Here is a 96,970-nt window from a genome sequence, read left to right on the forward strand (position 1 = left end):
GTCGGAGGCGCCGACGGGGTTGTTGGGCGGGTGGTAGAGGCGCTTCTTCGATTCGGGCAGGAGGTAGAGCCCGGAGAGGAAGAAGGTCATTGCGGCGTTGTGGTCGCGGGCGAGCTTGCGGAAGCGGGGGAAGAGGCCGTTGCCGACCTCGCCCGCCCCGTCCCAGGAGAAGACCACGAACTGTGGTGGCTTCTGGCCCGGTTGCAGCTTCTCCGGTGCGGGCGGCTGGTTGGGCTGCTTTCCGGTGTATGCGGTCGAGCCGTCGCCGATCGGTTTCGTCCGGGAGGTCTTCCCGGGCTTGGCCGAAACCTTGCCGGAATCCGACGTATCGGGGGAGCAGCCCGCGACGGACAGCGCCGTCGCCGCACCCACCCCGAGTCCGAGCATTCCTCGCCGACTGATCTCACGCATAACGGCCCTCATCGCATTTCATCGCCCTGTAGTGCCCCAATGGGCGCCCAGAGAGATGGGCGCACGGACGCCGGGGTTCCGTCGCGGCCGGCGAAACTCACAAGGTGGATTGAGTGACGACGGAGGGTCGTTATCCGGTCACTGATGCGCTGTGGCGGCGGAGGGGCGGAGGGGGCACGAAGGACGGTGTCGGTGTCTCCGTCGGCGTCTTCATCGGCGTCTTCGTCGGCGGCGGAGCTAAGAGGAGCGGCGAGGCGAGGGGAGGAGAGGAGAAGCGGGGAGCGGAGAGGAGCGGCGTACGACATGCCGAGGAGGACATCCGTCCCCACCAGCCTCTCCCCCCACCGGCACCGATCAGCCGGTGTTCCGCCCCGCTGCCGTCTTCCCCACCGTCAGGGCCAGCCTGCGCACCCTGCGCCAATTCATCGGCGGCTTGCCGCGCGGGGTGCCGGGGCGGTTGCGGGGGAGCCGTACCCGCAGGGCGCCGGGCTCGATCCAGCAGCGTACGGGCGTGGGCACGGTCAGGGCCTCGCCGTCGACACCGGCCGGGACGACGGGCGCATCGGCATCGACGACCACCTCCTGGGCGGCGAGTGAGGTCAGCCCCGGCCCATGCCTCCCGCGCAGCATCGCGGCGGCCTGGACCGCGTTGTCGACCTGGACACCGAGCACCCCCAGGACACCGGAGTCGAGCCGCTCCCGCCGCCCCAGCCCCGCCGGATCTCCCATCCGGTAGGGGTTGTTGCTCACCAGGACGGCTTGCGGCGCATCGACGGTCACGGCGCCGGCGTGCACCGTCAGGCGCGGTCCGCTGTGGTGGGTCAGCAGGTCCGGCAGCATCTGAAGCGTGGTCCGGGCCTTGTCGTCGCGATAGGCCGGGCTCTGCACCACGGTCGCGTACGCGCCGAAGGAGGCGTTGTTCACGAACACGCGCCCCGGGCCTTCCGCCGTGGGCTGCCCCACGTCGACGAAGCCCAGGTCGATGCGCAACTCGACGCCGTCGGTGAGCGCCTGCAGACAGGCCGCGGGATCCTCCCGGTCGAGCCCGAGATCCATGGCGAAGTGGTTGCGGGTCCCGGCGCAGATGACGACGAACGGAACGTTGCGCGCCGCCGCCACGCCCGCGACCAGCGCCTGCGTACCGTCGCCACCGGCCACACCGAGCAGGTCGGCACCGTCGTCGACGGCCCGCCGCGCCAGCTCGGCCACGTCCTGCGGCTGCGCGGGATCCAGCTCGACGACCTCGGCGCCGAGGGCCCTGGCCCGTTCCACCAGGTGAAATGCGCCGACCTTGCCGCCGCCCGAGCGCGGGTTCATGATCAGGAAGGCATGTTCCGGAGGGGTGGCCGGGCGTTCCGGTACATGTGCCTGGCCGGTGCCCTGCGCCAGTGCCGTTCTGCCCGTGAAGACGGCCACCGTCCACAGGGCCAGCGACACGAGCACCACCCACAGCAGCCCGGCAATCGCGTAGAGCACCAGTACAGCTATCGGCGTGGCGGCCGCCAGCACAAACGCGAGCCCCCTGATCACACCGGTATGCGCCAGCACCCACCACAAGCCGGCCGCCGTCGCGGCCAGCCCCGCCAGCCCCACGCCCACCAGCGCGATGCTCCGCAGCCCGGCGAACACCAGCAGGACCAGCACCGCCGCCACTCCCGCCACCAGCGCCAGCCGTGCGGCCCAACGCCTGTCCACCCGCACCCGCCTCCCGCCGATTCCGCCGCCTTTCCCCTTCTCCATTGCACGAGCGCAGGCGACGAAGCGCATCATCTGGGCGCGGGGCCCACCGCCGGGCGCTACGTGGCGGGCGTCCGGCCGAGCGCGTCGACTCGACTCGACTCGACTCGACTCGACTCGACTCGATTCGAGCCGAGTCCAGTCCGGTCCATTGAGGTCCTACCGTGGACGTAGGGACGGCACCGGTCGCACAGGGGTGACCGGGACGGCACTCTGAAGGTGCGTCCTGGGGCATCACCACCCGGGAGCGGCCGTCGTCCGAGCCGACACGTTCCCTGACAGCCGGCCGCCGTCAGGCCGTTCTTCCTGGTCGGCTTGGCCGAGCGCCGGACCGTCCTGAGGGCCCGGGGTACCAGCCCGGGGCGACCGTCCGGCGGGCCGAGACCCGGTCGCCTTCCCCAGCGACAACGGGAAAGGAGGGGCATGGTGGCCGCACGAGCGCGGAGATCCGGCCGCGGCGGGCGCACGGGCTCCCGCTCCGTGCTGAGCGTGCACAGCGTCGTCGGCCAGATGTTTCTGTTGCAGTTGGCGGTCATCGTGCTGCTCTGCGTCGGCGCCGCCTTCGCCCTCGTCATCGACGCCCAGCACGCCGGCACACACGAGGCCAGCCGGCGGTCACTGAGTGTGGCCGAATCCGTCGCCCATGCGCCGGGGATCGAGGCGGCCATGCGGTCCCGGGATCCCACGGCGGTGCTCCAGCCCCGGGCCGAGGCGATCAGGGTGGGGTCCGGGGTCGATTTCGTCGTCGTCGTGAACCGGGACGGCATCCGCTACACGCACCCCAAGCCGAACCGGATCGGCAAACACTTCAGCGCCGATCTCACTGCGGTGATGGCCGGGCAGACGAAGACGGAGACGACCAAGGGCACGCTCGGCCCCCAGGTCCGGGCCTCGGTGCCCATCAGGGATCCGCAGGGCCGGGTGATCGGCGCGGTCGTCGCCGGGATCACCACCAAGAGCGTCAGCGGCACCCTCAACCGGCAGGTGCCGGTGGTCCTGGCCGCCGCGGCCGCCGCGATGGCCGTCACCACAGGCGGGGCGGCGGTGCTGAGCCGGCGACTGCTGCGGCAGACGCACGGCCTGGGCCCGGCCGAGATCACCCGGCTCTACGAGCACCATGACGCGGTGCTGCACTCCGTCCGGGAAGGGGTCCTGATCATCGACGAGGACCGCCGGCTGCTGCTCGCCAACGACGAGGCCCGCCGCCTGCTCGACCTCCCCGCCGATGCCGAGGGCCGGCACGTCGACGCCCTCGGCCTCGCCCCGCGCACCGCCGCCCTGCTGGCCTCGGGCCGCCCGGCCAGCGACGAGCTGCACTCGGCCGGGGACCGGCTCCTCGCCGTCAACCAGCGCCCCACCGGGGGGCAGGGCCGCCCCGAGGGCACCGTCGCCACTCTCCGCGACTCCACCGAACTGCATGCCCTGTCGGGGAAGACGGAGGCGGCCCGGACCCGGCTGAACGTCATGTACGAGGGCAGCGTCCGCATCGGCTCGACCCTGGACGTGACCCGGACCGCCCAGGAGCTGGCGGAGGCGGCGGTACCACGGTTCGCCGACTTCGTCACCGTCGACCTGGCCGAGCCGGTGCTGCGCGGCGAGGAGCCGCACGGCACACCGATGACGCTGCGCCGCACCGCCACCGTCGGCATCCGTGACGACCATCCGCTCTACCCCACCGGTGAACGGATCACCTTCCGGCCCTCGACACCCCAGGCCAGAGGGATGACGGCGGGAGGCGCACGGATCGAACCGGACCTGCGCACGGCTCACGGCTGGCAGGCCCAGGACCCCGAACGCGCCCGCCGGATGCTCGACTACGGCATCCACTCCCTCATTGCCGCCCCGTTGTACGCCCGCGGTCTCGTCGTCGGCGTGGCCAACTTCTGGCGCTCGGAACGGACCGCACCGTTCGAGGACGACGATCTGGCCCTGGCCGAGGAACTCTGCGCCCGCGCCGCGGTCTGTATCGACAACGCCCGCCGCTACGCCAGGGAACACCACATGGCGGTCGCCCTCCAGCGCAGCCTGCTGCCCCGGAGCCTGCCCGCCCAGAGCGCCCTGGACGTGGCCTACCGCTACCTTCCCGCACAGGCCGGGGTGGGCGGCGACTGGTTCGACGTCATCCCGCTCTCCGGTGCCCGGGTCGCCCTGGTCGTCGGCGATGTCGTCGGCCACGGGGTCCAGGCGTCGGTCACCATGGGCCGGCTACGGACCGCGGTCCGTACCCTGGCCGATATCGATCTGCCGCCGGACGAGCTGCTCACCCACTTCGATGACATCGTGCTGCGGCTGGCCGCCGAGGCCGCGACCGAGTCCGGCGTCGAAGCCGACGGGTCCCGTCTCGCCGCTCCCGGCGACGTCGGCGCCACCTGCCTGTACGCCGTCTACGACCCGGTCTCCCGGCACTGTTCACTGGCCCGCGCCGGCCATCCCACGCCGGCCGTGGTCACCCCGGACGGCCGTGCTCACGTTCTCGACGTACCGCCTGGGCCGCCGCTGGGACTGGGCGGGCTGCCCTTCGAGGCTGTCGAGGTCGATCTGCCCGAAGGCAGCCTGCTGGCCCTCTTCACCGACGGCCTCATCGAGACCCGCGGCCGCGATCCCGACGAGCAGCTCGAGCTGCTGTGCAGCACCCTCGCCCGGCCCGCCGCGTCCGTGGAGGCGGTCTGCGACAACGTCCTGGACGCACTGCCCCCGCCCCGGCCCGACGACGACATCGCGCTGTTGGTCGCCCGCACCCACGCCCTGGGGGACGACCGGGTCGCCAGTTGGGACGTGCCCTCCGATCCTGCCGTGGTCGCCCGGACCCGGCGCGACGCGACCGCGCAACTGACGGCCTGGGGGCTGCATGACGCCGTGTTCACCACCGAGCTGGTGGTGAGCGAACTGGTCACCAACGCCATCCGCTACGGGCAGCCACCCATCCAGCTGCGGCTGATCCACGACCGAAGCCTCATCTGCGAGGTCTCCGACTCCCGCGACACCGCCCCGCATTTGCGCCGGGCCCGCGTCTTCGACGAGGGCGGACGGGGCCTCCTCCTGGTCGCCCAGCTCACCCAGCGCTGGGGCACCCGGCACGCCAGGCGGGGCAAGACCATCTGGGCGGAGCAGGACCTGACCGTCGGCTGAACGGCGCCGGCTGCGCCGCGACGCAGGCCGCCTGCCGTTCCGGATCGCACCGTGCCGACGTCGTCGGCCAGCAGGCGGCCACGGCCTTCGGTGGCCGCTGTTGGAGGGCGAGGCGTCCGGATACGACCTCGCCAAGGGGTCCGATGCAACGGTCGCCGACTTCTGGATGGCGACGCCCCAGCAGCTCTACCGGGAGCTGGAGCGGATGGAGAGCGAGGGGATGGTCACCGCCCGCGTCGTCGAGCAGGAGCGCCGCCCCGACAAGCGGCTCTTCTCGTTGACGCAGGCCGGGCTGGAAGCCGTGCATGCGTATACGGCCGAAACCCCGGGCAGGCCGGCGGTGGTCCGAGATGAACTGATGGTCAAGGTGCAGTGTGCAGACGTCGGCGACATCGAGGCGGTACGGGCGGCCATTGCCGAACGCATGGAGTGGGCTACCGGCAAACTGGCCCACTACGAGCGGTTTCGACAGCGCCTGCTCGGCGGGCGGTCGGAGGAGGCGTACTTCGCCGAGGCCGAGCGTATCGGCCCGTACCTGACCCTGTTGCGCGGGATGGCGCTCGAACGAGAGAACCTCCAGTGGGGGGACATGGCGCTCCGCAGACTCGACCAGCGCCTGAACGCCCTCCGGGCCAACGACTGAGCGCACAAGACGGGATGGCGCGACGGGAGCGCTCACCTCATCTCATCGCGCTCAGGAACGGCCGGACGCACGGCAGGCGGAGCCGCTCCGGGCAGGCGTCCACCTCCTCCGGGTGGCCGCCCTCCGGTGACGCCCCTGGCGCCGGCCGTCTCGACCAGGCCCTGGTGGCCGACCCGGCGCGGGGCATGCTCGCGGACCTGACCGACCCCGAGGTGCTGCCCCACTGGCTCACCGAACAGGACCTGGACGCGCTCACCGGGAGCTGTGCCAACGGCTTCACCGGTGCCCTGAACTGGTACCGCAGCGTGGACCGCGACTGGGAGCTGACCGCCGCCTGGCACGGCGCGGTCGTCAGTCCGCCCGCGCTGTACATGTACGGCGACCGCGACCTGGTCCCGGCATTCCCGGGCGTGCCCGAACTCATTGCGAAACTCCCGGAGTTGATGCCCAACTTGCGTCGCGAGCCGATTGCGCTGCAGGGCTGCGGCCACTGGACCCAGCAGGAGCGGCGAGGTGGGTGTCAGTGCCGTGGTGGTTGGGAGGGCCGGCTGACGATGCCACCGCCGTCGCCACCGCCCAGCGCGGCGATGCCTGGACGCGGCGATCCGGCGGGGCCACCTCGCGGGCGAGGGCGACCGGGGCTCGCCCTATTCGCTCAGCCCCACGACGCCCCAGCCCCGTCGGGCTGCTCCGGCCAGGACGCGGCCCCACTCCTCCAACAGGGCGGTGAACGCCTCGAAGCCGGGCAACCAGCGCGCCGCAGGAACGGCGGCATGCTCGTCAAAGGCCCCGCGCAACCCGCCGAGCCGGGGCCGTACCCCCTCCCATGTCGCGGCCAGTTCCCGAACACTGTCCGGCGACCGCCCGATCAGGAGGCCGTAGGAGCATCCAAGGTCATCACAGAAGAAGCCCGCATCCGTGTGCTCCGCCTCGCCGTCCGGACCATCCCAGATCAGTCCCAGCAGCAAGGCGTCCAACCCGGTCCGCAGCGTCGGGTCGGCGTGGTCGCGGAGGGACTCCCATCGTTCCCCGGCCCAGAAGTGGGGCTTGAACGAGCCGCAGGTGCGCAGGAACTCGTAGACGGCGAAGAAGGCGCCGTCGGGTCCTCGCGGCCATTCCCAGTCTCCCTTGACCGCCGGTGCGCCGTGGTCCCACAGCCCCGTCTCGTCGGCGTACCAGGCATCCCTCAACCGCGACAGCCGCTCCGGAGGTGGCACTTCCCCCAGCCATGACCAGTCAACGATCAGCACAGTGATGTCCAGTCCCATGGGGCGAGGCTACTGATCACCCCGATACGACAGTGACCTTCGTGGGCAGCCGTGCTGGTCCTGGCACCAACCGTTCACGTGCGGTGCGGAGTTGCCTGAATGTGTCAACACGGCTCTCATGAGCAGCTCATAAAGCCGCCACCGGACGTGCCTGATGCGCTCCGGCGGAATCGTTCGCATCCGTCATGCCGTCAGGGTCCGCACGCTGTGTCATGACGGCTTGATGGCCACATGGTGGAGAGAGGTGACAACGCGCCGCGACCGCCTCCGCCCGCTCGGCCATCGCACCGTCCGGCCTTCAGCCGACGGCATACCGGACGCACGCAGCGCGGGCCCGTTTCGTAGCGGCAGCATCCATAGCCACTGGCTCCGGCCCCTGCCCGTGACTGTAGCCACCGCGAGCACCTCACCTAGGGCCGTCCGTCCCCTCGTCGGGTACCCAGCGCAGTACGTCGCCGGGTTGGCAGTCGAGAGTGCGGCAGATCGCGTCGAGGGTCGTGAAGCGCACCGCCTTTGCGCGGCCGTTCTTCAGTACGGCGATGTTGGCGGGCGTGATGCCGACGGCATCGGCGAACTCGCCGACCGACAGGCCGCGTTTGGCGAGCTGGACGTCGAGGTCGACGATGATGGCCACTAGACCACCTCGGCGATTTCGGTCTGCAGATCCGTCGCCTTGTGCAGGAGGCTGCGCATGATGACGATGAGCATCGCGAACGACGCCCCCACGCCAACGCTCGCGACCGCGGCGCCCAGTGCACCGATGAGCTCCATGCCGTCATTGGGTGAGGGAATGTCGGTCAGGGCCAGATGCACGGTGACGCCGATCGCCAGCAACGTCGCCACGATCGAGGACCCGATGATGAGGTCGACCCAGCGGAAGGCCCGCGACGTGAAGAGGGCGTCGCGCTGGACCATGGTGAGCAGCATCCACACTGCGGCGAGGGCGACTTGGATGCAGGCGATGCCGAGGATCGCCACCGTCACATAGGGCACAGCGAACGGGGCGTACGGCGGGAACTTGTCGACCTCATCGGCTGCCGTCGTCGGGATGACCACGGTCTGGCCGAACAGGCCGAACGAGATCGCTGTGGCGATGCCGGCCCGGAGTGCGGTGATGTAGAAGCTATGCATGTATCGATTGTCGATGGGTTTCTATCGAAAATCAATAGCTGGCCGTCGTGTCGATCCCGTTCCGCCGTGTCCCGGCCTGTGGTGTCCCGTTCCGTCGTGTCCTGCGCCGGCGCTGGTCGCGGCCGGCATGACGCCTTCGGCCAGGGTCACAGCCGCGGCGTCACCGGCCCAATGGCCGACGAAGATCTGTTGGCGTCAAGGGGTGGGGTCAAGCGACCTGGTCCGCCGCGGGCAAGCGGGCCCAGTGTGTCGCCCCGGCCTCGTGGCTGCGGGTGCCGTGTGCGGTGGCCAGGGTGTCGACGATGTCCAGGCCGCGCCCGTGTTCTTCCGGGGTGCAGGATGCCGTCCAGGCTCCCTTGCGTGTGCTCGGACCGCCGTCGGTGATTCCGACCCACACCCGTCGGCCGGTCCGTTCACGCAGCACATGCAGGGCCAGTGGCGGCTGCGCGTGCTCGACGGCGTTGGTCACCAGCTCGGACACGACCAGCAGGACCGATGTGGCTGCTTCCTCGGTGACCTGCCATCGGTGCAGCAAGGACCCGACGATCCGGCGGGCCTGACCGACCGACTCCGGACGGTGCGCGAGACGGCACGTCGTGTGGTTGCCGGAGAGGGCGGCGTCCGCAGAGCGGCCGGGAGCTTCCCGGGGCTGCCGCCGGCGGCGCTGCGTGTCGGTTTCCGGGGCGGGCGGGATCAGGGCGGGGTGGGTTTCCATGGTCGTCTGCCGGAGGTGAGGCGTCGGTGATCTCAGCGAGCTCGGTGAGGTCCGTGGTCTGTGGCCTCGGGGCTCGGTGCCGGGGGGCTCGGATGTCCGTGGGCTCGGTGGTCTTGGCGAATCCCTGTGAGGTCAGCGATCGAGTGCATCCACCGTGCGCCGTGACCGCCCGCCGAAACAGGCGGAGATATACGTGAACCGCCACCCGCATACGCACTACCTACCTGTGACCTGGACAGCGCCGGTCCGGTCGCCGACCGTACGAGAACCGCCGCCTGCCTCGTACGAGCCCCGTACACGCCTGGGGCGGGCGCCTGCGGCAAGCCCCAGAGGCATGCTTCACCGGCACCGCGTGGGTACCCACGGCGTACCCCGCAAGTACCCCCTGGCCGAGTACCCCTCCGGGTGTTTCTCCCCTCACAGGGGCAGGCGTTCTGCCCGCATGATCGCTGTCACGACATCCGCGAGGCGGCGCCCGTTCGCGAGGCAGCCCGTCACTTCCGGGGGGTGAGGCACCGCCGCCGGGGGCAGCAGGGCACAGCACGTTCGGCGCCTCCGCCCACCATCCGAGGAGTGCTCATCAACACCGCCGATGTGGACGACAGATCATGCGCGCACTACCGGGCCGCGCGGCTGCTGCACGACCAGGACGGTCCGCTGGAGGAGGTTGCCGGGCAGTTGCTCGACGCCGAACCCGCCGGCCGGATGTGGGTCGTCGGCGCGATGCGGGCCGCCGCACGCCTGGCCACGGCTCGCGATGACACCGAAGCGGCTGTGGCGTACCTGCGGCGGGCCGTGCGCGAACTGCCCAGCGCGGGCCGGGGCGCGCTCCTGGCCGAACTCGGCCGTGCGGAGGCACCGGCTCATCCGGCGGCGGCGGTACGGCACTTGTGTACCTCGCTGGACGAGCTCACCACCCCTTCGGAGCGGCAGGACGTGGTGCCCGTACTGGCCGATGCCCTGGCGCGCGGCCAGCGCGGCTGTCAGGCGGCCGAGCTTCTCGAACGTGAGGCCCGGGTGCTGGCAGCGAGCGATCCGCCGCACGACGATGCCGTGTTCGGCCTGCGGTTGCAGCGCGTGCTGATCGAGCTGAACGACCTGAACAAGCGGCCTTGGGTGAGCGAAAGGCTGGCCGAGCTGGCGGCCGACGGCGCAGGGGAAGAGGCCCGTAACGGGTTCCGCGACCGGGCACGGGAGCGCGAACGGGCGGTGCGGGCCGTGCGAGCGGCGCTGGCGGTCGGCAGTCCTGACGACGCGGCCACCGCGGCCTCGTACGCCCGCGATGCGCTGGACGCACCACCCCCGCAGGACGAGGGTGTCATAGCCGTGACCGGGCTGGCCGCCCTGGCCCTGGTCTGGTGGACCGGCCGGACGAGACCACGGATTACCTCAACTCCCTGTCGGAATGCGCCCGGTGGCACGACTCCGCCCCGGCACGGACGGTGCTCGCGATGGGACGGAGCGAGGCGGCCTACCGCGCCGGCCGTCTTCCGCAGGCCCTGGACGCGGCACACCGCTGGTACGACCTGGCCTCGGCCGCGCGCGGAAACCCCATGGTTCCCCTCGCCGTCGCCGGCGTCCTGCGCGTACTGGTGGAGACCGGACGGCACGCGGAAGCTTGGCCGCTGCTCCGCTCGGTCGACCCCGAGCGGTACGGCACCGGGTGGCAGTGGGCCCACCTTCTGGAAGCGCGGGCGCGGCTCCATCTGGCGCGCGGCGACCTGAACCCGGCGCTGGAGGACCTCCAGGAGTGCGGCCGCCGCCAGATCGCCTGGCAGCGCGACAACCCCGCCATCCTTCCGTGGCGCTCCCTCGCCGCCCTCACCCACCTCGCCCTGGACCGCCCCGAGCAGGCCGCCCGCCTGGCGCACCAGGAGTGGGAGCAGGCCCAGGGCTGGGGGACACCCCGCACGCTCGGCATCAGTCTGCGTACGGTTGGCATCACCACGCGCGGCCGGCACGCCCGGAAGCCGCTGGAGGAGTCCATCGACCTGCTCGAAGAGGCCGGAGCCACCCTCGAACAGGCCCGGTCGCTCATCGAATACGGCACCGTGCGCTGCGCGGCGGGCCACACCCGGCTGGCCCGTGAGGTGACCCTCCGGGCGCTGACCCTCGCCCGGCAGTGCGGGGCCGTCGAACTCGCCGATCTGGCGCGCGACCGCCTGCGTGCCTTCGGCGCGCGCCCCCGCAGAGCGCATGCGACCGGCATCTCGGCGCTGACCGACAGCGAACGCAGGGTCGCGGTACTGGCCGCCCGTGGACTGACCAACCGGGAGATCGCGGAGACCCTGTTCATCACGCGGCGGACCGTCGAGAACCATTTGACCAGCGGATTCCGCAAGCTGGGGATCTCGGGCAGGCGGGCGTTGGCGCCGCTCCTCGAGCGCGAGGGGCGACCATGACCGCCGCTCGTGACGCCCGTTTGTGACGACCGTTTGTGATGGCTGCGTGTGTGCCCGCTCGTCACCAAACAGGCATGTCCCATCGGTCTTCGTTCGTGACGGACACGGAAGCCGGCCGGCCGCGCCCGTCCGTGCTGTACGGACGGCCGCGGCCAGGGGTGGCGGGCCGTAGTCCCGGGCCGGGCCTCGCCCTACTTGGCCCGTTCCAGCCCCGCATACTGCAGCGCGCCGAAGACCATCACGGCGACGCCCAGGAACACGACGTAGGCGTAGCCGAACGGGGTGATCGGGAACCAGGCTTTTCCGACGGCGATGATCGCCAGGCAGCCGGCCGCCCACACGGCGTTGAGGACGACGGCGCTGACGCCGATCGCCCGGATGACGGCCGGGCGGGTGCCCGCGTACCAGAGCACGGCGGCGTACAGGGTCAGGAACACGCCCTGCGCCCAGTGCAGCCAGGCAGGCAGACCGAGCAGGGCATCCAGTGCCGAGGCGCCCAGCATGCTGAGCGCGGCGACGAGCCCGGAGACGGTGCCGTCCAGCTTCAGGGCGAAGCGCAACAGCTCATCGTTTCCGGCGGCACGGGGCGTACGGGGACGGGTGGTTGCTTCGTCAACCATGTGGGGGCTTCTCCTCAGAGCGCGCTGACGGCGGCGCGGGTGATCAGGTGGGCGATGTCCTGGGCGTGCGAGAGGGGGGAGGAGTGGCTGGACGGCACCGAGGTGGTCACCGCCCGCATCCGCTCGGCCATGAAGCGCTGCGCTTCCGGCGGCAGGGCGTTGTCCGCCTCCGCCACCTGGTACCAGGAGGGCAGCGAGCGCCAGGCGGGCTCGCCCGACGGGGATTCCAGGCAGGTCAGCGCGGAGGGCTTCTGGACCGCCGTGAGCACCTGGGCGCGCACCGCCGGCACGTCGGCCGCGAACACCTCCCGGTAGCACTCCGGATCCAGGCCGCACAGCCCGTCCTCCTGCGGCAGGACCGCCTTGCTCACCGTCGCGCCGAACCGCTGGAGGATCTGGAAGCCGCTCTCGCGCTCGTCGGGAGCGAAAGCCGCCACGTACACCAGCGCGGCGACGTTCGACGACCCCACGGCCGCGTTGGTGATCACCGTCCCGCCGTAGGACCAGCCCACCAGGACGACCGGACCCGATATCTGCTGCAGCACCCGCTGCGTGGCGGCCACGTCGTCCGCCAGAGAGGTCAGCGGCAACTGCACCGCCGTCACCCGGTGTCCGGCGTCGTGCAGAAACGGAATGACCTCGCTCCAACTGGACCCGTCGTGCCACAACCCGTGTACCAACACCACATTTGCCACGGTCATCGATTCCTCTGCTCGTCTTCGGCTCGTATCCGGAACGGCCGGGCCCGTCGTCCGCGTCTCGGCAGCCCGCTCGCGGGAGTCCGGGGGTGCTCGCCGCCGTGCGGGGGACAGCACGGCGGCGAGCGGCGGAGGGCCCCGCACGAGGAACCAGACTGCCGGGCCGGAAACGTCCGCGGATCACGGAATCTCCGTGAGAATTGGCCCTGTCCACAGGCCGGCGGCAGCAGATTGCCGGGTCCGCAGCGGGCGTCTACGGTGTGGGCATGGGCGGCACTGTCCGGGGAGCCGGCACTCTGCCGGCCGAGATGACCCGGTTCATCGGACGACGGAGTGAGCTCGCGCAGGCCAGGAAGCTGCTGTCGCGTGGGCGGCTGCTGACGCTGACCGGGCCGGGCGGGATCGGGAAGACGCGGTTGGCGCTGCGGATCGCCGCCGAGGTGCAGCGGTCGTTCCCCCGTGGCGTGTGGCTGGTGGAACTGGCCGCGCTGGAGGACGGGGACCGGCTGGCGCAGACCGTGGCGGCACGCCTGCGGGTGGGCAATGAAGCACTCGGCGATCCACTGACCCGGCTCGTGGAGCACACGGCCGGTGAGCGGATGCTGCTCGTGCTGGACAACTGCGAGCACGTACTCGATGCCAGTGCGGAACTGGTCGCCACCCTGCTGAGCGCGGCGCCGGATCTGCAGGTGCTGGCGACGAGCCGTCAGATGCTGGGGGTGTCCGGGGAACATGTGCTTCCGGTGCCCTCGATGCTGCTGTCCGAGGACAACGGCCGGTCCCCGGAAGTGAGCGACCCGGTGACGCTGTTCGCCGACAGGGCGGCCGCGATGCGCCCCGACTTCGTCCTCACCCCGGAGAACGCCAGGGTGATCCATGAGATCTGCCGCCGGCTGGACGGTGTACCGCTGGCGATCGAACTGGCCGCCGCCCGCCTGCGGGTCCTCTCGGCGCAGGAGATCCTGCACCGCCTCGACGACCGCTTCGCGTTGCTGACGGCGGGTTCGCGCACCGCGCTGCCCCGGCAGCGCACCCTCCGGGCGGCGATCGACTGGAGCCATGACCTGTGCACGGACCAGGAACGCCTGATGTGGTCCCGGCTGTCCGTGTTCGCCGGCGGCTTCGATCTCCAGGCGGCCGAGCACGTCTGCAGCGGGGACGGCATCGCGCAACGCGACGTACTCGATCTCGTCGTCGGCCTGGTGGACAAGTCCGTCCTGGCCGGCGAGGAGCGCGGGGCGCGGATGCGCTACTGGCTGCCGGACACCCTGCGCCAGTACGGACTTGAGCAACTGGCCGCGTCGGGTGCGGAGCAGGCGCTGCGCGAGCGGCACCGGGACTGGTACCGGTCGGTGGCCGAGCAGGCCGAGGCCGAATGGTTCGGCCCCGGCCAGCTGGCCTGGTTCACCCGGCTGCGGGCGGAACACCCCAATATGCAGGCCGCGTTGGAGTTCAGCCTGAGCGATCCCGGCCAGGCGCAGACGGCGATGGGCCTGGCCTCCTCCCTGTGGATCCACCGGCTCGGCTTCGGTTCCTTCAACGAGGGCCGTGGCTGGCTGGGCCGGGCCCTGGCACTCGCCGAAGAGCCGAGCCCCCTGCGGGCGAAGGCCCTGTTCGTCGACGGACTGCTGGCCGTACTCCAAGGAGACCTCAGCGCGGCCGACCGCCGCGTGGAACAGTGCCGCGCCGTCGAAGGCGCCCTGGGAGACGTGCCGGACCTGACGCGCGCACGGGTCAATCTCGCCGGCCTCGTGGCGCTGTTCCGGCGAGACTTCGCCCAGGCCGTCCCGCTGCTGGAGGACGCCCTCGCCAGACATCGGACGGCCGGCGACGCCGGAAACGCCGCGGTCACCTCCTTCATGCTCACCACCGCCTGCACGGATCCCGACGACCCGGCCGGTACCGTCCACGCCGAGCGCTGCCTGGCCCTGTGCGAGGCTCACGACGCCCCGTGGTCCCGCACCCATGCGCTGTGGGCCCTGGGCCTGGACCACTACCGCCGCGGCCGGCACCAGCGGGCCGCCACCCTGGTCCGGCACGCCCTGCGGGAAAAGCCGCTCTCCCACGACCAGTGGGGCGTGGCCCAGTGCCTGGAGGTACTGGGCTGGTGCGCCGCCGCGGCGGGCCTCGGCGAACGCGCCGCCACCTTGATGGGCGCGGCCGACGCCACCTGGCAGGTCGCCGGCTCCGCGCTCTCCGGACTCGGCCACCTCCAGGCCGGCCACCAGCAGTGCGAGGCAGCACTGCGCACCGCCCTGGGCGACACCGGCTACGCCGCGGCCTTCGAAGCGGGCCGCCGGCTCACCCTGGAACAGTCCGTCGCCTATGCCCTGGAAGAGTCCTCGGCACCCTCCCCACCACCGCCCGCGCAGGAGGTCTCGGCGCCGCTGACCCGCCGCGAACACCAGGTCGCGGGACTGGTCGCCCGGGGTATGACCAACAAGGAGATCGCCGCCGAGCTGACGATCTCCCGCCGCACCGCCGAGGGCCACGTCGAACACATCCTGACCAAACTCGGCTTCACCTCACGGGCCCAGATCGCCGCCTGGGCAGCCACGCACCACGCGGCCGGGCCGGGGAAGAGCGGCCGGACGGCACCTTGAGTGCGTGGTGGGTACGCGGTTCAGCGTCCTCGGGGCCCGCGGCTCGGTCGCCCTGGTCCGAAGGCCGTACTCGGCTGGCAGGCGCGCCACAAGAACACTCCGGACCTCGTGCTTCCCTCGTCGGCCCCACGGCGAAGGGCGAGCGGCGAGCTGCTCGGCGTCCGGCCGAGGTGCCGAAGAACGACGGCGAACTGGGCTTGTGTCGTGGCGCACCGGGTACCGCATGCGTATGCGGTTATGGAGAGAGACCTTGTCGGTGGAGCGTTGGGCCAAGGCTCTTCTGCCTGGCGTGATGAGGCGGGTGCTGGCGGGGGCAGAGCCTCAGCCGCCATGGCTGCCGAGGCGTGTGCTGACGGTGATGTCGGCCGACATCGACACCCACACCGGCATCGGGGCGGTGTGGCTCCTGTGGCGGCCCAAGTCCACACGTGCGCAGGAGCACACCACCTTCCTGGAGTGGCACGACGAGCGGTGGCATTACACAGGCGGCAGTAGTAGCAGTCCGGCTGAGGACGACCCTCCTGACGCCGACGTACTGGAGATCGCCGGATGCGGGGGCAGCGTCAGCCACGCCCGCCGCCTGGGCGCGCAGCACTTCATGTCCCCGGACCCCTATCTCAACTGCGCCGAAATCCACCTCGGCCCGGACGTCGGCCATCTGCTCGTAGGCAACCGCAGGATCGATGCCCCCAAGCGGCGCAAACTCATCGTCGCCTGGCTGTCGCCGCACAGTGCTGCCGTCGACCGTCCCGTCATCGTGGCTTTCGGACGCGACGGCACCGAACTCTCCCGCATCGGCCCTCACGACATCCTGGACACCCACACCTGGGCACGGCTGGAGAAGGAGTCGCAGGAGACGGACTGCTGACATGTGCTGCAACTGGGACGGTTCGCCGGGACGGGCGCAGGCGAGCAGGCCCGCCACGGTGTGGCGGGCCCTCAGCCGGGAACTCCCGTCGGCTCAGCTCAACTCACCGTTGTAGTCAGGCAGCTTGAAGCCCTTCTCGTAGTGCCCTCCCTCGAAGTCGGTGCTGCGGTTCCCGACATTGGCTATCAGCGTGTATCCCTCTGCTTCGTACTTCTTGCGGCAGCCGAGTTTGACCTCTGCCTTGCCGGGGCTGTCGCCTTCCGGCTTGAGGCAGAGCCCGTCGACGGTGTATCCGGCCGAAGTCAGCTGCTCGGTCGTGGAGTCGTGCGAGTCGGCGCTGCGGTACGAGGCGAACAGCACCGCCGCACCGTGTCCATGGGCGTACTCCGTGGCGTGCAGAATGGCCTCGATGGCCTTGCCCTTGTCGTAGTGCGTGGCCAGAGAGGTGTTGTCGATGTCCAGGACGACGGCGGGCTTAGCTTCTCAACCCCGCCGACGCTGCCCAGGCGCTGCTCCAGATAACTCTGGAGATCCGCTGCTACGGGGGCGACGTCATCGAGCCATTCGCTCTCGCTCGGCAACGAGTCCGCACGGGGCGCGGCCTGCGCCGCCGAGGGGAGAGCTGCCAGGGTGCACATCATCGTGCCGAATACGAGCGCGGTTTTCCTGCCGAGGTTCATGGTCGCCTGCTCCTTGTGTGCTCAACCGAGAGCCTTGGGGATCGAGTTCGCATGGCGGAGGGGAAGTGCCGGCCGGCCTCGGGACCTGCCGACTGCTCACTCCTGTCTACTGACTGCCTTCCATGGGGCGCCGTCGTTCTCCACACCGCCTAGGCAGATTTCTATCCGAACCGAGATCGACATGGTGTCCCAACTGCGTCAGCGGCAAGGATGCGCCCGGTTCCGGGGCAGGCCTTCGTAACGACAGCCGCCCGCCCACCCGTTCGCTGCTTGCGCGAAGCCGGGGCTGCGGGACCGCCTCAGCAGAGCGGAGGAGACGGCCTCAGCCACGTCGCCGGATCACTGCGCGGCCCGCCTCCACGTCGATCCCAGTCCGGGGCGGGGCTCCGTTCTGCGGGTTGCCCACCGGTTCAGCCGCGTTCCGCCCGTGCGTACACCTGCTTGGCGACGTCACCGAGGACCGGTCCGTACATGTGGGTGCTGTCCGTCTGCGCGTCGCCGTGGCTGTTGACGGAGACCAGGACGCCCTGACCGGTCTTGGCGTTGAAGTCGGTCAGCCAGGGGCCGCCGCTGGAGCCGCCGTTCATGTCGCACGGCACGGACTGCTCGTTGTCGCGGGCCGGCGCTGCCGTACCGGTGCAGTGCAGCAGTTCCTCGCCGCGCTGCGGGCGGGTGGCGGGGTAGCCGAAAGCCACGGTCCGCCCGCCGGCCCGGTGGCCGAAGGCGATGGCCTGGCCGCCCACCACATCGGTGAGCTCACGGCCCTTGGCGTCGGCGTCCACGACCAGTGCGGCCACGTCGTTCACCGCGTCCTCCGCCCAGGTGCGCGGGGTCAGGGTGGCGCGCACCGGGAAGGCGCCGTAAGGCTGCGCGCCCTTGTGGTAGCCGGGCACGAAGACCAGGTCGATGTAGGTGTTGACGGGCGAGGCGGGGCGGCGTACGCAGTGTCCGGCGGCCATCACCACGGAGCGGTTGGCGCTCCGTACGGCGGTGGCCGTGCACCAGGTGTCGGTTCCGTCGGCGTTGACGAAGAAGAGCCGCCCGACGGTCTTCATGGCCGCCCCGTGCCACGGCTGGGACTTCGGACCGGTCGGGCCGAGGTCCACGGACTTCCCCACGGCCTTGATGCGGGCGGGGGTCCAGTAGGAGAGAGCCTCCTTGCGTTCGCCGGCGGTGTAAGTGACGGTGGAGACCTTGTCGGCCGGGGGCTTGGGCGCGGCTGTGGCGGGCACCGGCGCGACGGTCGTGAGCAAGGTGCCCGTGGCCACGGCCAGGGTGATCCGGTGGCGGCGACGGGACATCGAACCGGCGGGCGCGGACGGAGCAGTCGGGACAGCCGGGGTGGGCGGAGCGGGTATCGAAGCGGGGGCCGATGGTGTGGGGCTGGCGGCCATGCGAGGCTCCTGGAGGCAGTGGTCGGTGGGGATGGACACTGTCGGTACACAGGACATGACGGCCTTTCACCTCGCCGGGTTTCATCGGACACGTGCTGGGTGTCCGTTCGGCAGCCGGCGCACGGTGGTCCGTCGCAGGGTTCGCAGAGCGAGTTGGCGAGTCCTCGCCGGTGGGGGCATTCCCCGGTACGTTCGCCAGCCACCTGCCGACCTCCCCGCGACGGCCGTGGCACTCACGCCCTGTCCCGGTGTGAAGCCCTTGCCCGCCGCCTCGACGTGCCATGGAGCGGGGCCGCGCCGCCCGTCTCCGCCCATGCGCCGGCCCCTGAGATCCCATCCCTGGAGTGGCATGCAGCTCGTGCCGTGTAAGGCAGGAGGGCCGGACGTATCCACGCACAGCCACAGCAGATGAAAGGGGCACATTGTCGATACAATCGAATGGCTGCACGAAAAGAGGTGCAATTCGTGAGCAGAGGGTTCATCGAGGTCGATTACGGAAGCGACGAGACCGTTCCCGAGGGCATGGGGCATGATCGCGAAGGGCAGGCCGAGGCCTTCGATGCGATCGGCGACCGTTATGACGAGGCGTTCCCGTACAAGGAGGGGCAGCTCGCGGCCGCCGAGTGGCTGATCGGGGCGCTGCCCGCCGGAGCCCGTGTGCTGGACCTGGGGTCAGGAACCGGTCTCCCGACCGCCCGGCAGCTGGTGGAGGCGGGGTTCGAGGTGGTCGGCGTCGATCTGTCCCGTGGGATGGTCGATCTCGCCCGGAAGCATGTGCCCGGCGCAACGTTCCACCGGCTGGACATCGCCGATCTCGGGCCCGACGGCCCGCACGACCTGGGTCGCTTCGGTGCGGTCGTGGCCTTCTTCTCCCTGCTGATGCTGCCGCGCGCGGAGATCCCCGACGCGCTGCGCACGGTCCACGACCTGCTGATCCCCCGTGGCTTGTTCACCCTCTCGATGGTCGAGGCCGACGTGGACGACTTCAAGATCCCGTTTCTCGGCAACGCCATCCGGGTCTCCGGCTACCTGCGGGACGACTTGCGCAAGGTCGTCGAGGAGGCGGACTTCAAGGTCATCGAGGAGTCCTCATACAGCTACGCTCCGGCGATCTCGGACGTGCCGCCTGAGGAACAGCTGTTTCTCCATTGCACGCGACGCGACTGAGGCCGCGCCGCGAGGTCCTTGGCACCCACCGGACGGGCGAGACGAGTGAGGGAGTCCCGCACCCCTGATCAAGGCCCCGGCAGCTTCTCCGCCGGGGCCGGGGGCAGCCCTGGTCCCCGGGACGTGACCGTGCGTGCGACACCCGTCGAAGCCAGTGCCACCGCCAACGCGCAGGCCAGTGCCAAAGCCGACGCCCACACCCACACCACCGCGCCGCCTCAGCCGACCAGGCGGCAGCCCCCGCAGCCCGACGAGGAACGGTCCCCGTCGACCGTGCAGCCGGGCCCAGCACCCTCACGGACACCGCAGTCCTGGCCGCTGCGTCCCGGGGCCCCGGGAAGCCTCCGTGCCGAGGGCCAGACGCCCGACGAATACCGGGAGGGCCTGACCGCCCAAGGCTCCGGCGCCACCGGTCCCGCACCGTCCGCCGAGCGCCCTGCGGAGGGGCCCGGGGACCGGACGGAACGTGCCCCCGAGGACCAGTCCGACCGGCTTCGGTTCCTCGAAGTCGCGACGCGCCGGATCGCCCGCGGCACCGACCTGGACGAATCGGTCCGAGAACTGCGCCAGGCCGCGATTCCCGCGTTCGCCGACGCGATTCTCGTGCATCTGCGCCATCCGCTGCCGACCGGCGCAAGGCAAGCCGCCGAGCCTCTTGTCCTGCGACTGCACAGCCTCCCCGAGGGGTCGGAGGACGGGGTCGCTACGACGCCGCCTCCAGGGGCCGCCGCGATCAGGCCTTATACGGTCACCGGACGGTTCGTCGAGTCCCTGCTGACCCGAGAGCCCATGTTCGGCGATGCCCCGGAGATCGCGCCCACAGTGGCCGAGCTGCTGGAGCCCGTGGCGAGCATCCCGACCACACCGGCACCGGGCCGACGGCTGATCATCGCCCCACTGCACGGCCGCCATCACCTCATCGGGACCGTTGCCTTCCTGCGCGGAGCCGACCGGTCCACCTTCACCACGGACGATCTGCTCGTCGCGTCCCAGCTCGCCACGCACACCGCCTTCGGCGTCGACGAGCCGGTGCCGGACAGCTCCGAAGCCTCCGTCGCCGATGCACTCCAGCTCACGATGCTGCCGTCGTCACTCCCCGAGACCACGGGCATCCGGCTGGCGAGCCGGTATCTGCCGGCAGCCGGGACCTCTCAGGTGGGCGGGGACTGGTACGACGCGATCCCGCTGCCCGGCAACCGCGTTGCGCTGGTCGTCGGCGATGTCATGGGCCACTCCATCACCTCCGCGGCGATCATGGGCCAGCTGCGCACCACCGTGCAGACCCTCGCCAGGCTCGACCTGCCGCCGGAAGAGGTCCTCTACCACCTCGACGAGCAGGCCCAGCGCCTCAGCAGTGACCACATGGCGACCTGTATCTATGCCATCTACGACCCGATATCGCAGCGGCTGCAGATGGCCGACGCGGGCCATCCGCCCCCGGTACTGCTCAATTCGGACGGTTCGGGAGAAGTACTTCAGGTCCCGCCCGGCGCGCCGATCGGAGTGGGCGGCGTTCCCTTCGAAACCGTGGAAATGCCCGCGCCCACCGGGGCGACGCTGCTCCTGTACACCGACGGCCTTGTCGAGTCGAGGAACATGGATGTCTGGACGGGAGTGGAGCTGCTGCGTACCCGCCTGGAAGCCGCTGCCGCCGGGCTCACCTCCCCACCACTCGAAGTGCTCTGCGACGCGGTGCTGACCATCCTGGACCCGGACGCCCGCGCTGATGACGTTGCGCTGATAGCCGCCCGGTTCGACGGCTTTCCGTCGCGCAATGTCGCGTACTGGTTCCTCAGCCCCCAGCCGCAAACGGCGGGCCGGGCAAGGCAGTTGACCCGCAGGGCGCTGCACCGCTGGGGCCTGGGCTCGATGCTCGACGCGACTGAGCTCATGGTCAGCGAGGTGGTGACGAACGCGGTGCGCTATGCCTCCCGGCCGATCGCCCTGCGGCTGCTCCGCACCGACCTCCTCCGGTGCGAGGTGGGCGACGATTCGCCGCAGCTGCCCCGGATGCGGTGCGCTCGGGCGGGTGACGAGGGCGGACGCGGCCTGTTCCTGGTCGACCAGCTCGCCCAGCGCTGGGGAGCGACGATGCTGAGCACCGGCAAGGTCGTCTGGTTCGAGCAGCAGATCCCCGAGGAATATCGCCATAGAGCGCCGGACGTTCTGTAGCTCCGCGCCCGGGGGACTCCGCCATGCAGCGTCCGGGGGAGGAGACAGAGCGGTGGGTCCGGGGAAGCCCCGCCTCCTGCCGCTCACCGGGATCGAGAGCGCGTCGCGAGGGGGCATGTCCGCGGGCCTGGGGTGCGTCACCGGGCCTCCTCACGCCGAGGAGTGGAACTGTCTCGTGGGGCGGGCAACGCATCTGCAGCGGGCCGGCCGAGGCCGTACTGGGCGGCCTGGGCGGCGAACATGCCCCGGTAGAGGCCGTCGTCGACAGCCATGAGCTGCTCGTGGGTGCCCTCTTCGACGACGCGCCCTTGATCGAGAACGTAGATGTGGTCGGCCTTCGCGGTGGCCGCCAGCCGGTGTGTGACCAGCACGACCGCGTGGCCCTGTTCGGCCAGCGACCACAGACCCTCGAACGCCGCGATCTCCGCGTGCGGATCGAGTGCCGAGGTGGGTTCGTCGACCAGGAAGAACGGTGCGTTCCGGTACCGGCTGCGAGCGGTTCCCAGCTTCTGCCACTGACCGCCCGAGAGCTGGACCCCGCGCTCGTACCCCTTGAAGACGATCGAGTCGTATCCGTGGGGCAAGCCGGCGATGAGTGCGTGCACGTCAGCGGCCTGTGCAGCCTCCTTGACCTGGTGCATGTCCCGGGGGCGGTCGCCGGCGCCGATGGCCACATTGGTGGCCGCGGTCATCTCCCAGTGCGGGAAGTCCTGTCCCAGCAGCCCGACCGAGGCGAAGACCTCCCTGCGGTCGGCCTCGCGGACCTCGACCCGTTCACCGGGCTCGCCCTCCCACCACACGCTCCCTTCAGTGGGCAGCAGCAGCCCTGCCACGATCTTGGTCAAGGTCGTCTTGCCCGAGCCGTTCGCGCCCACCAGGGCCGTCACCTTGCCCTTATGGACCGACAGGCTCACTCCCTTCAACGAAGAGGACTCGGCCCCGGGGTAGGTATACGACACGTCCTCCACGTGCACCGCGCGTGCGGGGGAGGGCAGGGGCTTGCCGGTACTGGGGATCGCGTGCTCGGTGGCCACTTCGGTGGCGTGCTTGGTGTCGGTGAGGAACAGCAACTCCTCGTACAGCCGGTTGACCTGCTGAACGAGGGACGTCAGCCGCTCAGTGGAGTTACGGATGGCGATCACCGCGGTGCCGCCAACGGCAAGCGGCAGCCCGCCGACAGCCAGCAGCCACCACAGCAAGCCGTAGCAGGCCAGTGATGCCAGACCGGCGAAGCCACCGGCGACCAGCCCCGTCTGCGCCTGCGCCCGCGCCAGCCGCCGCTGCTCCGCCTCCGTCAGCCGGGACATCTCCTCGTACCCCCGCAGCAGCATCGCTCCGGCCGCGTGCACCCGGATCTCTCCGGCGGCATGCGGCCGCGTCAGATAGGCCAGCAACGACGAGATCGCACGCCGGTGATCGACCCAGTTCAGCCGGGAGATGTACTCGCGACGAGCGGAGCGCACCGCCCCCCACCCCTTGGGAAAGGCGATCGCCAACAGCATCGGCAGCAAAATCCAGTGCAGCGACACCAGGACAACAGCTGCCGCCACCATGCCGATCAGGACGTTGCCCACACCCACCGAGAGCCGCAGCATGCTGCGTGCCGAGTCAGTGCCGAATCTCCCCGCCTCCAAGACCCGTTGGACCTCCGGCCGCTCGGTCGCCTCCACCTCGACCTGGGTGACGGCCGCGTAGTACCGGGCCGACACGGCGCGCTCCACCTGCGGCTCCAACCGGCCGGACATCGCCGTCGACCACGCCGTCAGCAGCGCCGATCCCACCGACACCACCGCCAACACCACCAGCGACGGCACGGCGTCACGCAGTTTGTCCGCGGTCGGCCCGTCCGCGAAGAGCTGTGTCAGCACACGATTGACCGCGACCAGCCCCCATGCTGCGGTCACCCCTTGCCCGACCTGCGCGGCCACGACGCCGACCAGCGCCCGCCGGTCCGCCTCCCATCCGGTGCGCAGCACCATCCCCACCATGCGCGGCAACGCAGCCGCCATCTGCCCGAATCTCAGCCGGGTCAAGGCACCCTCGTATTGGACGAAGGTCTGATCCCAGCGGAGTCGGCCCCCGTAGAGCTCGCGCTCCGCGTTCGAGATCCCCTCCGCCGCTGCCGCGCTTCGCTCGCCCTCGTCCGCATCGCGGCGTCGTCCGGTCGATGTCAACGTCGATCCCCCCTGTGACGTTCGATCCTGCGTCACCAGGCTCAACGACCGAGCGAGAATTTCGAACACATGTTTTTCGGACGGCCCCAAAACCCCGACGCCGAGCGGTTCGTGGAGGATGTGGGATACACCGGCCCTTGTCCTGCAACGCCGCTCGATGACCGCCGAGTGGCCGAAACGCCGATGCCCTGCCGATGACGGAATCGTGGCTGCCGGGTTCGTTGATCAACTTCAGGATCGAAGCGCGGAGCGCAGCGCAAGGTGGGTTGGCCTGTGTGACAGCCGGACGGGTCGCCCGGTCCGCAGCGCCCTGGCCCGGTGGCAGGAATGCGGCTGACCCGGGAATCCGGGCTCGGTAGGATGCGCAATATGCCGAAACACCTGTTATTTGTGGCCCTTGCGGGGCACGGGCATGTCAATCCCACACTGCCGTTGGTCCAGGAACTGGTGCGGCGAGGGCACCGAGTGGACTACGCCACCAGCGCCGAGCATTCCCAAGCGGTGATCAGCGCCGGCGCACGCTGGGTGGAACTGAACCCGATGGGGGCGATGGGGGCGCCGCCACGCGAGTTCGGCCCTGCGGATATCGCCGTCGTCCTGCGCCGTATGTTCGCAGCCATGCGCACTGCCTACCCTGTGCTGCGGGAGCACTGTCTCACCGAGTCGCCGGACGCGATCTGTTACGACGCCATGAACTGGTTGGCCCGGGTCCTGGCCGAGCAACTGAACATTCCCGCCGTGCGATGCATCCCGAACCTCGCCTCGAACGAGGAGTATTCGCTGTTCTCCTCCTTCATGGAGGGGCACGGTGATGAGAATCCTCTGACCGCCGCGCTCGCCGCCGACTGTGCGGAATTCTCATCCGAGTTCGGCGTCCCGCTCGATTCGGCGAACCTCCTAGAGGTCACCGAGAAGCTCAATCTCGTCTTCATACCCCGGGAGTTCCAGCCCGCGGGTGACACCTTCGATGAGCGCTTCCACTTCATCGGCCCCTCGGTGGGAAACCGGGAGCACGCCGAATCGTGGTCGCCTCCCGACCCCGACACCCCCGTGCTCTACATCTCACTCGGGACCGTCTTCAACGACCGTCCTGAGTTCTACCGCACCTGCATGGAGGCCTTTGGGGAAGGCCCGTACCAAGTCGCCATGACCGTGGGCGGCGTGGACCTTGCCGAGCTGGGGGAAATCCCACCCACCATCGACGTCCGGCCGTACTTCCCGCAGCCCGCCGTGCTCCGGAAGGCCGCCGCCTTCATCTCCCATGCCGGCATGAACTCCACGATGGAGTCCCTGTATTACGGGGTCGGGCTGATTACCGTTCCGCAGATGCCCGAGCAGGCTGCCAACGCCGGGCGAGTGCAGGAATTGGGGCTCGGGGTGCAGCTGGATGCGGCGACGGTGACCGCCGAGTCATTGCGCGCAGCGGTCGCCGGGGTCGTCTCCGATTCCGCGGTACGTGCCAACCTCGATCGAATGCGCAAGGTCATCGGGGAAAGCGGGGGAGCCGTGCGCGGTGCGGATGTGATTGAGGGCTACCTTCGCTGAATTCGGATGCTTGCTGAATTCTGCAGGCTGTCTGTCGCTTGAGTTCGCCGAATCTGCGGCGGGCAGGCCGTCGTTACGGCCTTCGTCCCTCCGTCGGTACTCAGGTGGAGCTTGCCGGTGTGCCGACGCATCCGAGAAGTGGCGCACTGGTTCGTCCAGGGCATGGTGGTCACCGCAGCCTGCCCTGGGCAGCCCGGTTTCCCATCGGCCCCGAAAACGGATCCCATACGGGTCCCATCGGTCGTAGGTTCATGCCATGACGACCGTCGACGACATGGACTACGAGGTCCGCACTGCCCGACCCGAGGACACCGAGGCCATCGAGGCACTCGACGGGTCCTTCACCACCCGCACCATCTTCCACGTGACCGCCACCGAGGACGGGTTCGCCCTCCAGGAGGTCCCGGTGGACCCGCCCCTCCACAAAGCCTTCCCAGCGGAGGACAGCGAGGACGGTGAGGGCCACACTGCCGAGGAGGATCCGAACTGCCGTACCTTCGTCGCCGTCGACCGTGACGGTTGTCCAGTGGGCTTCGCTGCTGTCTCTTACGCTCCGTGGAACCGGCGACTGGCCATTGAGGACATCGAGGTCGCTCCGGCCCATCGGGGCAAGGGGGTTGGCCGTGCCCTGCTGGGCCATGCCGTCGAGTTCGCCCGTGAGTGCGGTGCCGGACATCTGTGGCTGGAAGTCACGAACATCAACGCTCCGGCGATCCACGCCTACCGACGGATGGGATTCACCTTCTGCGGACTGGACACGGCGCTCTACGACGGCACACCGTCATCGGGTGAAAAGGCCCTCTACATGAGCATGCCCTGTCCCTGAGCCACCAGCAGGCAACGGGCACCGGGAGCCGATACGCCGCCCGGGCGCGACCGCAGTCGCCGATGGGGGACGGCCGGGCGCGTAGCGGATGACGGTCGGCCGGGGCTCATCGACCCCACCGGCCGCAAGCCTGGCCACAGCTAGCGCGATCACCCGGAGGCGACAGCGGTCTTCCTGCGTGCGCGGTAGGCGGCGGCCTTGATCTTGTTGCCACAGGACTCCATGCCGCACCACTGGCGCCGGCTGCCGCGCGAGCGGTCGATGTAGACGCGGGTGCACTCGGGGTTGCCGCACTCCTTGAGCAGCGGTACGTCGGGGCCGCTCAGCAGTTCCACCGCGTGCCGGGCGACCGTGGACAGCGCCTCTCGTTGTGTCGCCGCTGTCCAGCGGCCGGAGCGGGTCAGTTGCGGTGCCGCGGGAGCCTTGCGTGCCGCGTCGTTGACCACGGTCAGGGCCTCGTCGTCGAAGTCCGCGTCGCGGCACCGGGCCTTGATCAGCTGGTAGACGGCCTCCCGAACGGTGGTTGCCCGGTCCACGTCGGTCTGCCGGGCGGGCGAGACCGAGTCGACGATGCCGGACTCCACGTACCACGCGTCCAGGCGGTCCGCTGTCGCGAACATCTCGAATCGCGTCGTGCGGCGTGCCCGGAGCGTGGCCGCGAAGTCCAGGGCCGGATTGCCGCACACGAAGACATGATCCAAATTCACGTCACCATCTTGACGGGTGACTTTGGTGCTTGCAAGGGTCGATGGTGGTGACCGATGCCCCGACCGACGCCCTGGGCGAGGCGCGCGAGAGCCTCACGGAACTCGTTCGCCTCGCCCGGGGCCCGGCCCGTATTCCGCGCCCACCAGGTGTAGCACCTAGGCCATAGCCATGGCCCGTACGTCAGCGGCTCAGCCCTGCGGCGCTCCCGTCTCCGTCAGCTCGCCGTCGGCGACCCGCAGCCACCGGTCGACGCCGATCCGTTCCAGGAACCGTTCGTCGTGGCTGACCACCACGAACGCGCCGCGATAGCACGTCAGGGCGCTCTCCAGCTGGGCCGCGCCGACCAGGTCGAGATTGTTGGTCGGCTCGTCCAACAGCAGGAGCTGCGGGGCCGGTTCGGCACAGAGGACGCAGGCGAGGGTGGCGCGCAGGCGTTCGCCGCCGGAGAGTACGTGCACGGGCAGGTGTGCCCGGGGGCCGCGGAACAGAAAACGGGCGAGCAGGTTCATCCGCTCCGCCTCCGGGCGGTGCGGGGCGAAGACCGCGAAGTTCTCGGCCACGGTGCGGCCGGGGTCGAGCAGGTCCAGGCGCTGCGAAAGGGAGGCGATCCGCCCGTCGGCACGTGTGATGTTCCCGTCGTCCAAGGGGAGGTCACCGGCGATCAGCCGCAGGAGGGTGGTCTTTCCCGCGCCGTTGGGGCCGGTGAGTGCGATGCGTTCGGGACCGCGGATGGTGAGGTCGACGCCGTCCCCCGCGAACAGGTTTCGCTCGTCGTGACGGATCTGCATCCGCTCGCCCAGGATGACGGTGCGACCGGCGGGGACGTCGGTGTCGGGCAGCTCCAGGACGAGCCGCTGCTCGTCGCGCAGGGCGCGTCCCGCTTCGTCGAGCCGGGCCTGTGCCTCGTGGACGCGGGTGGCGTGCATCTGGCCCGCCCGGCCGGCGGATTCCTGGGCGCCGCGCTTCATGTTCCCGGCGAAGATGCGCGGCAGGCCGGCGTTCTTGAGGTTGCGGGCGGCGTTGCTCGCGCGGCGCTCGGCCCGTTCGCGGGCCTGCTGCATCTCGCGCTTCTCCCGCTTCAGCTCCTGTTCGGCGTTGCGCACGTTCTTCTCCGCGACGTCCCGCTCGGCCCGTACGGCCTGTTCGTACTGGGTGAAGTTGCCCCCGTACAGCCGAAGTTCGCCGCGGTCGAGTTCGGCGATACGGTCCATGCGGTCGAGCAGGGCACGGTCGTGGCTGACGAGCAGCAGACTGCCGTTCCAGTCCGAGAGAACGTCGTAGAGCTTGTGGCGGGCTTCGGCGTCGAGGTTGTTGGTCGGTTCGTCCAGCAGTAGCACGTCGGGGCGCTTGAGCAGCTGCGCCGCCAGACCGAGGCTGACGATCTGGCCGCCGCTGAGCGTGTCCAGGGTCCGGTCGAGGGCGAGCCGGTCGAGGCCGAGCCGGTCTAGTTGGGCGCGGGTGCGCTCTTCGATGTCCCAGTCGTCGCCGATGGTCGTGAAGTGCTCCTCATGCACGTCGCCGGACTCCACGGCGTCGATGGCGCGGATCACCGCGTCGATGCCGAGGATCTCGGCCACTGTCGGCTCGCCGGCCAGGGGGAGGGTCTGCGGGAGGTAGCCGATCGTGCCCTGGACGGTCAACGAGCCTGCTGTGGAACCCAGTTCACCGGCGATCAGCTTCAGAAGGGTGCTCTTGCCGGAGCCGTTGGGCGCCACCAGGCCCGTGCGGCCTGCGCCGACGGTGAAGGACAGGCCCTCGAAAACAGGGGTGTCGTCGGGCCAGGAGAAGGTCAGCTGGGAGCAGGTGACGGAAGCATCGGACATGGGGATGACCTCGTGAAAGAAAGAGGGCAGAGCGCTCCGCGGGGCCGTAGGCAGGGCCGGGGGGAAACCGCCGCGGGAAGGGCGCTGCACCTGAGACAGGGAAAAGGGGACGACGAGATGACCACAACGGCGGCACTGCCAAGGGGGCGCGCCTGCCGGTGGTCGACCGGATCCGGGTATCACCCGGAGATGTCGTCGTCACCCGCCATGTCTGGACTCCTCTACGAAGGATCAATTCCGCGGTCACCGTACCAGGCTCCGCGAGGGCGTCCGAAGGGTTTTTCCTCCGCCGTCGGCGCGAAGGGCCGCGGCCCGCGGTCCGAGCGGCGGAGGAGCGCGCGTCAGAGCACCAGGTCCCATGCCAGGCAGGTGAGGAGGTCCCTCGTCCCGGCGTCGCCGGCGTCTTGCTCGGGGGCCCTCGACGAGGCCGCCTTCACCTCGACCATGTCCTCGTAGGCGATCCGCTCGGGCAGTGCGCCGAACCGCTCATGGCGCGCCGCCGAGTCGCTGTCCCTGTCGCTGTCCTGTGTGCTGCGGTCCTGCATCGTCAGCCTCCTGCTCCCTCGGTTGCATGGCGACACGCGCACCAACTCACCTGCCGCGCCGGACATTTCAGTAAAACACGCAAGGGTGCACGTAATTGATGGCCCATCAGAGGTCAGCGGTGTCGATGACTGCTTGGGCGAACGCGGTGGGTGCCTCCTGCGGCAGGTTGTGGCCGATGCCCCTCAGGGTCCGGTGGTCGTACGGGCCGGTGAACCTGTCCCGGTACGCGGAACCGTCGCCCGGGACCGTGAACGGGTCGCGCTCGGCGTCGAGCGTCACCGTCGGCACGGTGATGACCGGCCGGGTGGCGAGCCGCTTCTCGTGCGGCTCGTAGCGCCGTTCCCCTTCGGCCAGGCTCAGTCGCCAGCGGTAGTTGTGGATCACGATGGCGGCGTAGTCCGGGTTCTCGAAGGCGGCGGCCGTGCGCTCGAAGGTGGCGTCGTCGAAGTCCCATGTCGGGGAGACGGTGTCCCAGACCAGCCGGGTCAGGTCGTGCCGCTTGGCCTTGTCCTCCATGGCGATCCGGCCCCGCTCCGTGGCGAAGTAGTACTGGTACCACCAGGCGTGCTCGGTCGCCGGCGGCAGCGGCTGGAGGTTCGCCTCCAGGTTGACGACGAGGTAGCCGCCCACCGACACCAGCGCTTTGCAACGCTCGGGCCACAGGGCAGCAATGATGTTCGCGGTCCGCGCTCCCCAGTCGAAACCGGCGAGCACCGCCTTCTCCAGCCCCAGCGCGTCCATCAGGGCGATGGTGTCGAGGGCGAGGGCCGACTGCTGCCCGTTCCTGAAGGTCCGGGGGGAGGTGAAGCGCGTCGTGCCGTGGCCGCGCAGATAGGGCACGATCACTCGGTGGCCCTCCGCCGCCAGTAAGGGCGCGACCTCGGCGAAGCTGTGGATGTCGTACGGCCAGCCGTGCAGGCAGATGACCGGCGGCCCGTGCGTCGGCCCCACCTCGGCGTAGCCGATCTCCAGCAGACCGGCCCTGACCTTCTTGAGCGGGGGGAACGCTTCGTGCCCGTGGGGGCCGGTCGCGGTCGCCGTGGCTGCACCGGCCCGCTGCTCTGTCGCGGCCGAGGCGGGCGCCGCCCCCGACACGCCCGTCAGTGTCGCGGCGACCGCGCCACCGGCACCCAGGCCGAGCGCCTGGCCGAACGTACGCCTGTTGATCATGTGAAGCCCTCCGTGCGTCTCGAAGTGCCGTGCCCTGCGACCGGTCTGCGCCTCGCAGGAGATCCCGCGCGCACCGGAGTTCGGATGACTGCCGCGTGCGTGTCAGACGACTGTGGCACAGCATGCGTCACCGGTCAAACAGGTGACGCGCGCCAACTCTGCGCGCGCCAGGGATGCTTGGCTGCACCAGCCTCTTAAGGGAAGATCCGCTTCGCTCCTGCGGTCTGTCGCGGTAGGGCGGGGTCTTTCGAGGCGGAGGGAGTGATCGTTCTTCCTGGGGCTGGCCGTGGAACTGGGGGAGTGGCGGTTCGGCGGCCTTTTGTGGGGGACGGCTCAGTCGGCCTGGTCCGGTGAACCCGTGATGTGGACCATTTTCCTGAGCTGGTGGCCGGGAGCGAGTTTCGGTGAGCGTTGTATCGCCACCGCGGCCGCGTCGTCGTTCAGCTGCCCTCCGACATAGGCCAGGAGGTCGGTACGGATGTGGCGCAGGAGCGCTTCAGGGCCGCTCTCGGTCCACTGGGCAATGCGTTCGGCGAGCGGGTAGAAGGAGCCGTCGGACGATCGGGCTTCGGTGATGCCGTCGGTGTAAAGCAGGAGCGTGTCGCCGCTTTCAAAGGTGAACGGGTCGACGGTCAGCCCCGTCCTCGGCAGCTCACACATGCCCAACGGGGGTGCCGCCTGGCGCGGGTGCAGGGCGGTTACGTGATGCTTGTGCAGCAGCAGGGGCGGAGGATGACCGCAATTGATCATCCGGGCCACCTGACCTTCGTCGGGGATGTCGAGCATCAGGACGGTGACGAATTGCTCGAACAACTCGTCCGCCTCGGCGTGCGGCGCGTGCTCGGCCAGGTGCCGGCAGATGCTCTCCTCAAGCGTGGCGGCCAGTTCCGCGAGGTTGGCGGTCCGGTGGGCGGCGTCCCTGAAGGACCCCATGATCACGGAGGCGTCGCTGATGGCGGTCATGCCCTTGCCGCGGACGTCGCCGATGAGCAATCGCACGCCGTTCCCGCTTCGGGTTGCCGCGTACAGGTCGCCGCCGATCAGTGACTCGTCGGCGGCGGCCCGGTAGGCCGAGGCGATCCGCAGCGGACCCATTCGATGGGGGAGCGGCGGCAGAACCACCCGCTGTGTGGCCTCGGACACCGACCGTACTTGTTCCAGCTGGCGAATGCGGCGCTCGCGCTGCCTGCTGAAGAGCACGATGACGAGCGAGAGCGCCGCGAGGGCGATGATTTGCACCTGATGGTTGGTCGAGAACAGTTCGTTGGGGTCGCGCACGACCGCTATGCATGCCTGGGCCACGACGGCGAGCGCGCCCACGAGTCCGGTCAACCAGGGGCCGGCGAACCAGGGAGTGATGGCGGGAGCGACGATCAGCAGCGGCCCCAGGTGAATGTCACCCGGCACCAGAACGTCCGAGACCGTGATCGCAACGATCAGCCCGAGCGGTATCGCCAGCAGCGCGTGACCTGTCTGCCATGGCTGCCACAGATCCGCAACGCGCCGCCGGAAGCCCATACCCCCACTCTGCACCGGCTACGGACGGGCCGCAGGGTGCGTCCAGGCCGTCCCGCCGCTGGAGCCGGGCGGGCATGCGGCGCATCGTGCGTCCGTACCCAACTGGCTTGCTTCACCACGCAATTCCCGTGTGGCCCAGTGAGCCGCGATCGGACCCGACTGCTGCGCCGGACCATCGCGCGACACCGCGAGGGCGCACCCGGAAGCGAGCGTCAACTACGTGTTGACGGCGAGAGATCGTCAACTTATAGTTGACGCATGAGTCCGCTCGACATCAGCCTCGCCGACCTGATCGCCCGTCTCGACGAGGAACTCCCCGGCGCCAACGAACTGGCCCGCATCAGCGAGGCGCGACTGCGCGCCCAGACCCTGGCCGACCTCGGTGACCAGCTCATCGACCACTACGTCAGCAAGGCCAAGCAGAACGGCGCGTCATGGACCGAGATCGGCGACGCCATCGGAGTGTCCAAACAGGCGGCCCAGCAACGCCACACGCCCGCGGCCTTCGAGCGGTTCACCAACCTGAACCGGCACGGCATCGTGCTGGCGCAGGAGGCCGCCCGCACGCACAAGCACGACTCCATCGGCACCGAACACCTCCTGCTCGGCCTCCTCGGTGAACCGCGGGGCCTGGCGTACGCGGTGCTGGTGGCGAACGCCGAGTCGGAGCAGCGCATCCGTGACGCGATCGCGGAAGCGCTGCCGCCGGCCGGGGAGAAGGCGCCGCGGGGCCACATCGCGTTCCGGCCGGAGAGCAAGGAGGCCATCGAGCAGGCACGCCGCGCGTCGGCCGACCTCGGTCACGACTGGGTCGGCACGGAACACATGCTGCTGGGCCTGATCCGCGCCGAAGAGAGCCCGGCCGCACAGATCTTGCGCGACCTCGGCTTCACGTCAGACGAGCTGCGGGAGACGGTCAAGACCGAGGTCGCCAAGCGACTCGCCGCGCGCGACAAGCAGTAGCGAAACGGTCGGTCGCCGCGAAGGAGCGGGCGGCACAGCCTCCTCACCCGTCACGGGGTGGTGCGCTCGTGCCGCCCACACCCTCCCGAAGTCGTCACGGCTGCAGTGAAGACGGGCATCCGGAGGCTCAACCTCCGGTCCCTGTCGGGCGTCATTACGGCTGTGGGCGCCCGGACGGGCCCGCTGTGCACCGGCGTCGAAGGGCAGACGGATGACCTCGCGGGACTGCCGAGGCGGCAATCCCGCCGGGGGTGAAGTCTTCGCCACGAAGCTCGCACCTCCCGCATTGGGGAACCCGGTCGAGCGAACCAGACTGTTCCGGATGCTGGACGAGGCGGTCCGGAGACGACTCACCCTGGTCATCGGCCCGCCCGGGGCCGGCAAGAGTGTTCTGCTCGCCACCTGGGCCCGCTCGCGGGCGCAGCAGCTTCCCGGGCCTCTGGCGTGGCTGACCCTCGACGAGGAGGACAACGCACCGGAGCGGCTGTGCCGGCATCTGGTGGCAGCGATGCGGCAAGCCGGTGCCGGAGGCCGGAGCCCGATGCAGTACATGTCCCAGACCGCCTGGCGGGACGGTTCGGTGTCCGCACTGGTCCACGACATGGGCTCGTTGCGCACTCCCGTCGTGCTGGTACTGGACGACTTTCACGAGCTGCGGCCGGGACCCGCGCACACGATGGTGCTTCAGCTGGTTCGGCATGCCCCGCCGGCCCTGCGGCTGGTACTGGCCGCCCGCGGCGAACCCGGCCTGCCCCTGCACAAGCTGCGGGCGGCCCGCGAACTCGCCGAGGTGCGGGGCTCCGATCTCGCCTTCACGGTCACGGAAGCCGGCGAGTTGTTCACGAGGACCGGGTTCGGCCTCACCCCGGACCAGACGGCCGCCGTCACCCGGCACTCCGGAGGCTGGGCCATTGCGCTGCGACTGGCGACGCGCCTCGGCCCGGTGGGCGACGGCTGCCTCTCACGGCGCCTGACCGGCTGGTCGGAGGTCACCCGGTTGTGCTCCGACTTCCTCGTACGGGAGTTGTTGGAGCGGCTGCCGCCGGCGGACCAGGAGCTGCTGCTGCGGTGCAGCGTGCTCGACAGGCTCAACGCCTCGCTGGTCCGGGACGTCACCGGGCGCGCCGATGCGGGCCTGATGCTGCGCCGTCTGTCGTCGGAGCAGGATCTGCTGCGCCAGGAAGACGAGTGGACCTACGAGCAGAACCCGCTGTTCCGGCAACTCTTCACCCAAGAGTTGATCGCGCGTCATGGGAGGGCGGCGGCCGCTGAGGTGCGGCGAGCGGCGGGCCGGTGGCGCACCGTACACGGGCGGGCCAATCAGGCGAGGCGGCGAGCGGCGGAGGTGAGGCTGCCCGCCCCCTTCGCAGAAGGGCCGGGTGCCGACGGTCCACACACCGTCGAGGCGGCCGGCTCGGCCGAGGCGCCAGATGCGCCAGAGGTGGCGGACGTTGTCGGCTCGGCCGATGTGCCGGATGTGCCGGACGTGCTGACCTCCAGCGAAGACGAGGTGCTGCGGCTTCTGCCCACCCGCCTCACCCTCCAGCAGATCGCCGCCCGGCGCCATGTCTCGATCAACACGGTCAAGACGCAGGTGAAGCGCATCTACGTCAAGTTGCAGGTGCGCGATCGCCAGGAGGCGGTGTGCGCCGCACGTCATTACGGCCTTCTCTGACCCCACCGTCCTTCGCCCCCTTTCCCGTCACTCCGGCGGCCATCGGGCCACCGGAGTGACGCGCACTCCGCTCCGTGCCGGACCGGGCTTTCACCCGCAATTGAGGCGACGGCATTCCGGCGCCACCCGCACCCCCGGGTGGTGTCACCCGCCCCCGGCCCGGCATCACCCGCCCGGCCGGTCGAATATCACCCGCCGGCTGGAACAACATCACACGGTATGTGTGATGACCAGTAACCCGCCTTTCCTGTTGTCTTGCGCTCAGAACGGCAGCCGGACGCCACTGCGGAACGTGACAGAGGCGCCGCCCGGCCGTCGTCAGCCCCTTTACCGGAAGCATTCATGGTCCGGGACAAGGGCCCAGGGCGCGGAAATCCGGCAGTCAGCGCTGTCCTGTGCCTGCCCCTCCGGACATCGAAGTGAGAGAAGTGAAAATGAAGAACACGAGTCGTCAGGTGCTCCCGTCCCGGGGCAGTAAGCGGGCGAAGGTGATCGCGGTGGCAGCCGCAGCCGTCACCATGACCCTGGGCTTTGGTATTGCCCCGGCGCAGGCGGACTCCCCTTGCAGCGGTGGTTCGTGCATGCCTGCTGACCATTCGCGGGACCTCGACACCCCGGACGAGGTCGCCGCGTACCTCGCCGACTGTGGTGACAAGTGCTCCGTCGACTCCGGCGAATGGATCGGTGACCCGGTGGAGGGTACGCCGAAGCGGCTGGTGGACGAACGTCAGAACTGCTCCGCGAACCCTGACCCCAACGTCCTCAGCTACAAGAGCGAAGAGACCAACGGCGAGTCGATGGTCGTCGGCGTGCAGCTCAGCGGCGGCGCTTCCAATACCGTGACGGCTTCCGTGCTGCCGAAGTTCGAGAAGAGCTGGTTCAGCAGCATCACTACGGGAACCACGGACCAGATCCACATCGGCCCCTACCAGGCGGGCTGGATCGAGGAAGTACCCGTTACCCAGAAGTTGAAGGGAACGTGGACGTCGAATGAATTCGCCGACGGGCCGCGCAGTTTCCCCGATGTCGAGGCGGACATCACCTACAAGGTCATCAAGTACAAGACCCGGGACCTGACCGAAGAGGAAAAGCAGCGCTGCGCAAACACCTCCAACGTCCCGCCCAGCGCGAACTCCTAGAGGCGTAGGCCAGAAGTCTCCGTGGGTGAAGCGAGGGTCTCGCGGGTTCGTTGGTGACAACGAACCGCGAGGCCCTCGCGGCTTTGTGCGGACGCAGCCCATCCGGCCGCCAACTCAGTGACGGAGATCACGCACGGGGCGGGGAGTGCGCGTCGCGGCGCGCTCCTCTTTTTCCATGAAAGCGCCTCAACGGACGTCGCGTCAGGGCCCTGCCGCTCATCCCGCTGTACCACCGCCCCCTCGTAGAACGAGAGCTGACACACATGCTGATATGCGGTCTGAAATTGACGCACGACGGAGGCCTGGCCCTTATCGAGGACGGCCGGCTCCTGACCTCGGTGGAGATGGAGAAGCTGCACAACAACAAGCGGTTCCAGCCCCTCGATCGCCTGGAGATGGCGGAAGAGGTGCTGTCCCGGGAGGGTGTCGGGACGGATGACATCGATCGTTTCGTGGTCGACGGCTGGTTCCCCCGTCTGCGCCAGGACCCGCAGCACCCCACTCTTCGCGTGACCCACCACGGCCGCGCGGTCGAACTGCCCGTCGCTCCCTACCTCGAAGAGCCCGCTGCCGAGGTCCTGGCGCGTCACACCTTCACCGGCCTGCCGTGGTCCGATGCCCAGGGGCAGGAGTACGCCGGCTACCACCACAGTGCTCAGCATCTGATGGGCGCCTACGCCACCAGCCCGTTCGCCCGGCAGGGCCAGGACGCACTGGTGCTGGTGTGGGACGGCGGTATGACACCCGTCCTCTACCACGTGCGGCCCGAGCCGTTCCAAGTGACGCGGGTGGGTGAACTGTTCCCGCTGTACGGCAGCATCTTCGCGGATTTCTGCGCCGCACTGCCGCCGTTCGAGGCCGCCGCCGCGAAGGCTGGGCCCATACGGCAGGCCATGCCCCGCAACCTGGACGTGGCCGGAAAGGCCATGGCGTACGCAGGGCTCGGCGAGGACCACCCCGAACTCGACTCCGTCATCACCGAGTTGCTGGACGGCAGGAAGCTGTCCTACACCATGGGCGACTACCTCGCGCGTGCGCTCAAGGGTCATGTCGCCCGCCAAGGGTCCGGGTTCGGCGATGCCGATCTGATCGCCGGTTTCCAGGGGTATCTCGGCCGCCGTCTCCTTGCCGCCCTGACCGAGGTGATGGCGGATCGCGGCCTGCCGCCCCGGCTGTGTGTGGGCGGTGGTTGTGCACTGAACATCAAGTGGAACAGCCGCATTCGCTCCTCGGGGCTGTTCGACGAGGTGTGGGTGCCTCCCTTCCCCAATGACGCCGGGGCCGCCCTGGGTGCCGCCGTTCTGGAGTGGACCCGGATCAGCGGACAGCCCGTCCTCGACTGGCACGTCTACCAGGGCCCGCGCCTGCTGCCGGCCGAGAGCGACCCGCCGGGCTGGACTTCCCGGCCGTGCGATGTGGACGGTCTCGCGCGGGTGCTGCACGAGAGCGGTCAGCCCGTCGTGGTACTCACCGGGCGGGCCGAGCTGGGCCCGCGGGCGCTGGGGCACCGCAGCATCTTCGCACCGGCCGTCGACCCCCGGATGAAGGAACACCTCAACCGCATCAAGGACCGGGAGCACTACCGGCCCGTTGCCCCCGTGTGCCTCGAACACCGGGCGGGTGAGCTGTTCCTGCCGGGCACCCCCGACCCGCACATGCTGTACGACCACGACACCCGGCCCGGCTGGGCGGACAAGGTCCCCGCGGTCGTGCACCTGGACGGCACCGCGCGCCTGCAGACCGTCAACGCCGGGGAATCGCCGTTCGTCCACCGGCTGCTGACCGCCTACGAGGCGCTGTCCGGCATTCCGCTGCTGTGCAACACCAGCGCCAACCACAAGGGCCATGGGTTCTTCCCCGATGTGGCCTCGGCCGCCGCATGGGGAGGAGTGACCGCCATCTGGTCCGAAGACCGGCTCTACCAGCTGGCATGACACACCCGGTGCTGTGACCGCGTGGGCTTTGCCGAGGGACGGGCCGCGGGACCGCGGCCGCCGCCGTGAACGGGAATCCGGCGCGCGCAGGCGGTCACAGCGCCATGGTGTGCGGGTCGGTATCCGGAACGTGCTGCGGAGAAGTTGAATCCGGGTGAAGGAAAGGGGTAGCAGTTCGTATTTGAAGAAATGACCGGCGGGGAAAATGCCCTTCGCTCCGGACAGGAATCATCACCCGTTCGTTGGCTTGTTGCGTGCCTGCGAGGGGGCGGGTCGGCCATTCCCTGAAACCGGGGAATTGTGCGCGTGGTTCGCGTGCAGCGTTTCAGACGCGTATCTCGTGCCAGGCGGCGGAGAATACTCCGCGGGCCCGGTGCAAACGGGAACGGACGGTGCCGACGGGTACCGACAGCGCGATCGCCATCTCCTTCTCGTTGAGGCCGTAGACGGCGCGCAGGACGAGGATCTGGCGGTGCTGGTCCGACAGCTGATCCAGCACGTCGGAGATATGAACAAAAGTCAACGGGTTGCTGTCCTGCGCTATTTCGGGAAGTTCATCCGCGGTGCCCTGGCTCAGCCGCTTCGAGGTGCGCACCGCCTCCCGCACGGTGACCGCCCGGACCCAGCCGTAGAAGGCGGCGGGCTCCCGCAGCCCGCCGATACCGCGGTAGATGGCGAGCAGCGCTTCCTGTGCGGCGTCGCAACTGTGCCGTCGGGCCACCGCCCTGCACAACCGCGCGACGAACGGCGCGATGTGGCAGAGGAGATCATTCATGGCCCCGCCGTCCCCCGCCTGGGCGCGGGGAAGAAGTGCCGTGACGGGCAAGGCAGGCGGGTTGTTCACGGTTCTCACGGGGTCGGAACTCCTGGAGTTGGCCGGCTGGTCACCTCTGTGTCCCCGAGGCTTCGGAATCGGATATCCGCATCGCTCGGATACACGTCAGTAGTCAGCCGGAAACCGTTGTTGTTGACGAGTTGTTGCATGCGCGGCGGACGGTGCGCGCATCGAGGCCGGAAATTGATTACGTACATTCAAAAGCACCTGATGCGTCGCTGGGACACATCCCCGCAGGCGGAAGTCAGCGTAACCCAGGAAGTGTTAGCGCCTTATAAGTGGGCGTGAGCTTTATTGTTTAACTTGACTGGCTCAGTCGCCTTCCGGCAGGGTTAAGGACGGGGCTGGGCGCCTCATTGAAGTCGCCCGTGATGCCGTTCCCCGTAAAAGCCTTTCCAGACTGCGCTTTGTGGTTCCCGACGTCTGCGTACCGCTGAACTTCGCCCGTCGATCCGGGCTGCAGTGCATCCGTCCGACGCCGCGTGCGGCTGCTCTCGCAGGACGGCATTCCGTCTGAACTCGCACTACTACTGAGGGTTGGTGCCATGTCAGCTCACGACGACACCGTCCGCCCCCTGTCGGGCGCTGAGGAAGGCATCTGGTTCGCCCAGAGGCTCGACCCCGCGAACGCGGCCTACAACACCGGTGAGTACGTGGAGATTCATGGCTCCGTCGACACCGAACTCTTCGAAACCGCGCTGCGGTGGACGATCGCCGAGGCCGAGACGTTCGGGCTGAGCTTCCTCGACACCGCCGAGGGCCCCCGCGCCCGTCACGCGGCCGTGTGGGACTGGGCCCTGCACCGTGTCGACGTCAGCGGCGAGCCCGATCCGCGGGCGGCCGCCGAGACCTGGATGCGCGCCGACCTCGCCACGCCCGTCGACCTCACCGAAGGCCCACTCTTCACCGAGGCGCTGTTCACGGCCGCCCCCGACCGGTTCTTCTGGTACCAGAGGGCGCATCACATCCTCCTGGACGGCTACGGCTACTCCCTCGTCGTCCGTCGCGTGGCCGAGGTGTACACCGCGCTGGCCGCCGGGAGCCAACCGGAGCGCGGATTCGCGCCGTTGGCCCGGCTGCTCGCCGAGGAGCACGGCTACCGTGCCTCCGGGAACCTCGCGCGCGACCGGGACTTCTGGGCGGAGCGCTGCGCCGGCGCCCCCGAAGCCGTGAGCCTCACCGATGCGACCGCCCTGCCCTCGCCCACGGCCCTGCGCCGCGCCACCGCGCTGACCGCCGACGCGGCCGCACGTCTTTCCACGGCCGCCACCCGTCTGGGCGTCGCCCAAGGCGACCTGCTCCTCGCGGCGGCCGCCGGCTACGTCCACCGGGTCACCGGCAGCGCCGATGTCGTCCTCGGCCTGCCCGCCATGAACCGCTTCGGCTCCGCCGCCTTGCGCACCCCGGGCGTCGTCTCCAACATCCTGCCGCTGCACCTGACCATGGACGCCGGCACCACCCTCGACACCCTCGTGCGGACGGCCGCCGCAGAGGCCCGGACCGTGCGCAAGTACGCGCGCTACCGCGGCGAGGACCTGCGCCGCGACCTCAAGCTCCTGGGCCGTGGCCGGCGGCTGTACGGGCCGGTCGTCAATCTGATGCCCTTCGACAACGAGCCGCGCTTCGCCGGCCACCCGGCCACCTTCCACCATCTGTCGGGCGGCCCCGTCGAGGATCTGTCCCTCACCGTGCGCCCCGCATCCGGTGGCGGCGGGCTGCATCTCGCGTTCGCCGCCAACCCCGCGCTGTACACCGAGGAGCAACTGGCAGATCATCACGCACGGTTCCTGCTGCTGCTGGACCAATTCGCGGGAGCCGACGCCGAGCTGAGCCTCGCCGGTACGCGACTGCTGCGGCCCGACGAGGAACCCTCGTACGCCTCGGCCGTGAGCGCCCCGCCCGCGCCGGATGCCACCCTGCCCACCCGCTTCGAGGCACAGGCCGCCCGCAGCCCCGGCGCCACCGCCGTCACCTTCGGGGACACCGCGCTGAGCTACGCGCAGCTCAATGCCCGCGCCAACCGGCTGGCCCGCCTCCTCGTCGAGCGCGGCGCCGGGCCGGGCGGCATCGTGGCGCTGGCTCTGCCCCGGTCCGCCGAACTGATCACCGCGCTGCTCGCCGTACTCAAGTCGGGCGCCGCCTACCTGCCGCTCGACCCCGGCTACCCGGCGGAGCGCCTCCGGACGATCGCCGACGACGCGGCGCCCACGCTGCTGGTCACCGACCCACCGACCGCCCCCGGCCTGCCCGAGACCGGCGTGGCCACCGTGCTGCTCGGCGACCCCGCGCTGGAGACGGCCCTGGCCGGCCTCCCGGCCGACGACCTCACCGATGCCGAACGCACCGCGCCGCTCACCCCGGGCGACACCGCGTACCTCATCCACACCTCGGGCTCCACGGGACGCCCCAAGGGCGTGGTGGTCCCGCACTCCAACGTCGTCCGGCTCTTCGAGACCTCCGCCGCGCACTTCGACTTCGGCCCCGAGGACGTGTGGACCCTCTTCCACTCCTACGCCTTCGACTTCTCCGTCTGGGAGATCTGGGGCGCCCTGCTGCACGGCGGCCGGCTCGTCGTCGTCCCCAAGGAGGTCACCCGCGCGCCCGCCGACTTCCTCCAGCTGCTGCGCGACGAGCGGGTCACCGTCCTCAACCAGACGCCCTCCGCCTTCCAGCAGCTGGTCCGGGCGGACGCTGAGTGCCACCGGCGCGGAGCGTCTCACCCGCCGCTCGGCCTGCGCTATGTCGTGTTCGGAGGCGAGGCGCTGGAGCCGGCGCAGCTGCGTGGCTGGGTCGAGCGGTACGGCGACCGGGCACCGGTGCTGGTCAACATGTACGGCATCACCGAGACGACCGTGCACGTCACCCACCAGCGCGTGACCCGCGCCCTCGTCGAGCAGGAGCGGGCGCCCAGCCTGATCGGCTCGCCGCTCCCGGACCTGCGGGTGTACGTCCTCGACCACAGCCGGCAGCCGGTACCGCCCGGCTGGGTGGGCGAGATGTACGTGGCGGGCCCCGGCGTGGCCCGGGGCTACCTCGGCCGGCCGGAGCTGACCGCGGAACGGTTCCTGGACGACCCGTTCGGCGCGCCCGGCGCGCGGATGTACCGCACCGGCGACCTGGCCCGCAGGCTGCCGGACGGCACGCTGGAGTACGCCGGCCGCGCCGACCAGCAGGTGAAGATCCGCGGCTTCCGTATCGAGCCCGGGGAGATCGAGGCGGTCCTGGTGGGCCACCCCGATGTGGCGCAGGCCGCCGTGGTGGCCCGCGACGGCGCCGACGGCGACCGCATCCTCGTCGCCTACGCCGTGCCCGGGACCGGCCGCGCCCCCGAACCGCCGGCGCTGCGGAGCCACCTGGCGGACCTGCTCCCCGCGCACATGGTGCCGAGCGTGTGTGTGCTGCTGCCGGCCCTGCCGCTGACGTACAACGGCAAGCTGGACGTCAAGGCGCTGCCCGCGCCCGACTTCGCCGCCGCCGCGCGCGGCCGGGGCGCCGCCACCGCGGCCGAGGAACGGCTCTGCCGGCTCTTCGAGGAGGTGCTGCGGCTGTCCGAGGGCACGGTCGGCGCCGACGACGACTTCTTCGACCTCGGCGGACATTCGCTGCTGGCCACCCGGCTGCTGACGCGGATTCGGGCGGACCTCGGCGTGGAGATCACCATGACGGCGGTCTTCGACGCGCCGCGCCCCGGTGCGCTCGCCGGGCTCGTCGCCACGCCGCCGGACGGCACGGCCGCCGGCACGGAGCGGCCGCCGCTGCTGCCGGCCGCGCGGCCGGAGCAGGTGCCGCTCTCGCCCGCCCAGGCCCGCATCTGGTTCCTCGACCGGCTGGAGGGAGCCGGCCCGACCTACCACATCCCGTGCGTCCTCACCCTCGACACCGCTCTCGACGCGGGGGCGCTGCGCGCCGCCCTCGCCGATGTCTGCGCACGTCATGAGGCGCTGCGCACCCTCTTCCCGGATGTCGAGGGCGACCCCCGGCAGCTCGTTCTCGGCCCCGACGACCCGCGCGCCCGGCCCGCACCCGACGTGGTGGACGTGCCGGCCGGCGAGCTGGACTCCCGGCTGCGGGCGGCGGCCCGCGCCGGCTTCTCCCTCGGCACCGAACCCCCCCTGCGCTGCCACCTGTTCCGCGTCGACGACGGCCGCACCGTGCTGCTGCTGGTGCTGCACCACATCGCGGCCGACGGCTGGTCTCTCGTGCCGCTGGCCGAAGACCTGGCGGCGGCGTACACGGCGCGGGTGGCGGGCCGCACCCCCGGCTGGGCGCCACTGCCCGTGCAGTACGCCGACTACACGCTCTGGCAGCGCGCGCTGCTCGGCGAGCCCTTTGGCACCCACAGCCGCGCCGGCCGGCAACTCGCCTCCTGGGAACGGGCCCTGGCGTCACTGCCCGACCAGCTCGACCTGCCCTACGACCGGCTCCGGGAGCGCACCCACCGGTACGCGGGTGACGCGGTGCCGCTGGCCTTCGACGCCGAGCTGCACCGCGCGCTGACCGAACTCGCCGCCGCGCACCGGGCCACGGTCTTCATGACGCTGCACGCCGCGCTCGCCGCCACCCTCACGCTGTCCGGCGCGGGTACCGACATCCCGCTGGGCACGGCCGTCGCCGGCCGGGACGACACCGCCCTGGACCACCTCGTCGGCTTCTTCAGCAACACCCTGGTACTGCGCACCGACACCTCCGGTGATCCGTCCTTCACCGCGCTGCTGGAGCGGGTGCGGGACGCCGGCCTCGCCGCGCACGACCGGCAGGACGTGCCCTTCGACTGGCTCGTCGACCGCCTCAACCCGCCCCGAGCGGTGGGCCGTCACCCCTTGTTCCAGGTCATGCTGGTGCTGCAGAACGCGGGGCAGGCACGGCTGGACATGGCGGGGGCCACGGCGCGGCTGGAGCCCACGGACGTCGGGGTCGCCCGGTTCGACCTCACGCTGTCGCTCACCGAGCGGCACGGCCCGGCCGGCGAGGCCGCCGGAATGACGGGGTCCCTGGAGTTCAGCACCGAGTTGTTCGCACGGACCACGGCCGACGCCCTGGTCGAACGGCTGCGCCAGGTCCTGGTGAGCGCGGCCGCCGACCCCGCCCGGGCGCTGTCCCGGCTGCTGCCGGCCGAGGACGCCGCAGGCGCGCTCGCCGGCAGCCTGGCCGCGTGCGAGCGGGCGCTGCTGGCCCAGGAGGGTGTGCACGAATGCCTGGTCTCGGTGCGCACCGCACGCACCGGCGTACCGGGGCCCGTCGCCCATGTGGTGCCGGACGCCTCCGTCGACCCGGCCCGGCTCGCTGTCGCCGGTCGGGCCCAACTCCCGCCTGAATCACCGCCGTTGCGCATCGTCCTGGTCTCGGCGCTGCCGCGTACCGCCGAGGGGGCGGTGGACGCCGAAGCGCTGTCCGCCCTGCCCGTCCTGGACGGCGGGCCGGCCGGCGCCTGGGAGAAGCGGCTGCGCGCGGAGCCCGGGGTGACCGGCGCTGCGGTCGCCGTACGCCCCGTCGAACTCCCGCCCCCCGGCCGCCTCCACATCGGTGGCCTCGGCACCGCATCCGGCGCGCCGGACGGGAGCGCCGTCCGGCCGGAGACGTACGGGGAGCCGGAGCCGGCGGGGGAGTCCCGGCCCTCGCTCAGTGAGGGACCGCCGCTGACCGCATCCGCCTTCCGCACGCTGGGGGAGGCGCTGCGGGCCGCCGCGGAGTCCGGCGGCGAGCTGGTGCACATCCGCCCCGACGGCGACGAGGAGCGGCAGTCCTACGCCGAACTCGCCGAGGACGCCTCCCGGGTGCTGCACGGACTGCGCGCGGCCGGGGCCCGGCCCGGTGACGCCGTGCTCCTCCAGCTTCCGGACACCCGGCAGTTCGTGACCGGCTTCTGGGCCTGTGTGCTCGGCGGTCTGGCGGCGGTGCCGCTCGCCGCCCCGCCCGGTGGCCACGAGCGGGAGAGCACCCAGCTCACCCGTCTGACGGACGCCTGGACGGCGCTGGAGCAGCCGTGGGTGCTGGCGCCGGCCACCGCCCGGGACGGCATCGCCGCCGCGCTCGGCCGGCACGGCGACGAGCCGCCCCACGTCGCCGCGATCGACGCGCTCCTCAGCAGCCCGCCGGACCGCGACTGGCACCCGGCCACCCCCGACGACCTGGTGCTGCTGCTGCTCACCTCCGGCAGCACGGGCGCACCCAAGGCCGTCGAACAGCGCCACCGCAATGTGCTCGCGCAGGTGGCCTCGGCCGTGCAGCAGCACGGGCTGACCGCCGCCGACCCGTCCTTCAACTGGATGCCACTCGACCACGTCGGCGGGGTGGTGATGTTCCATCTGCGGGACGTGGTGCTCGGGGCCCGCCAGGTGCTCGCCCCCACCACCTGGGTGCTGGAGGACCCGCTGCGCTGGCTCGACGCGGTCGACCGGCACCGTGCCGCCAGCACCTGGGCACCCAACTTCGCCTACGGGCTGGTCGCCGACCGGCTCGCCGCCGAGCCGGAGCCGGACTGGGACCTGTCCTGCCTGCGGCTGGCCATCAACGGCGGGGAGGCCGTCGTGGCCCGCACGGCCCGCCGTTTCCTGGCCGCGCTACGGCCGTTCGGGTTGCCGGACGACGCCATGCACCCGACGTGGGGCATGTCCGAGACCAGTTCGGGCGAGACCGACGGCGTACTGACCCTGGGCGACAGCAGCGACGACGACCCGCATGTCAGCTGTGGCCGCCCGCACCCCGGATTCGCCGTCCGGATCGTGGGCGAGGACGGGAATCTGCTGCCCGAGGGCCGGGTGGGCCGGATGCAGGTGCGCGGCGCGGCCGTGACCGACGGCTACCACCGGGCTCCGCACCACAACGCCGAGGCGTTCCGGGCCGGCGGCTGGTTCGACACCGGCGACCTCGCCTTCCTGAGGGACGGCGCGGTCACGCTCACCGGCCGCGCGAAGGACGTCATCATCGTCAACGGCGTCAACCACTCCAGCCAGGAGATCGAGGCGACGGTCGAGGAAATCACCGGTGTGGAGCGGGCGTTCACCGCCGCCGTCGCGGTACGGACCTCGGCCGCCGCGACCACCGACGAACTCGCCGTGTTCTGTGTGCTGACTCCCGAGGCGGACACCCGCCGCACCGTGACCGCGCTCACCGGCAGGGTGGCGCGTGAGTTCGGCGTCACCCCCGCGGCCGTCCTGCCGGTGACGGCGGCGGACATCCCCAAGACGGAGATCGGCAAGATCCAGCGCACCCTGCTGCGCCGGCGGTTCGAAGAGGGTGCGTACGCCGAGGTGCTGCGCCGCACGGATCTGCTGCTCGGCAACGAGCGCACGGTGCCGGACTGGTTCCACCGGCCCGTCTGGCGGCGCGCCGAGCGGTTTCACGCGGACGACCCACGGGGCACCGCGGAGCACACCCTGATCCTGACGGGCCCGCGGCGTGCCCCGGCCGACCGGCTGGCCGCGCGGATCGCCGCCGCCGGCGGGACGAGCGGCGTCGTCGTCCCGGAGCGGTCCGCGTCGTGGACCGAGGCGGCGGCGTGGACGGACCTGCTGGGTTCGGTGGGCGGGCCGGTCACCCGCGTCGTCGACCTCACCGAGGCCGACCGGCGGACGGTCTCGCTCGACCCGGCCGGGGCCGGTACGACGGCCCGCCGACTCGCCGCCCTGATCACCGCGCTCGCCGCGGACGAACGGCCCGTCACCCTCGACGTGGTCGCCACCGGGAGTTGTGCGGCGCTACCGGGCGAGGAGGTGCTGCCGGAGCGCGCCGCGGCGGTGGCCGTGCTCAAGAGCGCGGTGCAGGAACTGCCCTGGCTCACCGGCCGGTGGACCGATCTGGGGGGCGCCGCCCTCCTCGACCACGGCCCTGACCGGACCGCGCAGGCGATCCACGCCGAGATCTCCGCCCCGGGCGGAGACGTACTGGTCGCCCTGCGCGATGGCGCCCGCCTGGTCAGCCGGCTCGCCCCGCTGCCCGCACCGGAGGCGGGCACCGACGCCACGCCCGTGTTCCGCGAGGGCGGTCACTATCTGCTGACGGGCGGCCTGGGCGGGATCGGCACGGAGCTGGCCCGCACGCTGCTGACCCGCCACCGTGCCCGGCTCACCCTGACCGGCCGCACCCCGCTCGCGGACGCCCCGGAGAAGGCCGCCGCCTTCGACGCGCTGGCGGCGCTCGGCGACGTGCGGTACCTGACCGCGGATGTCACCGACCCCGACGCGGTACGCCGTCTCCTCGCCGGGGCGGAGGCCGGCCGCGGCCCGGTCGACGGGGTGCTGCACCTGGCCGCACACTTCGCCGAACGGCCGTTGGCCGAGGCCGACGCGGCGCACTGGGAAGCCGTCCTGGCCGCCAAGGCAGCCGGTGCGGCGGTCCTCACCGACGCGCTGCGCGACCGGCCGGGCACCCTCTTCGTCTCCTTCTCCTCCGTCAACGGCTTCTTCGGCGGCAGCATGGCCGCCGCCTACGCGGCCGCCAACGCCTATCTCGACGCGCTCACCGCACACCAGCGCGCCCTGGGGCTGCGCGCCCACAGCGTCGCCTGGAGCATGTGGGACGAGCTCGGCGCCAGCGAGGGCTACGCCCTCAAGGAGCTGACCCGGGCCCGTGGTTTCCGGCTGATCAGCCGGTCCGAGGGGGTGCGCTCGCTGGCCGTCGCCCTGCACACACCGGGCCATGTCCTGGTAGGCCTCGACCCGGCGGCTCCTTGGGTCCGCAGCCGGACCGACGCACCCGCCCTACCGCTGCAGGAACTCGTCGGCCACGTCACCGGCAGCGCCCCGCAGGCCGCCGCGGACCTCAGGGAGAAGGACGCCTACGGCACCCCCGTGCCCTGCCGGGTGGAGCGGGTCGACGAGCTGCCGGCCGCGGACGGCCCGGCGGCCCCGTCCGGCGGCGCCGGGGACGACGAGCCGGCCACCCCGCTGGAGAAGGCGCTCGCCGCGGTGTGGTGCGACGTCCTGGGGATCGACCGCGTCGGCCGGCACGACAACTTCTTCGCGCTCGGCGGGCATTCGCTGCTCGCCACCCGGCTGGTCGGCAGGATCCGCACGGCCGTGGGGCGAGAGTTCACCGTCGCCGAACTGTTCGCCCGGCCCAGCATCGCCGAACTCGCCGAACTCGCCGAGGCCGGCGATGCCGGGCCGAGCCACCCTCCGCTGACCCGCCGGGCCCGGCCCGAGCCGCTGCCGCTCTCGCTCGCCCAGACCCGTCTGTGGTTCATCGACCGACTGGAGGGTCCCGGCCCCACCTACAACATCCCCGTCGTCGCGCGCTTCCCGAAGCGGCTCGACGGCCGGGTGCTGCGGCAGGCCCTGACCGATGTCGTGGCCCGCCACGAGGCGCTGCGCACCCTGTTCCCGGAACGCGGCAACACGCCCGCCCAGCGGGTGCCGGCCGCCGACGAGGCCGAGCCGGACCTGTTCGTGGCAGAGATACCGCAGCGGCTGCTCGACGAGCACCTCCGCTCGGCGGCCCGGCTGGGTTTCGCACTGGAGACCGATCCACCGCTGCGCGCCCACCTGTTCCACCTGCCGGACGACACCAGCGTGCTGTTGCTGGTGCTGCATCACATCGCCGCCGACGGCGGGTCCCTGGCCCCACTGGCCACGGATCTGTCCACCGCCTACTCGGCCCGCGCCGAGGGACGCACCCCGAAGTGGGACGAACTGCCCGTCCAGTACGCCGACTACGCGCTGTGGCAGCGCGAGTTCCTGGGCGACGCGGACGACCCCGGGAGCCGGGCGGCCGGGCAACTCGCCTACTGGGAAGGGCGTCTCGCCGGGCTACCGGACGAACTGTCCCTGCCCTGCGACCGGCCCCGCCCCACGACGCCGAGCCGCCAGGGGCGGCTGGTCCACCGCACCTGCGACGCGGAACTGCACCGCCGGCTGGCCGAGCTGGCCCAGCGCCATCACGCCACGCTGTTCATGGTCGTGCAAGCCGCACTGGCAGCCGCACTGACCCGCTCCGGTGCCGGCGAGGACATCCCGCTCGGCACCGTCATGGCGGGCCGGCCGGTTCCCGAGCTCGACCCGCTGGTCGGATTCTTCGTCAACACCCTCGTGCTGCGCACGGACACCTCCGGCGATCCGGCCTTCACCGAGCTGCTGGACCGGGTGCGGGACGCCACCTCGGCCGCCCACGCCCACCAGGACCTGCCGTTCGAGCAGCTCGTCGAGCGGATCAACCCGCCCCGGCACCTGGCCCGCCACCCGCTCTTCCAGGTGTCCCTGGGTCTGCACGACGCCGCGCCCACCGTCGTCGAGCTGGGCGATGCGGTCTCCGAGTGGGAGCGGATGCATGTGGACGTGGCCAAGTTCGACCTCGCGGTCAACTTCTCCGAGCACCGGGCGGCGGACGGCTCCCCCGACGGCCTGGAACTCGCCGTGGAGTACAGCACCGACCTCTTCGACACCGGCACCGCCGAGCAGCTCGCCGAGCTGATCCACCGGGTGCTGGACGCGGCGGCCCGGGACGCCGCACGCCGGCTGTCGGCGCTCGACGGCGGCCCCGGCGGTCCGGCGGCCGGAAGCCACGACGCCTCCGATCTCACCGCCGTGCCCGCCGCCGTCCTCACCGTGCCCGGCGTACGCGAATGCGTCGTGACCCGGCGCGAGGACGCTTCGGGGCTGCCCCGTCTGGTCGTCCACGCGGTGCCCGAACGCCCCCTGGCGGCCGCCCGGGTGGCCGAGGCCGCACAACGTGCCCTGCCCGACCGGCAGTTGCCGCTGCACGTCGTGCTGGTCTCCGCGCTGCCGCGCACCGCGGACGGGGCGGTGGACACCGAGATGCTCGGCGCGCTGCCCGTGCTCGACGACGGGGTGCGGGCCGCCTGGCGCGACCGCCTCCTTGACACCCCGTCCGTCGGCGCGGCCACGGTGACCGTCGAACCGGCCCCGGCACCGCAGCCCGACCGCGTGCGCACCGCCGTCACCACTCCGGCCGCCCGCACGGCGCACGAGACGGACCCGCCGCCGGCCACCGAACGGACCGTGCCCCACTGGTTCCACCGCCCGCACTGGCAGCCCGCCCAGGCACCGCCCGCCGCCACGGACTGGTGTGCCGCGCAGGTGGTGGTGCTGGCGGCCGGACGGCGGACGCTGGCCGACGCCCTGGCCCGGCTGGTCGACGCGCACGGTGGCCGCAGCACCGTCGTCGACACGGAGCCCGCCGGGTCGCTCCCGTCCCTGGACGCGCCCGCCCATGTCATCGATCTGACCGCGCTCGCCGCATACGACGACGCCACCGGCAGCGAGCCTCCGGAGCCCGGACGGCTGATCGCCCTCGCCGGGCTGTTCGGTGCCCTGGCCGCGCCCGGCAGCCGGTGCGCCGCCCTCACCGTCGTCGGCACCACGGGGCCGGAGAGCGCCGCCGAGGCCGCGCTGCTGAAGAGCGCGCTCCAGGAGACCCCGGACCTCACCGGCCGCTTCGTCGAGGTGCACGGTGACCCGGCCGGCGACGACGAGGCCCTGGCCGAGCGGCTCCACGCCGAGCTGCTCGCCCCCTCCGCCGAACCGCACGTGGCCCTCACCGAGGGCGGACACCGCCTGGTCCCGCGGCTCACCGAGCTTCCCGCGCAGCCCGCCCCCGACGAGCCCGCGGAGGTCCCGGGCGGTCACCATCTGATCACCGGCGGCCTCGGCGGGATCGGCGTCGAGCTGGCCCGCCACCTCCTCACCCGGCACGACGTCCGGCTCACCCTGGTGGGCCGCTCCCGGGCCGGGGAGCACCCCCGTGCCGAGGCCCTGCGCGCCCTGCAGTCCCTGGGCGACGTGCGGTACGTGGCGGCCGACATCGGCGACGCGGACGAGGTGAGCCGCCTGCTGTGGGAGTCCGGGGAGCCGGACGCGGTGTGGCATCTGGCCGGGGAGCGCGCCGAGTTCCCCGCCGCCGAGGCCGCACCGGAGCGCTGGCGGAGCGTCTGGCACGCCAAGGTGTCCGGCGCCCATCACCTGACGCACGCGCTGCGGCACCGGCAGGGCATGCCGTTCGTCTCCTTCTCCTCCGTCAACGGTTTCTTCGGCGGCGCCGCGATGGGCGCCTACGCGGCGGCCAACGCCGCTCTGGACGCACTGGCCGTGCGGCAGCGCGCGCTGGGCCTGCGCGGCATCAGCCTGGCATGGAGCATGTGGCAGGAGACGGGCATGAGCCGCGGCTTCGCCCTGCGGGAGCTGACCGAGGCCCGCGGCTACCGGGTACTGCCGGCCGGCGACGCCCTCGCCTCCCTCGGCCCGGCGCTCGGCCACGATCTGCCGTCCGTCCTCATCGGGCTGGATGCCGCCGCCCCGTGGGTGCGTGCCCACACGACGGGCCCGGTGCTGCCCCTGGAACGGCTCACCGCCACGGTGACCGTCACCGGCCGCGCGACCGGCCCGGACCTCGCACCGGCCGGCACCACCTTGCCGGACGCCTTCGGCACCCCGGTGCCGTGCGCGGTCACCACCGGCTCGCCCGAGGAGCACGCCGCTCCGGCGGCCCCCTCGGTGCCCGCCGGAGCGGAAGCCCGGCTGACGAAGGAACTGACCGCGATCTGGGCGGAGGTGCTGGAGCGCCCCGACGCCGGCCCGGACGACAGCTTCTTCGACCTCGGCGGCCACTCGATCCTGCTGGTCACCGTCCGTTCCGTGGCCCGGCAGCGGCTCGGGATCGATCTCCAGCTCGCGGACCTGTTCACCCACCCGACGCCCACCGCCATGGCCCGTCACCTCGGCAGCGGAGCCGGGCCGGCGCACGGCTCCGCCGCGGGTGCCGAGCGGGCCCGCCGCCAGCGGCAGGCCCGCGCGCGCAGCCGGGCCGCCGCCCGAAAGGACCGACACCGCAATGGATGAGTACCGGGACGACAGCGACGACCTCGGCATCGCCGTGGTCGGCATGACAGGGCGGTGGGCGGACGCCGCGGACCTCGGCCAGTTCTGGCAGAACCTGCTGGACGGGCACGAGTCGGCCAAGCCCATTCCCGCCGCGGCCCTGTTGGCCGCCGGCGGGACCGCCGCGGACCTCGACGATCCGAGCCTGGTCAAGATGGCCTCCACCATCGACGGCATCGACCGCTTCGACGGGGAGTTCTTCGGCTACTCCCCGGCGGAGTCCCAGCTGCTCGATCCGCAGCAGCGGCTCTTCCTGGAGGTCTGCCACCACGCCCTGGAGCACGCGGGATACGACCCGGCGCGCTCCGGCGGCCAGATCGGGGTCTACGCGGGCACCAGCCAGAGCGAGTACTACCTGAGCCACATCCACCCCCGGTACGCGGGCGAGCCGGGCTCGCTGCACCTGCTGGCCGCCAAGTCGGCCAACCTGCCGGACTCGTTCGCCACCCGGGTCTCGTACGAGCTGAATCTGACCGGGCCCAGCATGTCGGTGCAGACGGCCTGCTCCAGTTCGCTCGTGGCCGTGCATCTCGCCTGTCAGGATCTGCTCAACTACCACTGCGACACGGCGCTGGCGGGCGGCTCGGCGCTCAATCCGTCGGCCGCACGGGGCTACCGGTACGTGGAGCAGGGGGTGTTGTCGCCCGACGGCCGGACGCGGGCCTTCGCCGCGGAGGCACGCGGCACCATCCGCGGCGACGGGGTGGCCGCTGTCGTGCTGCGCCGGCTGGAGGACGCGCTCGCGGACGGCGACCGCATCTGGGGCGTGATCAAGGGCTCGGCGATCAACAACGACGGCCGGCGCAAGCCGGGTTTCACCGCCCCGAGCCCGGAGGGACAGACCGAGGCCGTCCTCGCCGCGCAGCTCGCGGCCGAGGTGCCGGCCGACAGCATCAGCTATGTCGAGGCGCACGGCACCGGCACCCCGGTCGGCGACCCGATCGAGGTGGCCGCCCTGACCCGGGCGTTCCGGGAGAGCACGGACCGCACGGGGTTCTGTCTGCTGGGGTCGGTGAAGTCCAACGTCGGGCACACGGACGCGGCGGCCGGCGTCACCGGACTGATCAAGGTGCTGCTCGCCATGGAGCACGGCGTGGTACCCGCGACCGTGGGGTTCACCCGGCCCAACCCGGCCATCGACTTCGCCGCCACCCCCTTCCGGGTGAGCGGCGAGGCGATGCCGTGGCGTTCGCCGGACGGTTCCCCGCTGCGGGCGGGCGTGAGCTCCTTCGGCGTGGGCGGCACCAACGCGCATCTGATCGTCGAGGAGCCGCCCCGTCTTGAGCCGGCCGACGCGGCCCGGGACGCCGCGCCCGGCGATCACGAACTGCTGCGCGTATCCGCTCGCACCCCCTCCCAACTCGACGCGCTCTGCGTGCAGCTGGCCGACCACCTCGATACGCATCCGGAACAGCCGCTCGGGGACGTTGCCCACACTCTCGACTCCGGCCGCCGGGAGTTCGCCCACCGCCGGGCGGTGGCCGGCCGCACCGCCGAGGACGCGGCCCGGCAGCTGCGGGAGGCGACGGGCACCCCTGCCGCGGCGGCCCGCGCCGCGCACCAGCCGGTGTTCCTGCTGCCCGGCGGCGGCGCCCAGTACCCGGGGATGGGCGCCGGGCTCTACCGCACCCGGCCGGCCTTCCGTGCCGAGATGGACCGTGCCGCGGACGCCCTGCGCCCGGTCCTCGGCCACTCGCTGACCGAAGCGCTCTACGGCGGGCTACGGCCGCCCGAGCCGGCCGAGTTCGCCTCGCTGGTGGCCGTCGAGTGCGCGCTGGTGCGGCTGCTGGCCTCCCACGGGGTCACGCCGGCCGCGCTGCTGGGGCACTCGCTCGGCGAGTACACCGCCGCGTACCTGGCGGGCGTGATGTCGTTCGACGACACGCTGCGCCTGGTGCACCTGCGTGAGCAGCTGGCCCGGCGGGCCGGCGGGGCCACGCTCGGGGTGTGGCGGGCGGAAGCGGAACTGCTGCCGTACCTGGACGGCACCGGAGTGGATCTCGCCACCGTCAACTCCCGTACGTCGTGCACGGTATCGGGCGCAGAGGAGGCCATCGACGCACTGGAGCGGCGGCTGACGGCGGACGGTGTGGGGTGCTCCCGGATCCGGCTGAGCCTGGCCGCCCACTCGCGGCTGCTCGACCCGGTGCTGCCGGAATTCGCGGCGGCGGTCGCCCGCGTGAGCCTGCACCCGCCCCGCGTCCCCTACCTCTCCAATGTCACCGGCACCTGGATCACGGCGGAGCAGGCCACCGACCCCGGGTACTGGGTCACGCACATGCGGCACACGGCCCGGTTCGCGGACGGCCTGAGCGAGCTGGCCCGCGCCGGCCACCTCACCTTCGCCGAGGCCGGCCCCGGCCACGGCCTGACCCGGCACGCGCGGGCCGAGCTGGGGGAGCGGGCGACCGTCGTCCCGATGATGCGGCACGCCCGCGCCACCCGCTCGGAAGCCGGCACGCTGCTGGACGGGATCGGACAGTTGTGGGCGGCCGGCGTGCCCGTCACGACACAGCCGCCGGCCGGCCGCCGCCGGGTTCCGCTGCCGGGGTACCCCTTCGAGCGGACCTCGCACTGGATCGAGCGGGCCGTGGGCCGGACCACCCCACCGGTCACGGACGCCCCGGAAGCCGCCGGGTCCCCGCTCGGCCCCGACGGGGAGACCACCGCGGCGCAGCCCCCCGCGGCCGCACCGCGCGCCCGGCGCCCGGCCCTGGACACCCCGTACGAGCCGCCCCGCACCGACCTGGAGCAAGACCTCCTCCACCACTGGCAGCAGGTGCTGGGCATCGGGGACATCGGCGTCCACGACAACTTCTTCGACCTGCGGGGCGATTCACTGCTGGCGCTCCGGCTCGTCAGCCGCATCGGCGCCGCACGGGGCGCCCCCGTGGGCGTCGCCCTCCTCGTCGAGCACCCCACGATCGCCGGCCTGGCCGAGCACATCGACAGCGGCGCAGCCTCGAACGCACTCGACGTCCTGGTGCCGCTGCGCCCGGCCCGGGACGGGGAACAGGGCGTCGGCACCCCGCTGTTCTGCATCCACCCCGCGGGCGGCATCGCCTGGCCCTACGCCAAGCTGCTCCCGGGCATCGGCGCGCGCTTCCCGGTCTACGGCATCCAGAGCCGGGGGCTCACCGCCCCGGACGCCATGCCGCGGACGGTCGGGGAGATGGCCGACGACTACGTCCGGGTGATCCGCGGCGTCCAGCCGTCCGGGCCGTACGCACTGGTCGGCTGGTCGTTCGGCGGACTGGTCGCCCACGCCGTGGCCGAGCGGCTGGAACGGGACGGGGAGCAGGTGGGGCTGCTGGCGATGCTGGACGCCTTCCCGCTCGCCCCGGACGAGAGCCTCGAACTGCCCACCGCCGAGGAGGCCGACGCGTTCCTCCTGCGGGCGCTGCTGGCCGACGCCGGCGTGACGGCCGGACCGGAGGAGCCCCCCGGGGACCGGGCCTCGGTGCTGCATGCGCTGCGCGGCTCGGGCAGTGTGCTCTCCGGGCTCGACGAGGCGGCGGTGAGCCGGATCGCGGACGTCATGCTGCACAACGTCGGGCTGCTGTCCGGCCATACGCCGGGTACGGTCGGGGGCGATCTGCTGGCCTTCACCGCCGCCGAGAGCCACGACCCCGGAGAAGCGGCGCCCGCCGCGCGATGGAAGCCGTTCGTCCGGGGCACAGTGGAGGACCATGCCCTGCCCTGCGACCACTACGGCGTGCTCAGCGGCGAGGCGCTCTCGGCCGTGACCGCCGAACTCGACGCCCGGCTACGGGAGATGACCGAGCCGGGCCTGACACCAGCGAAGGACGTCGACCCATGACCCCATCCCGCCCGCCCGGTGCGCCGCTGCCCGCCATACGGCCGGCCGGCGCCGTCGTCCGGCCGCGGCCGGTGGAGGCACCGGCGATGCGGCTGTTCCTCCTCCACCACGCCGGGGGCTCTCACCTCGCCTACCGTGAGTGGGCCGGACACCTCCCGGCCGACTGGGAGCTGTGTCTGATCGAGGCGCCGGGGCGCGGCCGGCTCCTCCGGCTGCCGCCGCGCCCGGACGTCGGCGGTCTGGCGCGGTGGGCGGCGGACGCCGTCGAGCCCCTGTCCGACCGGCCGTTCGGCATTTTCGGGCACAGTCTGGGTGCGATGGCCGCCTACGAGCTGACCCGCCTGCTCCAGGCGGAGGGGCGGGCACTCCCGCGCTGGCTGGGCATTTCCGCGGTGCGGCCGCCGCACGCCGGCCCCGAGGCCGTCCACCACCGCAGCCATCTGCCCGACGGCGAACTCAAGGAGGAGCTGGCACGGATCGGCGGGACGCCCCGCGAGGTGCTGGACGAGCCGTCGCTGTGGGAGCTGTTCGGGCCGCTGCTGCGGAACGACTTCGCGGCCGCCGAGCACTGGCAGCCGGACACCGGACTGCCGCCGCTTCCGGTGCCGCTCTCGGTGTACGGCGGGGCGGGTGACCCGGCCGTGACCGTGACGATGCTGACCGGCTGGGAGCGGTGGACGACGCGCTGGCTCGGGCTGCGGCTCTTCCCCGGCGGCCACTTCTACTTCCAGAAGGCGATGACGGAGGTGGCCGGGCAGATCGTCACGGACCTCGCGCACGCCCGTCCCGTGTAGCCGCCGGCCAGCTGTCGGGGCCCCGCCACAAGAACCGCTGCTACGCGGGGCGGGCCCGCACGGCCGTCCAGCTGAAGACCCCGGGGCCGACCGGATGCACCCGCACCTCCAGCGGCGGACAGCCGGGCACGCCGGGCCGGGCGAGGAAGCCGCCCGGCACCCGCCGGAGGGTGAGGTCGAGCAAGGAGGCGGGCGCGTCCGACGCGGGCAGCAGCGCGGCACATGCCTTGAACGCCGCCTCCTTGGCCGAGAACGCCGCCAGTACGCGGTAGGCGGCCCCCTCCGGGGAGGCGGCGCCGTCCATCACCCGGCGGCGTTCGCCCGGCCCCAGCACCAGACGGGCGGCCTCCGGTGGCAGACCGCGCAGCTCCAGGTCGCAGCCGAGCGCGCGCCAGTGCTGCCGGGCGGCGACGACGGCCACCGCCAGGCCACCGGAGTGACTGATCGACCCGGGGTGGCCGCCCGGCAGCACCGGCCGGCGGCCGTCGCGCAGGATCTCCCCGGCGGGCAGTCCGGCGGCGCCCAGCGCGCGCCGCGCTGCACACCGGCCGGCGAGGAAGTCGCGGCGGCGTACGGGCGGCAACGCGGCCGCGAGCCGGGCCTCCCCGGGCCCCGCCGGCCGGGCCGCGCCCTCCCCGTCGAGGGCGGTGCCCAGGGCGAGTCCGGACGCGGCGAGGACCGGCCCGAGCGCGAGCACCTGCCGCCCGGCCCGCGCCCGGTCATCGGCGGACACGACTGCCATCTCCGGTGCCCTACTCCCGGAGCAGCTTCTTGAGCACTTTCCCGGCCCCGTTCCTCGGCACCTGGTCGATGAAGGCGATGCGCCGGGGCCGCTTGTAGGGGGCCAGCCGCTCGGCGGCGTGCCGCAGCAACTCCGCGGTGTTCACGCCGGCTCCGGCCACGACGAAGGCGAGCGGAACCTGGCCGTAGTCGTCGTCCGGGATGCCGATGACGGCGGCGTCGTGCACCGCGGGATGGGCGGTGAGGGCCCGTTCGATCTCGGTCGGGTAGACGTTCTGCCCGGCGCGGATGATCAGGTCCTTGCTGCGGTCGACGAGGTGAATTCGGCCGTCGGGGTCGAGGAAGCCGAGGTCGCCGGTGCGGGTCCAGCCGTCGACCGTGATCTCGGCGGTGGCCGCCTCGTCGTTCCAGTAGCCGCGCATCACCCCGGGCCCGCGGACACCGATCTCGCCGATGGCGCCCGGCGCCATTTCCCGGCCGTGCTGGTCGAGGGCGCGGACGGACATCCCGGGGATGACACGTCCGCTCGGGAGCCGCTCGGCCATGCCCTCCGGTGCCGGGTGTTCCTCCGGGCCGAGGGTGACGAACGGGCCGCCGACCTCGGTCATGCCGTAGACCTGGCGAAAGCCGCAGCGGAGCCGGCGGGCGGCCTCGGCGTAGACATCGACGGGCATCGGCGAGGCCCCGTAGAGGACCTCGCGCAGGGAGGACACATCGGTGCGCTCGAAGCCCTTCGTACGGAGGAGGAAGCGCAGCATCTGCGGTACGAGCCAGATGTGAGTGGCCCGGTGGGCCTCGATCGCTGCGCATGCGCTCTGCGGTGTGAACCCCGGCAGCAACACCACGGTGGCGCCCGCGGCCATATAGGTCAGCGACACCACCATGCTGCCGTGGTAGAGCGGGCAGCAGTTGACCAGCACCATGCCGTCGTCGGGCCGGGCCACGGCGAGCCAGCCGAGTGCGATGGCCCGGAAGGAGGCGTGGTCGACGGTGACGCCCTTGGCCCGGCCGGTGGTCGCCGAGGTGTGCAGGATCGCCGCGAGCGCGTCGTCCGGGATGTCCGGCAGCGCTTCGGCGCCCGTCGACTCCGCGCCGAGCGCGGCGAACTCCGCGCCGTCCAGGGCGAGACGCAGGCGCACCGGCAGATCGGGGTGGCGGTCCAGCAGCGCCGCCTCACCGATCACCGCGACCGGCTCGGTGCGCTCCACGATGCCCGTCACCTCGGTGGGCGTCAGGCTGTGGTTGAGGGGCACGAAGAGCGCCCCCAGGCGCGCCAGCGCGAAGTACGTCTCCAGGACCTCGATGCGGTCCAGCGAGAGCACCGCCACCCGGTCGCCGCGCCCGATGCCGCGCGCGGCCAGCCCGTGCGCCAGGCACCCGGTCCGGTCCCGCAACTCGGCCCAGGTGACCGAGCGGTGCTCGTCCACCAGCGCCGTGCGGTGCGGGAAACACTGCGCGTTGCGCTCCAGGAGCTGGGTGAGCCACATCAGGCGCCGCCGGGGGAGGCGCCGCCGCGCTCGGCGACGAAGCGCTCGTAGTCGCCGAGGGTGATCAGCCCCTCCATGTCCTCACCGGTGACCTCCACCCCGGTGTGCTGCTCGATGAGCAGGACCAGACGCACCAGGTCTCCCGAGTCGATCCCGCTGGCACTGAGATCGGTGTCCTCACCGAGGGCGTCGGCGAACTCCCGAGTGCCGGTCAGCTCGACCAGCATCTCCCGTACGGTACTCATGCGTTGCCCTTCCTTGGCGGGGTCCTTGCCGTGAGTAGAGGCGCGGCGGCCGGCCGGCACTCCGTCCGGCCCGCGTGGCCTTCGTCACCCGCCGCCCAGGGATTGACGGCCCGGGCGGCGCACTCCTGAGCAGGTGAAGCGGGTTTTCCCCCACCCGTCCGTCCCGTCCCGGAACTCGTCGCCGACGTGCCGGACCCTCGGACGCAAGGGCTGGGGAAGACCCGTCACCACCGACGAAGGAGGCACGGTGCACGGGCCGAGTGAGGACGACCTCCATGCGCACTTCGAGGCGCTCCTGGCCGCCGGCGAGCAGATCGAGCCACGCGACTGGATGCCCGACGGCTACCGCCGCATGCTGCTGCGCCAGATCGCCCAGCACTCCCACTCCGAGATCATCGGCATGCAGCCGGAGGGCGCCTGGCTCACCCGCGCGCCCTCGCTGCACCGCAAGGCGAGCCTCCTGGCGAAGGTGCAGGACGAAGCCGGCCACGGGCTGTACCTCTACGCGGCCGCCGAGACGCTGGGCGTGGACCGGGCGGACCTGCTCGACGCCCTGCACCGCGGCCACCAGCGCTATGCGGCCACCTTCAACCACCCCGCCCTGACCTGGGCCGACACCGGAGCCATCGCATGGCTGACGGACGGCGCCGCGGTGGTCAACCAGGCCCCGCTGTGCCACACCTCGTACGGCCCGTACGCGCGGGCCATGCGACGGGTGTGCCAGGAGGAGGCGTTCCACGTCCGGCAGGGCTACGACGTCCTGTGGTCGCTGCGCCAGGGGACACCGGAGCAGCAGGAGATGGCTCAGGACGCGGTCAACCGCTGGTGGCTGCCGGCGGTGGCGCTGATGTTCGGCCCGCCCGACACCGTGGCGGGCGGGGCGGACGCGCGCACCGCCGCCATGGGCGCGGCCGTCAGCCGGCGCTCGATGGCCTGGGGCATCAAGCAGCACACCAATGACGAGCTGCGGCAGCGCTTCGTCGACAACTGTGTGCCGCAGGCCGAGCGGCTCGGGGTGACCCTGCCCGACCCGGCGATCCGCTGGAACGAGGACCGCGGCCACTACGACTTCAGCCCGGTCGACTGGCAGCAGTTCCGGGACGTGCTCGGCGACGATTCGGCCTGCGCCCGGCAACGGCTGGCCCATCGCGTGGCGGCACACGAGAACGGCACATGGGTGCGCGAAGCCGTCGACGCCTATGCGGCGTACTCCGCGGCACGCCGTGAAGAGGAGGAGACCTCATGAGCGAGCGGCCCGCACACCTGCGGACCCCGTGGGAGGTGTTCCTCCGGCCGCGGCGCGGACTGGCCCATCAGCACGTCGGCTCGGTGCACGGCGCCGACGCCGACATGGCACTGGCCAACGCCCGGGACCTGTACACCCGCCGGGGCGAGCCGGTGTCCCTCTGGGTGGTCCCCTCCGAGGCGGTGCGCGCCTCCTCGCCGGAGGAGAAGGACCCGTACTTCGCGGGCGCGTCCGGCAAGCCGTACCGCTACCCCGAGTACTACGTGCCGCTCAACGAGGGGGAGAGCCATGGCGGTTGACCTCGACACGGATGTCGCCGAGTACGCACTGCGGCTGGGCGACGACGCGCTGGTGCTGTGCCAGCGGCTGTGTGCCTGGGTGACGCACGCCCCGACCATCGAGGAGGACCTGGCGCTGTCCAACATCGCCCTGGACCTGCTCGGCCACGCCCGGGTCCTCCTCGCCCACAGCGGCCGGCTCGACGGCACCGGACGCAGTGACGACGACCTCGCCTACCGCAGAGGCGAGCGGGCGTTCCGCAACGCACTCCTGCTGGAACTGCCCAACGGCGACTTCGGGGTGACCATCGCCCGGCAACTGGTGTACGCGGTGTACGCCGGACTGCTCTACACCGAGCTGACCCGCTCCCACGACACGGAGCTGGCGGGATTCGCCGCCCGGGCCGCCAAGGAGGTCGAGTACCACCGCATGCACGCCGCCCGGTGGACGGTGCTGCTGGGCCGCGGCACGGCGGAGAGCCACCGTCGCATCCGGGCAGGCGTCGCGCTCGTCCGGCCGTACGCGGCCGAGCTGTTCGAGCCGGACGAGCTGACGCGACGGCTGGCGGCCAACGGGACGGGCGTCGACCCGGCGCGGCTGCGGGAGCCATGGGAGAAGGACATGGCGGCCGTCCTGACCGAGGCGGGGCTGGACCTGCCGTCCCCGTCGTGGCGGGCGACCGGCGGCCGGTCCGGGCTGCACACCGAGGCACTCGGTCCGTTGCTGGCCGAGTTCCGGTCGGTGTACCACCAGTACCCCGGGGGCACGTGGTGAGCGCGGCCCCGGTGCCGGGTACCGAGGAGATCCGGGCACGGGTGGGCGCCGTGCCCGATCCCGAGCTGCCCATGGTCACCCTTGCCGATCTGGGGGTCGTCCGCGCGGTGGAGACGGCCCCGGACGGCACGGTGGAGGTCATCGTGACGCCGACGTTCCTGGGCTGCCCGGCCATGCCGGCCATCGTGGCGGGCATCCGGGACGTGCTGGCCGAGTGCGGCCACCCCACAGGACGGGTCCGGCAGGTGCTCGCGCCGGCCTGGACCACGGACTGGATCAGTGCCGAAGGCCGGCGCAAGCTCGCCGAGCACGGCATCGCGCCACCGGGCGAGTCCGGAGCGCCGCTTCCGGTCCGGCTGGGGCTCGGCGTGCCGTGCCCGTCCTGTGGTTCCCACGCGACCCGCCCACAGAGCCCCTTCGGAGCCACCCGGTGCCAGTCCGTGCTGGTGTGCACGGCTTGCCGGGAGAGCTTCGCCCACCTGAAGGCGGTGTGAGGCCGGCATGACGGATCTGAAAGGCCGGGCCGCGGGCTGGTACCGCCTGCCGGTGACCGACGTGACCCACCTGACCGACGACGCGGTCGCCCTCACCCTGCACGTCCCGCCCCCGCTCGCCGACACCTTCGCCCTCCGGCCGGGACAGCATGTGACCGTCCGCCACGTGCTGAACGGCCGGGAACTGCGGCGCAGCTACTCGGTGTGCCTGCCGCCCCGGTGGCGTTCCGGTCTGCGTCTGGTGGTCAAGCGCCTGGGGCCCGGCGGCTTCGCGGAGTACGCCACGACCGCGCTGACCGTGGGGGACACCCTCGAACTCGGGCCTCCCACAGGCGAGTTCCAGCTCGCGGCGCGCCCGGGAGCACACCATGTGCTGATCGCGGGCGGCAGCGGAATCACCCCGCTGCTCACCATGGCGGCGGCGGCCCTGCGGGAGGACGCGGCCTGCCGGGTCTCCCTGATCTGCGCCAACCGCGACTCCGGCTCGGTGCTGCTCGCGGACGAACTGGCCGACCTCAAGGACGCGTACACCGAGCGGTTCTTCGCGCTGCATGTGCTCTCCCGGGAGACGCGGGAGTCCGCACTGCTCTCCGGCCACCTCGACGCCCACCGGCTGACCGGGCTGCTGGCGCTCCTGGGCGCCGAGCCGGGCGGGGAGACGTACTTCTACCTGTGCGGGCCCTGGGCGCTGGTCGACTCGGCCCGCCGCACGCTCACCGAGTGGGGCAACGACCCGGACCGGGTACGCCGTGAACTGTTCACCACGGGCGAGCAAGCCCCGGACCGTGCCGCGGTCCCGGACCGGTCCCGGCCCGGCCGGATCACCGCGCGGCTCGCCGGCCGGACGACCGTGACCGCCATGGCGGCCGAGGACCGGGTGCTGCTCGATGCGGTACTACGGGCCCGGCCCGAGACCCCGTACTCCTGCCGCGACGGTCTGTGCGGCTCCTGCCGCGCCAGGGTGACCACGGGCCGGGTCACCCTGGGCCGCCAATACGCCCTCGGTGCGGCAGAACTCGCGGCCGGCTACACCCTGGCCTGCCGCGCGCAGCCCGCCTCGGACGAGGTCGCTCTCGACTTCGACGCCTGAACCGCGTCCGCACTCCGGTCCGAGCCCCCCGCTCCCGTCATGTTCCCGAACGAGGTGAACCCCGATGTCCCACCGCATTCCCGGACCCGCCGTCCTCCCGGAAGACGATGCCCTCCTGCCGTTCGAGGGCCCGTCCCCCTACGAGAGCTACATCCACGCCTCCGTGCTGTCCTCTCTGCAGCAGCCCCTGACCGACGCACCGGAGGAGATGCCGTTCCTGGTCACCACGCAGGTGATGGAACTCTGGTTCACCCTGCTCGTCCACGAGGGACGCACCGCCCGCGATGCACTGCGGAAGGACGACTACGACACGGCGATGGACGCCCTGCGCCGCAGTCTGCGCGCCCACCGCGCACTCAACGCCTCATGGGCACCCATCGCAGAACTGACCCCCCGCCAATTCAACAACTTCCGGGCAGCATTCGGCCGGGCATCCGGTTTCCAGTCAGTGATGTACCGCCACCTGGAGTTCCTGCTCGGCGACAAGTCCGAGGCAATGATCCACCCGCACCGCGGCCACTCGGCGGTCCACGCGGAGCTGTGCGAGTCCTTCTCCCAACCGTCGCTCTACGACGAGGTGTTGGCCTACCTGCACCGCCGGGGCCTCCCCGTCCCCGCACACGTCCTGGAACGCCCCCCGGCCACGCCCTACGAACCAGACCCCGACGTCGAGGAGGCCTGGCGACGCGTCTACGCCGGCCCCCGGCACGACCCGCTGCCGGCCCTGGGCGAGGCGCTCACCGACCTCGCCGAACTGGTCCAGCGCTGGCGCACCGACCATGTGCTGGTGGTGCGCCGCGCGATGGGCGCCAAGACGGGCAGCGGCGGCTCAACGGGCCTGCACTGGCTGGAACAGCGCGCCGCCCGCCCCGTCTTCCCCGAACTCTGGAGCGCCCGCAGTCTCGTTTAGGGCTGCGGGACCCGGCAGCACGGAGCGCCGAGGCGCGGGTGCGAGGCGGGCGGCGCGGGCTGCGTAACCTGTTGGCTCGTATGCCTGTCTGTGATGTCTACGCGCACATTGACGGATTCCCGTTCGACCCGAAGGACTGAGCCGTGCCCGACCGACCTGAGATTGTCTTCATCTGCGGCTCCACCCGGTTCGTGGACGAGATGAGCGCGGCGAACCGTGATCTGACCTTCGCAGGTGTCATCGTCGTCGCGCCAGGCGTCTTCCTGCGCGCCGAGGACGAGTTGATCACCAACGAGCAGAAGACCGCGCTGGACGCCCTCCACCTGCGCAAGATCGACCTGGCTGACCGGGTTCTGGTCGTCAACCCAGGCGGGTATATCGGCGAGTCCACGAGCAGGGAGATCGCATACGCCCACACCACCGGCAAGCCGATCTCGTTCACCGATCCCGTCTGACCAGCAGACGCTTCGTGGTGCACGCGGGCAACGAGTCTCGGTCAGCCTCGGAGCGTGTTGCTACCTGCCACCCGTCCCACCCGGCTCCCCAAAGGGGGCGCCACGAAGACCGGTTCACATGCGCGTACACATCACCATGCGGCTCCTCCTGGAGCAGGCGGTGCGGCGGGCGAGGTCCTTGGCCGCTCCCGGGGCGGACCGACCACCAAGATCCACCTTGCTGCGGAGGGCTGCTGCCGCCCGCTGTCCCTGCTCATCACGCCAGGACAGCGGGCTGACTGACCTCCGCGGGCGCGGCGCCTGGCACGTGATCCCGGAGAAGAAGGACCACAAGGCCGCCCGGCTGCGCAAGGGTTCACGAGGCGGGCGCCCTCCGGGCTTCGGCAAAGACCGGTACAAAGATCGCAACACGGTGGAGCGGGCCATCGGAAAGCTCAAGCAGTTCAGGGCCGTCGCAACCCGCTACGACAAGCGAGGATATGTCTACCTTGGCACTGTCACTGCCGCCGCCCTTCTCATCTGGCTCCGATCGTGATCTCCTGCGGAATCGACTGAACCGGCGATCCGTCCTCAGCGCCGGACCAGGCAGAACGGATGCCCCGCCGGATCGGTGAAGACTCGCCACCTGTCCTCACCCGGCTGATGCTCCGGTTTGCTCGCGCCCAACTCCAGTAGCCGGGCCTCGGCCTCGTTCAGGTCCTCGACCGCAAAGTCGAGGTGGAACTGTTGGGGAACAGATTGGTCGGGCCAGCGTGGAGCCCGGTAGTCGTCGACCCGTTGAAAGCCGATGACGAGTCCGTCCTCACGGCTGAGACCAGCGAAGTCGGCATCCGATTTCGGGTGGGGTTCGAGGCCGGTTGCCGCCTGGTAGAAGGCCGCCAGAGCCAGCGGATCAGGACAGTCGAGTGTTATCGCGGTCAACTTCATGTGCAGGGGCATGGCACCTCCGGACCAAAATGTGGAGCTTCACGATGCACACGCTGGAGGCGACGGCCTGCTTATCCTGACCTTGCTCTCCAAGATCGGAGCGACAGAACCTAGTAGTACCCCTTCACCTGGTCGAGCAGCTCCCGCACGATGTCCGCGTGTCCCGCATGTCGCCCGGTCTCCTCGACGAGATGGATGAGCATCCAACGGAGGTTGGCGCTGCCGGCGTGGAAGTCGGGGTGACGGCCAATGTCGTCCAGGGAGGCCGCGGCCACGATCTCGTTGCTGCGGGCGCACTGGGCCTCGTACTGCACGAGCAGGTGCTTCAGCGGGACGCCATCGGTGCGCCAGTCGGCGCCCTCGTCCGTCTCGTCGAAGGACGGGTTCTGCGTCTTGTCGCCGCCGAGGAAAACCACCTCCAGCCAGGTGTGCTCGACCCACCGCATGTGGCTGATAAGCCCGGCCATCGTCATCGCCGGCGAGGTCGGGATGACGGAACGGTGCGCGTCGGCCTCGCTCAGGCCATCGCACTTCCATCGCAGGATCTGTCGCTGGAGGTCCAGCCAGCCGATGAGCGCGGTGCGCTCATCGGCCTGCAAGGGGGGACGCTCAAGTGAAGGTGTCATGCCTGCACGTTAGGACGCTCGGTCTCCGACTGCCGCCTGATTTTCGCCCAGGATCCGCCGGCCGGGCCTTAGAGTGAGAACGTGACCTCTCCGCCGGAAGACCCGCCGTTACCGCTCAGCGAAGACGACCGCGACAGGGCCGTACAGCGCCTCCAGGCGGCGTACGCCGAGGGGCACATCTCGCACGAGAAGCTGGACGAAGCCCTCGACCAGGTCCTCAGTGCGAAGACACCCAGCGAACTCGCGTCCGCTCTGGCCCCGCTTCCGCAGGAGAGGGCGGCCACCACATCCACAATTGCCGCCGCCGGCGGACGGATCCAGCGGCGCGGCGTATGGCGGGTACCTCGGGCCCTCAAGGTCGCTTCCGCGTTCGGAAGGGTGCACCTGGACCTGTCCCGGGCGGTCATCGAGCATCCGGTGGTCGACATCGAGTTGCAACTCGGCACCGGCAAGGCCAAGATCACGGTGCCTCGCGACGCGATCGTCGACATCGAGGACCTTCACACCGGGTGGAAGGTCCCGCTCCACAAGACCCGGCCGCGCTCCGGCCCCGACGGGCCGAGAATCCGGATCCTCGGAACCATGAGCTTCGGACGCCTGAAGATCCGCCATGCGCGGCGCTGAGCCTCATCCGGCACCAGGACCACCGGGCCGGCATTTCTTCCGGGCCTCCCATGTCAGGCTCAGAACTCGAACTGGGCCCGCAGGTGCCCCTTGGTGACCCGGCCTCCGCCGCTCCAGTAGAGGGCCTTGGGAGGGTCAGAAGTCCAGACCAGGGAATTGGTCGTCCAGACCGGGCTCCGAAGCGAGAACCGGCCGACAGGGACCGGTGCTGGCGCGCAGAGTGATCAGCGGTTTCAGCAGAACGTGCCGGGGTGACGAGGCAGGCGAGGTGAGCCGCTCCACCATCAGGTCGACGCCGATCCGGCTCATCTCCTTGGCCGGTATCTCGGATGCGGTCAGCGGCGGGCTCACCTGTTCCGCCCAGCGGCTGGCCGCCACGCCGACGACCGAGAAGTCGCGCGGTACGCTGCGGCCGTGACGGGTCAGCCCGCGGTAGATGCCCTCCAGGGCGGCTTCGTTCATGACGACCAGGGACGTGGTGGCCGGATCGTCCTGCAAGATCCGTTCCACGACATCCTCCCCGGCGCCGACATCGTCGCCGCTGGGGTACGCACGCGGGGTCAGTTCCATCTCCGTCATCGCCTCGGTGTAGCCCTCGCTCCCGAGCAGGGCGTACCCGTACCCGTTGTTGACGATCTGCTCCGACTTGTTGACGAAGGCGATCCTGCGGTGGCCCAGTTCGGTCAGGTGCCGAACGCATCCGCTCGCCAGGCCGGCGAAGTCGAGATCGACCCAGCCGACCCCGTCGGTTCCGCTGTTCCGGCCGATGGCGACGAAGGGGAAGGCCGCTTCCGTGAGGTGCTGGATGCGGTCGTCCTCCCGGCGGACCTCCATCACGATCACTCCGTCCACGCGCCGTTCACTGACCATCCGCCGGAACGCGGGGTCCTTCCCCGACTTGCAGGGCGTGAGCAGCAGGTCGTAGCCGTATGTGGTGGCGGTTTCCGCCACCCCGCCGACGAAGGCGAGCTGCACCGGCGGGTAGTCCCGGTGGGCGCCGGACGGTGGGTAGAGCAGTGCGAGCGTATGTGTCAGGTCGCGGGCCGCAGCACCACTATGGGGCTGGGCGCCGGGTCCTGTTGCCAGGTTGACTGTGCGCTCCGTCATGGTCCGTCAGCTGGGAGACGTTGTTCGGCCCAGATGGTCTTGCCGGTGGGGTTCTGGCGGGTGCCCCAGCCTTCGGTGAGCTGGGTCACCATGTGCAGTCCTCGTCCCCCTTCGTCGTAGGTGCGGGCACGGCGTAGATGGGGGGAGGTACTGCTGGCGTCGGAGACCTCGCAGATCAGGGTCCGGTCCCGGATCAGCCGTAGCCCGATGGGGGCGTCGCCGTAGCGGATGGCGTTGGTGACCAGTTCGCTCACCACCAGTTCGGTGATGGACGCCGCGTCGGTGAGCCCCCAGGTCGCCAGCTGACGGGAGGCCTGTGCCCGGGCATCGGCCACGATGGCGGGATCTGACGGCAGCGACCAGGCGGCGACCTGATCGGTGTGCAGGGCGCGGGTGCGTGCCAGGAGCAGAGCCACGTCGTCGGCGGGGCTCTCGGGCAGCAAGGCTCTGAGGATGATGTCGCAGGTGACGTCCAGCGAGGGTTCGGCGGAAGCCAGGGCTGTGCGGAGACGTTCCAGGCCGACACCGAGATCGTGGCCGCGGGCTTCGATCAGGCCGTCGGTGTAGAGGGAGAGCAGGCTTCCCTCGGGGAGCTCCAGCTCGGTGGGCTCGAAAGGCAGGCCGCCGACTCCCAGAATCGGCCCGGGGGTGAGCTGGACCACTGTGGCCGTGCCGTCGGGGAAGAGCACGACGGGTGGGACATGGCCGGCGCTGGCCATGGTGCAGATGCGGGAGACCGGGTCGTAGACCGCGTAGAGGCAGGTCGCGCCGATCTGACCGGGGTCGGGCTCATTCCGGACGTCGTTGTCCGAGGCCAGGTGGGTGACCAGTTCGTCGAGGTGGGTGAGCAACTCGTCCGGAGGCAGGTCGACTCCGGCGAGCGTGCGCACCGCTGTACGCAGTCGGCCCATGGCGGCCGAGGCGTGGATGCCGTGGCCGACCACGTCGCCGACGACCAGAGCGACGCGAGTGCCCGACAGGGGGACCACGTCGAACCAGTCGCCGCCCACTTCGGCCCCCCTGCCGATGGGCAGATAGCGGTGCGCCACCTCGACGGCCGCCTGCTTGGGGAAGTGACGGGGCAGCAGACTGTGCTGGAGGGTCAGGGCATTGGCGCGCTCCCGGGAGAAACGGCCCGCGTCGTCCACAATGCCGGCCGCCCGGCTCGCGAGCTCCTCGGCGAGGAGCAGATCATCCTGCTCGTAGGGTTTCGAGCCCGCTGCGCGGGCGAAGACCACGACTCCGAGGGTCAGGCCCCGCGCTCGCAGCGGGGTAGCCATGATCGAGTGGAATCCGTGCTCCGCCTGGGGAGCGGAGCCTCCCAGGCCGGCGGCGCCCCCTCGGGTGAAGTCGGGGTCGTCCGTTCCGCACAGCACCGTTCGACCGCTTGTCAGGGCACGTGCGGGGGGCGAGCGCGGGGGACACGTGTGGGCCCCGCCGATCTCGGTGTCGGCTTCGGGCACGCCGTCGGCGGTCCGGTGTGCGACCCGACGCAACACCACGGCGGCGTCGGCCGGACCGGGCGGCGGTTCCCTCCCACGGGCCACGGAGTCGAGCAGGTCCACACTGACGGAGTCGGCGAACCGCGGAACGGCCAGGTGAGCGAGTTCCTGAACCGCGCGCCGGACATTCCGGGTGGTCCCGATACGGCTGCCCGCTTCGTTCAGCAGGGCCAGGCGCTGCCGTGCGGCAACCTGCTCGGTACTGTCGAACGCCGCAGCCCCGACACCGGCCACCTCACCGGTGTCGGGGCTGCGGACGGGCCACATCTCGATGGTCCAGGCACGCTCGTGAGCGGACGGTGTGGCCGGGGCAAGGTGCTCATAGCGGCTCGGCGTGGCCTCCTCGGCGACCCGGCGGACGCATCGCAAAAACCCCTCGTCACAGAGGCCTCCGCCCAGCAGGTCCGCGTAGGGCCAGGCGCCCGCTTCAGCCGCCTGCCCCGGCCCGGATTCGACAGCACCGGTTCGCCCTGCGGCCGTCTGCACCCTGTCGCCGCAGGTGGGGCTGCTCGTCCTGTGCCCTGTCGGCGAGGGCTGCTCGCCCCCGTACGCGACCGCGTTCCACTGCCATGAGCGTGACGTGGTGCTGTAGGTGGAGAGCGCAACGGAGGACTGGGCGAACGCCCACTCCACCATCCGTCGGCCGGACTCCGCCTCGCCCGCACCCGCGGTGGCGGTCACGACGAATGCCTGGGTCGTTTCGTCGCCGGAGAAGGTCGGATGAAGGCGCAGGGGCAGATGGACGCGGTGGCCATCGCGGTGCCGGACTGCCGCTGTGCCGCTCCACTCCCGGGCTTCGCTCAGGCAGGGCCCGGCCACCTGGGGGTACTCCCCGTTGACCAAGAGGTCCGAGACGGGGTGTCCGACCACCTCCTGGGGGCGATAGCCGAGCAGTTTCCGAGCCTCTTCACTCCACCCTGTGATCGTGCCCCCCACGCTGATGATGGCCACGGGGACATCGTTCAACCACCCAGAGTGACCATTTTCCCCCACGGAAGTGGCCATTTTTGCTCAATTCACCCGAGCACCATTACTCACAGTCCCATAGTGCATGCGCGAAAAGAATCGAACAAGCTGCACGGACGCCCAGGGAGCAAGGCAGATCCGGTCGGAATCGTCGGCCACGGACACGAGGGACACGATCAGAACGGGCGTCGTCGGCCATGGACGGTTTCCCGGAGATTCCTCCGCGGGACCGGCTGCCCGGGAGTGCGCACAGCCGAGTGCGGCCGTGCGACCGACGCCCCCGGTGACGCTGCGGAGGTCCCTTGTTCAGCCCGGAAAACTCACATCCAGGGTGGATCCGCGACGTACGAAGACGGGGATGCACTCCAGTGGAGCGTCAGCTGTGATGGTCTGGCCGCCGTCATGGTCAGTTCCCGTGGCGGCGGCCCTCCAGGCGGCACCGGCCGGCAGGTGGACCCGCCGGCGGCGTTCCCCGAGCCGGGTCACCGGCGAGATCAGCAGGTCCGGGCCGCACAGGAACTGGTCCTCGACCGTCCACGCGGCCGGCTCGTCGGGAAAGTCGAAGAACAGCGGCCGGATCACAGGTGCACCGCAGTCGGCCGCGGTGACCATCTGACGGTGAAGATACGCACGAAGGTCCTGGCGTAGCCGCAGCTGCCGGGTCAGGATCCGGTAGGCATCCTGCCCGTAGGACCACAGTTCGTTGGGTCCTCCGCTTCGGCCGGTGGCGAAGGCGTCCCGCGGCTCGCGGTGGCCGTGCATCCGCAGCAGCGGGCAGAAGACGGCGAACTGGAACCAGCGGATGAGCAACTCCCGGTAATCGGGGTCGTCCGGGTCGCCACCGTGGAAACCGCCGATGTCGGTGGTCCACCACGGAATGCCGCTCAGGCCCGCGCTCAGCCCGGCGCGCACCTGCGCCGCGAGTGCCTCGAAGGTGGCCGGGATGTCCCCCGACCACAGAGCCGCCCCATAGGCCTGGCTGCCGGACCAGGCGGAACGCACCAGGCTGACGGGAACGTCTTCGCCTTCGGCCCGCATGTGCTCGAAGAATCCGCGCGCATGTTCGCGCGGATACAAGTTGGCCACCGCCCGGCCGGGCCCCGCCGCGTAACGCAGGTTGCCGAATTGTTCGGGGTACATCTCTGGTTCACAGGCGTCCAGCCACCACAGCCGGAAGCCGAGATCGTAGTAGTTGCGCTTGATACGGCTCCAGATGTAGTCACGAGCCCTTTCGTCGGTGGGGTCGTAGAACACCACGGGCAGGGACTTGTCGTCGGCCTGACTGTCGGGGAAGACATGCTGGAAAGGCTGGCCGTGCTCCGTTCCCAGCAGCAGCCGCTCATCCCGCATGTGGGAGTAGTTCTCGCTCACGACGCTGACGGACGGCCACACGGACACCAGCGGCCTTACCCCCATACTCGCCAATTCCGCCACCATGCCGGCCGGGTCCGGCCAGTCGGCAGGATCGAAGCGCCAGTCCCCCAGATGCGGCCAGTGGAAGAAGTCCACGGCGATGACCGACAACGGAAGTCCCCGGCGCCGGTATTCGCGAGCGACGTCCAGCAGTTCCTCCTGCGTCCGGTAACGCAGGCGGGACTGCCACAGGCCCAGGGCCCATTCCGGCAGCACGGGAGCGTGCCCGGTGGCATCGGCATAGTTGGCCATGATGCCGGCGGGAGTCGGACCGGTGGTGATCCAGTAGTCGATCTGATCGGCGGCGTCGGCGACCCACCGGGTCTGATTGGCGGCCAACTCCACACGTCCGACGGCGGGCAGGTTCCACAGCAGACCGTAGCCCCGGGAGGACAGGGTGAAGGGGATGGTGACCTCCCCATTGCGCTGCACCAGGTCGATCACCATGTGTTTGTGGTCGAGGCGCCCGTGGGAGTGCTGGCCCAGCCCGAAGAACCGTTCACCGTCATAGGCGGCGAAGCGCTGATCCAGCTGATAGCGGCCCTCGGCGACCGGTGTGAACGTGCGGGGACCGGGCCAGGCGAAGTGACCGACGGACTCCCGCAGCAGCTCGGTTCCGTCCTGTGTGCGCGCGAAACGCAGGTGGCCCTGGGCGGACAGTTCTACCTGCAGCCGCCCGACGGTGAGGACCCGGCTGCCGTGGGGACCCACAGCCAATTCTGCGGGCGCGGTGGCAGGGGGCGCACTCAAGGCTCCCGGCAGGTCGTCGCGCACCCGATGCCGGGCCGAGCGCACCCGGACGCTGTCGGCTCCCCAGGGCTCCACCCGCAGTACGTGCTCGGCGTCACCGAACCTGAGGCAGACGGCCGGACGGGCGGAGGCAGGAGGCCGGGAGCAGGTCCCGGCCGCGTCGGGCGTGGAGGCGGAGGCGGCGGGCCTTGTGCCGTCGGGCGGAGACATGCTGCTCCTTTTCACAGGGCGTTGTACGGGGCGGTGGCGGTGCAGGGGCGTGAGTGGCGGTCCACGGCGCGGTCAGTCCCTGACCGCTTCATTGGTGACTCCGGCAGCGATGTGCCGCTGGGCAATGGTCAGGAGCAGCGCGGCGGGCAGGGAGGAGATGACGGCGGTGGCCATCACCGAGTTCCAGGTGGTGATGTTGGTGCCGGCACCGATGTAGTCGTACAGCCCCAGCGTGACCGGCTTCCACGTGGTGGTGTTGAGGTTGAGCGTGGCGGCGAACAGGAAGTCGCCCCATGCGAAGAGGAACGCGAAAAGGCCTGCGGTGATCAGCGCGTTACGGGATATGGGAAGCACGATCTGCCAGAAGGTGCGTACCGCGCCTGCGCCGTCCAACGCCGCTGCCTCCAGCAGGGACCGGGGGATGGCGGTCATAAAGGCCCGCAGGATCAGCACGGCAAAGGGGACGGCGAGCGTGGCGTCGGCCAGGATCAACGCCAGGGCCGAGTTGAGGATCTGGACGGAGGCGAAGATCTGGTACAGCGCGTTGGCCATGACGATGCCGGGCACGAGCTGGACGACCAGCAGCACGCTCAGTAGCGTTCTGCCGCCCGGGGAGCGCAGCTGCGCCAGCGCGTAGGCCGCCGGCGCGGCCAGGGCCAGCGTCAGGACCGTGGCGCCCGAGGCGATGATCAAGGATGCCAGGAGATGGCCGCCTTGCTGGGACAGCGCGTCCCGGTAGCCGTTGAGTGTGCCGCCGAGGGGAAGCCAGTGCGGTGCCGGCCGGGCCAACTGCTGATTGGTCTGGAAGGACGCGTTCACCATCCAGTACAGCGGGAACAGCATGAGGGCGACGACGACGACACCGAACGCGGATTTCGCCCAGGTGGATACGGCCGCCCGGCTCCGTCCGCCGCGGACCGTGGCGGGCCGGCTCCGCGCGGCGCGGGCGGCGGTCATGCGCGGGCTCCGGGATCAGCGCGCAGCGCGCGCAGGTACAGCAGGGCGAAGACGGCGGCCACGATGATGAGCAGATTGCCCGCGGCCGCTCCGAGACCGAACTCCGACAGCCCGCCGAAGGACAGCTGGTAGGCGTAGGTGGTGATGGTGTGGGTGGCGTTCGCCGGTCCGCCCTTGGTCATCACCCAGATCACGTCGAAGACCTTGAGCGTGTAGATCAGGCCGAGCGTCACGACGATGCCGATCACGGGTCTGATCTGGGGCAGCGTGACATAGCGGAACTGCTGCCAGTGGCCGGCGCCGTCCAGGGAAGCCGCTTCATACAGTTCCGTCGGGATGGCCTGCAGCCCGCTGTGGAGGATCACCATGTTGAACGGCACACCGATCCAGATGTTGCAGATCAGCACCGCAGCCATCGCGGTGTCGGGGGTGTTGAGCCACGGCACCGGGCCCTGGACCAGATGGAGGGTGAGCAGGATCTGGTTGACGACGCCGTTGCTGGTGTCGAGCAGCCATCGGAACAACGTGCCGGAGACGACCAGGGGCAACAGCCAGGGGATCAGCACGAGCGACCGCAACAGCGGACTGAGCGGGAACGAGCGGCGAAAGAACTCCGCGAGCCCCAGGCCGATCGTGAACTGGAAGAAGAGCGAGCCCGCAACGAAAACCACGGTGTTGACGGCGGCAGTGGCAAAGGCGGGGGTGCTCAGCAGCCGGCGGTAGTTGCCGAGGCCGATGAACGGGGCGTTGCCGCTGTAAAGGGAATTGATGTCGTAGTCCTGGAAGGACAGCACCACATTGCGGGCCAGCGGATAGAGGTGGAACACCGCGACGAAGAGGACGACCGGCACGATGAACCCGATCCCGAGCCGTCTGCGAGCCGCCCGCGCCACGGAACGGTCCGGCGGCAGCCTTTTGCAGCCGACGACTGACGCCGAGTGCTTGGGCAGTGCCGGAACCACGGCTACCTCTCCGGGAAGGCGGCCGTGTACCACCCATGGGGGAGCGGCTCGGTGCTCATTGCGTCGCCTGCTTCTGTGCGTCAGTCAGCGCCGTGCGGGGCGACTTGCTCCCTGACAGTGCTGCCTGCACCGCGGTCCACAGCGCCTGCGAGTACTTCGGATAGTCCGGCCCGACTTCCGCCGTGCGGCTCTTGGCGCTTCCGATGGTCTCCACGAATGTCTTCATCGTGGGCACAGCGGCACTGAATTTCGCGGCCACTTTCGGGTCGGACGGCACGTAATTGGTGAGCTTGGCCCACTTCAGACTGTTTCCCTTCGACACCAGGCATTTGATGACCTCGGCTGCCTTGCGGGACTTGCCCCCACTGTTTCTGGCCGCCCACACCTCGCCGCCGAGCGCACCGGAAGAGGTTCCCCCGGCCGGGGCGGGCACCGGCGCGATACCGAAATCCTTCATGCCTGCCTTTCGTAGCAGGGGCAGCTCCCAGGGACCGTTGATCATCATAGCCAGCGAACCGTTTGCGAATTGCTCCCCGACATTCATCTGATTCCAGCTGAGCACGTCCTTGGGTGCCGAACCGGAGGAGACCAGGTCCTTCAGGAGCGTCAGCGCCGACACAGCCTCCGGTGAATCGAGCTTCTTCAGGGAAGCGCCGGCGCTGAAGAAGAAGGACTCGAACTGGAAACTGCCTTCTTCGGTGGCCGGCACGGCAAAGCCGATTCCGTGCACCTTGTCGCCCTGAGTCAGTTTCTTGGCCGCGATGCGCAACTCATCCCATGTGGCAGGCGGCTTGACGCCCGCCTTCTCAAGCATCGACGTGTTGTAGTAGAGCGCCAGTTGGTTCACACCGGGCGCCACACCGTACTGCTTACCCCGGTATTTACCTGCGGCGACGATGTTCGGATACAGTCCGTCGGTCTTCACACCGGCCTTGCCGAGGTCGGCGAGCGCTCCGGTGGCGGCGAGCTGCTGCAGATCAGGATTGTCCAGGAGAATGAGGTCCGGCAGTGCCCGGCTGTTCGCCAACTGCAGCACTTTTGTGCGCAGGTCCGGCACAATCTGCCGGTTGATGGCAACCCCCGCCGGCTTGCCGCACCGGGTGAGCTGCTTGGCCATGGCACTCCGCCCGGGGGCGGAACTGTAATAGTCTATTTCGGTCAGAGTGATCTTTCCGCTTTCCGTGGGTCGTCCGGGCGGTGCGCCATCGCCGCCGCAGGCAGCCAGCAGCAGGCCAGTTGCGGTGACCGTCGCTGCCAGAGTCACGCGTGACCGGGTGCGACGGCACTTAACAGAGGTGTGCATGGAGGCTCCCCGGAGAAGTCGGTGCGCAGACACTGATATGCGCGGCCCAGGCGATGGATGTTTCTCAGGCCGGTGGCGGGCCACTCGACAGTCGGGCGTGAACCCGCCGTCCTCGCGTACCGCGGCGAACATGTCGGTCTCGCCCTCCTGGCCGGTCCCGGGGCGGGGCAGCAGTGGCAAGCGCAGCCGGTCTTGCCGCGCCAGGTCTCGTGAGCCGTCCTTGACCGGGTCTCCGTAGTGACACGGAGAAGGCGGCAGTGCTTCCGTTGATCTTGATGTGAGCTGAGCTGCTGGCGGCTCTCGGAAACTGCTCAGCGCGGGGCAGGTTCGAACAGTTCGATGAGGTTGCCGGCCGGGTCGGTGAGCAGGATCTGGCGTCCACCAGGGCCCGCGATGACGTCGCTGCGGAAGGAGAGCCCGGCGGTGCGCAGTTGGCCGATCTCGTTGTCGAGGTCGTCGACAACGAGGTGGATGCGGTTGCGGCCGGGCGCGTCGGCGTCATCGGGCGTGGCCCTGGCGCCGGAGCTTGCCGGCCCGGACAGCAGCAGCCGCAACGGGCCGCGGACCACGTCGGCGAAGGCAGGCGCGGGGTTGGTGTGCAGCGTGAAGCCGAGGTGGGTGGTGTAGAAGTCGACCGCGGCGGCCACGTCGTCGACGATGTAGCGGACGCTGGCGAGCTCGTCGGGTGTTGTCACGGTTGGATCTCCCGGTTCGTGGCGCGGGCAGGGGCGGGCAGCAGGTGGCGGACGCGGGTGTCGGTCTCCGCCGTCCTGTACCTGAAGGCGGGGTGGCTTGCCTGGTCGTTGTCTCTGGCGGCAGCCGGGCCGCGGATGCTCCAGTGGACCGGTCGCCGCTTGTTCACGTCGAACACCTTGACATGCGGGCCAGCAGATAGCGGGACAGCCGCACCGTGACTGCCGGCCCCCTCACCCCGCCCGTCGCACCGTTCCCCGGACTCCACGCCCCGCAGGCATCCACATCTGGTCAGCCGGATGATCCAGAGCGAGTCGGTCAGAGGTGGAAGGCGGTGGTTGCGCCGAGGGCGGCCCGCTCGGTCCTGACCCGGTTCACCGGTGCGCTCTCGTCGGCGTAGCCGAAAGAGATGCCCACGAGCAACTTTCCTTCGGTGACGCCGAGTTCGTTCCGGACGGTGTCGGCATAGAAGCTGAGCAGGCCCTGCGGGCAACTGTCCACGCCGTATGCGGCCATGGCCAGGAGCAGCGTCTGCATGTAGGCGCCGACGTCGGCGGCCAGTCGCGCCCCGCCGTCGCCGGTGACGAACAGGAACGCGGCATGGGGTGCCCCGTAGAAGCGCAGGCTCTCCGCATCGTAGGCCGCGCGTGCCCCGTGGTCGTCAGGGTCGATGCCCAGCGCTCCGTACAGACCGGCGCCGAACGCCGCCCGCCGCTCCTGGTGGACGCGGGCGTACATGTCCTCGGAGTACGGGAAGTCGGCCGAGGCACGTTGTGCGGCGTGGGCCGCCTGCAAGGCGTCCGCCAGGTGTGCGCGCCTGGCGCCACTGACCACCTCGACCCGCCACGGTTGCGCGTTGGAGTTGGACGGCGCGGTGCCGGCAAGGGAGAAGATCGCGCGCATGGTCTCCGCGGGCACGGCTTCGGGCAGGAACGCGCGTGTCGCGTGGCGACCGCGTATCAGTTTCTCCGCGTGGCCACTCAGTTCGGTGGAAGGCAACCCGCTCATGGAACTCCCTTCAAGGAATGCTTAGGTAAACGCATTCGTTTACCTGCGGGCCCACTGTAGCCACCCATCCCCTCTGAAGTAAACGGGAACGTATACTTCCCTCATGAGTACGGTGACGACGGCGTCTCGACGGCAGGGGCGCGGGGGGCGCGAGCGCATCCTGGCCGCCGCTGCCCGGCTGTTCGCGACCCAAGGGATCAACGCGACCGGCATGGAACAGGTCGCGGAGCAGGCACCGGTGTCCAAGCGCACCCTCTACGCGCACTTCCGGACCAAGAGCGACCTGGTCATCGCCCATCTTCAAGACCTCGCCTCGACGGGTCACACCCTGGAGAGCGCGCTGACTCGCGAGGACATCCCGGCGCGAGAACGGATCCTCGCACTGTTCGTCCCGCCTGCGACGGACGCGGCTCCCGTACGCGGATGCCCGTTCATCGACGCCGCCGCGGAGTTCCCCGACCCGCAGAGCGCGGTCCACTCCTACGCCCGCGAACAGAAACTGCTGATGGTGCGGCTGGTAACCGCACTGGTGACGGAGCTGGGCTGCCGCGAGCCCGCCACACTGGCCGAACAACTCGTCACCCTCGCGGACGGGGCCGCCAGCCGCGCCATGGTGCTGAGTGATGCGGACTACGGACGGCACGCGCGGGCAGCAGCGGAAGTCCTCCTGGAGAACGCTCTGCCAGGCACGAGCTGACGAGGCGACATCCGCGGCCGACAGGCCTGGATCTGGTGTCGAGCGCTCGCGAGGCGGCTCGGCACGGCGGCGCCGTCACCGCGCACTGCCGATGGCGGGTGTCCGCCCGAGGCCGGACGAGTTCACCTGGCCGATGCCGCGCGCAGATATCGTGCGCCGGTATCGGAGCTCGACATGGAGAGGCGCAGGGCATGAACACGTCGGCACCACCGGCCGGGCCGGGGGGACTGAAGCGGCACCTGGGGCTGTTCGACGCCGTGGTGATCGGGCTCGGCTCGATGATCGGCGCGGGCGTCTTCGCCGCGCTCGCCCCGGCCGCGTCCGCGGCGGGCTCCGGGCTCCTGATCGGGCTGGCGCTGGCGGCCGTGGTCGCGTACTGCAACGCCACCTCCTCCGCCCGGCTGGCGGCCCGCTATCCGCAGTCCGGCGGTACCTACGTCTACGGCCGCGAGCGCCTCGGCGAGTTCTGGGGCTACCTGGCCGGATGGGGCTTCGTGGTCGGCAAGACCGCCTCATGCGCGGCAATGGCGCTGACGGTCGGCTCCTATGTGTGGCCCGCACAGGCGCACGCCGTGGCGGTCGCGGCGGTGGTCGCGCTGACCGCGGTGAACTACGTCGGTGTGCAGAAGGCCGCCTGGCTGACCCGGGCGATCGTCGTCGTGGTCCTGGCGGTGCTCGCCGCGGTGGTCACCGCCTGCCTCACCGGCCCGGCCGTCGACACCGGCCACTGGGCCGTCGGCGCGGACGCCGGCTTCCAAGGCGTCCTACAGGCGGCGGGGCTGCTGTTCTTCGCCTTCGCCGGCTACGCGCGCATCGCCACCCTCGGCGAGGAGGTCCGCGCCCCGCAGCGCACCATCCCCCGCGCCATCTCCGCCGCGCTCGCCATCACCCTGGTCGTCTACGCCGTCGTCGCCCTCGCCGTCCTCGCCGTGCTCGGCCCCGACGACCTGGCCCGCACGTCGGCGCCGCTGGCCGACGCGGTCCGAGCGGCCGGCGTGCCCGGCCTGGCCCCGCTGGTACGCACCGGAGCGGCGGTGGCGGCGCTGGGCTCGCTGCTCGCGCTGATTCTCGGCGTCTCGCGCACCACCCTCGCCATGGCCCGCGACCGGCACCTGCCCCCTTCCCTGGCCGCCGTCCACCCGCGTTTCGCCGTGCCGCACCGCGCCGAACTCGCCGTCGGCGCCGTCGTCGCCGTGCTGGCGGCCGTCGTGGACGTGCGCGGCGCGATCGGTTTCTCCTCCTTCGGCGTGCTCGCCTACTACGCGGTCGCCAACGTCTCCGCCTGGACACTCACCCCCGGCGAGGGGCGCCCACCGCGATTCGTGCCCGTCCTCGGCACGATCGGCTGCCTCGTCCTGGCCTTCGCCCTCCCCGCGGCCGCGGTGCTGTGGGGCGCCATGGTGCTCGCGCTCGGCGCCGCCGCCTACGGCGTACGCAGGATGCTCACCCGGAGCTGAGCCGACGTCAGGGCTGGAGCCGGTCCGGTGGCAGCAGCTCGCGGACCGGCTCCGCCAATGTCCGGCTGTCCGCCGCCTGCGCCTCCTTGCCGGGCTCGGTGGCCCGGCGGACGCGGCGGGTCGGGGCCGCCCCCACCGCTGGGAAGTGAACAGCCCGTCGGCCTCCACCTGTGTGCGGCTCAGCCCCGGCGTCCCCGCGTGAGCCGGATGGTGCCAGGCCGATAGGCCATTCAAGTTCACATATCTGGATGCTTCGTCGCCACCTGGTAGTACCCCGAGTGGAACACCAGAGGGGTACCGCCGTCGGCCTCGTACTCTTCGACCTCGCCGAGGAAGATGACGTGGTCACCGGCGTCGAGGCGTTGGACGGTGCGGCACTGGAAGCGGGCGACCGCGCCGTCCAGGAGGGGGGTGCCGGCGATGCCTGGAGTGGTGGGGGTGCCGCGGAATTTGTCGTCGGCCGGGGTGGCGAACTGGCGGGAGAGGTGGTGCTGGTCGGCGGCCAGTACGTGGACGGCGAAGTGCGAGGCGTCGGTGAAGTCCGGGAGGCTCGGGCTGTTTTTTCCGGGGCACCACAGGACGAGGGGCGGGTTCAACGAGACGGAGGTGAAGGAGTTCGCGGTCATGCCGACGTTGCGGCCGTCGGGGGCGCGGGCCGTCACCACGGTCACGCCGGTGGCGTACTGCCCCAGCGCGCGGCGAAGGTCGCGGCCGTCGAAACGAGCGGCGTGCTGGGCGCGCTTCTCGGCGAGGAAGCGGTGTGCCTCGGCCTGCTCGAACCACCAGCGGTAGAGGGTGCGCGGGTCGTCGAATCCGGCGGCGAGGGCGGCGGCGACAGAGGGGATTTCGGCACCTGCTGTCAGAAGGTCTCGGTGGTGGGGGCTCAGGTCGGTCAGGAGGGAGTTGGTCCAGCCGACGGCCCATTGAGCCCAGCCGCGCCAGAAGTTGTCGAAGGTGCGCTGCATCCACTGCGAGGTGAATTCGGCGCTGCCGTGGCGGAGGATGCTGTCGAGGTAGTGGGTCGCGGCCTGGGCCGCGTTGTTCGGCCCCTGGCCGGCGATCGGATCGTTGAGAACGACGGCGTCGGCCATGCCGAGGACGTGCCGGCCGGAGGCCAGGCGGGCGACGGGGTGCCGGACGGCCGGCGTGAGCCTGCCGCGCAGCACGCCGCCGCTGTCGGTGAGCCGGGCGTGCCGGTAGCGCTCGTATGCGTCGGGGAAGAACCGGCGGAGGACCTCCCGTGAGCGGGTGAGGTGGCCTTCAGGCGTGCGGATGTCGTCCCAGCAGTCCATCGGGCCGCCGGGGACGCCTTCGAAGACCAAGATGTCGCAGGGGCCGGTGGTGGTGAGGGCCGGGAAGGAGAAGAATTCGCCGACGCCGGGGACCAAGCGGTAGTGGAGGGCGTCCTCCCCCTCCCGCGGTGCCGTTCCCGTGACATACGTCAGAGCCAGCGCACGGCGCGGCCGGTCGTACGGGGAGAGTTCGGAGTTGCGCGGGAAGAGTTGGCTCAGCTCGCCCTTGCCCGTGGAGACCACGACGAGATCGTGCGTACGGGCGTACCATTCGAGGTCGTTGACGCCCGCCTCGTGCAGCACGATCTCGCCGCGGCCGCCGTCCGCGAACTTCTCGATCCAGGCGGCACACTTGACCCTCTGGTCGACGGAGTGGGCAGGGCCTTCCAGCGGCGCGCGCCAGGAGACGTCCGGAGTACCGTGCGGACCGATGAGAGAGAACGCGATGCCGGAGATGTCCGGTGCCTGGCCCTCCCAGCTGTGCAGGCCGAGTTCGCGCTCGCTCTGGAGCGCGGTGTCGAACATGCACTGGCTGGACATGACCGGGCCGCGACGTATCTCGTCGGGGCCACGGTCGGTGACCAAGGTGACGTCATAGCCGTGCGCCTGTAGTCCCAGGGCGAGTTGGGCACCCGCCTGCCCGGCTCCGACCACCGCGATCCTTCTCATGTCCTGCTGTCCTGCTCTCGTGACGTATCCATCACTGACGTGACGTCAGTTGTTGTGGGTCCGCTCTCGACGGCCCCCTCAGGCCCCGACCTCGGTCAGATAGTTCTTCGCGGCGACCGGGTCCATGAACCAGTGGAACAAGTCGCGCGGGTCATCGAAACCGTTGACGAAGCGTGCGGCGATACGGGAGTTGGCGCTCGCCGCGCCGAAGAGCTCCAGGACGTGCTGCGGCGGGGCGCCGAGCATTGCGTTGGTCCAGGTCGTGGCGTACTGCGCGGGGTCCCAGAAGCGGCCGAAGGCCAGCTCCATGAACGCGGTGTCGTACGGGCGCTCACCGTGGTCCAGGATGGTGGCGAGGTAGGAGGCCGCGCACTTCGAGGCGTTGTTGGACCCCTGGCCCGTGACCGGGTCGTTGAGGACGACGACGTCGGCGAGGCCGAGCACCTGCGCGCCGGAGGGCAGCGTGGCGACGGGCTTGCGGACGGTGGGCGCGAAGCGGCCCGCGAGGGTGCCGTTCCCGTCGGTGAGCGTGACATCGGTGCAGCGCTCGGCCTCCCACGGAACGTACGTCCGCAGCAGCTCCTGGAACTGCGCCAGCTGCTGGTGGGGGGTGAGCCCGTCGAAGCAGTCGAGCGGGCCACCCGGGATGCCCTCGAAGAACATGATGTCGCAGGGGCCGGTGGTGGTGAGGCCGGGCATGGTGAAGTACTCACCCACACCGGGGATGACGTTGAAGCTGACGCCGGGGCGATCGGGCAGCGGCGCCATGCCGGTGACGTACGCCAGGGCCAGCGCACGCTGAGGAGCGTCGTACGGGGAACGCCTGGCGTCCCGCTCGAACAGCCCCGCGATCTCGCCCTTGCCGGCCGCGACGATCACCAGGTCGGACTCGGCGGCGTAGCGCTCCAGCTCCTCGATGCCGGCCTCGCAGAGGCCCAGACGGCCGCCGCGGCGCGCGAACTCGCCCATCCAGAGCGGCATTTTGACGCGCTGGTCGATGGAGCGGGCGGTGGCCTCGAGGCGGGCGTCGAAGGAGAGTGCCCGGCCGCCCCGGCCGTCGGCGATGCTCACGCCGAGACCGGCAATCGGCGGGCAGGCGTCGCCCCAGAAGTCGAGGCCGAGGTTGCGCTCGTGGGCCAGCGCGGTGCCGAACATGGCCTGGCTGGACATGACCCGGCCCTCGCGGATCTGGTCTCCGGTGCGGTTGGACACGATGGTGACGTCAAAACCGTGGTCGATCAGGCCGATGCCGAGCTGGAGCCCGGCCTGGCCGGCTCCGACGATGGTGATCTTGCGCATGAGGGGGTGCTCCGGGGGTTGGGGTGTGCGGTTTTTGAGCAGCGCCGTGCAGTGCCGCGCGTTGTGCAGCGTTTCGGCACGGGGCGGGGGCGACGGGTGGGCGGCGGTGGTGTGAATGCGGCTGCCCGCCGGAGGGGGGCCGGCGGGCAGCCGCGGGAGGCCGGGGCACCCGTAGGACCGGGGGAGGGGCCCCGGGTCACCCGGCCGGCTGGAGAGGCCCGGCCGAATCGGCGAGCCGGGGAAGCGGAGGCAAGGGTGCCGCGACGTGCGGGAGTACGGCTTCGGTGGCCGTCACCGCGTCGGTCGCACGTAATAAGCGCGGTGCGCAGGCGACGGGCTGTCCGCTGGACGTGACTCCGCCTCCGACGAGCGCAGCCCGGCCCGGCACTCCCTGCATTGTTGATTCCCAGGATTCTCTCGGGGCCGCGGCGGTCAGGGAGCAATCCTGGTATGGCAAGATCACCTCCGCTATCCGGATCACGCGGGTTGCTGTCCCGATCGCGCATCTCGGCGGTGGAGGTTTACGTGCCCGCTGAAGAGTTCCCCCTCGCAAATCACCAGCGGTTTCATACAGCGGACATTTGGGAGGCGCGGGCCGAGGTCGGCCGCGCCTTCTGTCCGCATGAGCTGCGCATCATGCGGCGCTCGGCGACGCTCGACGCCCGGCTGCACGGCGCACCCTTCGACCGGACAGGTCTCTATTACCTCGATTACGGAACGGAAGTCCGGATCACACCGGGCGATCTGGAGAGCTTTTTCCTCGTCCAGATCCCGCTTGCCGGTTACGCCGAAATCACCTGCGGCCGCGAGGAGATCATTTCCTCCCCGGAACTCGCTTCTGTCCCTTCTCCGACCGGAAAGCTGGACATGCGCTGGGGTGACGGCAATCCGCAGCTGATCGTGTGGTTCGACCGGTCGTCGCTGGAATCGCACCTGGGCAGTCTGCTCGGCCGCGCCGTGCGCCGCCCGATCTTCTTCTCGCTCGGCATGAACCTCACCACACCGGGCTCCCGGTCCTGGCTCAACATCGTCGACCTCATGCGCCGGGAGGCGGAGGGGCCTGGCGGGATGACAAGCCAGCCCCTCGTGACAAAGCAGCTGGAATCACTCCTCATGACCCAGCTGTTGATGGCCCAGCCGAACAACTACACCTCGGCGCTGCTCGGCGAGCAGCCGCGCGTCGCACCGCCCGCGGTGCGCCGCGCCATGGAGGTCATCGAGGGGCACGCCGCCGAACCGCTCACGGTCGCGGAGATCGCGGAGTGCGTGGGCGTCGGCGTACGGGCCCTTCAGGAGGGCTTCCGCCGGCACCTCGACACCACACCGCTCGCGTACCTGCGCGAGGTCCGCCTGGACCGGGTACGCACGGAACTCCTGGCCTCCGATCCGGGTGCCGCGACCGTGACCGCCGTCGCCTCCCGCTGGGGCTTCCTGCACCCGGGCCGTTTCTCACTCGCGTACCGCCGGCAGTTCGGGGAGTCGCCTTCGGAGACGTTGCGGTCATAGGAGAAATCCGGCCTGTGCCCGCCGACATGTCCGCCAAAGACCTCGTCCGCCTGGTGAGGTACCACCGGCGCAGTGAACTCCTTTTGTTCCGGCGCACTCGCCGGCCTGGTGGTCACGGCGTCAAGTCGAGAAATTCCCAGTGTGCTCGGGGTTGCGCGCCGCTGAGCCACTTCCCGCAGTTCTGCAGGACCGTGGGGCTGGAGGTGATGTGCTGGGTACCTGTGCCGAGATCACGCAGAAACCTGTCGATCGGCCCGCGCCGGACCGCTGCCGTCCCCGCCCATCGGTGCACCGTCTGACCCACCTCCTGCACGGTCCACGTCGCGTGGTTGAGCGCCAGCCGGAGCAGAGTGTCCTGCTCGGTACTCGTCAACTCGCCTGCATCCAGGGAGACTTCGATCCCCCGCCATACTTCCATCGCCCACGCCCGTGCCGAACGAAACTTGGCTTCGGCGGCCGCGTACTCCGCATGGAACTGCGCGGTGTCGACGGCGGCGTTGCGTGTGCCGGATTTGGCCGCGGCGGCCAACTTCAGTTCATCGAGCAGGCGCCGCCCCACACCGAACGCCCAACCGGTGTGTCCGATTGCGGACATGTTGACCAACCCGAGGCGGTAGATCGCGCCGCCGTTGACGGGGTTCGTCGTCGTGGCGAGATACGTGTACGTCGCCGGGACGAGCTCATCGGCGCAGTGGTAATCAATGCTGTGCGTCGCACGCAGCCCGAGCACATCCCAGTTGTCGACGAGTTCCACCTGCGACTTCGGCATCGCCAGCACCCGCAGCTCCCCGGTTCCCTCGACCTGGATCGCACTGTGGATATGGGTGGCGTGCGCCATGCCGGAGGCGAACTGCCAACTGCCGCTCACCAGATAGCCACCCTCCACCGGGACGGCCCGGCCGGGGCGGGTGCCGTGCCCGGCCAGCAATGCGTGGTCCCCACCCGCGACATCCGGGAACAAGTCGGCCGCCGCAACGGCATCGAGATAGGCCGCAGTGGTGCCGGTCATCAACTGCAGCGCCATCATCGTCCAACCGGCCGCGGCATCGTGGTAGCTGACCCGCTCGACTGTCTCTGTCAATTGGCGTGGGGAGAACTCGTAGCCGTCAAGACTCCGCGGCAGTGCGGCCCGCACGACCCCAGCACCCAACAACGCCCCCGCGACGTCCTCGGTGAGTCTGCCGAGTTCCTCGGCCGCGTCCGCGTCCGCGTCAAGCATCGTGCCGAGTACGTCAATCCGGTCGAGCATCGCGGGAAATTCCGGACTGACATGCAATCCGATCGAGACCGCCATGGTGGTTGCTCCTCGCCATCAGTACTGAGTCAGCGTCACCATAAGGGAGACACCGCACCGTTCCTCGACCTGCCAGGGGATTCGCGCAACGCCCCTCCGAGATCCGCGAAATGCCCGCTGAGGCCGGTGCGGGAGCGCGCGGACCGCTGGGCGGGACAGGCCGTCGGTCAACCTGTCGAGCTTTAACGGGAGTTGACCGCGCCGTCGCTCCGAATGATCTGGCGGCGCACCGCTCGGGCGGCCGCACCGGCCGCAGCGACCTGATCGGGGCGCTCGTCGAGGCCGGTCGGAGCCCGGCCGGGACGACGGTGTTCTATCCGTTCCGGGCGGTGCACCTGAACCCTGCGTACTGGCCCGAGCCGGAGCGGTTTGACACCGAACGGTTCACACCGCGGGAGGTTGCCAAGCGGCCGAGGCTCGCGCACGCGCCTGGACCCTCACCGCTGGGAAGCCCCCCCCGCGCCCCTGACCCCTCACCTATCCGAGCGAGCGCTCAACCACCTGAGATGTCCCTCCTGCGGGCCGTGCCCCGTGGATGTACTGGTCGGCCCAGGCGCTGATGATGTGGGCGGCTCGCTGCGCTTGCCCTCGGGCGGTCAGGAGATGGTCTGCTCCTTCGAGTGAGACGAAGCTTCGTGGGTGCCGTGCCTCGCGGAAGATCTCACCGGCGTTGTCGATGTGGACGGTGTTGTCGGTGGGTGAATGCAGGACGAGTAGCGGCAGGTCCAGCTCGCCTATTCGATCCCGCAGGTGAGCACGGCGGACGTCTTCGACGAAGGCGCGCTTGAGGACCAGGGTCTTCCCGCCGACGAACCACTCGTGCGACCCATCACTGAGCACGCGATCCACGACCGCGTCGTACTGTCGCTCGACGTGGCTGGGATCGACCGGCGCCCCGATCGTGGCGACCGCGCGGACGCCGGTTGCCTCGGCTGCCGCGGCGAGGACGGCGGCGCCTCCCCATGAGTGCCCCACCAGCAGGTCTGCCGGAGTCCCTCGCTCCGCCATCATGGCTGCGGCACGGATCGTGTCCTGGACCTTGACGGTGAAGGAACCGTCCCCCCAGTCGCCGTCGGAGTCGCCGATCCCGAGGTTGTCGAAGCGCAGCATGCCGATCCCCTCGCGTGCCAGCTGCTTGCTGACCCGCGAGGCGGCCGGCGAGCCCTTGCCGAGGGTGAATCCGTGCACGAAGATCCCCCAGCCGCGGATCTCGCCGTCCGGCAGGTCGATCGCTCCGGCCAGCTCGGGGCCGACGACGCTCGGGAATCTTACTTTTTCGCTCATGTTGTGATCACCTAGGCAGGGGCTGTTCGTGGAGCAGGGAAGACAAGGGTGCCATCACCGGCGCCACACGCGCGCTCCGGGCAGGGGAGCGGCGAGCGCGGCGCCTGCCGTGACCGGCATCTCAGGCGGTCGGTTTCCGGTCGGCGGACCGCTCGGTGGTGAGCAGGGCGGTGATCTCCTCGGCGAGGTGCGGGCCGAGCTCGCCCCAGCCGTCCTTGTAGCCGTAGACGCCGGCCAGGGTGCGGGCCTCGTAGTCGCCGTTCATGATCTCGATGTCCGTGGCCGTGATGAGCGCCGGGTGGGCGACACCGACGGCCGCCGAGACCTTGATCAGCTCCTTGCGGAGGGTGCGCAGGTAGACGGCGGCCCGGGTGGCCTTCGAGGCCGGGTCGAGGCCGCGGGCCAGCCACGGGCTCTGGGTGGCGATGCCGGTGGGGCACTTGTCGGTGTGGCACTTCTGCGCCTGGATGCAGCCGATCGACAGCATCGCCTCACGGGCCACGTTGATCATGTCGGCACCCAGGGCGAAGGCGACCGCGGCGTTCTCGGGCAGGCCGAGCTTGCCGGAGGCGATGAACGTCAGGTCGTCGGTCAGCCCCCGCTCGGCGAAGGCGCCGTAGACCCGGGAGAAGCCCATCCGGAAGGGCAGCGACACCGAGTCGGAGAAGGTGAGCGGCGCCGCCCCGGTGCCGCCCTCGCCGCCGTCGATGGTCACGAAGTCGACACCACGGTCACCATGCGCCATCAGCGCGGCCAGCTCCTGCCAGAACTCCATCTCTCCCACCGCGCTCTTGATCCCGACCGGCAGGCCGGTCTCGGTGGCGAGCAGTTCGACGAAGTCCAGCATCGAGTCGACGTCGCCGAACGCGGTGTGCCGCGACGGGGAAGCGCAGTCCTCGCCGAGCGGGATGCCGCGGATCCCGGCGATTTCCGGTGTCACCTTCGAGCCCGGCAGCATGCCGCCCAGCCCGGGCTTGGCGCCCTGGGAGAGCTTGATCTCTATCGCCTTGACCGGGGCGCCGGCGACCACGTCCTTGAGCTTGTCGAGGTTGAAGCTGCCGTCCTCGTTGCGGCAGCCGAAGTAGGACGTACCGATCTGCAGGACGAGATCGCCGCCGTTGCGGTGGTACGGCGAGAGACCGCCCTCGCCCGTGTTCTGCAGGGTGCCCGCCAGCGCCGCCCCCTTGTTGAGTGCGGTGATCGCCGCGCCGGAGAGCGACCCGAAGCTCATCGCCGAGATGTTCACCACGCTCGCCGGCCGGAACGCCTTGGCGCGCCCGCGCGGCCCGCCCAGCACCTTGGCTGACGGCAGTGGGGCCTGCGGGTCGTGCACGTCGGGCAGGGGGCCGGCGAACGTGCGCTGCTTCAGGTAGGCGTGCCCCTGCGTGTGCTCGACGTCGTTGTCGGTGCCGAACCCGAAGTAATTGTTCTCCCCCTTCGCCGACGCGTAGATCCAGGTGCGCTGGTCACGACTGAACGGGCGCTCCTCGTCGTTGGAGGTCACTATGTACTGCCGCAGCTCCGGCCCGATCGTCTCCAACAGGTACCGGGCGTGCCCGAGCACGGGGAAGTTCCGGAGCAATGCGTGCTTCTTCTGGACAAGGTCACGAGCGGCCACCAATGCCAATGCTGTTGCGGTGGCCGTGGCGATGCTCCGGGCGCGCATGAACGTTCCTCTCCTCGATGTTCGACTCCATTGCCATGCAGTGGAGTTGTCGTGCCGGCATTGGGCGGCGGGCACGACACAGCGGCGTCAGCGTCCGTCGGAGGACGCCAAGTGATATTAGGGGCTCGCCCATGGCCTCCGGGAAGGGTGAGCGTCGGGCGGGGCGGGGCCTGGCTACAGTCCGGCCGTGCCGGTGGAGTTTCTGGAGGGGCAGGTGACGGCCCAGGCTGCCTCGATCATTTGGAAGATCTCGTCCAACGCGGCGTCCGGATGGGGCGCTTCGCGGGCCAGCGAGTAGGCGTCGATCACGAACCTCGCGATCGTCCGGCCCGCTGTTGTGCTCTGTGGCAGGCCGGGATCGGCGGCGATGGCCGTGGCCAGCGACTCCGCGTGGCGCAGCCTCATCGACTCCTCGTACTCCCGCAGGGCGGGAGATTCGTCGATCATGCGCCAGATCGGGGTGGCGCTGTCCGCCGTGCAATGCCGGACCAGGGAGCGGATCTCGCGGCGTAGCGCGGGGATGAGCGGCTCGTGCGGCGCCCGGCCGGTGACCGCCTGCGTGAGGCGTTGCTCGAAGTCATCGTCCTGCTCGAACACCAGGGCCTCTTTCGAGGCGAAGTGGGAGAAGAGCGTGGTGACGGCCACGTCGGCCTCAGCGGCCACGTCACGGATTCCCACCGCCTCGTACCCGCGCTCCAAAAAGAGCCGGAGAGCGGTGTCGGCGATCTTCTGGCGGGTCGCGGCCTTCTTGCGCTCACGGCGTCCGGGCGGCACGGTCATACCCGGACGCTATCAGATACGAACCTGCATCAACTTCAAAAAGCTAACCGTTAGTGTTACGTTCCCCGCATGAAGAAAGTGAGCTTCGCCGAGTTCGGCGGTCCGGGCGTGCTGCACCTCGTGGACGCCGAGGAGCCCCACGCGGGCCCCGGCCAGTTACGCATCGCTGTGCGGGCGGCGGGCGTGAACCCCGTCGACTGGAGAATCCGTGAAGGCCAGAAGCTGGGGGCCCATCCGATCGAGTTGCCCTCCGGAGTCGGGCTGGATGCCGCCGGGGTGGTGGACGAGGTCGGTGAGGGCGTCGAAGAAGTCGAGGTCGGTGACCACGTGTTCGGCGAAGGCTTCAGCACCTATGCCGAGTTCGCCGTGCTGTCGGCCTGGGCCCGTATGCCTGAGGGGCTGACGTTCGAAGAGGCGGCCGGGTACCCCTCCGTGGTGGAGACCGCGCTGCGCATCATCCGCGAGGTCGGTGTGCAGTCCGGGCAGACGTTGCTGGTCAGCGGCGCGTCCGGGGGAGTCGGCTCGGCGGTGCTGCAGATCGCCCGCGACCGCGGCATCACGGTGATCGGCACGGCTGGGGCCGCGAACCAGGACTATCTGCGCAGCCTGGGTGCCCTCGCCACGACGTATGGCGAGGGCTGGGTCGAGCGGGTGCGGCAGCTCGGCCATGTCGACGCGGCCCTCGATCTGGCCGGCTCGGGCGTGATCCGCGAACTCGTCGAACTGGCCGGGAACCCGCGGAAGGTGATCTCCATCGCCGATCTCCGTGCACCGGAGTTCGGTGTCCGATTCTCTGGCGTGGCCGGGAGCGTGCCAGAAGCGCTCGCCGTGGCCGCCGACCTCATCTCGCGGGGAAAACTCCACATCCCGGTCGAGAAGTCGTACACGCTCGCCGAGGCTGCGGCGGCGCACATCGACAGCCAAGCAGGCCACGCGCGCGGGCGCCGGGTCATAGTCGCCTGAAGGCCGGCTGGGCGATTCGGCCTCACGTTTCTCCGGCATCGGCACAGCGTCGTGTGGCGGCCTTGTCGTGGTAGCCGAGGTCCTCGGCCCGCGTGCATATCCGGGTACCCGGCTGAGCGCATTCGCGCGTACGCCGACACCGGACGGACTCATGCATCCAACTCCCTGGGCCTTCCACACCGCCCGCGAACCCGAAGGCTCTACTACGGCGTTCGGGGCCGTCCATGCGCGGCCGTCGCCGCCTCCGTTCCGGACGTGAGGCCGGCCGGCCGGAGCATTTGGCCGGCCGCGAGCGCGCGGTAGGAGGGACTGGTGGTCAACAGCTCCTCGTGGGAGCCGGAGGCGACGGTGCGGCCTTCCTCCAGCACGATGATGCGGTCGGCGTGCCGCACGGTGGAGAGGCGGTGCGCGATCACCAGGAGGGCGCACTCCTGGGCGGCTTCCTTCATGAGCGCGGTGAGTGCGGCCTCGTTGATGGCATCGAGGTGGGAGGTCGGTTCGTCGAGGAGAAGAAGTGCGGGCCGGGCCAGGAGGGCGCGCGCAAGGGCGACCCGCTGCCGTTCGCCGGCCGACAGGGTGTTGCCGCGTTCGCCGAGTACGCCGGACAGGCCACCGGGCAGTCGTCGGACCACCCCGTCCAGCTGGGCGAGTTCGACGACCCGCCGGACCTCGTCATCACCGGCGCCGGGTACCGCATAGGTGAGGTTGTCCCGGAGCGTGCCGTGGACGACATGGGTGTTCTGGTCGACGACGGCGATGCGCGCCCGGCATGCTCCGCGGCTCAGCTCGGCTGCGGGGCGACCGTCGAACAACAACGTTCCGGAGCTCGGCTCGTAGAACCTCGCCAGCAGCGCGAAGATCGTGCTCTTGCCCGCGCCCGACCGCCCGACGAGGGCGACCTGCCCGTGGTGGGGGACGGTGAACGAGACACCGTTGAGCACCGGCCGGTCCGGGACGTACCTGAAATGGACGTCGCGCAGGGCCAGGGCCGGAACCTCGCCCCTCCGCATCCGCTCAACCCTCTGGGGCGCCACACGGGCGACGCACCCACCCGTAGCGATCCGCTCCGGGGACTCCGCGGGCCCAACGGTTTCCGCGGGCTCCACGGGCTCAACGGCCTCCGCAGGCTCATCGAACTCCTCGGACTCCCCGGGCTCCGCCGGCAGCGCCAGCGCCTGCGCGATCCGCTGGTACGCGCCCATGCCGCGCTGCATCAGCCCGACCGCCCGGAAAACCGACGACAACGGCAGCACCAGGTAGGAGGCGTACAGCAGAAAGGCGACCAGATCGCCGAGGGAGTTGGCGTGTCCGTTGACCCGCAGCCCGCCGATGACCAGAACGAGCAGGAAGGAGCCCTGGACGGCGAGTTCGACGGCGGGGCTCATCACCGAGGCGAGTTTCGCGGTCCGTACGCCGGCGTCGTACGCCGCGTCGACCCGCTTGCCGATGCGCGTCGCCTCGCGGTCCTCGGCGCGGTGCACCCGGACCATCGGCAGGGCGCCGAGCGCGCGCTCCAGTTCGGCGGCGACGGCGCCGACGGAGCCTTGCATGCGTGCGGAGGCGGCCCGGATGCCTTTGAGCAGGGAGGCCACGACGACGGCGGCGGTGGCCACGGTCAGCGCGACCAGAAGCAGCAGCAGCGGGTCGATCCACGCCATCAGGACGACCGCTCCGGCGGCGGCGAGGGCACCGGTCACCAGGTCGACCAGCGCCTGGGACACGACGTCCCTGAGCAGGGTGGTGTCGGTGGTCACGCGGGAGATCAGGTCGCCGGTGCGGTGCCGGTGGTACTGGTGCATTTCCAGCCGCAGCAGGCGCGCGATGAGGCCGTGGCGCAGTCCCCGTACGACGCCTTCACCCATGCGTTCCAGGACGAAGCGCCCCACCGCGCCGGTCGCCGCCTCGGTGACGAACAGCGTGGCCAGGAGCGCGAGCAGCGGCCAGAAGGTCCGTCCGTGTCCGCCGGCGTCGACGATGTTCCTGGCGACGAGCGGCTGGGCGAGCCCGAGGGCGGAGCCGGCCAGGGTGAGCACGGTGGCGACGACGACGGAGGCCCGGTGCCCGGTGGTGAGCCGGTACATGGTGGCGACGGCACCCCATGTCGAACGGTCCGGTGTCTTCCCGGCGGCCGCGGTCATCGGGGGAGCCTGCTGACCGGTGCCACGGCGATGAGCCGGGTGAAGTAGTCGTCCGGCACCCCTTCGTCCACCGGGCGGGCATCGACCTCGATCCAGGCGTGCGCCGTGAAGGGAGGCACGACGCGCACCCCGGTGCACCAGGTCGGCCAGCTGCCGCTGAGCCGGCACAGCAGCGCGGCCCCCAGGGAGCGGGGCAGGCAGCCGCGCGGCCCGGCGCAGCGCAGGCTGACCGCGCACATCGCGTCCCGGGCAGCCTTGGCCTGGCCGGCGGAGGCCGGTGCGGCTCCTCGCCGTACGAGACCGAGGACGGCGCGGATGCGGTGCGGGGGCAGAAAGGACAGCGCGACGGCGGGGAGGAGGACGAGTCGGGCGGCCAGCCGCAGGGCGAAGGGGACTCCGGTGGGCCGCTCCAGTGCGCTCGGTGTCGTCATGCGGCCAGCCCCGACGCGCGCAGCTCCTCGACCAGGGACGTGACGTCCTGCTCGGCGCGCGTGCGGTCGATGTCGAACTCGGCGATGAGCGCGTCGGCCGCCGCCGTTTCGTCGCCGCCCGCCAGCAGCGTACTGACGATCAGGCCGGCGGTGGGGTTCAGCTCCCAGTACTGTCCATTGCGTTCGTCCAGCAGGACCGTGCCGTAGTCGGTCGCCGCCGTGGAGACCTTGTCACCGAACCGCAATGCCATGTTGCGTACCTTTCCGTGTCGGGGAGTGCAGCGGAGTGTCTAGCGGGCGGTGCGGGTCCTGTCCCGCGTGGGGCGGGAGAGACTGCGCAGCCACACTTCGCCGGCGATGGTCGAATAGAGGATCGCGTCGCGCAGGCCGGGGGTGGCGGGCCGCTGGGCCAGCCGGCGCAGGGCCTCGCCGTCCACCAGACCGAGCTGTTCCAGCCGTGAGTCCTCCCAGAGCGCCAGCAGGTCACCGCGGTGCTCGCGCAGCCCGTTGGACGCGTCCATGGACGCCGCGGCCTTGTTGGTACGCCCCAGACAGGACTCCGGCACGATGCCGCGCATGGCCGTGGTGAGAAGCGGCTTGTACCGCCAGGGCGTCACGCGCTCGCTCGGCCGGACCGCCATGCATGCCTCGATCACCCGGTCGTCGAAGAACGGCGACGCCATCGGCACCCCGGCCCTGGCCGCCATCCGGTCCCACTGCCGGATGATGCGCGTACAGGAGCGGATCTGCTCCAGGTCGGTGTGCAGGCCCCGGTCCGGGTGCAGCGGTACGGCGGTCTCGGCCGCCGTACGAAGCGCCCGCCCGGCCAGCCGTTCGGCCTCGGGGGTGACCCAGTCGAACAGCCGCGGTGCCATGCCCCAGCCCAGACCGCTGCTGACGGACGGGGGCAGCGGACCGCGCAGGCCGCGGCCGGCGTCCGCCAGCCATGTCCCGTACGGCCGGGAGTCGGCCAGCGCCCGGGCCATCCCGCCGAGCGGCCACTGCCACAGCGCCCGGAACCCACGAAGCTGCCGCACGGCGAACAACGGGCGGCTGCGCAGCAGGCGGTGGTAATACGCCTCGGAGCACCACGCCACGTGGTCACCGCCGATACCGGTCAGATGCAGCCGACTGCCCCGCTGCGCCAGGCCCGGCAGGTGGTGCAGGACCCGCGAGCGGTCCATGACGCCGATGGTCGGCTCGTCCAGCAGGTCGTCGATGCCGAGGAGATCGTTGTAGACCAGGGGCGAATCGTCGGCGTTCCACACCACGTGCTCGACCTGCGGGAGGCACTCGGCGGCCTGCGTGGCCCAGTACAGGTCGGTGTCCGCGGGATCGCGCCCCGGCCAGGTACTGGCCACCACCTTGGCGGGCGAGCGAGCGGCCAGAAACGTGATGGAGGTGGAGTCCAGCCCGCCGGACAGATCGCAACTGACCACGCCGCCCTGCCGCGTACGGGCATCGACGGCTTCGGCGAGCGCGGCCCGGACGAGGGGGGCTCCGTCGGCGAGCGACCGGGTCGGCTCCGGCGGCGTCCACCAGCGCGAGTGCCGGACGGACCGGCCGTCCGCCGCGACGATCAGCGCGTCCTGCGGGGACACGGGGGTGACCTCCCGCCACAGCGGTGCTTCGAGCAACGGGTGGGGGACCGGCCACAGCAGCCTGACCGCGACTTGCTCCTCGTCCGGTTCGGCGCCGAGCGCGTCGGCGAGCACATCGGCGCTGGTTGCGGACACCCGCACACCGCCGACGAGCGCGTGGAAGACCAGTCGCAGACCGGACGCGGTGCCCTGCATCCGGAGCTGCCCGTCATGTGCGGCCACGAGATGGAAGCTGCCGGGCAGGCCGCGTGCCCAGGCGTCGAGTTCGGAGAGATCCCTCAACCGGCCGATCCGGCGCTCCAGTTCGGCGCAGTCGACCGGACGGCAGCCGACGAGGGCGAGGGCGTCCGTGCCGGCGCGAGCGGTCACGATGTCCTCGTCGTGCCAGTGGCCCACCAGCCAGGGACGGCCGGAGGCATACGTCAGGGTCCGGGTTTCCGGGCGGGCGAAGCAGCGGGCCACGGCGGCCGCGTCCGCACGGTCGGGAAAGACCGCGAAGTGCGCGTCGCCGGGGCCCGTGCCCGCACCTGGGTGCGTTTCAGTCATGGCTTCGGATCAGTGAGCCGTCGACCGTCAGTTCTTGCTCAGGACCAGCCGGTCGTTTCCGGAGCTGTTCAGGAGCCCGGTCTTCTTCCGGAACGAACCCAGTCGGACGAGCGTCGGCGCTTCGTAAGCCTTCTTCATTGCCGTCTCCTTCGATGCGGATTCCGCCACTCCTCCCCAGCCCGGCCACGAGCCGGCCGTCCGGCTCATGCACAGCTGCGCCCGGATTCATCGGAAACCCGGAGCAGGAGGTGCGGCGCGCCACCGAAGCTAGTTGCAGCCCATCAGCCCCACGCAACAGAAGAACCCCAAATCGGATTGTATGAATTGGTGTGCGGCCCGTGATCGAAATGGATCGATCGATACGCGCCACTGAATCGGCAATCGCAGGGCCGGTGTTCGAACTCCGCGCCGAAAAAACCTTTGGACCTGTGCGTACTTGACTGTTGCCTGACCCGGCGCACGACGGCGCAGGAACGCGGAGCGGTCGCCGCCGGGCAGCGCCCGGCTTCGCTCCCCGCACAACCATTCCGCTGCCTTTCGCGCCGGGCGCCGAGGAATCGGCTGAGCGCTGGGGGCCTTTGCGTCGGACCTGGGTGCTTGAAGCGTAGGCCGTGAGGTGATCTTGGAGGTTGAGGGTGACCTGCCCGCCGCGGGCATGGACGGGGGCCTTGAGCCCTCCCAGACGGTGAGGGCTGCTGTGAGCACGGTGCCGGCTTCTGCTACTCGGTGGCTCCGATGCCAGGCACTTTCCGCCGAACTCGGGGGTGCGGTGGGTGCCGTGGCCCGCTGTCGCGTCCCACTTGCTCGGCTTGGACCATGTCTTCCGTGTCGCGTGCGTCCTGCGGACGCCGGTCGTCCGCACTGCTGCGTTCCTGCTGGCGATCCGCGATGCGGGGTGGGTCCCCACGTCGCGGGATCGTCGCGTCCATCAGCCGGGCAGAAAGCCGGTTGTCGGGCCCTCAGCGAGTCGGCGGACGGTGAGGGCGGCGCCGAAGAGCTGTACGCCGCGTGTGGTGTGCGGGTCCAGGCCGGTCAGTTGGGCGGCTCGGGCGAGGCGGTTGTCGACGGTGTTGGGGTGGACGCTGAGCGCCTGGGCCGTGCGGCGTCGGTCCAGGTCGCAGTCGAGGAACGCGGCGACGGCCTCGACCAGGCCGAGGTGGCCGTCCAAGGGGGTGAGAAGCGAGTCCAGTTCGGCGGCGCTGTCCTTGGAGCCGGTCAGATGGTAGTCGAGCAGTACGTCCTGAAGCCGGTGCACGCCGGGGGTGGGCGCGATGGCGGCGATCCGGTGCGCCTGCTCGGCGGCGGCGGGGACGTCCGCCGGTGTGGCCGCAAGGGCGGCCCCCGCGGTCACCGGGCGGGACAGGCCGGTGGACAGTTCCCGGACGAGGTCGGCGTGGGGCGTGCTCAGGGGGAGCAGGATGTGGCCGCCCTGTTCGTTCGGCAGGCTGAGCGCGCGGCCGTCCGCGGCGGGCGTGAGCCGGACCAGGACCTGGTGGAGCAGCCGTCTCGCGGCCACCGGTTCCTGGGGCACCGGGGCGCGGACGCTGAGCACCAGGTAGCCGGGTTCGAGTGGGAGTCCGCACCGGGCGGCCACCTCCTGCGGCGCGTCACCGCGGAGCAGCGCCGCGGCCAGTTCCCGTTTCGCCGCCTGCTGGTCGGCCAGCCCCAGCAGGTATGCCTCGGTGGCCTGCTCGACCAGGGAGTTGACCGTCGAGAACAGCCGGCGGGTGAGCCACTGCAGCGCGGCCTCTTCTCCCGGCCGGGCGGCGGCGCAGAGCGCGTCCGTCACCACCTCGGCGGCGACGTGGTACGCCCTGAGCAGCCCGGTCAGGTGGACACCTTCCGAGGCACGCTGGATGGCGCGTTCCCGCAGCACCTCGGCGCCGGTGTCCGCGAGGCCCTGCACGCCGCGGAGGAAGCCGCGGATCGTGTGCCGGGCGGCCGAGGCGATCTCCAGATCCTGCATGTCGCCGGGGAGGCGGTCGAAGCCGGGGACCTCGGCCCGCTGGCGCTCGACGACCAGCCTGGCCAGCTGATTTATCCGGGGTTCGAGGCGGGTGGCCATCCGGACCACCGGCTCACGGATGTCCTCGCCGGGTTCCTGGTCCTGGGATGGCGACGCGCTGCGTTGTGACACCTCACAACGATAGGCCGCCTGACGTGGCCTCAGGACCAATTGTCCCGGCCCGCCGGTGGGACGACAGTGAGGCGATGACGGTCTGACCTTCGTGCCGCGCGGTGTCGGCCGGCCCGGCCCCACCGGCATCCGTCCGTCAACTCCGACAACAGCCCTGTGAGGAACGACCCTTGATGAACGCAACGCGACGACTCCGCCGCTGGGGCGCCGCCGCCGGTGTGGGGGTGGCCATGCTCGCCCTGTCCGCCGCGCCGGTGACAGCGGCCCAGGCGAACCCGGCAGACCCCGCTCCCGCGCCCGCCACCACCGCCGACGCGGTCAAGGCCTACGTCTACGGCTACCCCCTGGTCCTGGCGCGGGCCACCGAGCAGGCGTCCACCAACGTCCGCAAGCCCGATCCGGCGACCCTGCGGGCTCCGGTGAACCAGTTCGCCAAGGCGGACAGAACTCCCGGCCCGGAGTTCCACACCGTGGTGGCCCCGAACGTCGACACCCTGTACACC

At 70.8% G+C, this 96,970-nt stretch carries 71 protein-coding genes and 5 pseudogenes; 32 read left to right on the forward strand and 44 right to left on the reverse strand.

Going from position 1 to position 96,970, the window contains the following annotated elements; all coding sequences use genetic code 11:
- Together ACFW5B_RS24005 and ACFW5B_RS24010 are read right to left on the reverse strand one after the other, a co-directional pair.
- Window positions 1-411 (reverse strand): annotated as a pseudogene (locus ACFW5B_RS24005) (hypothetical protein); the annotation flags it as partial.
- Window positions 412-765: 354 nt separating this feature from the next.
- The gene (locus ACFW5B_RS24010) at window positions 766-2,106 is read right to left on the reverse strand and encodes a diacylglycerol/lipid kinase family protein (RefSeq protein WP_386443119.1); all 1,341 of its coding nucleotides are present in this window, start codon (window positions 2,104-2,106) and stop codon (window positions 766-768) included.
- A 465-nt stretch (window positions 2,107-2,571) separates the two neighbouring features.
- On the opposite strand from ACFW5B_RS24010, the gene ACFW5B_RS24015 reads away from it, so the two are divergent.
- The 3 genes and pseudogenes from ACFW5B_RS24015 to ACFW5B_RS24025 all read left to right on the forward strand — a co-directional run.
- On the forward strand, window positions 2,572-5,277 hold the full coding sequence (locus tag ACFW5B_RS24015; protein ID WP_386443122.1) for a SpoIIE family protein phosphatase: 2,706 nt from the start codon (window positions 2,572-2,574) through the stop codon (window positions 5,275-5,277).
- A 97-nt stretch (window positions 5,278-5,374) separates the two neighbouring features.
- The gene (locus ACFW5B_RS24020; RefSeq protein WP_386443312.1) at window positions 5,375-5,920 is read left to right on the forward strand and encodes a PadR family transcriptional regulator; all 546 of its coding nucleotides are present in this window, start codon (window positions 5,375-5,377) and stop codon (window positions 5,918-5,920) included.
- Window positions 5,921-6,042: 122 nt separating this feature from the next.
- Window positions 6,043-6,429, forward strand: a pseudogene (locus ACFW5B_RS24025) (alpha/beta hydrolase); the annotation flags it as partial.
- A 138-nt stretch (window positions 6,430-6,567) separates the two neighbouring features.
- On the opposite strand, the gene ACFW5B_RS24030 reads toward ACFW5B_RS24025, so the two are convergent.
- The 5 genes from ACFW5B_RS24030 to ACFW5B_RS24050 all read right to left on the reverse strand — a co-directional run bounded on the left by ACFW5B_RS24030 (window position 6,568) and on the right by ACFW5B_RS24050 (window position 10,078).
- Window positions 6,568-7,188 (reverse strand): hypothetical protein, encoded by a 621-nt coding sequence (locus tag ACFW5B_RS24030; protein ID WP_386443125.1) that lies wholly within the window; start codon window positions 7,186-7,188, stop codon window positions 6,568-6,570.
- A 406-nt stretch (window positions 7,189-7,594) separates the two neighbouring features.
- Window positions 7,595-7,822, reverse strand: coding sequence for a helix-turn-helix domain-containing protein (locus tag ACFW5B_RS24035; RefSeq protein ID WP_386443128.1), 228 nt, complete (start codon window positions 7,820-7,822; stop codon window positions 7,595-7,597).
- The gene (locus ACFW5B_RS24040; protein ID WP_386443131.1) at window positions 7,822-8,319 is read right to left on the reverse strand and encodes a DUF2975 domain-containing protein; all 498 of its coding nucleotides are present in this window, start codon (window positions 8,317-8,319) and stop codon (window positions 7,822-7,824) included. Before ACFW5B_RS24040 ends, ACFW5B_RS24035 begins: the two co-directional genes overlap by 1 nt.
- Before the next feature lie 208 nt (window positions 8,320-8,527).
- Window positions 8,528-9,034, reverse strand: coding sequence for an ATP-binding protein (locus ACFW5B_RS24045; RefSeq protein ID WP_386443133.1), 507 nt, complete (start codon window positions 9,032-9,034; stop codon window positions 8,528-8,530).
- 606 nt (window positions 9,035-9,640) lie between these two features.
- Window positions 9,641-10,078 (reverse strand): hypothetical protein, encoded by a 438-nt coding sequence (locus ACFW5B_RS24050; protein WP_386443136.1) that lies wholly within the window; start codon window positions 10,076-10,078, stop codon window positions 9,641-9,643.
- Window positions 10,079-10,392: 314 nt separating this feature from the next.
- Between ACFW5B_RS24050 and ACFW5B_RS24055 the strand changes: the two genes are divergently transcribed.
- Window positions 10,393-11,436, forward strand: coding sequence for a LuxR C-terminal-related transcriptional regulator (locus ACFW5B_RS24055; RefSeq protein WP_386443139.1), 1,044 nt, complete (start codon window positions 10,393-10,395; stop codon window positions 11,434-11,436).
- Window positions 11,437-11,627: 191 nt separating this feature from the next.
- Here the strand turns inward: ACFW5B_RS24055 and ACFW5B_RS24060 are convergent, their stop codons facing one another.
- Window positions 11,628-12,056 (reverse strand): hypothetical protein, encoded by a 429-nt coding sequence (locus ACFW5B_RS24060; protein WP_386443141.1) that lies wholly within the window; start codon window positions 12,054-12,056, stop codon window positions 11,628-11,630.
- 14 nt (window positions 12,057-12,070) lie between these two features.
- A complete protein-coding gene (locus ACFW5B_RS24065) occupies window positions 12,071-12,757 on the reverse strand; it encodes an alpha/beta fold hydrolase (protein WP_386443144.1) in 687 nt (228 codons plus the stop codon).
- 263 nt (window positions 12,758-13,020) lie between these two features.
- Between ACFW5B_RS24065 and ACFW5B_RS24070 the strand changes: the two genes are divergently transcribed.
- Together ACFW5B_RS24070 and ACFW5B_RS24075 are read left to right on the forward strand one after the other, a co-directional pair.
- Window positions 13,021-15,357 (forward strand): ATP-binding protein, encoded by a 2,337-nt coding sequence (locus tag ACFW5B_RS24070; protein WP_386443146.1) that lies wholly within the window; start codon window positions 13,021-13,023, stop codon window positions 15,355-15,357.
- Between the two features lie 358 nt (window positions 15,358-15,715).
- Window positions 15,716-16,225 (forward strand): hypothetical protein, encoded by a 510-nt coding sequence (locus ACFW5B_RS24075; RefSeq protein WP_386443149.1) that lies wholly within the window; start codon window positions 15,716-15,718, stop codon window positions 16,223-16,225.
- A 93-nt stretch (window positions 16,226-16,318) separates the two neighbouring features.
- Here the strand turns inward: ACFW5B_RS24075 and ACFW5B_RS24080 are convergent, their stop codons facing one another.
- Together ACFW5B_RS24080 and ACFW5B_RS24085 are read right to left on the reverse strand one after the other, a co-directional pair.
- Window positions 16,319-16,585, reverse strand: coding sequence for an HAD family acid phosphatase (locus ACFW5B_RS24080; RefSeq protein ID WP_386443152.1), 267 nt, complete (start codon window positions 16,583-16,585; stop codon window positions 16,319-16,321).
- 730 nt (window positions 16,586-17,315) lie between these two features.
- Window positions 17,316-18,137, reverse strand: coding sequence for a trypsin-like serine peptidase (locus tag ACFW5B_RS24085; protein ID WP_386443155.1), 822 nt, complete (start codon window positions 18,135-18,137; stop codon window positions 17,316-17,318).
- Window positions 18,138-18,764: 627 nt separating this feature from the next.
- Between ACFW5B_RS24085 and ACFW5B_RS24090 the strand changes: the two genes are divergently transcribed.
- The gene (locus tag ACFW5B_RS24090) at window positions 18,765-19,466 is read left to right on the forward strand and encodes a class I SAM-dependent DNA methyltransferase (protein WP_386443158.1); all 702 of its coding nucleotides are present in this window, start codon (window positions 18,765-18,767) and stop codon (window positions 19,464-19,466) included.
- Window positions 19,467-19,595: 129 nt separating this feature from the next.
- Window positions 19,596-21,638, forward strand: a complete 2,043-nt coding sequence (locus ACFW5B_RS24095; protein ID WP_386443161.1) for a SpoIIE family protein phosphatase — start codon at window positions 19,596-19,598, stop codon at window positions 21,636-21,638.
- 137 nt (window positions 21,639-21,775) lie between these two features.
- On the opposite strand, the gene ACFW5B_RS24100 is transcribed toward ACFW5B_RS24095, so the two are convergent.
- Complete coding sequence (locus tag ACFW5B_RS24100; protein ID WP_386443164.1) at window positions 21,776-23,647, reverse strand: ABC transporter ATP-binding protein; 1,872 nt, start codon at window positions 23,645-23,647, stop codon at window positions 21,776-21,778.
- A gap of 534 nt (window positions 23,648-24,181) precedes the next feature.
- Between ACFW5B_RS24100 and ACFW5B_RS24105 the strand changes: the two genes are divergently transcribed.
- Together ACFW5B_RS24105 and ACFW5B_RS24110 are read left to right on the forward strand one after the other, a co-directional pair.
- Window positions 24,182-25,357 (forward strand): macrolide family glycosyltransferase, encoded by a 1,176-nt coding sequence (locus tag ACFW5B_RS24105; RefSeq protein ID WP_386443168.1) that lies wholly within the window; start codon window positions 24,182-24,184, stop codon window positions 25,355-25,357.
- Window positions 25,358-25,613: 256 nt separating this feature from the next.
- Window positions 25,614-26,183, forward strand: coding sequence for a GNAT family N-acetyltransferase (locus tag ACFW5B_RS24110; RefSeq protein WP_386443171.1), 570 nt, complete (start codon window positions 25,614-25,616; stop codon window positions 26,181-26,183).
- A 149-nt stretch (window positions 26,184-26,332) separates the two neighbouring features.
- On the opposite strand, the gene ACFW5B_RS24115 is transcribed toward ACFW5B_RS24110, so the two are convergent.
- From ACFW5B_RS24115 to ACFW5B_RS24135, 5 genes are all read right to left on the reverse strand, one after another.
- Window positions 26,333-26,890: a CGNR zinc finger domain-containing protein gene (locus ACFW5B_RS24115; protein WP_386443174.1), complete on the reverse strand. Its 558-nt coding sequence runs from the start codon at window positions 26,888-26,890 to the stop codon at window positions 26,333-26,335.
- 189 nt (window positions 26,891-27,079) lie between these two features.
- A complete protein-coding gene (gene abc-f, locus ACFW5B_RS24120) occupies window positions 27,080-28,714 on the reverse strand; it encodes a ribosomal protection-like ABC-F family protein (protein WP_386443177.1) in 1,635 nt (544 codons plus the stop codon).
- A gap of 341 nt (window positions 28,715-29,055) precedes the next feature.
- A complete protein-coding gene (locus tag ACFW5B_RS24125; protein ID WP_386443180.1) occupies window positions 29,056-29,259 on the reverse strand; it encodes a hypothetical protein in 204 nt (67 codons plus the stop codon).
- A gap of 106 nt (window positions 29,260-29,365) precedes the next feature.
- Window positions 29,366-30,430: an alpha/beta fold hydrolase gene (locus ACFW5B_RS24130; RefSeq protein ID WP_386443183.1), complete on the reverse strand. Its 1,065-nt coding sequence runs from the start codon at window positions 30,428-30,430 to the stop codon at window positions 29,366-29,368.
- 333 nt (window positions 30,431-30,763) lie between these two features.
- Window positions 30,764-31,948, reverse strand: a complete 1,185-nt coding sequence (locus ACFW5B_RS24135) for a PP2C family protein-serine/threonine phosphatase (protein WP_386443185.1) — start codon at window positions 31,946-31,948, stop codon at window positions 30,764-30,766.
- Between the two features lie 258 nt (window positions 31,949-32,206).
- On the opposite strand from ACFW5B_RS24135, the gene ACFW5B_RS24140 reads away from it, so the two are divergent.
- From ACFW5B_RS24140 to ACFW5B_RS24155, 4 genes are all read left to right on the forward strand, one after another.
- Window positions 32,207-32,911, forward strand: a complete 705-nt coding sequence (locus ACFW5B_RS24140) for a Clp protease N-terminal domain-containing protein (protein WP_386443188.1) — start codon at window positions 32,207-32,209, stop codon at window positions 32,909-32,911.
- Window positions 32,912-33,197: 286 nt separating this feature from the next.
- A complete protein-coding gene (locus ACFW5B_RS24145; RefSeq protein ID WP_386443315.1) occupies window positions 33,198-34,586 on the forward strand; it encodes an AAA family ATPase in 1,389 nt (462 codons plus the stop codon).
- Window positions 34,587-35,167: 581 nt separating this feature from the next.
- Complete coding sequence (locus tag ACFW5B_RS24150; protein ID WP_386443191.1) at window positions 35,168-35,725, forward strand: hypothetical protein; 558 nt, start codon at window positions 35,168-35,170, stop codon at window positions 35,723-35,725.
- A 263-nt stretch (window positions 35,726-35,988) separates the two neighbouring features.
- Window positions 35,989-37,659, forward strand: coding sequence for a carbamoyltransferase N-terminal domain-containing protein (locus tag ACFW5B_RS24155; RefSeq protein ID WP_386443193.1), 1,671 nt, complete (start codon window positions 35,989-35,991; stop codon window positions 37,657-37,659).
- A 325-nt stretch (window positions 37,660-37,984) separates the two neighbouring features.
- Here the strand turns inward: ACFW5B_RS24155 and ACFW5B_RS24160 are convergent, their stop codons facing one another.
- Window positions 37,985-38,434: an RNA polymerase sigma factor gene (locus ACFW5B_RS24160; protein ID WP_386443196.1), complete on the reverse strand. Its 450-nt coding sequence runs from the start codon at window positions 38,432-38,434 to the stop codon at window positions 37,985-37,987.
- Between the two features lie 605 nt (window positions 38,435-39,039).
- On the opposite strand from ACFW5B_RS24160, the gene ACFW5B_RS24165 reads away from it, so the two are divergent.
- From ACFW5B_RS24165 to ACFW5B_RS24175, 3 genes are read left to right on the forward strand one after another with little or no spacing between them, the layout of a single operon-like run.
- Entirely contained in the window at window positions 39,040-51,285 is a 12,246-nt protein-coding gene (locus tag ACFW5B_RS24165; RefSeq protein WP_386443199.1) for an amino acid adenylation domain-containing protein, read from the forward strand.
- The gene (locus ACFW5B_RS24170) at window positions 51,278-55,144 is read left to right on the forward strand and encodes a type I polyketide synthase (RefSeq protein ID WP_386443202.1); all 3,867 of its coding nucleotides are present in this window, start codon (window positions 51,278-51,280) and stop codon (window positions 55,142-55,144) included. The genes ACFW5B_RS24165 and ACFW5B_RS24170 overlap by 8 nt, the downstream gene beginning before the upstream one ends.
- Window positions 55,141-55,938, forward strand: coding sequence for a thioesterase II family protein (locus ACFW5B_RS24175; RefSeq protein ID WP_386443205.1), 798 nt, complete (start codon window positions 55,141-55,143; stop codon window positions 55,936-55,938). The genes ACFW5B_RS24170 and ACFW5B_RS24175 overlap by 4 nt, the downstream gene beginning before the upstream one ends.
- A 40-nt stretch (window positions 55,939-55,978) precedes the next feature.
- On the opposite strand, the gene ACFW5B_RS24180 is transcribed toward ACFW5B_RS24175, so the two are convergent.
- Genes ACFW5B_RS24180 through ACFW5B_RS24190 form a run of 3 tightly spaced genes read right to left on the reverse strand, consistent with a single transcriptional unit; the run spans window position 55,979 to window position 58,411 of the window.
- Window positions 55,979-56,680: an enterobactin synthetase gene (locus tag ACFW5B_RS24180; protein WP_386443207.1), complete on the reverse strand. Its 702-nt coding sequence runs from the start codon at window positions 56,678-56,680 to the stop codon at window positions 55,979-55,981.
- Between the two features lie 10 nt (window positions 56,681-56,690).
- Window positions 56,691-58,166: a class I adenylate-forming enzyme family protein gene (locus tag ACFW5B_RS24185; RefSeq protein WP_386443210.1), complete on the reverse strand. Its 1,476-nt coding sequence runs from the start codon at window positions 58,164-58,166 to the stop codon at window positions 56,691-56,693.
- The gene (locus tag ACFW5B_RS24190) at window positions 58,166-58,411 is read right to left on the reverse strand and encodes an acyl carrier protein (RefSeq protein WP_386443213.1); all 246 of its coding nucleotides are present in this window, start codon (window positions 58,409-58,411) and stop codon (window positions 58,166-58,168) included. The genes ACFW5B_RS24185 and ACFW5B_RS24190 overlap by 1 nt, the downstream gene beginning before the upstream one ends.
- A 247-nt stretch (window positions 58,412-58,658) precedes the next feature.
- On the opposite strand from ACFW5B_RS24190, the gene paaA reads away from it, so the two are divergent.
- The 8 genes and pseudogenes from paaA to ACFW5B_RS24230 all read left to right on the forward strand — a co-directional run.
- Window positions 58,659-59,657 carry a 1,2-phenylacetyl-CoA epoxidase subunit PaaA gene (gene paaA / locus ACFW5B_RS24195; protein WP_386443217.1) on the forward strand — a complete coding sequence of 333 codons (999 nt, stop codon included), beginning with the start codon at window positions 58,659-58,661 and terminating at the stop codon, window positions 59,655-59,657.
- Window positions 59,654-59,956 carry a 1,2-phenylacetyl-CoA epoxidase subunit PaaB gene (gene paaB, locus ACFW5B_RS24200; protein ID WP_386443220.1) on the forward strand — a complete coding sequence of 101 codons (303 nt, stop codon included), beginning with the start codon at window positions 59,654-59,656 and terminating at the stop codon, window positions 59,954-59,956. The genes paaA and paaB overlap by 4 nt, the downstream gene beginning before the upstream one ends.
- The gene (paaC, locus tag ACFW5B_RS24205) at window positions 59,946-60,710 is read left to right on the forward strand and encodes a 1,2-phenylacetyl-CoA epoxidase subunit PaaC (RefSeq protein WP_386443223.1); all 765 of its coding nucleotides are present in this window, start codon (window positions 59,946-59,948) and stop codon (window positions 60,708-60,710) included. Before paaB ends, paaC begins: the two co-directional genes overlap by 11 nt.
- Window positions 60,704-61,204 (forward strand): 1,2-phenylacetyl-CoA epoxidase subunit PaaD, encoded by a 501-nt coding sequence (gene paaD, locus ACFW5B_RS24210; RefSeq protein WP_386443226.1) that lies wholly within the window; start codon window positions 60,704-60,706, stop codon window positions 61,202-61,204. The genes paaC and paaD overlap by 7 nt, the downstream gene beginning before the upstream one ends.
- Before the next feature lie 7 nt (window positions 61,205-61,211).
- The gene (locus tag ACFW5B_RS24215; protein WP_386443229.1) at window positions 61,212-62,294 is read left to right on the forward strand and encodes a 2Fe-2S iron-sulfur cluster-binding protein; all 1,083 of its coding nucleotides are present in this window, start codon (window positions 61,212-61,214) and stop codon (window positions 62,292-62,294) included.
- Window positions 62,295-62,358: 64 nt separating this feature from the next.
- On the forward strand, window positions 62,359-63,204 hold the full coding sequence (locus tag ACFW5B_RS24220; protein ID WP_386443232.1) for a tryptophan 2,3-dioxygenase: 846 nt from the start codon (window positions 62,359-62,361) through the stop codon (window positions 63,202-63,204).
- Between the two features lie 143 nt (window positions 63,205-63,347).
- Window positions 63,348-63,659 carry a hypothetical protein gene (locus tag ACFW5B_RS24225; RefSeq protein ID WP_386443235.1) on the forward strand — a complete coding sequence of 104 codons (312 nt, stop codon included), beginning with the start codon at window positions 63,348-63,350 and terminating at the stop codon, window positions 63,657-63,659.
- Window positions 63,660-63,728: 69 nt separating this feature from the next.
- A pseudogene (locus ACFW5B_RS24230) lies at window positions 63,729-64,194 on the forward strand (hypothetical protein); the annotation flags it as partial.
- 35 nt (window positions 64,195-64,229) lie between these two features.
- Here ACFW5B_RS24230 and ACFW5B_RS24235 read toward each other — a convergent pair.
- Both ACFW5B_RS24235 and ACFW5B_RS24240 read right to left on the reverse strand, forming a co-directional pair.
- Complete coding sequence (locus ACFW5B_RS24235; protein WP_386443238.1) at window positions 64,230-64,598, reverse strand: VOC family protein; 369 nt, start codon at window positions 64,596-64,598, stop codon at window positions 64,230-64,232.
- Between the two features lie 98 nt (window positions 64,599-64,696).
- On the reverse strand, window positions 64,697-65,212 hold the full coding sequence (locus tag ACFW5B_RS24240; RefSeq protein ID WP_386443241.1) for a DinB family protein: 516 nt from the start codon (window positions 65,210-65,212) through the stop codon (window positions 64,697-64,699).
- A gap of 81 nt (window positions 65,213-65,293) precedes the next feature.
- Between ACFW5B_RS24240 and ACFW5B_RS24245 the strand changes: the two genes are divergently transcribed.
- Window positions 65,294-65,836, forward strand: coding sequence for a DUF1707 domain-containing protein (locus ACFW5B_RS24245; RefSeq protein WP_386443243.1), 543 nt, complete (start codon window positions 65,294-65,296; stop codon window positions 65,834-65,836).
- A 135-nt stretch (window positions 65,837-65,971) separates the two neighbouring features.
- On the opposite strand, the gene ACFW5B_RS24250 is transcribed toward ACFW5B_RS24245, so the two are convergent.
- From ACFW5B_RS24250 to ACFW5B_RS24285, 8 genes are all read right to left on the reverse strand, one after another.
- The gene (locus ACFW5B_RS24250; RefSeq protein ID WP_386443246.1) at window positions 65,972-66,943 is read right to left on the reverse strand and encodes a LacI family DNA-binding transcriptional regulator; all 972 of its coding nucleotides are present in this window, start codon (window positions 66,941-66,943) and stop codon (window positions 65,972-65,974) included.
- Complete coding sequence (locus ACFW5B_RS24255; protein ID WP_386443248.1) at window positions 66,940-69,396, reverse strand: SpoIIE family protein phosphatase; 2,457 nt, start codon at window positions 69,394-69,396, stop codon at window positions 66,940-66,942. The genes ACFW5B_RS24250 and ACFW5B_RS24255 overlap by 4 nt, the downstream gene beginning before the upstream one ends.
- A gap of 321 nt (window positions 69,397-69,717) precedes the next feature.
- Window positions 69,718-71,784: a TIM-barrel domain-containing protein gene (locus ACFW5B_RS24260; protein WP_386443251.1), complete on the reverse strand. Its 2,067-nt coding sequence runs from the start codon at window positions 71,782-71,784 to the stop codon at window positions 69,718-69,720.
- A 72-nt stretch (window positions 71,785-71,856) separates the two neighbouring features.
- Window positions 71,857-72,741 (reverse strand): carbohydrate ABC transporter permease, encoded by an 885-nt coding sequence (locus ACFW5B_RS24265; protein ID WP_386443254.1) that lies wholly within the window; start codon window positions 72,739-72,741, stop codon window positions 71,857-71,859.
- On the reverse strand, window positions 72,738-73,634 hold the full coding sequence (locus ACFW5B_RS24270; RefSeq protein WP_386443257.1) for a carbohydrate ABC transporter permease: 897 nt from the start codon (window positions 73,632-73,634) through the stop codon (window positions 72,738-72,740). Before ACFW5B_RS24270 ends, ACFW5B_RS24265 begins: the two co-directional genes overlap by 4 nt.
- A gap of 124 nt (window positions 73,635-73,758) precedes the next feature.
- A complete protein-coding gene (locus ACFW5B_RS24275; protein WP_386443260.1) occupies window positions 73,759-74,820 on the reverse strand; it encodes an extracellular solute-binding protein in 1,062 nt (353 codons plus the stop codon).
- 497 nt (window positions 74,821-75,317) lie between these two features.
- Window positions 75,318-75,701, reverse strand: coding sequence for a VOC family protein (locus tag ACFW5B_RS24280; protein WP_386443263.1), 384 nt, complete (start codon window positions 75,699-75,701; stop codon window positions 75,318-75,320).
- 316 nt (window positions 75,702-76,017) lie between these two features.
- A complete protein-coding gene (locus tag ACFW5B_RS24285) occupies window positions 76,018-76,707 on the reverse strand; it encodes a nitroreductase (protein WP_386443266.1) in 690 nt (229 codons plus the stop codon).
- Between the two features lie 103 nt (window positions 76,708-76,810).
- On the opposite strand from ACFW5B_RS24285, the gene ACFW5B_RS24290 reads away from it, so the two are divergent.
- Complete coding sequence (locus ACFW5B_RS24290) at window positions 76,811-77,404, forward strand: TetR/AcrR family transcriptional regulator (RefSeq protein WP_386443268.1); 594 nt, start codon at window positions 76,811-76,813, stop codon at window positions 77,402-77,404.
- Between the two features lie 191 nt (window positions 77,405-77,595).
- Complete coding sequence (locus ACFW5B_RS24295) at window positions 77,596-78,861, forward strand: APC family permease (RefSeq protein ID WP_386443271.1); 1,266 nt, start codon at window positions 77,596-77,598, stop codon at window positions 78,859-78,861.
- A 7-nt stretch (window positions 78,862-78,868) separates the two neighbouring features.
- Here ACFW5B_RS24295 and ACFW5B_RS24300 read toward each other — a convergent pair whose 3' ends face one another.
- The 3 genes from ACFW5B_RS24300 to ACFW5B_RS24310 all read right to left on the reverse strand — a co-directional run bounded on the left by ACFW5B_RS24300 (window position 78,869) and on the right by ACFW5B_RS24310 (window position 82,121).
- Window positions 78,869-78,997, reverse strand: coding sequence for a hypothetical protein (locus tag ACFW5B_RS24300; RefSeq protein WP_386443274.1), 129 nt, complete (start codon window positions 78,995-78,997; stop codon window positions 78,869-78,871).
- A gap of 100 nt (window positions 78,998-79,097) precedes the next feature.
- Window positions 79,098-80,822, reverse strand: a complete 1,725-nt coding sequence (locus ACFW5B_RS24305) for a styrene monooxygenase/indole monooxygenase family protein (protein WP_386443277.1) — start codon at window positions 80,820-80,822, stop codon at window positions 79,098-79,100.
- A gap of 78 nt (window positions 80,823-80,900) precedes the next feature.
- The gene (locus tag ACFW5B_RS24310) at window positions 80,901-82,121 is read right to left on the reverse strand and encodes a styrene monooxygenase/indole monooxygenase family protein (RefSeq protein ID WP_386443279.1); all 1,221 of its coding nucleotides are present in this window, start codon (window positions 82,119-82,121) and stop codon (window positions 80,901-80,903) included.
- Window positions 82,122-82,646: 525 nt separating this feature from the next.
- Here ACFW5B_RS24310 and ACFW5B_RS24315 point away from each other — a divergent pair.
- Window positions 82,647-83,627 (forward strand): AraC family transcriptional regulator, encoded by a 981-nt coding sequence (locus ACFW5B_RS24315; RefSeq protein WP_386443281.1) that lies wholly within the window; start codon window positions 82,647-82,649, stop codon window positions 83,625-83,627.
- Window positions 83,628-83,739: 112 nt separating this feature from the next.
- Here the strand turns inward: ACFW5B_RS24315 and ACFW5B_RS24320 are convergent, their stop codons facing one another.
- On the reverse strand, window positions 83,740-84,921 hold the full coding sequence (locus tag ACFW5B_RS24320) for an acyl-CoA dehydrogenase (RefSeq protein WP_386443283.1): 1,182 nt from the start codon (window positions 84,919-84,921) through the stop codon (window positions 83,740-83,742).
- Window positions 84,922-85,214: 293 nt separating this feature from the next.
- Here ACFW5B_RS24320 and ACFW5B_RS24325 point away from each other — a divergent pair.
- Window positions 85,215-85,352 (forward strand): annotated as a pseudogene (locus ACFW5B_RS24325) (cytochrome P450); the annotation flags it as partial.
- A 46-nt stretch (window positions 85,353-85,398) separates the two neighbouring features.
- Here ACFW5B_RS24325 and ACFW5B_RS24330 read toward each other — a convergent pair.
- The 3 genes from ACFW5B_RS24330 to ACFW5B_RS24340 form a co-directional block, all read right to left on the reverse strand.
- Window positions 85,399-86,205, reverse strand: coding sequence for an alpha/beta hydrolase family protein (locus ACFW5B_RS24330; protein ID WP_386443286.1), 807 nt, complete (start codon window positions 86,203-86,205; stop codon window positions 85,399-85,401).
- 121 nt (window positions 86,206-86,326) lie between these two features.
- Entirely contained in the window at window positions 86,327-87,871 is a 1,545-nt protein-coding gene (locus ACFW5B_RS24335; RefSeq protein WP_386443289.1) for an FMN-binding glutamate synthase family protein, read from the reverse strand.
- A gap of 174 nt (window positions 87,872-88,045) precedes the next feature.
- On the reverse strand, window positions 88,046-88,651 hold the full coding sequence (locus ACFW5B_RS24340) for a TetR/AcrR family transcriptional regulator (RefSeq protein WP_386443292.1): 606 nt from the start codon (window positions 88,649-88,651) through the stop codon (window positions 88,046-88,048).
- Window positions 88,652-88,720: 69 nt separating this feature from the next.
- On the opposite strand from ACFW5B_RS24340, the gene ACFW5B_RS24345 reads away from it, so the two are divergent.
- Window positions 88,721-89,614 (forward strand): NADP-dependent oxidoreductase, encoded by an 894-nt coding sequence (locus tag ACFW5B_RS24345; protein ID WP_386443295.1) that lies wholly within the window; start codon window positions 88,721-88,723, stop codon window positions 89,612-89,614.
- A 203-nt stretch (window positions 89,615-89,817) separates the two neighbouring features.
- Here the strand turns inward: ACFW5B_RS24345 and ACFW5B_RS24350 are convergent, their stop codons facing one another.
- From ACFW5B_RS24350 to ACFW5B_RS24375, 6 genes are all read right to left on the reverse strand, one after another.
- Complete coding sequence (locus ACFW5B_RS24350) at window positions 89,818-91,752, reverse strand: ABC transporter ATP-binding protein (RefSeq protein WP_386443297.1); 1,935 nt, start codon at window positions 91,750-91,752, stop codon at window positions 89,818-89,820.
- Window positions 91,749-92,183, reverse strand: coding sequence for a lasso peptide biosynthesis B2 protein (locus ACFW5B_RS24355; protein ID WP_386443300.1), 435 nt, complete (start codon window positions 92,181-92,183; stop codon window positions 91,749-91,751). The genes ACFW5B_RS24350 and ACFW5B_RS24355 overlap by 4 nt, the downstream gene beginning before the upstream one ends.
- Complete coding sequence (locus ACFW5B_RS24360; RefSeq protein WP_386443303.1) at window positions 92,180-92,434, reverse strand: lasso peptide biosynthesis PqqD family chaperone; 255 nt, start codon at window positions 92,432-92,434, stop codon at window positions 92,180-92,182. Before ACFW5B_RS24360 ends, ACFW5B_RS24355 begins: the two co-directional genes overlap by 4 nt.
- A gap of 39 nt (window positions 92,435-92,473) precedes the next feature.
- Window positions 92,474-94,330: a lasso peptide isopeptide bond-forming cyclase gene (locus ACFW5B_RS24365; RefSeq protein ID WP_386443306.1), complete on the reverse strand. Its 1,857-nt coding sequence runs from the start codon at window positions 94,328-94,330 to the stop codon at window positions 92,474-92,476.
- Between the two features lie 27 nt (window positions 94,331-94,357).
- The gene (locus tag ACFW5B_RS24370) at window positions 94,358-94,468 is read right to left on the reverse strand and encodes a keywimysin-related RiPP (RefSeq protein WP_107070770.1); all 111 of its coding nucleotides are present in this window, start codon (window positions 94,466-94,468) and stop codon (window positions 94,358-94,360) included.
- A gap of 790 nt (window positions 94,469-95,258) precedes the next feature.
- Window positions 95,259-96,467 (reverse strand): PucR family transcriptional regulator, encoded by a 1,209-nt coding sequence (locus ACFW5B_RS24375; protein WP_386443309.1) that lies wholly within the window; start codon window positions 96,465-96,467, stop codon window positions 95,259-95,261.
- Window positions 96,468-96,640: 173 nt separating this feature from the next.
- On the opposite strand from ACFW5B_RS24375, the pseudogene ACFW5B_RS24380 reads away from it, so the two are divergent.
- Window positions 96,641-96,970: pseudogene (locus ACFW5B_RS24380) on the forward strand (hypothetical protein); the annotation flags it as partial.

This window comes from Streptomyces sp. NPDC058773, from assembly GCF_042746015.1.
Taxonomy (GTDB): Bacteria; Actinomycetota; Actinomycetes; order Streptomycetales; family Streptomycetaceae; genus Streptomyces.

Coding starts and splice junctions, on each gene's coding strand:
- ACFW5B_RS24015 (WP_386443122.1), top strand. CDS start 2,572: ATGGTGGCCGCACGAGCGCGGAGATCCGGCCGCGGCGGGCGCACGGGC.
- ACFW5B_RS24030 (WP_386443125.1), bottom strand. CDS start 7,188: ATGGGACTGGACATCACTGTGCTGATCGTTGACTGGTCATGGCTGGGG.
- ACFW5B_RS24040 (WP_386443131.1), bottom strand. CDS start 8,319: ATGCATAGCTTCTACATCACCGCACTCCGGGCCGGCATCGCCACAGCG.
- ACFW5B_RS24045 (WP_386443133.1), bottom strand. CDS start 9,034: ATGGAAACCCACCCCGCCCTGATCCCGCCCGCCCCGGAAACCGACACG.
- ACFW5B_RS24060 (WP_386443141.1), bottom strand. CDS start 12,056: ATGGTTGACGAAGCAACCACCCGTCCCCGTACGCCCCGTGCCGCCGGA.
- ACFW5B_RS24065 (WP_386443144.1), bottom strand. CDS start 12,757: ATGACCGTGGCAAATGTGGTGTTGGTACACGGGTTGTGGCACGACGGG.
- ACFW5B_RS24070 (WP_386443146.1), top strand. CDS start 13,021: ATGGGCGGCACTGTCCGGGGAGCCGGCACTCTGCCGGCCGAGATGACC.
- ACFW5B_RS24075 (WP_386443149.1), top strand. CDS start 15,716: ATGTCGGCCGACATCGACACCCACACCGGCATCGGGGCGGTGTGGCTC.
- ACFW5B_RS24100 (WP_386443164.1), bottom strand. CDS start 23,647: ATGGCGGCTGCGTTGCCGCGCATGGTGGGGATGGTGCTGCGCACCGGA.
- ACFW5B_RS24105 (WP_386443168.1), top strand. CDS start 24,182: ATGCCGAAACACCTGTTATTTGTGGCCCTTGCGGGGCACGGGCATGTC.
- ACFW5B_RS24110 (WP_386443171.1), top strand. CDS start 25,614: ATGACGACCGTCGACGACATGGACTACGAGGTCCGCACTGCCCGACCC.
- abc-f (WP_386443177.1), bottom strand. CDS start 28,714: ATGTCCGATGCTTCCGTCACCTGCTCCCAGCTGACCTTCTCCTGGCCC.
- ACFW5B_RS24125 (WP_386443180.1), bottom strand. CDS start 29,259: ATGCAGGACCGCAGCACACAGGACAGCGACAGGGACAGCGACTCGGCG.
- ACFW5B_RS24130 (WP_386443183.1), bottom strand. CDS start 30,430: ATGATCAACAGGCGTACGTTCGGCCAGGCGCTCGGCCTGGGTGCCGGT.
- ACFW5B_RS24135 (WP_386443185.1), bottom strand. CDS start 31,948: ATGGGCTTCCGGCGGCGCGTTGCGGATCTGTGGCAGCCATGGCAGACA.
- ACFW5B_RS24140 (WP_386443188.1), top strand. CDS start 32,207: ATGAGTCCGCTCGACATCAGCCTCGCCGACCTGATCGCCCGTCTCGAC.
- ACFW5B_RS24150 (WP_386443191.1), top strand. CDS start 35,168: ATGCCTGCTGACCATTCGCGGGACCTCGACACCCCGGACGAGGTCGCC.
- ACFW5B_RS24155 (WP_386443193.1), top strand. CDS start 35,989: ATGCTGATATGCGGTCTGAAATTGACGCACGACGGAGGCCTGGCCCTT.
- ACFW5B_RS24160 (WP_386443196.1), bottom strand. CDS start 38,434: ATGAATGATCTCCTCTGCCACATCGCGCCGTTCGTCGCGCGGTTGTGC.
- ACFW5B_RS24165 (WP_386443199.1), top strand. CDS start 39,040: ATGTCAGCTCACGACGACACCGTCCGCCCCCTGTCGGGCGCTGAGGAA.
- ACFW5B_RS24170 (WP_386443202.1), top strand. CDS start 51,278: ATGGATGAGTACCGGGACGACAGCGACGACCTCGGCATCGCCGTGGTC.
- ACFW5B_RS24175 (WP_386443205.1), top strand. CDS start 55,141: ATGACCCCATCCCGCCCGCCCGGTGCGCCGCTGCCCGCCATACGGCCG.
- ACFW5B_RS24180 (WP_386443207.1), bottom strand. CDS start 56,680: ATGGCAGTCGTGTCCGCCGATGACCGGGCGCGGGCCGGGCGGCAGGTG.
- ACFW5B_RS24185 (WP_386443210.1), bottom strand. CDS start 58,166: ATGTGGCTCACCCAGCTCCTGGAGCGCAACGCGCAGTGTTTCCCGCAC.
- ACFW5B_RS24190 (WP_386443213.1), bottom strand. CDS start 58,411: ATGAGTACCGTACGGGAGATGCTGGTCGAGCTGACCGGCACTCGGGAG.
- paaB (WP_386443220.1), top strand. CDS start 59,654: ATGAGCGAGCGGCCCGCACACCTGCGGACCCCGTGGGAGGTGTTCCTC.
- paaC (WP_386443223.1), top strand. CDS start 59,946: ATGGCGGTTGACCTCGACACGGATGTCGCCGAGTACGCACTGCGGCTG.
- ACFW5B_RS24215 (WP_386443229.1), top strand. CDS start 61,212: ATGACGGATCTGAAAGGCCGGGCCGCGGGCTGGTACCGCCTGCCGGTG.
- ACFW5B_RS24220 (WP_386443232.1), top strand. CDS start 62,359: ATGTCCCACCGCATTCCCGGACCCGCCGTCCTCCCGGAAGACGATGCC.
- ACFW5B_RS24235 (WP_386443238.1), bottom strand. CDS start 64,598: ATGCCCCTGCACATGAAGTTGACCGCGATAACACTCGACTGTCCTGAT.
- ACFW5B_RS24240 (WP_386443241.1), bottom strand. CDS start 65,212: ATGACACCTTCACTTGAGCGTCCCCCCTTGCAGGCCGATGAGCGCACC.
- ACFW5B_RS24250 (WP_386443246.1), bottom strand. CDS start 66,943: ATGACGGAGCGCACAGTCAACCTGGCAACAGGACCCGGCGCCCAGCCC.
- ACFW5B_RS24260 (WP_386443251.1), bottom strand. CDS start 71,784: ATGTCTCCGCCCGACGGCACAAGGCCCGCCGCCTCCGCCTCCACGCCC.
- ACFW5B_RS24265 (WP_386443254.1), bottom strand. CDS start 72,741: ATGACCGCCGCCCGCGCCGCGCGGAGCCGGCCCGCCACGGTCCGCGGC.
- ACFW5B_RS24275 (WP_386443260.1), bottom strand. CDS start 74,820: ATGGCCAAGCAGCTCACCCGGTGCGGCAAGCCGGCGGGGGTTGCCATC.
- ACFW5B_RS24285 (WP_386443266.1), bottom strand. CDS start 76,707: ATGAGCGGGTTGCCTTCCACCGAACTGAGTGGCCACGCGGAGAAACTG.
- ACFW5B_RS24290 (WP_386443268.1), top strand. CDS start 76,811: ATGAGTACGGTGACGACGGCGTCTCGACGGCAGGGGCGCGGGGGGCGC.
- ACFW5B_RS24295 (WP_386443271.1), top strand. CDS start 77,596: ATGAACACGTCGGCACCACCGGCCGGGCCGGGGGGACTGAAGCGGCAC.
- ACFW5B_RS24305 (WP_386443277.1), bottom strand. CDS start 80,822: ATGAGAAGGATCGCGGTGGTCGGAGCCGGGCAGGCGGGTGCCCAACTC.
- ACFW5B_RS24310 (WP_386443279.1), bottom strand. CDS start 82,121: ATGCGCAAGATCACCATCGTCGGAGCCGGCCAGGCCGGGCTCCAGCTC.
- ACFW5B_RS24320 (WP_386443283.1), bottom strand. CDS start 84,921: ATGGCGGTCTCGATCGGATTGCATGTCAGTCCGGAATTTCCCGCGATG.
- ACFW5B_RS24330 (WP_386443286.1), bottom strand. CDS start 86,205: ATGAGCGAAAAAGTAAGATTCCCGAGCGTCGTCGGCCCCGAGCTGGCC.
- ACFW5B_RS24335 (WP_386443289.1), bottom strand. CDS start 87,871: ATGCGCGCCCGGAGCATCGCCACGGCCACCGCAACAGCATTGGCATTG.
- ACFW5B_RS24340 (WP_386443292.1), bottom strand. CDS start 88,651: ATGACCGTGCCGCCCGGACGCCGTGAGCGCAAGAAGGCCGCGACCCGC.
- ACFW5B_RS24345 (WP_386443295.1), top strand. CDS start 88,721: ATGAAGAAAGTGAGCTTCGCCGAGTTCGGCGGTCCGGGCGTGCTGCAC.
- ACFW5B_RS24350 (WP_386443297.1), bottom strand. CDS start 91,752: ATGACCGCGGCCGCCGGGAAGACACCGGACCGTTCGACATGGGGTGCC.
- ACFW5B_RS24355 (WP_386443300.1), bottom strand. CDS start 92,183: ATGACGACACCGAGCGCACTGGAGCGGCCCACCGGAGTCCCCTTCGCC.
- ACFW5B_RS24360 (WP_386443303.1), bottom strand. CDS start 92,434: ATGGCATTGCGGTTCGGTGACAAGGTCTCCACGGCGGCGACCGACTAC.
- ACFW5B_RS24365 (WP_386443306.1), bottom strand. CDS start 94,330: ATGACTGAAACGCACCCAGGTGCGGGCACGGGCCCCGGCGACGCGCAC.
- ACFW5B_RS24370 (WP_107070770.1), bottom strand. CDS start 94,468: ATGAAGAAGGCTTACGAAGCGCCGACGCTCGTCCGACTGGGTTCGTTC.